This window comes from Variovorax soli NBRC 106424 (assembly GCF_001591385.1).
GTDB classification, from domain to species: domain Bacteria; phylum Pseudomonadota; class Gammaproteobacteria; order Burkholderiales; family Burkholderiaceae_C; genus Variovorax; species Variovorax soli.
Genome location: NZ_BCUU01000001.1, coordinates 1 through 113266, shown reverse-complemented (window position 1 = coordinate 113266; position 113266 = coordinate 1). Strand labels below are relative to the sequence as shown.

Annotated in this window: 102 protein-coding genes, 1 tRNA gene and 1 pseudogene (1 of these 104 cut by a window edge); 49 read left to right on the top strand and 55 right to left on the bottom strand. The window is 68.1% G+C overall.

The genetic code is table 11. From position 1 onward, the window contains the following. The 4 genes from pssA to VSO01S_RS00495 all read left to right on the top strand — a co-directional run. On the top strand, positions 1-262 hold the 3' end of the coding sequence (gene pssA, locus VSO01S_RS00510) for a CDP-diacylglycerol--serine O-phosphatidyltransferase (RefSeq protein WP_068639839.1). 563 nt of this gene lie to the left of the window's left edge; only the last 262 of its 825 coding nucleotides appear in the window; its start codon lies off the left edge, out of view; the stop codon is at positions 260-262. A gap of 186 nt (positions 263-448) precedes the next feature. Further along, a complete protein-coding gene (gene leuA / locus VSO01S_RS00505) occupies positions 449-2152 on the top strand; it encodes a 2-isopropylmalate synthase (RefSeq protein ID WP_068639838.1) in 1704 nt (567 codons plus the stop codon). A gap of 76 nt (positions 2153-2228) precedes the next feature. Next, entirely contained in the window at positions 2229-3767 is a 1539-nt protein-coding gene (locus VSO01S_RS00500; RefSeq protein ID WP_068639837.1) for a 2-isopropylmalate synthase, read from the top strand. Between the two features lie 119 nt (positions 3768-3886). After that, the gene (locus tag VSO01S_RS00495; protein WP_068639836.1) at positions 3887-5053 is read left to right on the top strand and encodes a serine hydrolase; all 1167 of its coding nucleotides are present in this window, start codon (positions 3887-3889) and stop codon (positions 5051-5053) included. 66 nt (positions 5054-5119) lie between these two features. Here VSO01S_RS00495 and VSO01S_RS00490 read toward each other — a convergent pair whose 3' ends face one another. Genes VSO01S_RS00490 through VSO01S_RS00475 form a run of 4 tightly spaced genes read right to left on the bottom strand, consistent with a single transcriptional unit; the run spans position 5120 to position 9024 of the window. After that, positions 5120-5941: an IclR family transcriptional regulator gene (locus VSO01S_RS00490; protein ID WP_068639835.1), complete on the bottom strand. Its 822-nt coding sequence runs from the start codon at positions 5939-5941 to the stop codon at positions 5120-5122. A gap of 30 nt (positions 5942-5971) precedes the next feature. Then, positions 5972-6721 (bottom strand): arginyltransferase, encoded by a 750-nt coding sequence (locus VSO01S_RS00485; protein ID WP_068639834.1) that lies wholly within the window; start codon positions 6719-6721, stop codon positions 5972-5974. Next, positions 6718-7494, bottom strand: coding sequence for a leucyl/phenylalanyl-tRNA--protein transferase (aat, locus tag VSO01S_RS00480; RefSeq protein ID WP_068639833.1), 777 nt, complete (start codon positions 7492-7494; stop codon positions 6718-6720). Before aat ends, VSO01S_RS00485 begins: the two co-directional genes overlap by 4 nt. 9 nt (positions 7495-7503) lie before the next feature. Continuing rightward, on the bottom strand, positions 7504-9024 hold the full coding sequence (locus VSO01S_RS00475) for a helicase HerA-like domain-containing protein (protein WP_068639832.1): 1521 nt from the start codon (positions 9022-9024) through the stop codon (positions 7504-7506). A 121-nt stretch (positions 9025-9145) separates the two neighbouring features. Here VSO01S_RS00475 and VSO01S_RS00470 point away from each other — a divergent pair, with 121 nt between their 5' ends. Genes VSO01S_RS00470 through fabG form a run of 10 tightly spaced genes read left to right on the top strand, consistent with a single transcriptional unit; the run spans position 9146 to position 18619 of the window. Next, on the top strand, positions 9146-9451 hold the full coding sequence (locus VSO01S_RS00470; RefSeq protein ID WP_373282860.1) for a phosphopantetheine-binding protein: 306 nt from the start codon (positions 9146-9148) through the stop codon (positions 9449-9451). 17 nt (positions 9452-9468) lie between these two features. After that, a complete protein-coding gene (locus VSO01S_RS00465; RefSeq protein WP_068639830.1) occupies positions 9469-10107 on the top strand; it encodes a COG4648 family protein in 639 nt (212 codons plus the stop codon). Next, a complete protein-coding gene (locus VSO01S_RS00460) occupies positions 10104-11819 on the top strand; it encodes an AMP-binding protein (RefSeq protein ID WP_068639829.1) in 1716 nt (571 codons plus the stop codon). Before VSO01S_RS00465 ends, VSO01S_RS00460 begins: the two co-directional genes overlap by 4 nt. 2 nt (positions 11820-11821) lie before the next feature. After that, positions 11822-12811: a lysophospholipid acyltransferase family protein gene (locus tag VSO01S_RS00455; protein WP_068639828.1), complete on the top strand. Its 990-nt coding sequence runs from the start codon at positions 11822-11824 to the stop codon at positions 12809-12811. Next, positions 12795-13373, top strand: a complete 579-nt coding sequence (locus VSO01S_RS00450; RefSeq protein WP_245684067.1) for a LolA-related protein — start codon at positions 12795-12797, stop codon at positions 13371-13373. Before VSO01S_RS00455 ends, VSO01S_RS00450 begins: the two co-directional genes overlap by 17 nt. Before the next feature lie 19 nt (positions 13374-13392). Beyond that, positions 13393-15789 (top strand): MMPL family transporter, encoded by a 2397-nt coding sequence (locus VSO01S_RS00445; protein WP_068639826.1) that lies wholly within the window; start codon positions 13393-13395, stop codon positions 15787-15789. A gap of 52 nt (positions 15790-15841) precedes the next feature. Next, complete coding sequence (locus VSO01S_RS00440; protein ID WP_068639825.1) at positions 15842-16663, top strand: polysaccharide deacetylase family protein; 822 nt, start codon at positions 15842-15844, stop codon at positions 16661-16663. Further along, positions 16660-17424, top strand: coding sequence for a class I SAM-dependent methyltransferase (locus VSO01S_RS00435; RefSeq protein WP_068639824.1), 765 nt, complete (start codon positions 16660-16662; stop codon positions 17422-17424). The genes VSO01S_RS00440 and VSO01S_RS00435 overlap by 4 nt, the downstream gene beginning before the upstream one ends. After that, on the top strand, positions 17421-17891 hold the full coding sequence (locus tag VSO01S_RS00430) for a hotdog family protein (protein WP_068639823.1): 471 nt from the start codon (positions 17421-17423) through the stop codon (positions 17889-17891). The genes VSO01S_RS00435 and VSO01S_RS00430 overlap by 4 nt, the downstream gene beginning before the upstream one ends. Beyond that, complete coding sequence (fabG, locus tag VSO01S_RS00425; RefSeq protein WP_068639822.1) at positions 17888-18619, top strand: 3-oxoacyl-ACP reductase FabG; 732 nt, start codon at positions 17888-17890, stop codon at positions 18617-18619. Before VSO01S_RS00430 ends, fabG begins: the two co-directional genes overlap by 4 nt. A 19-nt stretch (positions 18620-18638) precedes the next feature. On the opposite strand, the gene VSO01S_RS00420 is transcribed toward fabG, so the two are convergent. Further along, on the bottom strand, positions 18639-19793 hold the full coding sequence (locus tag VSO01S_RS00420) for an FAD-dependent monooxygenase (protein WP_068639821.1): 1155 nt from the start codon (positions 19791-19793) through the stop codon (positions 18639-18641). 175 nt (positions 19794-19968) lie between these two features. Here VSO01S_RS00420 and VSO01S_RS00415 point away from each other — a divergent pair, with 175 nt between their 5' ends. After that, positions 19969-20949: an AraC family transcriptional regulator gene (locus tag VSO01S_RS00415; RefSeq protein WP_068639820.1), complete on the top strand. Its 981-nt coding sequence runs from the start codon at positions 19969-19971 to the stop codon at positions 20947-20949. Between the two features lie 25 nt (positions 20950-20974). Here the strand turns inward: VSO01S_RS00415 and VSO01S_RS00410 are convergent, their stop codons facing one another. From VSO01S_RS00410 to VSO01S_RS00395, 4 genes are read right to left on the bottom strand one after another with little or no spacing between them, the layout of a single operon-like run. Then, a complete protein-coding gene (locus tag VSO01S_RS00410) occupies positions 20975-21751 on the bottom strand; it encodes a glycosyltransferase family 2 protein (protein ID WP_068639819.1) in 777 nt (258 codons plus the stop codon). Further along, positions 21718-22518, bottom strand: coding sequence for a lysophospholipid acyltransferase family protein (locus VSO01S_RS00405; protein WP_068639818.1), 801 nt, complete (start codon positions 22516-22518; stop codon positions 21718-21720). The genes VSO01S_RS00410 and VSO01S_RS00405 overlap by 34 nt, the downstream gene beginning before the upstream one ends. 16 nt (positions 22519-22534) lie before the next feature. Then, positions 22535-23542 (bottom strand): chorismate transformation FkbO/Hyg5 family protein, encoded by a 1008-nt coding sequence (locus VSO01S_RS00400; protein ID WP_245684066.1) that lies wholly within the window; start codon positions 23540-23542, stop codon positions 22535-22537. 14 nt (positions 23543-23556) lie between these two features. Continuing rightward, positions 23557-24327 carry a class I SAM-dependent methyltransferase gene (locus tag VSO01S_RS00395; protein ID WP_068639816.1) on the bottom strand — a complete coding sequence of 257 codons (771 nt, stop codon included), beginning with the start codon at positions 24325-24327 and terminating at the stop codon, positions 23557-23559. Between the two features lie 121 nt (positions 24328-24448). Between VSO01S_RS00395 and VSO01S_RS00390 the strand changes: the two genes are divergently transcribed. The 8 genes from VSO01S_RS00390 to rng are packed head-to-tail and all read left to right on the top strand — an operon-like array spanning position 24449 to position 31293. Further along, positions 24449-25174, top strand: coding sequence for a YebC/PmpR family DNA-binding transcriptional regulator (locus VSO01S_RS00390; RefSeq protein WP_068639815.1), 726 nt, complete (start codon positions 24449-24451; stop codon positions 25172-25174). Positions 25175-25182: 8 nt separating this feature from the next. Beyond that, the gene (purD, locus tag VSO01S_RS00385) at positions 25183-26472 is read left to right on the top strand and encodes a phosphoribosylamine--glycine ligase (protein WP_068639814.1); all 1290 of its coding nucleotides are present in this window, start codon (positions 25183-25185) and stop codon (positions 26470-26472) included. Continuing rightward, positions 26472-27392 carry an oxygen-dependent coproporphyrinogen oxidase gene (gene hemF, locus VSO01S_RS00380; RefSeq protein ID WP_068639813.1) on the top strand — a complete coding sequence of 307 codons (921 nt, stop codon included), beginning with the start codon at positions 26472-26474 and terminating at the stop codon, positions 27390-27392. Before purD ends, hemF begins: the two co-directional genes overlap by 1 nt. Beyond that, positions 27383-28021: a nicotinate (nicotinamide) nucleotide adenylyltransferase gene (gene nadD / locus VSO01S_RS00375; RefSeq protein WP_068639812.1), complete on the top strand. Its 639-nt coding sequence runs from the start codon at positions 27383-27385 to the stop codon at positions 28019-28021. The genes hemF and nadD overlap by 10 nt, the downstream gene beginning before the upstream one ends. Continuing rightward, positions 28021-28686 (top strand): ribosome silencing factor, encoded by a 666-nt coding sequence (gene rsfS, locus VSO01S_RS00370; protein ID WP_068639811.1) that lies wholly within the window; start codon positions 28021-28023, stop codon positions 28684-28686. The genes nadD and rsfS overlap by 1 nt, the downstream gene beginning before the upstream one ends. Then, entirely contained in the window at positions 28683-29150 is a 468-nt protein-coding gene (rlmH, locus tag VSO01S_RS00365) for a 23S rRNA (pseudouridine(1915)-N(3))-methyltransferase RlmH (protein ID WP_068639810.1), read from the top strand. Before rsfS ends, rlmH begins: the two co-directional genes overlap by 4 nt. Then, positions 29147-29755 carry a Maf family protein gene (locus VSO01S_RS00360; RefSeq protein WP_068639809.1) on the top strand — a complete coding sequence of 203 codons (609 nt, stop codon included), beginning with the start codon at positions 29147-29149 and terminating at the stop codon, positions 29753-29755. The genes rlmH and VSO01S_RS00360 overlap by 4 nt, the downstream gene beginning before the upstream one ends. Positions 29756-29763: 8 nt before the next feature. Next, a complete protein-coding gene (gene rng, locus VSO01S_RS00355; protein ID WP_068639878.1) occupies positions 29764-31293 on the top strand; it encodes a ribonuclease G in 1530 nt (509 codons plus the stop codon). 35 nt (positions 31294-31328) lie between these two features. Here rng and msbA read toward each other — a convergent pair whose 3' ends face one another. Further along, entirely contained in the window at positions 31329-33119 is a 1791-nt protein-coding gene (gene msbA / locus VSO01S_RS00350; protein WP_068639808.1) for a lipid A export permease/ATP-binding protein MsbA, read from the bottom strand. 151 nt (positions 33120-33270) lie between these two features. On the opposite strand from msbA, the gene tolB reads away from it, so the two are divergent. The 8 genes from tolB to VSO01S_RS00310 all read left to right on the top strand — a co-directional run bounded on the left by tolB (position 33271) and on the right by VSO01S_RS00310 (position 50074). Beyond that, positions 33271-34587: a Tol-Pal system beta propeller repeat protein TolB gene (gene tolB, locus VSO01S_RS00345; RefSeq protein WP_068639807.1), complete on the top strand. Its 1317-nt coding sequence runs from the start codon at positions 33271-33273 to the stop codon at positions 34585-34587. A gap of 20 nt (positions 34588-34607) precedes the next feature. Next, a complete protein-coding gene (gene pal / locus VSO01S_RS00340) occupies positions 34608-35129 on the top strand; it encodes a peptidoglycan-associated lipoprotein Pal (protein WP_068639806.1) in 522 nt (173 codons plus the stop codon). After that, positions 35126-35866, top strand: coding sequence for a tol-pal system protein YbgF (ybgF, locus tag VSO01S_RS00335; protein ID WP_068639805.1), 741 nt, complete (start codon positions 35126-35128; stop codon positions 35864-35866). The genes pal and ybgF overlap by 4 nt, the downstream gene beginning before the upstream one ends. A gap of 56 nt (positions 35867-35922) precedes the next feature. Further along, on the top strand, positions 35923-36756 hold the full coding sequence (locus VSO01S_RS00330) for a tRNA threonylcarbamoyladenosine dehydratase (protein WP_068639877.1): 834 nt from the start codon (positions 35923-35925) through the stop codon (positions 36754-36756). Positions 36757-36836: 80 nt separating this feature from the next. Continuing rightward, positions 36837-36912, top strand: a tRNA-Lys gene (locus VSO01S_RS00325). A 251-nt stretch (positions 36913-37163) separates the two neighbouring features. Beyond that, positions 37164-47144 (top strand): VCBS domain-containing protein, encoded by a 9981-nt coding sequence (locus tag VSO01S_RS00320; protein ID WP_161944411.1) that lies wholly within the window; start codon positions 37164-37166, stop codon positions 47142-47144. Beyond that, positions 47138-49588 carry a cadherin-like domain-containing protein gene (locus tag VSO01S_RS00315; RefSeq protein WP_068639803.1) on the top strand — a complete coding sequence of 817 codons (2451 nt, stop codon included), beginning with the start codon at positions 47138-47140 and terminating at the stop codon, positions 49586-49588. Before VSO01S_RS00320 ends, VSO01S_RS00315 begins: the two co-directional genes overlap by 7 nt. 57 nt (positions 49589-49645) lie before the next feature. Beyond that, on the top strand, positions 49646-50074 hold the full coding sequence (locus tag VSO01S_RS00310; protein ID WP_068639802.1) for a low molecular weight protein-tyrosine-phosphatase: 429 nt from the start codon (positions 49646-49648) through the stop codon (positions 50072-50074). Positions 50075-50107: 33 nt separating this feature from the next. Here the strand turns inward: VSO01S_RS00310 and msrA are convergent, their stop codons facing one another. The 23 genes and pseudogenes from msrA to VSO01S_RS00200 form a co-directional block, all read right to left on the bottom strand. Beyond that, positions 50108-50623, bottom strand: a complete 516-nt coding sequence (msrA, locus tag VSO01S_RS00305; RefSeq protein WP_068639801.1) for a peptide-methionine (S)-S-oxide reductase MsrA — start codon at positions 50621-50623, stop codon at positions 50108-50110. Between the two features lie 276 nt (positions 50624-50899). After that, the gene (locus VSO01S_RS00300; RefSeq protein WP_068639800.1) at positions 50900-51133 is read right to left on the bottom strand and encodes a hypothetical protein; all 234 of its coding nucleotides are present in this window, start codon (positions 51131-51133) and stop codon (positions 50900-50902) included. Positions 51134-51381: 248 nt separating this feature from the next. After that, positions 51382-53403, bottom strand: a complete 2022-nt coding sequence (locus tag VSO01S_RS00295) for an ABC-F family ATP-binding cassette domain-containing protein (RefSeq protein ID WP_068639799.1) — start codon at positions 53401-53403, stop codon at positions 51382-51384. A 103-nt stretch (positions 53404-53506) separates the two neighbouring features. Beyond that, positions 53507-54370, bottom strand: coding sequence for a 50S ribosomal protein L3 N(5)-glutamine methyltransferase (gene prmB / locus VSO01S_RS00290; protein WP_068639798.1), 864 nt, complete (start codon positions 54368-54370; stop codon positions 53507-53509). After that, a complete protein-coding gene (gene dapE / locus VSO01S_RS00285) occupies positions 54367-55539 on the bottom strand; it encodes a succinyl-diaminopimelate desuccinylase (RefSeq protein ID WP_068639797.1) in 1173 nt (390 codons plus the stop codon). The genes prmB and dapE overlap by 4 nt, the downstream gene beginning before the upstream one ends. Before the next feature lie 7 nt (positions 55540-55546). After that, the gene (locus tag VSO01S_RS00280) at positions 55547-56695 is read right to left on the bottom strand and encodes a PilT/PilU family type 4a pilus ATPase (RefSeq protein ID WP_068639796.1); all 1149 of its coding nucleotides are present in this window, start codon (positions 56693-56695) and stop codon (positions 55547-55549) included. Between the two features lie 81 nt (positions 56696-56776). Continuing rightward, the gene (gene dapD, locus VSO01S_RS00275) at positions 56777-57610 is read right to left on the bottom strand and encodes a 2,3,4,5-tetrahydropyridine-2,6-dicarboxylate N-succinyltransferase (RefSeq protein ID WP_068639795.1); all 834 of its coding nucleotides are present in this window, start codon (positions 57608-57610) and stop codon (positions 56777-56779) included. A gap of 57 nt (positions 57611-57667) precedes the next feature. Further along, a complete protein-coding gene (gene dapC / locus VSO01S_RS00270) occupies positions 57668-58873 on the bottom strand; it encodes a succinyldiaminopimelate transaminase (RefSeq protein ID WP_068639794.1) in 1206 nt (401 codons plus the stop codon). A 52-nt stretch (positions 58874-58925) separates the two neighbouring features. Next, positions 58926-59303, bottom strand: a complete 378-nt coding sequence (locus VSO01S_RS00265) for a VOC family protein (RefSeq protein WP_068639793.1) — start codon at positions 59301-59303, stop codon at positions 58926-58928. 20 nt (positions 59304-59323) lie between these two features. Then, entirely contained in the window at positions 59324-60799 is a 1476-nt protein-coding gene (locus VSO01S_RS00260; RefSeq protein WP_068639792.1) for an SRPBCC family protein, read from the bottom strand. A gap of 46 nt (positions 60800-60845) precedes the next feature. Next, positions 60846-61286 (bottom strand): SRPBCC family protein, encoded by a 441-nt coding sequence (locus VSO01S_RS00255; RefSeq protein ID WP_068639791.1) that lies wholly within the window; start codon positions 61284-61286, stop codon positions 60846-60848. Between the two features lie 3 nt (positions 61287-61289). Next, the gene (locus tag VSO01S_RS00250; RefSeq protein WP_068639790.1) at positions 61290-62993 is read right to left on the bottom strand and encodes a flotillin family protein; all 1704 of its coding nucleotides are present in this window, start codon (positions 62991-62993) and stop codon (positions 61290-61292) included. Between the two features lie 27 nt (positions 62994-63020). After that, the gene (locus VSO01S_RS00245) at positions 63021-63851 is read right to left on the bottom strand and encodes a phosphoenolpyruvate hydrolase family protein (RefSeq protein WP_068639789.1); all 831 of its coding nucleotides are present in this window, start codon (positions 63849-63851) and stop codon (positions 63021-63023) included. A 28-nt stretch (positions 63852-63879) separates the two neighbouring features. Beyond that, positions 63880-65100, bottom strand: coding sequence for a Tm-1-like ATP-binding domain-containing protein (locus VSO01S_RS00240; RefSeq protein ID WP_245684071.1), 1221 nt, complete (start codon positions 65098-65100; stop codon positions 63880-63882). 540 nt (positions 65101-65640) lie between these two features. Beyond that, positions 65641-66141, bottom strand: a pseudogene (locus tag VSO01S_RS28135) (ABC transporter ATP-binding protein); the annotation flags it as partial. Then, positions 66141-66962, bottom strand: coding sequence for an ABC transporter ATP-binding protein (locus tag VSO01S_RS00235; RefSeq protein WP_218002302.1), 822 nt, complete (start codon positions 66960-66962; stop codon positions 66141-66143). The gene VSO01S_RS00235 and the pseudogene VSO01S_RS28135, both read right to left, overlap by 1 nt. 17 nt (positions 66963-66979) lie before the next feature. Continuing rightward, positions 66980-68242, bottom strand: coding sequence for an ABC transporter substrate-binding protein (locus tag VSO01S_RS00230; protein ID WP_218002301.1), 1263 nt, complete (start codon positions 68240-68242; stop codon positions 66980-66982). Then, a complete protein-coding gene (locus tag VSO01S_RS00225; RefSeq protein WP_218002300.1) occupies positions 68239-69390 on the bottom strand; it encodes a branched-chain amino acid ABC transporter permease in 1152 nt (383 codons plus the stop codon). Before VSO01S_RS00225 ends, VSO01S_RS00230 begins: the two co-directional genes overlap by 4 nt. 2 nt (positions 69391-69392) lie before the next feature. Continuing rightward, a complete protein-coding gene (locus VSO01S_RS00220; RefSeq protein ID WP_218002299.1) occupies positions 69393-70346 on the bottom strand; it encodes a branched-chain amino acid ABC transporter permease in 954 nt (317 codons plus the stop codon). Continuing rightward, positions 70343-71629, bottom strand: coding sequence for a metal-dependent hydrolase family protein (locus VSO01S_RS00215; RefSeq protein ID WP_068639786.1), 1287 nt, complete (start codon positions 71627-71629; stop codon positions 70343-70345). Before VSO01S_RS00215 ends, VSO01S_RS00220 begins: the two co-directional genes overlap by 4 nt. 22 nt (positions 71630-71651) lie before the next feature. Next, on the bottom strand, positions 71652-72962 hold the full coding sequence (locus VSO01S_RS00210) for a metal-dependent hydrolase family protein (RefSeq protein ID WP_084241597.1): 1311 nt from the start codon (positions 72960-72962) through the stop codon (positions 71652-71654). Between the two features lie 3 nt (positions 72963-72965). Continuing rightward, positions 72966-73763, bottom strand: a complete 798-nt coding sequence (locus VSO01S_RS00205; RefSeq protein WP_068639785.1) for an alpha/beta fold hydrolase — start codon at positions 73761-73763, stop codon at positions 72966-72968. Positions 73764-73780: 17 nt separating this feature from the next. After that, entirely contained in the window at positions 73781-74647 is an 867-nt protein-coding gene (locus VSO01S_RS00200) for a fumarylacetoacetate hydrolase family protein (RefSeq protein WP_068639784.1), read from the bottom strand. A gap of 201 nt (positions 74648-74848) precedes the next feature. Here VSO01S_RS00200 and VSO01S_RS00195 point away from each other — a divergent pair, with 201 nt between their 5' ends. Continuing rightward, positions 74849-75580, top strand: coding sequence for a TetR/AcrR family transcriptional regulator (locus tag VSO01S_RS00195; protein WP_068639783.1), 732 nt, complete (start codon positions 74849-74851; stop codon positions 75578-75580). An 88-nt stretch (positions 75581-75668) separates the two neighbouring features. Here VSO01S_RS00195 and argA read toward each other — a convergent pair whose 3' ends face one another. Beyond that, a complete protein-coding gene (gene argA / locus VSO01S_RS00190) occupies positions 75669-77015 on the bottom strand; it encodes an amino-acid N-acetyltransferase (RefSeq protein WP_068639782.1) in 1347 nt (448 codons plus the stop codon). A gap of 130 nt (positions 77016-77145) precedes the next feature. Here argA and hrpA point away from each other — a divergent pair, with 130 nt between their 5' ends. Beyond that, positions 77146-81099, top strand: a complete 3954-nt coding sequence (gene hrpA, locus VSO01S_RS00185) for an ATP-dependent RNA helicase HrpA (RefSeq protein ID WP_068639781.1) — start codon at positions 77146-77148, stop codon at positions 81097-81099. A 13-nt stretch (positions 81100-81112) separates the two neighbouring features. Here the strand turns inward: hrpA and VSO01S_RS26580 are convergent, their stop codons facing one another. From VSO01S_RS26580 to lptF, 6 genes are all read right to left on the bottom strand, one after another. After that, positions 81113-81271, bottom strand: coding sequence for a DUF3309 family protein (locus VSO01S_RS26580; RefSeq protein WP_084241596.1), 159 nt, complete (start codon positions 81269-81271; stop codon positions 81113-81115). A gap of 145 nt (positions 81272-81416) precedes the next feature. After that, on the bottom strand, positions 81417-82583 hold the full coding sequence (locus VSO01S_RS00180; RefSeq protein WP_068639873.1) for a pyridoxal phosphate-dependent aminotransferase: 1167 nt from the start codon (positions 82581-82583) through the stop codon (positions 81417-81419). An 11-nt stretch (positions 82584-82594) separates the two neighbouring features. Then, complete coding sequence (locus tag VSO01S_RS00175; RefSeq protein ID WP_068639780.1) at positions 82595-83536, bottom strand: CysB family HTH-type transcriptional regulator; 942 nt, start codon at positions 83534-83536, stop codon at positions 82595-82597. 63 nt (positions 83537-83599) lie between these two features. After that, positions 83600-83968 (bottom strand): sirohydrochlorin chelatase, encoded by a 369-nt coding sequence (locus VSO01S_RS00170; RefSeq protein WP_068639779.1) that lies wholly within the window; start codon positions 83966-83968, stop codon positions 83600-83602. A 2-nt stretch (positions 83969-83970) separates the two neighbouring features. Beyond that, positions 83971-85080 (bottom strand): LPS export ABC transporter permease LptG, encoded by a 1110-nt coding sequence (gene lptG / locus VSO01S_RS00165; RefSeq protein WP_068639778.1) that lies wholly within the window; start codon positions 85078-85080, stop codon positions 83971-83973. Then, positions 85077-86201: an LPS export ABC transporter permease LptF gene (gene lptF, locus VSO01S_RS00160; protein ID WP_068639777.1), complete on the bottom strand. Its 1125-nt coding sequence runs from the start codon at positions 86199-86201 to the stop codon at positions 85077-85079. The genes lptG and lptF overlap by 4 nt, the downstream gene beginning before the upstream one ends. A gap of 25 nt (positions 86202-86226) precedes the next feature. Between lptF and VSO01S_RS00155 the strand changes: the two genes are divergently transcribed. From VSO01S_RS00155 to VSO01S_RS00140, 4 genes are all read left to right on the top strand, one after another. Further along, the gene (locus VSO01S_RS00155) at positions 86227-87735 is read left to right on the top strand and encodes a leucyl aminopeptidase (RefSeq protein ID WP_068639776.1); all 1509 of its coding nucleotides are present in this window, start codon (positions 86227-86229) and stop codon (positions 87733-87735) included. After that, positions 87732-88178, top strand: coding sequence for a DNA polymerase III subunit chi (locus tag VSO01S_RS00150; protein WP_068639775.1), 447 nt, complete (start codon positions 87732-87734; stop codon positions 88176-88178). The genes VSO01S_RS00155 and VSO01S_RS00150 overlap by 4 nt, the downstream gene beginning before the upstream one ends. Continuing rightward, positions 88178-88657, top strand: coding sequence for a hypothetical protein (locus VSO01S_RS00145; protein WP_068639774.1), 480 nt, complete (start codon positions 88178-88180; stop codon positions 88655-88657). The genes VSO01S_RS00150 and VSO01S_RS00145 overlap by 1 nt, the downstream gene beginning before the upstream one ends. A 136-nt stretch (positions 88658-88793) precedes the next feature. Next, positions 88794-89999 carry a branched-chain amino acid ABC transporter substrate-binding protein gene (locus VSO01S_RS00140; protein ID WP_068639773.1) on the top strand — a complete coding sequence of 402 codons (1206 nt, stop codon included), beginning with the start codon at positions 88794-88796 and terminating at the stop codon, positions 89997-89999. A gap of 98 nt (positions 90000-90097) precedes the next feature. On the opposite strand, the gene VSO01S_RS00135 is transcribed toward VSO01S_RS00140, so the two are convergent. Both VSO01S_RS00135 and VSO01S_RS00130 read right to left on the bottom strand, forming a co-directional pair. Beyond that, positions 90098-90322, bottom strand: a complete 225-nt coding sequence (locus tag VSO01S_RS00135) for a hypothetical protein (protein WP_068639772.1) — start codon at positions 90320-90322, stop codon at positions 90098-90100. Positions 90323-90353: 31 nt separating this feature from the next. Continuing rightward, positions 90354-90644 carry a hypothetical protein gene (locus tag VSO01S_RS00130; RefSeq protein WP_068639771.1) on the bottom strand — a complete coding sequence of 97 codons (291 nt, stop codon included), beginning with the start codon at positions 90642-90644 and terminating at the stop codon, positions 90354-90356. 184 nt (positions 90645-90828) lie between these two features. Between VSO01S_RS00130 and VSO01S_RS00125 the strand changes: the two genes are divergently transcribed. Genes VSO01S_RS00125 through VSO01S_RS00115 form a run of 3 tightly spaced genes read left to right on the top strand, consistent with a single transcriptional unit; the run spans position 90829 to position 94367 of the window. Continuing rightward, the gene (locus VSO01S_RS00125; protein WP_068639770.1) at positions 90829-92082 is read left to right on the top strand and encodes a 3-methyl-2-oxobutanoate dehydrogenase (2-methylpropanoyl-transferring) subunit alpha; all 1254 of its coding nucleotides are present in this window, start codon (positions 90829-90831) and stop codon (positions 92080-92082) included. A 1-nt stretch (position 92083) separates the two neighbouring features. Then, positions 92084-93097 carry an alpha-ketoacid dehydrogenase subunit beta gene (locus tag VSO01S_RS00120; protein ID WP_068639769.1) on the top strand — a complete coding sequence of 338 codons (1014 nt, stop codon included), beginning with the start codon at positions 92084-92086 and terminating at the stop codon, positions 93095-93097. A 1-nt stretch (position 93098) separates the two neighbouring features. Continuing rightward, positions 93099-94367 carry a dihydrolipoamide acetyltransferase family protein gene (locus VSO01S_RS00115; protein WP_068639768.1) on the top strand — a complete coding sequence of 423 codons (1269 nt, stop codon included), beginning with the start codon at positions 93099-93101 and terminating at the stop codon, positions 94365-94367. A gap of 5 nt (positions 94368-94372) precedes the next feature. Here the strand turns inward: VSO01S_RS00115 and VSO01S_RS00110 are convergent, their stop codons facing one another. Continuing rightward, the gene (locus VSO01S_RS00110) at positions 94373-95305 is read right to left on the bottom strand and encodes a LysR family transcriptional regulator (RefSeq protein WP_068639767.1); all 933 of its coding nucleotides are present in this window, start codon (positions 95303-95305) and stop codon (positions 94373-94375) included. Between the two features lie 139 nt (positions 95306-95444). Between VSO01S_RS00110 and ycaC the strand changes: the two genes are divergently transcribed. The 6 genes from ycaC to vapC all read left to right on the top strand — a co-directional run bounded on the left by ycaC (position 95445) and on the right by vapC (position 100419). After that, the gene (ycaC, locus tag VSO01S_RS00105) at positions 95445-96071 is read left to right on the top strand and encodes an isochorismate family cysteine hydrolase YcaC (RefSeq protein ID WP_068639766.1); all 627 of its coding nucleotides are present in this window, start codon (positions 95445-95447) and stop codon (positions 96069-96071) included. Positions 96072-96119: 48 nt separating this feature from the next. After that, positions 96120-96974 (top strand): fumarylacetoacetate hydrolase family protein, encoded by an 855-nt coding sequence (locus VSO01S_RS00100; protein WP_068639765.1) that lies wholly within the window; start codon positions 96120-96122, stop codon positions 96972-96974. A gap of 16 nt (positions 96975-96990) precedes the next feature. After that, the gene (locus VSO01S_RS00095) at positions 96991-98748 is read left to right on the top strand and encodes an FAD-dependent monooxygenase (protein WP_068639764.1); all 1758 of its coding nucleotides are present in this window, start codon (positions 96991-96993) and stop codon (positions 98746-98748) included. 30 nt (positions 98749-98778) lie between these two features. Next, entirely contained in the window at positions 98779-99717 is a 939-nt protein-coding gene (locus tag VSO01S_RS00090; RefSeq protein ID WP_068639763.1) for a VOC family protein, read from the top strand. Between the two features lie 61 nt (positions 99718-99778). Further along, positions 99779-100012 (top strand): type II toxin-antitoxin system VapB family antitoxin, encoded by a 234-nt coding sequence (gene vapB / locus VSO01S_RS00085; RefSeq protein ID WP_068639762.1) that lies wholly within the window; start codon positions 99779-99781, stop codon positions 100010-100012. After that, positions 100012-100419, top strand: coding sequence for a type II toxin-antitoxin system tRNA(fMet)-specific endonuclease VapC (gene vapC / locus VSO01S_RS00080; RefSeq protein WP_068639761.1), 408 nt, complete (start codon positions 100012-100014; stop codon positions 100417-100419). Before vapB ends, vapC begins: the two co-directional genes overlap by 1 nt. Before the next feature lie 22 nt (positions 100420-100441). On the opposite strand, the gene VSO01S_RS00075 is transcribed toward vapC, so the two are convergent. Further along, positions 100442-102058, bottom strand: a complete 1617-nt coding sequence (locus tag VSO01S_RS00075) for an FAD-dependent monooxygenase (protein ID WP_068639760.1) — start codon at positions 102056-102058, stop codon at positions 100442-100444. A 126-nt stretch (positions 102059-102184) separates the two neighbouring features. Here VSO01S_RS00075 and VSO01S_RS00070 point away from each other — a divergent pair, with 126 nt between their 5' ends. Continuing rightward, positions 102185-103090, top strand: coding sequence for a LysR family transcriptional regulator (locus tag VSO01S_RS00070; RefSeq protein ID WP_068639759.1), 906 nt, complete (start codon positions 102185-102187; stop codon positions 103088-103090). 46 nt (positions 103091-103136) lie between these two features. Here the strand turns inward: VSO01S_RS00070 and VSO01S_RS00065 are convergent, their stop codons facing one another. The 8 genes from VSO01S_RS00065 to VSO01S_RS00030 all read right to left on the bottom strand — a co-directional run bounded on the left by VSO01S_RS00065 (position 103137) and on the right by VSO01S_RS00030 (position 108570). Continuing rightward, positions 103137-104099 (bottom strand): Bug family tripartite tricarboxylate transporter substrate binding protein, encoded by a 963-nt coding sequence (locus VSO01S_RS00065; RefSeq protein WP_068639758.1) that lies wholly within the window; start codon positions 104097-104099, stop codon positions 103137-103139. Positions 104100-104267: 168 nt separating this feature from the next. Beyond that, a complete protein-coding gene (gene fliR, locus VSO01S_RS00060; RefSeq protein WP_068639757.1) occupies positions 104268-105062 on the bottom strand; it encodes a flagellar biosynthetic protein FliR in 795 nt (264 codons plus the stop codon). A 20-nt stretch (positions 105063-105082) separates the two neighbouring features. Further along, a complete protein-coding gene (gene fliQ, locus VSO01S_RS00055; protein WP_068639756.1) occupies positions 105083-105352 on the bottom strand; it encodes a flagellar biosynthesis protein FliQ in 270 nt (89 codons plus the stop codon). Further along, complete coding sequence (gene fliP, locus VSO01S_RS00050; RefSeq protein WP_068639755.1) at positions 105349-106113, bottom strand: flagellar type III secretion system pore protein FliP; 765 nt, start codon at positions 106111-106113, stop codon at positions 105349-105351. The genes fliQ and fliP overlap by 4 nt, the downstream gene beginning before the upstream one ends. Further along, complete coding sequence (gene fliO, locus VSO01S_RS00045) at positions 106110-106613, bottom strand: flagellar biosynthetic protein FliO (RefSeq protein ID WP_068639754.1); 504 nt, start codon at positions 106611-106613, stop codon at positions 106110-106112. The genes fliP and fliO overlap by 4 nt, the downstream gene beginning before the upstream one ends. Further along, positions 106613-107059 carry a flagellar motor switch protein FliN gene (gene fliN, locus VSO01S_RS00040; RefSeq protein ID WP_068639753.1) on the bottom strand — a complete coding sequence of 149 codons (447 nt, stop codon included), beginning with the start codon at positions 107057-107059 and terminating at the stop codon, positions 106613-106615. Before fliN ends, fliO begins: the two co-directional genes overlap by 1 nt. Further along, positions 107052-108053, bottom strand: coding sequence for a flagellar motor switch protein FliM (gene fliM, locus VSO01S_RS00035; RefSeq protein WP_068639752.1), 1002 nt, complete (start codon positions 108051-108053; stop codon positions 107052-107054). The genes fliN and fliM overlap by 8 nt, the downstream gene beginning before the upstream one ends. A gap of 22 nt (positions 108054-108075) precedes the next feature. Then, positions 108076-108570 carry a flagellar basal body-associated FliL family protein gene (locus VSO01S_RS00030; RefSeq protein ID WP_068639751.1) on the bottom strand — a complete coding sequence of 165 codons (495 nt, stop codon included), beginning with the start codon at positions 108568-108570 and terminating at the stop codon, positions 108076-108078. A 213-nt stretch (positions 108571-108783) separates the two neighbouring features. On the opposite strand from VSO01S_RS00030, the gene VSO01S_RS00025 reads away from it, so the two are divergent. Further along, positions 108784-109071, top strand: a complete 288-nt coding sequence (locus VSO01S_RS00025; RefSeq protein ID WP_084241595.1) for a helix-turn-helix domain-containing protein — start codon at positions 108784-108786, stop codon at positions 109069-109071. Beyond that, the gene (locus VSO01S_RS00020) at positions 109071-110414 is read left to right on the top strand and encodes a type II toxin-antitoxin system HipA family toxin (RefSeq protein WP_068639749.1); all 1344 of its coding nucleotides are present in this window, start codon (positions 109071-109073) and stop codon (positions 110412-110414) included. The genes VSO01S_RS00025 and VSO01S_RS00020 overlap by 1 nt, the downstream gene beginning before the upstream one ends. A 2-nt stretch (positions 110415-110416) precedes the next feature. Here the strand turns inward: VSO01S_RS00020 and VSO01S_RS28130 are convergent, their stop codons facing one another. The 3 genes from VSO01S_RS28130 to VSO01S_RS00005 form a co-directional block, all read right to left on the bottom strand. Further along, entirely contained in the window at positions 110417-111733 is a 1317-nt protein-coding gene (locus VSO01S_RS28130; protein ID WP_068639748.1) for a flagellar hook-length control protein FliK, read from the bottom strand. A gap of 20 nt (positions 111734-111753) precedes the next feature. Further along, complete coding sequence (fliJ, locus tag VSO01S_RS00010) at positions 111754-112209, bottom strand: flagellar export protein FliJ (protein ID WP_068639747.1); 456 nt, start codon at positions 112207-112209, stop codon at positions 111754-111756. Continuing rightward, positions 112210-113266 (bottom strand): FliI/YscN family ATPase (locus VSO01S_RS00005; protein ID WP_068639746.1); only part of this gene is annotated, 1057 nt, incomplete at its 5' end.

Here is a 113266-nt window from a genome sequence, read left to right as displayed (position 1 = left end):
CCTGAGCATGGTGACCAACGCGCCGTTCTACAGCTTCAAGGACGTGCAGATGAAGCGCAGTGTGCCTTTCGCGGTCATCGTGCTGATCGCGCTGGGCATTGCCGTGATCAACATCCACCCGCCGACGGTGCTGTTCAGCCTGTTCGTCGCCTATGGCCTGAGCGGGTACGTGGTGTACGCCTGGCGCAAGGCCAAGGGGCAGCAGGCCAGCGTGATCAGCGTGTCGACCGACGAGCCGGACGAGCGCGGCTTGCATAACTAGCCTGGAACTTGTGCTAGAGTTGCGCCACCATGCAAAAGATTTCGCTGGCCCTACTACTCATCCCCTTCGGGCGGAGTCGGTAGCGCACGCGCAATTTTTTCGACCAACGGCCCGTTAGCACCAGCAACGGGCCGTTTGTTTTTGGGGTTGCTGGGCTCGACAACCATCACCAGCAAGAGAGAAGCCATGTTGAAGCAACCCAGCCGCAAGTACCGCGCCTTCGCACCCGTAGGCCTCAAAGACCGCACCTGGCCGGACGCCGTCCTGACCCGCGCGCCGATCTGGCTGTCGACCGACCTGCGTGACGGCAACCAGGCGCTGGTGGAGCCCATGGATCTCGAGCGCAAGATGCGCATGTTCGAGATGCTGGTGAAGATCGGCTTCAAGGAGATCGAGGTGGGTTTCCCCTCGGCCTCGCAGGTCGAGTTCGATTTCGTGCGCAAGCTCATCGAGGAAGACCGCATCCCCGACGACGTGACGATCCAGGTGCTGACGCAGGCGCGCGACCACCTCATCGAGCGCACCTTCGAGTCGCTGCAGGGCGCACCGCGCGCCATCGTGCACCTGTACAACGCCGTGGCGCCGGTGATGCGCAAGGTGGTGCTGGGCATGGACGAGGACGGCATCGTCGAGCTGGCCACCAGCCATGCGCGCATGTTCAAGGAACTGGCCGCCACGCAGCCCGGCACCGAGTGGACCTTCCAGTATTCGCCCGAGATGTTCTCGGGCACCGACCTGGCTTTCTCCAAGCGCGTGGTCGACGCCGTGACCGAGGTCTGGGCGCCGACGCCCGCGCGCAAGTGCATCATCAACCTGCCTTCGACGGTGGAGCATTCCACGCCGAACATCTTCGCCGACATGATCGAGTGGATGCATCGCAACCTGGCGCGGCGCGACAGCATCGTGCTGTCGGTGCATCCGCACAATGACCGCGGCACCGGCACGGCCGCCGGCGAGTTCGCCCTGATGGCGGGCGCCGACCGCATCGAAGGGTGCCTGTTCGGCAACGGCGAGCGCACCGGCAACCTCGACCTGGTCAACGTCGCGCTCAATCTGTACACCCAAGGCGTTTCGCCCGAGCTGGACTTCTCGAACATCGACGAGATCCGCGCCACCGTCGAGCACTGCAACCAGTTGCCGGTGCATCCGCGCCACCCCTACGCCGGGGACCTGGTCTACACCTCTTTCTCCGGCTCGCATCAGGACGCGATCAAGAAGGCTTTCGCCGCCCGCAAGGACGACGACATCTGGGACATGCCCTACCTGCCGATCGACCCGAAGGACGTCGGCCGCAGCTACGAGGCGGTGATCCGGGTCAACAGCCAGTCGGGCAAGGGCGGCATCTCGTACCTGCTCGAGGCGGAATACGGGCTCGAGATGCCGCGCCGCCTGCAGATCGAATTCAGCCAGGTGGTGCAGCGCGAGATGGACGTGGCCGGCAAGGAGATGTCCGCGGCCGACCTGTGGGACATCTTCCAGCGCGAGTACGGCGTGGCGGCCGCGCATGCGCTCACGCACCGCGTGCTGGAAGAGCAGGGCGAGGGCGCCAACGCCCAGGTGGTGCTGCGCGGCGACCTGAAGTGGGACGGTGAAATCCGGGCCATCGAAGGCCGCGGCAACGGACCGGTCGACGCATTCATCCGGGCGCTGTCCGAAGCCACCGGGCACGCGATCCGCGTGATCGACTACCACCAGCATGCCATCGGCACGGGTGCGGACGCCCGCGCCGTGGCCTATATGGAAGTGCGGGTGGATGAATCGCGCACGCTGTTCGGCGTGGGCATCGACGCGGACATCATTTCGGCCTCGCTCAAGGCCATCGTCTCGGGCGTGACGCGCGGCCGGGGCCAGGGCGCAAAGAGCGCACAATCCGCCCTCGAAGCCGCTTGAGCTTGCGCGCAGCCGCCCCGAAAAAGGGGCGGCGTGCGCCGCAGCCCGCCGGGGGCGCACACACCAGGAGAACACGATGACCGACAAGCTGATCATTTTCGACACCACCCTGCGCGACGGCGAGCAGTCGCCAGGCGCTTCCATGACGCGCGACGAGAAGCTGCGCATTGCCCGCCAGCTCGAGCGCCTGCGGGTCGACGTGATCGAGGCGGGCTTTCCCGCCAGCTCCAACGGCGATTTCGAGGCCGTGCAGGCCATCGCCAATGTCATCAAGGAATCGACAGTGTGCGGCCTCTCGCGGGCCAACGACCGCGACATTTCGCGTGCCGCCGAGGCCCTGAAGGGCGCGGCGCGCGGGCGCATCCACACCTTCATCGCGACTTCTCCGCTGCACATGGAGAAGAAGCTGCGCATGACACCGGAAGAGGTGCTGGAGCAGGCCCGCCTGTCGGTGCGCTTCGCACGCAACCTCATGGGCGACATCGAGTTCAGCCCCGAGGACGGCTACCGCAGCGACGTGGACTTTCTCTGCCGCGTGCTGGAGGCGGTGATCCAGGAGGGCGCCACCACCATCAACGTGCCCGACACCGTGGGCTATGCCATTCCGGAGCTGTACGGCAACTTCATCAAGAACCTGCGCGAGCGCATTCCCAACAGCGACAAGGCGGTGTGGTCCGTGCACTGCCACAACGACCTGGGCATGGCGGTGGCCAACTCGCTGGCCGGCGTGAAGATCGGCGGCGCGCGCCAGGTGGAATGCACCATCAACGGCCTGGGCGAGCGCGCCGGCAACTGCTCGCTCGAGGAAATCGTGATGGCGGTGAAGACCCGCAAGGACTACTTCGGGCTGGAGCTGAACATCGACACGCCCCACATCCTGGCGGCCAGCCGCATGGTGAGCCAGACCACCGGCTTCGTGGTGCAGCCCAACAAGGCCGTGGTGGGCGCCAACGCCTTTGCCCATGCCTCGGGCATCCACCAGGACGGCGTGCTCAAGGCGCGCGACACCTACGAGATCATGCGCGCCGAAGACGTGGGCTGGACCAACAACAAGATCGTCCTGGGCAAGCTCAGCGGCCGCAATGCCTTCAAGCAGCGCCTGCAGGAACTGGGCGTGGTCATGGAGAGCGAGGCCGACATCAACACCGCGTTCTCCCGCTTCAAGGAACTGGCGGATCGCAAGAGCGAAATTTTCGATGAAGACATCCTCGCCCTTGTCAGCGACGAGGAAGGTTCGCACGTTGGTGAGCGATTCAGCTTTGTTTCTTTGTCTCAACACAGCGAAACCGGTGAGCGGCCCCAGGCGCGCATCGTGTTCACGGTGGAGGGCAAGGAGGTGACCGGTGAATCCGACGGAAACGGCCCGGTCGATGCCTCCTTGAAGGCCATCGAGTCGCACGTGAAGAGCGGCGCGGAAATGGTGCTCTATTCGGTCAACGCCATCAGTGGTTCGACCGAAAGCCAGGGAGAAGTCACCGTCCGCCTGCAGAACGCGGGCCGGGTCGTCAACGGCGTCGGGGCCGATCCCGACATCGTGGTGGCGTCGGCCAAGGCTTATCTGAGTGCCCTCAACAAGTTGCAGAGCCAAGCTGAGAGAGTCGCGGCTCAAGGTTAGTTACGAAATGTAGTCCTTGGTATTCGCTGGAAGAAGGGGCCGCAAGTAACTGATATTGCGTGTTTTTTTGTTAATAGGTAAACTGCGGTCCCATTTCCACCCCCGCTGGAGAGTTTTCAATGCCCGAAGCCCATCCCGGCCGAGTTCCAAGCCAGCGGATCCTGCGCACACTCGCCGCCGCGTTTTTTGCGACGGCTTTTTTGTTGTCCGGCGCCCACGCAGCGTCGTCGAAGAAGGAAGTAGCCTCCAAGAAGCAGGCGACTTCCACCAAATCCGCCGCCAAGCCGGCGTCCAAATCCCCGGCCAAGGCCACTCGTACCGCCAAGGCGCCTGCCGTCGAGAAGACTGCCCGTGGCGGACGCAACGTCACCGCTACCCTGAGCAAGCGCGGTGGCAAGTCGGTCGTCACGGTTCAGCGCCGCTCGGTGGTGCGCATGGCCGAGCCGGCCCGCCAATCCTTCGGCCAGCTCGCCGGCCTTCATGGCACCGACGATGTGCTCGACCTGAAGTCCAGCGTGGCGCTGGTGGTCGACCAGGACACGCGAGAAGTGCTGTTCAGCAAGAACGACCAGGCCGTGCTGCCCATTGCCTCCATCACCAAGCTGATGACCGGCGTGCTGATCAGCGAGGCACACCTGCCGTCCGAGGAGATGATCACCATCACCCAGGATGACGTGGACACCGAGAAGCACAGCAGCTCGCGCCTGCGCGTGGGCACGTCGCTGCCCCGCGGCGAACTGCTGCACCTGGCCCTCATGTCCAGCGAGAACCGTGCTGCGCACGCGCTGGGCCGCACCTACCCGGGCGGCATCGATACCTTCGTGGCCATGATGAATGCCAAGGCCCGTTCGATCGGCATGCACGACACCCGCTATGTCGAGCCCACGGGCCTATCCAGCGGCAACCAGTCCAGCGCGCGCGATCTGGCGCTGCTGGTGAACTACGCCTATGCCGATCCCACGCTGCGCCAGCTCACCACCTCGCCCGAGCGCGTGGTCGAAGTGGGCAGCCGGACGCTGCAGTTCAACACCACCAACCGCCTGGTAAAGAACCCCGACTGGGACATCGGCCTGCAGAAGACCGGCTACATCTCCGAGGCCGGCCAGTGCCTGGTGATGCAGGCCCGCATTGCCGGCCGCAAGCTGATCATGGTTTTCCTGGATTCCGCCGGCAAGCTCAGCCGCCTCGGCGACGCCGAGCGTGTGCGCCGCTGGGTGGAGGCCACCCAGGTGATGGCGCCGGCTGCCAGCCACACGCCGGTGGCAAGCGCGCACGCCGCCAGCTGATACGCGCCAGAGCCGCAAACGAAAAGCCCGCCATCGGCGGGCTTTTTCATTGAGCAGGCGAGGCCCTCAGGCGGCGGAATCTGTAGCCGGCGCGGCCGGTGCCTGCGGCGCTTCGGCCTTGTAGCCCAGCGCCCCCGAGATTTCGTTGGCGGTGGCCTGCAGCTTGGGCAGCCAGCCGTCGTCCAGCCGATCGGCCGGCGCCGACACCGACAGGCCGGCCACGAGCTTGCCCTGGTCGTCGTAGATGCCGGCCGCCATGCAGCGCACACCCAGCTCCAGCTCTTCGTTGTCGCGGGCGATGCCGTACTGGCGCGCCTTGGCAAGTTCGCGCTCGAGCACCGGCAGCTGCGTGATGCTGTTTCTGGTGTGGCCAGCCAGGCCCGTGCGGGTGGCGTAGCTGCGCACGCGCTGGGGGTCGTCCAGTGCCAGGAACAGCTTGCCGGTCGAGGTCAGGTGCAGGGGCGCACGGCCGCCGATGGCACGCACCACCTGCATGCCGGAGCGCTCGCTGTAGGCGCGCTCGATGTACACGATCTCGTCGCCCTGGCGCATGCTCAAGTTGACCGGCTGCTGCGTCAGCTTGTGCAGCTCGCGCATGGGGGCGAGCGCAGCGTCGCGCACGTTCAGGCGGCCCTTGACCAGATTGCCCAGCTCCAGCAGGCGCATGCCCAGGCGGTAGCTGCCAGCCTCGGGGCGATCGACAAAGCGCCCGACCGCCAGGTCGTTCAGGATGCGGTGGGCGGTGGAGGGGTGCAGGCCCGTCTTTTCGCTGATTTCCTTCAGCGAAATGGCTTCCTCGCGGGACGCCAGGACATCGATCAGCGCAAACATGCGCTCGATCACCTGGATGACCGGTGCGGCAGGGATATCTGATTGTGTTTTTCTCATGGCTCGGCAGCTGGGAATCTGCCGGCCATTTTACTTGGTGAAATCGGATTGCGCTTGCCAGCGTCCATCAATCAGTACTTCATTGGGGGAATAGCGCGCCTTGTAGCTCATCTTGGCGCTGCCGGCGATCCAGTAACCAAGGTAGACGTGCGGCAGGCCCAGCTGGCGCGCCTGCTCGATCTGCCACAGGACGCTGTAGTTGCCGTAGCCCGCGCCCGGCTCGGGCTCGTAGAAGGTATAGACGGCTGACAGGCCGTCGTTCAGCACGTCCAGGATGGACACCATCTTCAGCGCTCCGGCGCTGCCGTCCGGCAGCGTCTCGCGAAACTCCACCAGCCTCGAATTGACCCGGCTTTGCAGCAGGAACTGGGTGTACTGGTCGATGCTGTCGTGGTCCATGCCGCCGCCCGCATGGCGGCCGTTCTGGTAGCGCAGGTAGAGCTGGTAGTGCTCGGGCACGAAGCACAGCTTGAGCACCCGCGCCTGCAGGTTGGCATGCTTGGCGTGCGCGCGGCGCTGGCTGCGGGTGGGCTTGAACTCGGCCACCTTCACCCGAAGCGGCACGCAGGCCTGGCAGCCGTCGCAGTAGGGGCGATAGGTGAACATGCCGCTGCGCCGGAAGCCGCCCAGCACCAGGTCGGAGTACGCGTCGCTGTGAATCAGGTGGCTGGGCGTGGCCACTTGCGACCGGGCCAGGCGATCCGGCAGGTAGCTGCACGGGTAGGGCGCCGTTGCATAGAACTGCAAGGTCTGAAGCGGGAGATCCTTGAGGTGCGTCACGTCGTCGAAGCGGGTCGCGTGAGGAGTGTGTTCCAGTATACGGGCTCGAAATCCCACTGTGGCGGTGGCAGTTGCGCGGCCTGCGCCACCTTGGAAAGAAAGGCGCTGCGCGGCATTTCGGCCGCGCCCATGCTGGCCAGGTGCGCGGTGTTCTGCTGGCAGTCGATCTGCGCGATGCCGTGGTGGCGGCAGAAGGCCACCAGTGCGGCCAGCGCGATCTTCGAGGCGTCGGGCTGCAGCGCGAACATCGATTCGCCGAACACGGCGCGGCCGATGCCCACGCAGTACAGGCCGCCCGCCAGGTGGCCGTCGATCCAGGTTTCCACGCTGTGGGCGTGGCCGGCCCGGTGCATGTGGGTGTAGGCCTCGATCATCTTGGGCAGGATCCAGGTGCCCGACTGGCCGGCGCGCGGCACGCGGGAGCAGGCGTCGATGACCGCCTCGAAGTCGTGGTCGAAGCGAATCTCGCAGCGCGGGTCGGCGGCAAAGCGGCGCAGCGTCCTGGCCAGGGAACGGTGCAGGCGGAAGCGCTCGACCTGCAGCACCATGCGCGGGTCGGGGCTCCACCACAGGATGGGCTGGCCCTCGCTGAACCAGGGAAATACGCCGCCGCGATAGGCCCTGAGGAGGCTGTCCACGTCGAGCGCGCCGCCGGCCGCCAGCAGGCCGGGCACCGGGTCCTGCGATCCCCAGGCCTGGGCGGCCGGGGGCAACGCCTCGCCGGGTGCCAGCCAGGGCAGTTGTCGGGGGCGTGGCTGGCGCGTCACCGCCATCGCAGGGCTTCAGCGCCCCTTCTTGCCGCCGAAGATGCCGCCCAGCACGCCGCGCAGGATCTCGCGGCCCGCGGTGGTGCCCATGGTGCGCACGGCCGACTTGGCCATGGTCTGGACCAGGCCGTCACGCTTGCCGCCGCGCGGGCCGGTGGAACCGAAGAGCAGGTCATTCAAGCCATCCATCAGCCCGCCTTCCTGGGAGGCTGCGGTGCCGGGCTTGCCCGGCGCGGCGCCAGCCGGCGCGTCTGGTGCGCTTTCAACGCGGCCCTTGAGCTTTTCGTACGCGGATTCGCGGTCCACGACCTTCTCGTAGACGCCGGCCACAAGCGAGCCGGCCATCAGCTGCTGGCGCTGCTGCGGCGTGATCGGGCCGATCTGGCTGCCGGGCGGCAGCACATAGGCGCGCTCGGTCACGCTGGGTCGGCCCTTGGGGTCGAGGAAGCTCACCAGCGCTTCGCCCACCGCCAGTTCGGTGATCGCCGCTTCGATGTCCAGCCCCGGCTTCTGCCGCATGGTGGTGGCGGTGGCCTTCACCGCCTTCTGGTCGCGGGGCGTGAAGGCCCGCAGCGCGTGCTGCACGCGGTTGCCGAGCTGGGCGAGCACGGTGTCGGGAATGTCCAGCGGGTTCTGGGTGACGAAGAACACGCCGACGCCCTTGGAGCGCACCAGGCGCACCACCAGCTCGATGCGTTCGATCAGCGCCTTGGGCGCGTCGTTGAACAGCAGGTGCGCTTCGTCGAAGAAGAACACCAGCTTGGGCTTGTCGGGGTCGCCGATCTCGGGCAGCTGCTCGAACAGCTCCGACAGCATCCACAGAAGGAAGGTGGCATACAGCCGGGGCGAGTTCATGAGTTTGTCGGCGGCCAGGATGTTCACCACCCCCTTGCCCCCCTCCGTCTGCATGAAGTCGCTGATGTTGAGCATCGGCTCGCCGAAGAACTTGTCTCCCCCCTGGGTCTCGATGGCGAGCAGTCCGCGCTGGATGGCGCCCACGCTGGCGGCGCTGATGTTGCCGTACTGGGTGGTGAAGTCCTTGGCGTTGTCGCCCACGTGCTGCAGCATGGCGCGCAGGTCTTTCAGATCAAGCAGCAGCAGGCCGTTGTCGTCCGCGATCTTGAACACCAGGTTGAGGACGCCCGCCTGGGTTTCGTTCAGGTCCAGCATGCGGCCCAGCAGCAGCGGGCCCATGTCGGACACCGTGGCGCGCACCGGATGGCCCTGTTCGCCGAACACGTCCCAGAGCGTAACCGGGCAGGCCTGCGGCGCGGGCGGCTCGATGCCGCGCTCCTTCAGGGTGGCGGCCAGCTTGTCGCCGATGCTGCCGGCCTGGCTGATGCCCGTCAGGTCGCCCTTGACGTCGGCCATGAAGACCGGCACCCCGATGCCCGAGAGGCGTTCCGCCAGCGTTTGCAGGGTGACCGTCTTGCCGGTGCCGGTGGCGCCGGTGATCAACCCGTGCCGGTTGGCCAGCCCCGGCAGCAGGGCGCATTCGATGTCGCCGTGCCGGGCGATCAGTAGAGGGTCAGCCATGGGGACTCCGAGGAAATGGTAGCTTCGATGGGGCCCCAGTCTATCCAATGGCCCCTCCCTATAATTTGCATTCTTGCCGTGTATGTTGCGGCGCTCAACCTGTTGGAGTTTCCCTTTGTCATTGACCGCAGAGTCCTCTAAGCCTTCCGCTGGCGGTGCCAACGAGCAATCGCCGCTCGAGAACGAATTGGCCGTGTTGCTGGTGGAGGCGCTCAATCTCGAGGTGGCCGCCGCGGACATTGCGCCCGAAGCGCCCCTGTACGGCGAGGGCCTGGGCCTGGACTCGATCGACATCCTGGAAGTGGCGCTCGAGGTTTCGCGCCGCTACGGCTTCCAGTTGCGCTCGGATGACGAGCGCAACCAGCAGATCTTTTCGTCGTTGCGCAGCCTGGCGGCGCACGTCGCACAGAACCGCACCGCGCCCTGAGCGCGCTGCAACCCGCCATGTCGCAATGGCGCCTGGTACTGATTCTGGTGGCTGGGCTGGCGTATGCCGGCCTGTCGCACTGGATGATGCTCTACCACGCAACCGCTCCCTGGGCGCTTGCTGCCTTGTTTGCCCCGCTGTGGCTGGCCGTGCTGGGCCTGGGCGCCAATCGCTTCGGCTGGGTCGGCGCACTGCTGGCGCTGCTCGCGGGCGGTGTGCTGATCTATGTGATTTCCCACGGCGAGGCCGGTAATCCCAATCGCCTGTATGTGCTGCAGCACGTGGGCATCAACGTGGTGCTGTGTGCCTGGTTTGCCAGCACCCTGCGGCCTGGGCGCCTGTCCCTCATCGGGGAATTTGCGCAGCGCGTCCATCCGCTGTCCGACGACATGCGCGCCTATTCCGCCAAGGTCACGGCCGTGTGGGTGGGCTATTTCGCGCTGATGGCGCTGGTGTCCGTCGCCATCTACCTCACCCTGTCTTTCAGTGCCTGGTCGCTGCTGGCGAATGTGCTGACGCCCCTTTGCGTGGTGGCGCTCTTCGTGGGCGAGCATTTCATGCGCTACCGCCTGCATCCGGAATTCGAGCGTTCGCGCCTGGTCGACGTCGTGCGCGTGGCCATGGGCGGCCGCTCCGACCGAGCTTTTCACCAATGAACGCCTTGACGTCCGCGGCGGGCCAGTCGGCCCTGCCGCTCCTTGCCAGCCGGGACCTCGACGCGCCCATGGCGTGGAAGGCCGGCGTGCCGGTCAGCGCGCGGCGCTTCCTGGCCGACGCGCAACAACTGGCATCCGCGCTGCCGGAGGGTGGCCCGGCCATCAACCTGTGCACCGACCGCTATGCCTTCGCCGTGGGCCTGGCGGCCGCGCTGCTGCGCGGCCAGGCCAGCCTGTTGCCGCCGGATGCGCGGCCCGACACGCTGGCGCGCCTGCATGAATCGGGCGACCGCTGCTATGCCCTGACGGACGACCCGGCCCTGGTGACGCCGGGCCTGGAGCGCGTGCTGTATCAAACGGCGGTATCCGGCGAGGTGGCGGCTGATGCCGTCGCCAGCATCCCGGCTTTCGACGGCCGGTGCCACGCGGTGAGCCTGCTCACCTCCGGTTCCACGGGCGTGCCGCAGGCCCATGCCAAGCGCTGGGACACCCTGGTGGGCGACGTGGCGGCTGCGGTTCCGCGCCTCGCGTCGCTGCTGGGCAGGCCCTCGCTCGACGGCCTGACGCTGGTGGCGACAGTGCCCGTGCAGCACAGCTATGGGCTCGAGTCGTCGGTATTGCTCGCCATGCTGGGCGGCGCGGCTTTCGACAGCGGGCGTCCGTTCTTTCCGGCCGATATCGCCCGGGCCCTGGCGGCCGTTCCGCGTCCCCGGGCCCTGGTCACCACGCCGTTCCACCTGAAGACGCTGCTGCTGTCGGGCGTCGAGTTGCCGCCGGTCGACTTCATTCTTTCGGCCACCGCGCCGCTGTCGCCGCAGCTGGCGGCACAAGCCGAAGAAGCCCTGGGCGGGCCGATGATCGAGATCTACGGCAGCACTGAAACCGGCCAGGTGGCGACACGCCGCACCACGCAGACCGATGTGTGGGAAACGCTCGGCGATATCCGCGTGCATGCCGAGCATGGCGAGGCGGGCGAACGCTTCATCTTCGCAGGCGATTTCGTGCCGGAGCCCACGCCCATGGCCGACATCCTCGAACTCATCGACGAGCGGCGCTTCCGCTTGCTGGGCCGTGCCAACGACCTGATCCATGTGGCGGGGCGGCGCAGCTCGCTGGGCTACCTCAACTACCACCTCAACAGCATTCCCGGGGTGCAGGACGGTGCCTTCTGGCTGCCCGACGACGTGGCCGACGGCGTGGTGCGCCCCGTCGCCCTGGTGGTGGCGCCCGAGGTGTCGAACGAAGACATCGTCGCGCAGCTTCGCCAGCGGCTCGAGGCGGTGTTCGTGCCCCGGCGCGTCGTGCACGTGAAGGCCTTGCCGCGTGAGGCCACCGGCAAGCTGGTCGTGCGCACCTTGAACGAATTCGCGCGGGCGCAACTGGCGGCGGACGGCGACACGGTTCGTCTCACGCGCGAGGTGCCTGCCGACCATCCAGCCTTCCCGGGCCACTTCCCCGGCCAGCCCCTGCTGCCGGGCGCCTTGATCCTGTCCGAGGTGCGCGAGGCCATCGGCAGCGTGCCGGCCTTGGTCGCACGCCTGGGGGCCCAGCCCACCCTGGCCGCCGCCAAGTTCCTGGCGCCGGTCGGCCCCCAGTCCACCTTGACCATCGAACTGCAGCCCGAGGCAGGGCCGGCGGGCGGCGTGCGCTTCGAGGTCCGCTGCGGCGACGTGGTGGCCGCCAGCGGCCGCTGGGTCCGCGGCGCGGAGTGAGCATGAGCCGCCCGCCGCTGCAAGCACACGCCGGTGCCCAGGCCACGCCGGACGCCGGCGACTGGGCGCGCACGCCCGAGCGCAGCAACATGCTGGTGTTGCGCTTCTTCTGCTGGCTGGCGCTGACCTGCGGGCGTCGCGTCGTGCGCCTGATCCTGCCGGCCGTGAGCTTCTACTTCCTGCTGTTCTCGCCGAGCCAGCGGCGGCACATCAAGCGCTACCTGCGGCGCACGGTGGGCGAGGAGCGCATGAGCTGGCACGACGGCTACCGGCTGATCCATGCCTTTGCCTCGGTCGTGCTCGACCGGGTGTATTTCCTGCGCGGACGCCACGACCTGTTCACCTTCGATGTGAAGGGCGCCCCGGCCCTGGATGCCGAAGTGGCCGCCGGCCGAGGCGCCTTCCTGATCGGCGCGCATGTGGGCAGCTTCGAGGCGGTGGGCGCGAGCCGCTACACCAGCGATGCACCGGACCAGCTGCGCCTGGCCATGCTCATGTACCCCGACAACGCGCAGCAGATCAACTCGGTGCTCGAAGCCATCAGCGAGCCGCGCTTTCGCCCCGAGGTGATCGCGCTGGGCCGGCCCGAAGCCATGCTGCGCCTGCGCGACTGGCTGGACGCCGGCGGCATGGCCGGCCTGCTGGCCGACCGCACCCTGCCCAAGAGCGACGAAACCGCGGGGCAGCGCGGCGACAGCGTCGAGCTGCCGTTCCTGGGGCAGGCGGCCTGCTTCAACGACGGGCCTTTCCGCCTGGCGGCACTGCTGCGGCGCAAGGTCTTCTTCATGGCAGGGCTGTACCTGGGCGGGTCACACTACGAGGTGCGCTTCGAGCCGCTGGCCGATTTCAGCCGGGGCACCCCGGGCGCCGAGCGCGAGACGCAGATCCGCGCGGCACTCGAGACCTATGTCGCCCGCCTGGAGGCGCTGTGCCGCGAACATCCGCACAACTGGTTCAACTTCCATGATTTCTGGCTTGAAGACGCGACTTGATGCCATCTTGCTGGGCCTGGCGCTGCTGCTGTCCGCCGCATCGCCTGCCTGGGCCTTCGACCTGTCCGAGCTGATGTCCCAGCTGGCGCGGCAAAAGAGCGGCGAGGCGGGCTTTGTCGAACAGCGTTTCGTGCGCGGCGTGGACGGCCCGTTGAATTCGGCCGGCACGCTGAGCTTCACCGCGCCCGACAAGCTGGCGCGCAAGACCGTGACGCCGCGGCCCGAATCGATGATGGTGGACGGCAACACCCTGACCCTGTCGCGCGCCGGCCGCACCCGCACCCTGACGCTGGACAGCATGCCCGAGCTGCAGGGCATGGTGGACGCGCTGCGCGGCACGCTCATGGGCGATTCGAAGCTGCTGCAGCAGCACTTTCGCACCGAACTGGCCGGCAGCCCCGCCAACTGGACGCTGGACCTGAAGCCGCTCGACGAGCGCCTGGCCTCGCAGGTCAAGAGCGTGCGCCTGAGCGGCCGCCAGGGGCAGGTGCTGGGCGTGGAGATGGAGTTCATCGGGGGCGACCGCTCCGTGATGACGATCACGCCCAAGGCGTCCTCCTGATCCGGCGGGCCCCCAACGCATGAGCAGCCAGGCCCCGGACCGCCCGCCGCATCGCTGGATCGCGCTGCTGGTCTGGCTGGCCGTGCTCGTGGCCGGCGTGCTGGTCATCAAGAACGCGCGTTTCAGCGCCGACCTGTCGGCCTTCCTGCCCGCCCGGCCGGATGCGCGCCAGCAGATGCTCATCGAGCAGCTGCAAAGCGGCGTTGCGTCGCGCAGCCTGCTGATCGGCATCGAAGGCGGGGCCGACGCGCAGCAGCGCGCCCAGCTGTCCAGCGCCATGGCCAAGTCGCTGCGGGCCAGCGGCCTCTTTGAACAAGTGCAGAACGGCGAGACTGCCGACTGGACCGAGGCCGGCAGCTGGCTGCTGGCGCACCGCTATCAGCTGGCGCCTGACCTGAACGAAGAGCGCTTCACCGTGCAGGGCCTGCGCGACGCCATCCTCGACACGCTGTCGCTGCTGGGCACGCCGGCGGGCAATGCCTTCAAGCCCTTGCTCGAAAGGGATCCGACTGGCGAGATGGCGCACATCGCCGAGGGGCTCATCCCGGCCAGCTCGCCGCGCAGCGAGCAGGGCGTGTGGGTGTCGCGAACCGCCCCGCGCGCCATCCTGCTGGCCACCACCAAGGCCGCCGGCAGCGACCTGGACGCCCAGGAACAGGCCCTGGCCGAAGTGCGTGCGGCTTTCGACCGCGCACTGCAGGGCAGCCAGGGCGCGGCGCCGCGCCTGCTGGTGAGCGGCGCGCCGGTCTTCTCGGTGCAAAGCCGCGCGCAGATCAAGGGCGAGGCCTTCCACCTCGCGGTAGTGGGCGGCATCGTGGTGGGTTGCCTGCTGCTGCTGGCCTTTGCCTCGCCGCGGGCGCTGGTCATCGCCATGCTGCCGGTGGCCACCGGCGTGGTGGTAGGCACGGCGACGGTGGCGCTGGGCTTCGGGCATGTGCACGGTCTGACCATCGCCTTCGGCAGCACACTGATCGGCGAGACCATCGACTACGCCATCTACTACCTGATCCAGGCCCGCCAGGGCGTGCCAGGCGCGCCGCGCGGCAGCGGCTGGCGCCACTGGCGCGACGTGCACTGGCCCACGGTACGCCTGGGCCTGCTGACCTCCGTCTGCGGCTTCGCCGCCCTGGTGTTCTCCGGCTTCCCGGGACTGGCGCAGCTGGGCGTGTTCTCGCTGGCCGGCCTGGTTGCGGCGGCCCTGGCCACGCGCTACGTGCTGCCCGTGTTTGCGCCCGACGGCGCCTCCGGCAAGGGCCTGCGCCGCCACATGGCGCAGCTTGCGGCCTGGGTGCTGCATGCGCTGCCGCGCCTGCGCTGGCCCTTGCTGGCCCTGTGCGTGGCATCGGCTGCCTTGCTGTTCTGGCAGCGCGGCGACCTGTGGAGCGCGGGGCTGGGCGCCATGAGCCCGGTGCCGGCCAGCGCGCAGGAAACCGATGCGCAGCTGCGCGCCGACCTGGGGGCCAGCGACGCGCGCACCCTCGTCATCGTCCAGGGTGCGGATGAGGAGGCCACGCTGCAGGCCGTCGAGGCGGCCAGCCAGCGCCTGCAGCCGCTGGTCGATGACGGCCAACTGGCCGGGTTCGATGCCGTCACCCGCGTGTTGCCCAGCCTGGCAGCCCAGCGTGCGCGGCAGCACAGCCTGCCCGATGCGCAGACCCTGCGGCAGCGCCTCGCCGAAGCGCTGCGCGGGCTGCCGCTGGCGCCCTCGCGCCTGGAAGCCTTCGTGGAGGAAAGCACGCAGGCCAGGTCCATGCCACCCATTCGCCATGCAGACTTGATGAGCGGGCCGCTGGCCCCCATCGTCAACGCCATGTTGCTGCAGCGCCCGGGCGGTGGCTGGAGTTCGGTGATTTCGCTGCACACGGCGCCCAGCTTCGACGCGCAGCGTTTGCGCCAGGCGCTGGCCGGGCTGCCCTCGACCCAGGTGATCGACGTCAAGGTGGAACTCGACAGCCTCTATGGCCGCTACCTGAGCGAGGCTTTCGTGCAGGTGCTGGCCGGCGCGCTGTCGGTGGTCGTGCTGCTGGGCCTGTACCTGCGCTCCGGCCCGCGCCTGCTGGCGGTGTGCCAGCCGCTGGTGCTGGCCGTGCTGCTCACGCTGGGCGGGCTGGCGGCGCTGGGGGTGCCGCTGGGCATCCTGCACCTGGTCGGGCTGCTGCTGGTGGTGGCGGTCGGCTCCAACTATGCGCTGTTCTTCGACCAGCTGCGCGTCACCGGCCGCGCCGACGAAGACACGCTGGCGTCGCTCCTGCTGGCCAATTTGACGACGGTGGTGTCCTTCGGGCTCATCGCCATCTCGCAGATACCTTCGCTGGCGGCCATCGGCCGGGTCGTGGCGCCCGGGGCGCTGCTCGCCTTGCTGTTGTCGGCCGCCTTTGCGCGTGCACGGGCATCGTCCGGTGCATCGTCGGCTTGAGGGAAAATGGCTGGCTGAGAACGGGCCGCTTGTCCGACGCACTTTCGCTCGCATGTCCTACACCGCTACCGATTCGACTCTCCGACTCCTGACGCCCTTCGTGGGCGCCAGCATTGCGTGGCACCTGCTGGCCCTGGCGGCCGCGGTGTCGGTGCCCGGTGCGGCGCCCTGGGCACTGGCCGCCGTGGCGCTCAACCACCTGGTGATCACGGCCGCGGGCCTGACGCCGCGCAGCACGCTGCTGGGCCGCAATGTCTCGCGCCTTCCTGCCGCGGCGGCGGCGCGCGGCGAGGTGGCCATCACCATCGACGATGGCCCCGATCCCGACGTGACGCCGGCCGTGCTCGACCTGCTGGATGCCGCCGGCCAGAAAGCCACCTTCTTCTGCATTGCCGAGCGGGCGGCCCAGTATCCGGCCGTCGCGCGCGAGATCGTCCGGCGCGGCCACAGCATCCAGAACCACACGGCACGCCATCGCCACGACTTCTCGTTCCTGGGTCCCAGGGCCTATGCCGACGAGCTCGGGCGCGCGCAGCGCATCCTGGCGCAGGTCTCGGGGCAGACGCCCAGCTGCTTTCGCGCGCCGGCCGGTTTTCGCAACATGTTCCTGGCGCCCGTGCTCCAGCGCATGGGCCTCACGCTGGTGAGCTGGACGCGGCGCGGCTTCGACACGCGCGAGGGCGATGCGCAGCGCGTGCTGGAGCGCCTCACGCGCGGCCTTGCCGGCGGCGACATCATCCTGCTGCATGACGGCAATGCGGCGCGGTCGCCCGAGGGTCTGCCCGTGGTGCTGGAGGTGCTGCCGCCCTTGCTGGCGCGCCTGCAGGCGCAGGGCCTGCGCTCGGTCACCCTGCCGCAGGGGCTGGCACCATGAGCCCGCGCCACCATCCGGACGCTGCGTGGCAGCGTCTTCACGACGCGGCCACGCAGCCCTACCGGCAGGCCGGCCGCTTCGCCTGGCATTTCGCGCGCGGCAAGCTGGGGCGCGACCCGGTCTTTCGTGGGCTCATCGAGGAAGGGCTGATCGCGCCGGGGCAGCGGCGCGTGCTCGACATCGGTTGCGGGCAGGGCCTGTTCGCCAGCCTGCTGTCCTCCATGAGCGACATGCAGGCCAGGCTGAATTGGCCTGCCGACTGGTCGGCCACGCCTGCCAGGGTGGACTACACCGGCATCGAGCTGATGCCGCGCGACATCGACCGTGCCACGCGCGCGGTCGGCCACCTGCAGCCGGCGCCGGCCTTCGTGTGCGGCGACATGCGCCATGCGGCCATGCCGCCCAGCGACCTGGTGGTGATCCTCGACGTGCTGCACTACGTCGACCTGAAGGCGCAGGAGGGCGTGCTGGCCAACGTGCGGCAGGCCCTGGAGCAGGGCGCCGGCGAGCGCGAGCCCGGTACCCCCGCGCGCCTTCTGCTGCGCGTGGGCGATGCGGCAAGCCGTCGCGGCTACCGCATCAGCCAGTGGGTCGACCGCACCGTCACGCGCGTGCGCGGCCACAGGGTGGCGCCCACCTGGGGGCGGCCGCTGGCCGAGTGGATGGCGCTGCTGCAGCGCCAGGGTTTCGCGGTGCGCAGCCTGCCCATGAGCCGCGGCACGCCGTTTGCCAATGTCCTGCTGGTGGCAGACCTGAAATGAGCACAGTGCAGACACTCGACCGCGCCGGTATCGCCGAGCGCATTCCGCATCGCGGCAGCATGTGCCTGCTGGAAAAGCTCGAAAGCTGGGATGCGCAGCGCATCCATTGCAGCACCACGACGCACCGCGACGCCGGCAACCCCTTGCGCACCGCCAGCGGCCTGCTGGCGCCCAATGCCATCGAGTACGCGGCGCAGGCCATGGCATTGCACGGCGGCCTCACGGCCAGTGCGGGGCAGGCGCCTTCGGCCGGCTACCTCGCCAGCGTCCGCACCGTCCGCTTCGGCGTCGACCGGCTCGACCAGGTCGAGGGCGCGATGCAGGTGCATGCCCATCGCCTGTCGGGCGACGAACGACAGGTCCTCTACGAATTCAGCGTGCAGGGCGCCGACGGCCGCCCGCTGGCGCAGGGGCGGGCCGTGGTGGTGTTGAACACGCCCCTCGCATCCATGGAAGGCACGCAATGAGCTGGAACGGAAAACGCGCACTCATCACCGGCGCCAGCGGCGCGCTGGGCCAGGCCATGGCACGGCGGCTGGCGGCAGGCGGCGCCACGGTCTTGCTGCACGCCAACTCGAGGCCCGAGTCGGTGCAGGCCTTGGCCGACGACATCGTCAAGGCGGGCGGCACTGCCGAATGCCATGTGTTCGACCTGCGCAGCGACGAAGCCTGCGCGCAGGCCTGCGAGAAGATCCTGGCCGGCGGGCCGGTGCAGATCCTGGTCAACAACGCCGGCGTGCACGACGACGCCGTGCTGCCCGGCATGCGCGCCGAGCAGTGGCACAAGGTGATCGACGTCTCGCTCAACGGCTTTTTCCGCGTGACGCAGCCTCTGCTGCTGCCCATGCTGCGCACCCGCTGGGGTCGCATCATCAACGTGTCGTCCGTGGCCTCGCTCACCGGCAATCGGGGGCAGGTGAACTACTCGGCGGCCAAGGGAGCGATCAACAGCGCCACCAAGTCGCTGTCGCTGGAAGTGGCGGCGCGCGGCGTCACGGTAAACGCGATCGCGCCCGGCATCATCGCCTCGCCCATGGCGGATGCGGTGTTCGACAAGGCGCTGATCGACCAGATGGTGCCCAGCAAGCGCGCCGGCACGCCCGAGGAAGTGGCGGCGCTGGCCGCCTTCCTGGCCAGCGACGAGGCGGGCTACATCACCGGGCAGGTGATCTCGGTCAACGGCGGAATGATCTGAACCCTGCCGGGCGCGGCGTCTATTGCGATGCCAGGGGCACGGTCCAGGCGTCGTAGCCGTAGACCCAGTCCGCGTTGCCGCCCTCGCGCAGCCAGTTGTTGCCGCGCGACCCCAGTTGCACCTTGGCGGCGCGTTCCATGCGGGCCGCGGCATAGCGCTCCAGCGCAGCGCTCACGGTCAGGGTGCTCGCACCCTCCAGGTGACGCGCCAACACCACCGCATCCTCGATGGCCATGCCCGCGCCTTGGGCCATGAAAGGCAGCATCGGATGGGCGGCGTCGCCCAGCAGCGCGAGGCGTCGCTGGGTCCACGCCGGCATCGGATCGCGCTCGTACAGGGCGGTCTTGAGCACCGTGTCGCAGGCATCGAGGAGGGCGCGTGCCTCGGGGTGGTAGTCGGCGTACTGGGCGCGCAGCTCCTCCACGCTGCCCGGCGCGGTCCACGACTCCAGGTGCCAGCTGTCTTGTGCGGTGGTGGCGAAGATGAAGATGTCCTTGCCGCGGTTGAGCGGGAAGGTGACGATCTGGCTCTGCGGATTGGGGCCCCACCACTTGGTGAAGGCGCCCAGGTTGGGCACCCCCGCCACGCTGGTGGCCGGCACCACGGCGCGGTAGGCCACGATGCCGGTGAAGCGCGGGCTCTCGGCGCCGAACATGGCGGTGCGCACGGCCGAGTGGATGCCGTCGGCGCCCAGCAAGGCGTCCACGCGCATCTCGTCGCCTTCTTCGAATCGCACCGTGACGCCCTGCGCATCCTGGGCGATGGCCTGCACGCGCCGGCCCAGCTGGATGCACTCGGCGGGCACGGCTTCGGTGAGCGCCGCGAGCAGGTCGGCGCGGTGGATGGTCAGCTGCGGCGCGCCGTACTTCTGCTCGGCGGTTTCCGCCATTTCCAGGCGCGATGTTTCTTCGCCGCTGTCGTAGCTGCGGCTGATGCGGTGCGTGGGGCGCGCGGCCGTCACCCGGGCGGCTTCGCCCACGCCCAGGCCGTCGAGCGCGCGCACTGCGTTGGGCGTGAGGTTGATGTCGGCGCCCACGCGCGCGAACTGCCTGGCTTGCTCGAACACGATCACGTCGTGTCCGGCGCGGCGCAGCGCGATGGCGGCGGCCAGGCCGCCGATGCCGGCGCCTGCGATGCCGATGGTCAATCGGCCGGCTTGAGGCTTGGTGTTCATTTCGCTTCTTTCTTCAGGTGCAATCGGCTGGCCGGCGGTGGGTATCATCGAAACGCCTCACCGCCGCAGGAGTGAGCCTGGATTCTTCAAGCAGGCCCCTTCGCGTTCAACCGCCGGGGCCCCCGTTATGACCGCCATTCGTCCAGCCCCATCAGAGGAGCACGAATCCAACGCCGTGGATGTCCTGAGCGAGGTGCTGGCCATCTGCCGGTCCGAGCATGCGGTGACGGCGCGTTTCTCGCTCAGCGAGCCGTGGGGCCTGTCCTCGGACGGCGTGCCGGGCGCGATGATCCGGCTCGCGCGGCGCGCCTCCTATTGGCTGGAGATCGAAGGCATGCCGCCCATGCGCATCGAGCCCGGCGATCTCGTCATGATGCGGCCCGGCGTGCCGCATCGCCTGGTCAGCGCGCCCGGCGCCCGCACCACGCCGTTCGCCGACATGATCGCTCGCCACGCGCGCGGTCCCCGTGACGAGAACCCGCTGGTCTTCGAGCACGGCGGTGGCGGCGAGATGACCGAGATGTTCTCCGCGCAGATCTGGTTCTCGGCCTACTGCCGCCATGTCGTGCTGAGCGTTCTGCCGCCGTTCATTCGCATGCGCGAGGCGGACCTGCCGATGGCCGGCGTGCTCGGGCAGACGATGCAGGGCCTGGTGGAGGAAACGCTCGAACGCCGCGCCGGCTGGCGGCTGTCCGCCGCACGAATGGGCGAACTGCTGCTGGTGAACCTGCTGCGGGCCCATCTGCCCGCACGGAACCGCGAAAGCGGAGGCTGGCTGCGCGGTCTTGGCGATCCGAACATCGCGCGCGCGCTCATGGCCATGCACCGTGCGCCGGGGCAGGCCTGGAGCGTCGCCACGCTCGCCGGCGAGGCAGGCTTGTCTCGCACGCGCTTCGCCGAGCGATTCAAGGATCTGGTGGGGGTCACGCCGATCAGCTATCTCACTGCGCACCGCATGGCCGTGGCTGCACAGGCCATGGAGGCCGGCACCATGCCGCTGGTGCGCATCGCCGAGGACGCAGGCTACGAATCGGGCAAGGAATTTTCGAGGGCGTTCAGCCGCTGGTCGGGCTTGTCGCCATCGGCCTACCTGCGGCAGGAGGCGAGTCGGCGAGCCGGAGTGACGATGGCGCCTGCCGGCAAGCCGCCTGGGTGAAGGGAGTCCCCTCGTTCGCAGCTTTTCAGGGCTGGAACGGCGGCGCCTTGCGCAGCCGACGCGAGATCAGCAGCGGCAGCCGAAGCCCGAACTCGAGCATCAGCCGCGTGTGCATCCAGGTGAGCAGCACGTTGTCGCGCACATAGTTGAAGTGCGAGACGCCGCCTTCCTCGGCGCTGAGGTACTTCACCGGCGCGTCGATGTTGATCGGCTTGACGCCGCGCCAGGCCAGGCGCACCACGGCTTCGGTGTCGAAGTCGAAGCGGCGCATCCAGGGCTGGCCCTGCATGACCGCGATGAGCGGCGCGATGGGGTAGACCCGAAACCCGTAGAGCGAATCGCCGATGCCGGCGAACAGGGTTTCGAGTTCCGTCCAGCTATTGGAAATGCGCCGGCCGCGCACGCGCAGCAGCGGTGCGCTGGCATCGAACACGGGCTTGCCCAGCACCATGGCCTCGGGCCTGGCCTGCGAGCGCGCCATGAACGAAGGGATGAGATCGGCCGGATGCTGCCCGTCCGAATCCATGGTGAGGGCGTGCGTGAAGCCTTGCGCGCGCGCCTGCCGCAGGCCGTGCAGCACGGCCGCACCCTTGCCCTGGTTGGTGGGCAGCACGAACACGCGCAGGCCGGGGTCGGTGGCGGCCAGGGCCTGCAGGCGCTCGCCGGTGCCATCGGTGCTGCCGTCGATCACCACCCACACGGGGCTCCACTGCGCGCGCGCCGCGGCCACGGTGGAAAACAGGCGTTCGCCGGTGTTGTAGCTGGGAATCAGGACAAGGTGGGTGCGCGATGGCTCGTGCATGCAGCTGTCGCGTCGGAGGCGCGCTCTTCTTTCAAGGGGCCCTGATAGTACTGTTCAAGCTCGCGCAGCAGCGCTTCGCTGTCGGCATGCGGCGCGAAACGCCGGCCCAGTCGCAGCTTGACGCGGATGGGCAGCGGCGGCACGCGCCAGATGGGCCAGCCTTTTCGCAGGTAGGGCGTGTCGGTCTCGATGTAGACGGTCTGGATCGGTGCCTTGGCCAGCTTGGCGATGAGTGTGACGCCGGGCCGGAAAGGATCGAGCGGCGGCGTTTCGGTGCGTGTGCCTTCGGGGAAGATCACCAGTTGCCCGCCATGGCGCAGGTCTTGCACAGCCAGGCGGATCATGGCGCGGGCCGAATCGTTGGGGATGTAGCACGCCAGCCTGGCACCCGCGCCGAGAAAAACGTTGCGCATCAGGTCGGCCTTCATGATGCAGGCGCTGCGCGGCAGTCGTGCCACCAGCAGCAGGGCGTCGAGCATGGTGGGATGGTTGGCGACGATGATGAGGCCCCGCTCGTCCTTGAGCACGTCCAGGCAGGACGCATCCACCCGCATCATTCCGCTGGCGGAGGCCGCGGCCCAGAACAGCCGGTAGGAGTGCGCGATGACGGCGCGCCCGAGCCTGCGGCCCAACGCCTGCGGCAGCAACACGCGCAGCGGCAGCGCCAGCAGGTTCCACAGCAGCGACACGAAGCCGAGCGCGATCAGCAGCGCATAGAGCGGCGGCGCCAGGAGAAAGGGCTGTGCCCTGCGAAGAAGACGCTTCATGCGCGAGGTGCAGTGCCTATGCCTTCAGTGCGCCGCGGGCGACGGCATGGGCCTCGATCTCGACCAGCAGGTCCTGGCGGCAGATGTCGGCTTGCAGGAAGACGGCATGCCGCAGGAACGGGGCGTCGGCACCCAGGGTGTCGGAAAGCACGTCCCGCACGCGTGGCGCATCTGCGGGGTGGCGGACATAGACCACCCCGTGCAGTCCGCCCACATCGAAGCCGGCGTTGCAGCGCTGGTTGGCGGCCTCGACCACCGCGTCCAGGTTGCGCAAGGTCTCGCGCGTCTGTTCGGCGACGTCGCCCAGGTGCACCGTGGCATGGCCGACGATGCTGGCCGTGCCCGAGATGAGCAGGGCCAGTTGGCCGGCGCCGATGTCCGCCAGTGCTGCGCGGGAGAAGGTGGGCGGGCGCGGCCCGTAGTCACGGGGATAGCGGTAGGCCGACACCTGGCGCGGATTCTCGATGGCCAGCGGCGCCGCCTGGCCGGCCAGGAAGCGGATCGCCAGGCCGCCGCGTTGCGCACCCAGCGCGCAGGCGGCCGGCGAGCCTTCGTAGATTGCCTGCCCGGCGTCGATGAAGGCTTGCTGGCGGCCCATGTTGAACTGGCGGTAGCGCTCCAGCCCGCCGCCGTCTTCGTTGATGCGCGGCAGGTAGTTCCAGATGCGCAGCAGGTGCGGGCATCCGGTGTCCTGCAGCGCCTGGAACAGGTCGCGATAGGCGGCGTCGGCGGTCGATTCGAGCCCCTTGCCGTCTTCGGGCAGGTCGACGGTGCCGAAGGCCCAGCGGCCGTCGGTGCGCCAGCGCACGGCGCCGCTTCGGCCCGTGTCGACGCGTGCGCCGGCGAGCAGCAGGTCGGCCTGGGGTGCCTGCCCGAGCAGGATGGGCGCATTGACGCCGCTCATCCAGGCTGCTTCGCTGGATTCGCCATAGGCCAACGCGCCCAGCGGAGGATGCGCGAACGCGCCGGTGCGCAGCGTACTTTGCAGGGGCGTGCGCTCGACAGTCAGCGCCGATGCAGCCACGGGCGTGCCGATCCTCACTGCGCCTTGCTCGCCGTGAATTCGGAAAAGATGCCCAGCTCCAGCCGCTGCTGCACGTTCACGAAGCCGGCGTCGCGCAGCGCCTGCAGGACTGTCTCGGGGGCGATACAGGCCTCGATGGTGTCCCAGTAGTAGCGCCAGAGTTCGGGTGATGACGCCTTGCGGGCGGTGAAGCGGGCAATGATCGGCACCACGCTGCGCATGTAGGCCTTGAGGGCGGCGGTGCCGAGGGCGCCGCGGGGCTTGGTGATCTCGAGCACCGCCAGCCGGCCGCCGGGCCGCAGCACGCGGTGGAATTCGGCAAAGGCGGCCGTCACGTCGCCGATGTGGCGCAGTGCATAGCCCATGCTCAGGAAATCGCAGCTGGCGTCGGGCCGGGGCAGGGCTTCGGCCATGCCCTGGACCAGCTCCACGCCGGGCAGGTGCACCTGGCCCATCATGCCGGGGCTGGGGTCCACGCCCACCAGGCGGCCGCCCGGGCCGATGATGCGCAGGGCCTCGGTGGCCACCATGCCGGTGCCGATGCCCACGTCGAGCACTTCGGCGCCCGCGGCCAGGCCGGCACGCAGCAATGCCTGGCGCCGGTACCAGCGCCCGGAGCCGAAGGCCAGCACGTTCTCGATGCGTTCGTAGTCGGGGGCGGTGTCGTCGAAGATCTTCTGGAGGTAGGCGCGGTGCTCGACCTCGTCCTTGTAGTAGCCGGCCAGGGGCGTGTGCGGGGCAAGGGCCGGAGGGCTTCGACCTGCGTCGGTGGGCGATGACGTCATCGGCCCGATTATGCTCAAAAGCACATGGTGAAAAACGCGGTGCCGCGCGGCCTTGCCGGGGGCTGCGGACAGTAAGATGGCGGTCTGCTTTGACTATTGAGAGAGATCGAGAGAAAGACCTATGGCCGGACACAGCAAATGGGCGAATATCCAGCACAGAAAAGGCCGTCAGGACGAAAAACGCGGCAAGCTCTGGACCCGCGCGATCCGTGAAATCATGGTGGCGGCCAAGGCGGGCGGCGGCGACCTCAGCGCCAACCCCCGGCTGCGTCTGGCGGTCGACAAGGCCAAGGCGGTCAACCTGCCTGCCGACACCATCAAGCGCAACATCGACAAGGCCACCGGCAACCTCGAAGGCGTGACCTATGAGGAAATCCGCTACGAAGGCTACGGCATCGGCGGCGCCGCGATCATCGTGGACACGATGACCGACAACCGGGTGCGCACCGTGGCCGAGGTGCGCCACGTGTTCTCCAAGCACGGCGGCAACATGGGCACCGAGGGTTCGGTGGCCTTCCAGTTCAAGCATTGCGGCCAGCTCATCTTCGCGCCGGGCACCAGCGAGGACAAGGTGATGGAAGTGGCGCTGGAAGCCGGCGCCGAGGACGTGGTCACCGACGAAGACGGCGCCATCGAGGTGATCACCGCCGCCGCCGACTTCGAGGCCGTGAAGAACGCGCTGGAAGCCGCCGGCCTGAAGCCGGACGTGGCCGAAGTGACCATGCGTGCCGAGAACACCATCGACATCGCCGGCGAAGACGCCGCCAAGATGCAGAAGCTGCTCGACGCGCTGGAGGACCTGGACGACGTCCAGGACGTCTATCACAACGCGTCCCTGGACGAATAAGGCCACGCATGAAGGTACTCGTCATCGGCTCCGGCGGACGGGAGCACGCCCTGGCGTGGCGCCTCGCCCAGGGCAATCGGGTCAGCCGCGTGTATGTGGCTCCCGGCAACGGCGGCACGGCCACCGATTCGCGCTACACCTGCATCGACATCACCGAGCCGGCGGCCCTGCGCGAATGGGCCCAGAAGGAAAAGATCGCGCTCACCGTGGTCGGCCCCGAAGGGCCGCTGGCGGCTGGCGTGGTGGATGAATTCCGCTCGCACGGCATGCGCATCTTCGGACCGACCAAGGCGGCGGCGCAGCTGGAAAGCTCGAAGGCCTTCTCCAAGGACTTCATGAAGCGCCACAAGATCCCGACGGCGGCGTACGAGACTTTTTCCGACGCGGCCGCAGCGCATGCCTATGTCGACACCAAGGGCGCGCCCATCGTGGTCAAGGCCGACGGCCTGGCCGCGGGCAAGGGCGTCGTGGTCGCCACCACCGTGGCCGAGGCGCACGAGGCCATCGACTTCATGCTGCTGGACAACAAGCTCGGCGTGGCTCACAACGACGGCGGCGCGCGGGTGGTCATCGAGGAGTTCTTGCAGGGCGAGGAAGCCAGCTTCATCGTCATGTGCGACGGCAAGAACGTGACGGCCCTGGCCACCAGCCAGGACCACAAGCGCCTGCTCGACGGCGACCAGGGGCCGAACACCGGCGGCATGGGCGCCTACTCGCCGGCGCCGGTGGTCACGGCCGAGGTGCATGCGCGGGCCATGCGCGAAATCATCCTGCCGACCATCCGCGGCATGGAAAAGGACGGCATTCCGTACACCGGCTTCCTCTATGCCGGCCTGATGATCGATGCGCAGGGCCATCCCAAGACGCTCGAGTTCAACTGCCGCATGGGCGACCCCGAGACGCAGCCCATCATGATGCGGCTCAAGTCCGACCTGTTCGAGGTGATGTGGCACGCCACCGACGGCACGCTCGACCAGATCGAGCTGCAATGGGACCGCCACACGGCGCTAGGCGTGGTGATGGCCGCGCACGGCTATCCGCTGTCGCCGCGCAAGGGCGACCGCATCAGCGGCATTCCGCCCGAGGCGCCCGACGCGGTGGTGTTCCACGCAGGCACGTCGCTCGATAGCGGCGAGCTGCGCACCAGCGGCGGCCGCGTGCTGTGCGTCACCGTGCTGGCCGACAGCGTGAAGCTGGCGCAGCAGCGGGCGTACGAGGTGGCTTCGAAGATCCACTTCGACGGCGCGCAGTACCGCAAGGACATCGGCCACCGCGCCGTGCATGTCCGCGGCGGCTGATGACCGAGCCGGACCGCACCGCCGCCGTCGCCGGCTACTTGCGTGGCCTGCAGCAGAACATCATGGCTGCAGTGGAGGCGGCGGACGGCACGGCCTGCGTGCGCGACGCCTGGACCAAGGCGCCGCATGAGCCTTTGCAAGGCAGCGGCCTGACCTGCATCCTGGAAGGCGGGCCGCTGTTCGAGCGCGCCGGCTGCGGCTTTTCGCAGGTGCGCGGCCCCAAGCTCCCGCCATCGGCCACGCAGCACCGTCCCGAACTGGCTGGCGCGCCGTTCGAAGCCATGGGCGTATCGCTGGTTTTTCATCCGCGCAACCCTTATGTGCCCACCGTCCACATGAACGTGCGCATGCTGGCTGCCCTGCCGGAGGGCAAGGAGCCGGTGTGCTGGTTCGGCGGCGGCATGGACCTCACGCCGTACTACGGCTTCGAGGAAGACGCGGTGCATTTCCACCGCCACTGCCAGGGCGCGCTGGCACCCTTCGGTGAGGACAAGTACCCGCGCTTCAAGAAGTGGTGCGACGAGTATTTCTTCCTGAAGCACCGGGGCGAGCAGCGTGGCGTGGGCGGCATCTTCTTCGACGATTTTTCCGAACTCGGCTTCGAACAGAGCTTTGCGATGCTGCGCTCGGTGGGCGATGCCTTCGTGCCGGCGTACTTCGCCATCGTCGACAAGCGGCGCGGCACGCCCTACGGCGAGGCGCAGCGCGACTTCCAGCTCTACCGGCGGGGTCGCTACGTCGAGTTCAACCTGGTGTGGGACCGCGGCACGCACTTCGGCCTGCAGTCGGGCGGGCGCACCGAATCGATCCTGCTGTCCATGCCGCCGCTGGCCAGCTGGTCCTACCGCAACGAGCCGCAGCCAGGCACGCCCGAAGCGCGCCTGTACAGCGACTTTCTCGTGCGCCGCGAATGGCTTTGACGGCAGCTGGCGCGCCGGCGCCCAGACGCATCGGCGTTTTCGGCGGCGCCTTCGATCCGCCGCACAACGCCCACGTCGCCCTGGCGCGCAGTGCGCTGGAGCAACTGGCGCTCGACGAACTCCGGGTGATTCCCACGGGGCAGGCCTGGCACAAGGCGAGGGTGCTCAGCCCGGCCGAGCATCGCCTGGCCATGGCCGAACTGGCCTTCGGCACGCTGCCCGGCGTGGTGGTGGACCCGCGGGAAATCAGGCGCGCCGGCCCAAGCTATACACTCGACACCCTGCGCGAGCTGCAGCAGGAGCACCCGGGTGCCCAGTTGCTGCTCATCCTGGGCGCCGACCAGGGCGCCGCGCTGCCGAGCTGGCACGGCTGGCAGGAGATCCTGGCCCTTGCCACTGTTTCGTTGGCGCAACGGTCCGGCCCTGACCAGTCCCAAGCCACGTTCGACCCTGCCACGCTGCCGAACCTGCCGCCCGGTGCACGCTTTGCGCGCATCGAGCTGCCGGCCATGGCGCTGAGCGCGACCGACATCCGGTCGCAGGCGGGCAACGGAAAGGACGTTTCCCTTCTGGTTCCGCCCGCGGTTGCGCGCTATATTGACTTACACCACCTTTACCGATCCGCCTGATGACCTCTGAAGCCGCCGCCAAGAAAGACACCCAGAAACTGCAGAGAGCCATCGTCAATGGCCTCGAAGACGTCAAGGCGCAGGACATCCAGGTATTCGACACCGAGAACCTCTCGCCGCTGTTCGAACGGGTGATCGTGGCCTCGGGCACCTCCAACCGCCAGACCAAGGCGCTGGCCGCCAGCGTGCGCGATGCCGTGCGCGAGGCGGGCTTTGCCAAGCCGCGCACCGAGGGCGAGGAAAACGGCGAGTGGATCATCGTCGACTGCGGCGCCGCGGTGGCGCACATCATGCAGCCGGCCATCCGCCAGTACTACCACCTCGAAGAGATCTGGGGCGAGAAGCCGGTGCGCCTGAAGCTGGGCGCGCCCAAGCCGGCCGTTGCTTCGTCCGCCGAGAAGGCACCTGCATCCGGCGGCAAGGCCGGATCGCTGCGCCGCTCCAGCGCCGCCAAGGCCGGCCAGCGCGAAGCCGAGCAGGCCGCGAAGAAGCCGGCTGCCAAGAAGGCACCTGCCAAGACGGCAGCCAAGAAGGTCGTTGCAAAAAAGGCCCCGGCCAAGAAGGTCGCGGCCGGTCCGGTCAAGCTGGTGGTGGGCAAGCCCGTCGCCAAGAAGGCGCCGGCCAAGAAGACCGCCGCGCGCAAGGCGCCCGCCCGCCGCGCATGAAGCTGCTGGTGGTCGCGGTTGGGCAGCGTGTGCCCGACTGGGCCCAGACCGCCTGGGACGACTACGCCAAGCGCTTCCCGCCCGAACTCAAGCTCGAACTGCGCGCGGTCAAGACCGAGCCGCGCGGCTCCAAGACGGTCGAGACCATCTACGCCGCCGAGCGCGAACGCATCGAGGCGGCCATTGCCAAAGGAATGCGCGTGGTGGTGCTGGACGAGCGCGGCACCCCGCTCACCACCAAGGCGCTGGCCGCAAGGCTGGCCACCTGGCAGCTCGAGGGCGACGACGTGGCGCTGGTGATCGGCGGGCCCGACGGGCTGGACCCGGCACTGCGCGCCGCCGCCCACGAGCGCATCCGCCTTTCCGATCTGACGCTGCCGCACGCCATGGTGCGCGTGCTGCTGGTGGAGCAGCTCTACCGGGCCTGGTCGGTCAATGCGGGCCATCCTTATCACCGCGAATGAGTCATCCGCAATTCATCTATCTCGCCTCGCAAAGTCCGCGCCGCGCGCAGCTGCTCGAGCAACTGGGCGTGGCCCACAAGCTGCTGCTGGCCGGCCAGGACGAGGATGCCGAGGCGCTGGAAGCCATGCACGGCCGCGAGGCGCCGGCGACCTATGTGCAGCGCGTGACCGGGCTCAAGCTCGATGCCGCTGTCGCCCGCCATGCGCGCCTGGGCCTGGCGGACGCGCCCATCCTGTGTGCCGACACCACGGTGGCGCTGGGCCCGCAGATCCTGGGCAAGCCCGAGGATGCCAAGGATGCGCGCCGCATGCTGCGCCTGTTGTCGGGCCGCACGCACCGGGTGCTGACTGCGGTGGCGCTGCAGCATGGCAAGCACCGGCATGCGGCATTGAGCGTGTCGCGGGTGCGCTTTGCCGCGCTCGCGCCGCGCCAGATCGACGCCTATGTGGAAAGCGGCGAGCCGCTCGGCAAGGCCGGCGCCTATGCGGTGCAGGGCAGGGCGGCCGCCTTGATCGAGCACATCAGCGGCAGCTATTCGGGCATCATGGGCCTGCCCATGTTCGAAACCGCGCAATTGCTGCGCATGGCGGGGCTGCGCCTATGAAGACACCCATCATGCAAGAGATCCTCGTCAACTGGTCGCCTCAGGAGACGCGGGTGGCCCTCATCGAGTACGGCGCGGTGCAGGAGCTGCACGTGGAGCGCACGCTCGAGCGCGGCCTGGTGGGCAACGTCTACCTGGGCAAGGTGTCGCGCGTGCTGCCGGGCATGCAGTCGGCCTTCATCGACATCGGGCTGGAGCGCACCGCCTTCCTGCATGTGGCGGACATCATCGCGCCCTTTGCGCCGGGCTCGCGCGCGGTGTCGGCCGGCAGCGCGCCGGACCATCGCGGCGCGGGCGGCGCGGTGCCCATCGAGCGCCTGGTGTTCGAGGGGCAGTCGCTGCTGGTGCAGGTGATCAAGGACCCCATCGGCACCAAGGGTGCGCGCCTGTCGACGCAGATCAGCATTGCCGGGCGGCTGCTGGTGTTCCTGCCGCAGGACAACCACATCGGCGTTTCGCAGAAGATACCCTCCGACCTGCGCGACGCCCTGCGCTCGCGCATGCAGGCGCTCAGCGATGCCGCAGCCGCCGCCGAGAACAACGGCGTGGTGCCCGAGAACACCGGCGGCTTCATCCTGCGCACCAACGGCGAAGACGCCAGCGACACCGAGCTGGCCGAGGACATCGCCTACCTGCGCAAGACCTGGTCGCGCATCCGCGACCTGTCGACGCGGCTGCCGCCCATGTCGCTGCTGCACCAGGACCTGAGCCTGCTGCAGCGCGTGCTGCGCGACCTGGCCGGCGAAGAGACGCAGTCCATCCGCATCGATTCGCGCGAGCAGTTCGAGGCGCTGCAGAAGTTCGGCCGCGAGTTCATGCCCAAGGCGGTCGGCAAGCTGCAGCTGTACAAGGGCGAGCGGCCCATCTTCGACCTCTTCAACGTGGACGAGGAAATCGCGCGCGCGCTCGGGCGGCGGGTCGACCTGAAGTCCGGCGGCTACCTGGTGGTGGACCAGACCGAGGCGCTCACCACCATCGACGTGAACACCGGCGGCTACGTGGGCGCGCGCAATTTCGACGACACCGTCTTCAAGACCAACCTGGAGGCCACCCAGGCCATTGCACGGCAGCTGCGCCTGCGCAACCTGGGCGGCATCGTCATCGTCGACTTCATCGACATGTCGCGCGACGACCATCGCGAGCAGGTGCTGGCGGAGTTCCGCAAGCAACTGGCCCGCGACCGGGTGAAGACCACCGCCGGCGGCTTCTCGCAGCTGGGCCTGGTGGAAATGACGCGCAAGCGCACCCGCGAATCGCTGGCCCACATGCTGTGCGAACCGTGCCTGGCCTGCAGCGGACAGGGCATCGTCAAGACCGCGCGGACGGTGGCCTACGACGTGCTGCGCGAGATCTTGCGCGAGGCACGCCAGTTCACCCCGCGCGAGTTCCGCATCGTGTCCTCGCCGCAGGTGATCGAGCTGTTCCTCGACGAGGAAAGCCAGCACCTGGCCGGCCTGTCGGATTTCATCGGCAAGCCGATCTCCCTGCAGGCCGAGCCGGCCATGGGGCAGGGACAGTACGACATCGTGCTGCTGTAGCGCCGGGTCTGCTTGCCGGCACGCGCCGCGCTCGCCTACAGAACCGCTTCCTGCCCCGATTCGGCCGTGCGCATGGCCAGCGTCTGCAGCCGCGCGTAGAGGCCGTCCAGCGCCATCAGCTGGGCGTGGCTGCCTTGCTCGGCGATGCGGCCGTGGTCCATCACCACGATACGGTCCGCGTGCTGGATGGTCGACAGGCGGTGCGCCACGATCAGCGTGGTGCGGCCCTGCATGAGGCGCTGCAGCGCTTCCTGCACCAGGCGCTCCGATTCCGTGTCCAGTGCCGAGGTGGCTTCGTCCAGCAGCAGGACGGGCGAGTCCTTGTACAAGGCGCGGGCAATGGCCAGGCGCTGCCGCTGGCCGCCGGACAGCTGCGTCGCATTGTGGCCCAGCACGGTGTCGATGCCCTGGGGCAGGCCCTGCACGTGCGCGGCCAGGTTGGCGGCTTCCACGCATTGCTGGACGCGCTCGCGGTCGATCTCGGCGCCCAGGGCCACGTTGGCGGCCAGGGTGTCGTTGAGCATGACCACGTCCTGGCTGACCATGGCGAACTGCGAGCGGAGGCTGGCAAGCTTCCAGTCGGCGATGTCATGGCCGTCGAGCAGCACCTGCCCGCTGCTGGGCAGCACGAAGCGCGGCAGCAGGTTGATGAGGGTGGTCTTGCCCGAGCCCGAGGGGCCGACCAGTGCCACCACTTCGCCCGGCGCGATCAGCAGGTTGACGCCGTCCAGCGCCCGCGCCTCGTCTTCGCCGCGGTAGTTGACCCGGACGTTGCGCAGCTCGATGCGGCCTTGCGCGTGCGAGGCTTCATAGGTTCCCTGCTTCTCGGGCGGCACCACGTCGACCATCTCCAGGCCGCGCTCCAGCGCGGCGAGGCCGCGCGTGATCGGGTTGGCCATGTCGGACAGCCGGCGGATCGGTGCGATGAGCATGGCCATGGCAGCGATGTAGGCGACGAAGCCGCCCACCGTCAGCCCCTGTCCGCCGCTTTGCCACAGGGCGATCATCACCACCACCGACAGCGCCACGGAGGCCAGCAGTTGGGTGATGGGCGTCATGGCGGCCGAGGCAATGGTGGACTTCACGGCCAGCCGGGTGAGCAGGTGGCTGAGCTTCTCGAAGCGGTCGCGCTGCGCTGTCTCGGCGCCGTGCAGCCGCACCACGCGGTACGCCAGCACGTTTTCCTCCACCACGTAGGCCAGCTCGTCGGTGGTCTTCTGACCCAGCTGCGTGAGGTGGTACAGCCGCTTGGAGAACACCTTCATGACCCAGGCCACGCCCGGCACCATGAGTCCCACGATGAGCGTGAGCTTCCAGTTCAGGTAGATCAGGTAGACCAGCAGCGCCACCAGCGTGAAGCCATCGCGCGACAGGCCGAGCATCGCCTGCACCAGCAGCATCGAGCCGGTCTGGATCTCATACACCACCGTGTTGGAGAGGGAACTGGCCGACTGCTTGGAGAACATGGCCAGCTCGGCGTCCATCACCCGCGCAAAGAGCAGGCGCCGCAGGCGGTGCATGCCTTCGTTGGCGATGCGCGCCAGCGCGTACTGCGACACGAACTGCGCCATGCCGCGCACCGCGAAAAGCGAGATGGCCGCCGCCGGCACCATCCACAGCTCGATGCCGCCCGAGAAGCCGTGGTCCAGCAGCGGCTTGACCAGGGCGGGCATGAGCGGCTCGGTCAGCGCCGCGATCAGCGCGGCGGCAACGCCCACGCTCCACCAGCGGCGCGAGCTGCCGAACCAGGTGATCAGTCGGGCCAGACGGCGGGAGAGGGTGAGGGGCGTGCGCTCGGCGGTGCCGTTGGCGGGGGAGGGCTGCATGGCGGCGAATTCTACGGGGCGCCATGGGGTGGGCTTTCTGTAGGACCGCACCGCAACGTTCACGTTTTGTGACGTGTACTTTGAAGCAATGTGTACCATTGAGGCCCGTGAGCGGGATGAAACTTTCCGTCCGCAAATCCCTCCGAACCGCATGATCAAGCCGTTGAACGCGACTTACGCAACTCCTTCTTCATCGTTCTTCACTCGCCGCGCCGTCGTTGCGGCTCTTGCAAGCTCCTCTGCCATTCCTGCACTGGCCCAGTTCCGGGTCGAAGTGTCGGGCGTCGGCCTGACGCAGCTGCCGATTGCGCTTGCGCCTTTCCGCGGCCAGGACGCTTCGCCGCAGAAGATCTCCAACATCATCCAGGCCGACCTGGAGCGCAGCGGCCAGTTCCGAGGCGTCGACGCCTCGGGCGAGCAGCTCGATGAAAATTCGCGCCCCGACCTGAACCTGTGGCGCCAGCGCACCGCCGATTCGCTGGTGGCCGGCAGCGTCACCCGCCAGGGCGACGGCCGCTACCTGGTGCAGTTCCGCCTGTGGGACGTGGTCAAGGGCCAGGACCTGGGCGGGCAGAGCTACACCGTGCCGCAGGCCGACCTGCGGCTGGCGTCGCACCGCATTGCCGACTATGTGTACGAGAAGCTCACCGGCGAGCGCGGCATCTTCTCCACCCGCATCTGCTATGTGACCAAGGCCGGCACGCGCTACGCCCTGTGGGTGGCCGACGCCGACGGCGAGAACGCGCAGGCGGCGCTGAACAGCCCCGAGCCGATCATCTCGCCCACCTGGTCGTCCAGCGGCACGCAGCTGGCCTATGTGTCCTTCGAGTCGCGCAAGCCGGTGGTGTACGTGCACAGCGTGGCCAACGGGCAGCGCCGGCTGGTGGCCAACTTCAAGGGCAACAACAGTGCGCCGGCATGGGCGCCCGACGGCAACACGCTGGCCGTCACCCTGAGCCGCGACGGCGGCTCGCAGATCTACACCATTCCGGCCGGCGGCGGCGAACCCAGGCGGCTCACGCAAAGCGCCAGCATCGACACCGAGCCGACCTTCTCGGCCGACGGCCGCATCATCTTCTTCACCAGCGATCGCGGCGGTGCGCCGCAGATCTACAAGATGAGCGCCGGCGGCGGCAGCCCGACGCGCGTCACCTTCACCGGCAACTACAACATCTCTCCTGCCATCAGCCCAGACGGGCGCTGGCTGGCTTATATCTCGCGCGTGGGCGGCGCATTCAAGCTGTACGTGATGGACCTGTCCAGCGGTACGGCCAATGCCATCACCGACACATCGGCGGATGAGAATCCGAGCTTCGCGCCCAACAGCAAGCTGATCGTCTACGCAACGCAGCTCCAGGGTCGGGAAGCGCTGATGACCACCACGCTGGACGGAAAAATAAAAGCTAGGCTGGCGGGGCAGGCGGGAGACATTCGCGAACCGGACTGGGGTCCGTTTCAAAAGCAATAACTGGAATAGAGGAGTTCGATATGTTGAAGTTGAAAAGTACGATTTGTTCGCTGGCCGTCCTGGCACTGATTGCCGGCTGCTCCAGCACCAAGCTGGATGATTCCGCAGCCAACGGCGCCGGTGCCGGCGGTGCAGGCTCGGGCGGCGCCGCCAGCGGCGTGGCCCCGGTCACCATCGACCCGAACGCCCAGACCGCGGCGGGTCCGGTGGGCGTGGCGCGCATCGTGTACTTCGACTACGACAGCTACACGATCAAGCCTGAGTTCCAGTCGCTGATCGACGGCCATGCGCGCTTCCTGAAGGCCAACGCGCAGCGCCGCATCTCGATCGAAGGCCATACCGACGAGCGCGGCGGCCGCGAATACAACCTGGCGCTGGGCCAGAAGCGTTCCGAAGCCGTGCGCCGTGCGCTCACGCTGCTGGGCGTGAACGACGCGCAGATCGAAGCCGTCAGCTTCGGCAAGGAAAAGCCGGCGGCGCAGGGCACGGGTGAGGACGTATGGGCGCAAAACCGCCGCGCCGAAATCGTCTACCGTCGATGAACCCCGTCTTTGCCTGGCGCCGCGTCGCCATCGCGGCCGCCCTGATCGGCGCGAGCTGCGGTGCGCAAGCCGCCTTGTTCGAAGACGACGAGGCGCGCCGCGCCATCCTCGACCTGCGCCAGCGCGTGGAGACCATGCGCGAGCGCTCGACCGAAGAGAACGCGCAGCTGCGCCGCAGCATGCTCGAGCTGCAGAACCAGCTCGAGGCCATGCGCGGCGAGCTGCAGCGCATGACGGGCCGCAACGAGGAACTCAACAAGGCGCTTTCCGACCTTCAGCAAAAGCAGAAGGACGTGGACGAGCGCATGAAGAAGAACGAGCCGGCCAAGGTCAGCGTGGACGGCCGCGAGTTCACCGCCGACCCCAAGGAAAAGGCCGACTTCGATGCTGCGCTGGGCGTGTTCCGCTCGGGCCAGTTCGCGCAGTCGCAAACCGCCTTCGCCGACTTCGTCAAGCGCTATCCGCAAAGCGGCTACAACCCTTCGGCGCTGTTCTGGCTGGGCAATGCGCAGTACGCCACGCGCAACTACACCGAGGCCATCGCCAACTTCCGCTCCATGCTGTCGCTGGCGCCGGACCATGCCAAGGCGCCCGAGGCGGTGCTCTCGATCGCCAACTGCCAGATCGAGCTGAAGGACACCAAGGGCGCCCGCCGCACCCTGGAAGACCTGGTCAAGGCCTACCCCAGTTCCGAGGCGGCGCAGGCCGGCAAGGAACGGCTGGCGCGCATCAAGTAGCAAGCAAGCAGGCAGGCCGTGCGCCTGCTGCATACCGAACCAGAGCTGTCGTGTCCGTGACTTCTGCGCAAGCCGTCTTGCAGCCGGCACCCGCGGCATTGGCCACGGCGCCGGATGACCTGGCCCGCCGCTTTTCCGGGCTCGAGCGCCTCTACAGCGTGGCCGGTGCGGCGCGGGTGCGCGCGGCGCACGTGCTGGTGGTCGGCATCGGCGGCGTCGGCTCCTGGACGGCCGAGGCATTGGCCCGAAGCGGTGTCGGGCGCCTGACCCTCATCGACCTGGACCACGTGGCCGAGTCGAACATCAATCGCCAGATTCACGCGCTGGAATCCACCATCGGCCAGGCCAAGGTGCTGGCCATGCAGGAGCGCATCGCGCAGATCAATCCGCAGTGTCGCGTGCTCGCTGTGGATGAATTCGTCGAGCCGGACAACTGGCATCAGTTGCTGGATGCGGCGCGGGCCCAGGCCGGCGAGGTCACGGCGGTCATCGACTGCTGCGACCAGCTCAAGGCCAAGCTGGCCCTGGCCCAGTGGGCCCGCGAAACCAGGTCGCGCTTCATCACGGTGGGCGCCGCCGGCGGCAAGCGGCTTGCGCACAAGGTCGACATCGATGACCTGTCGCAGGTCACCCACGACCCGCTGCTGGCACAGTTGCGCCAGCGCCTGCGCAAGCAGTACGGCGCGCCGCGAGAGGGAAAGAAGATGGGCATTGCGTGCGTGTTCGGCCGCGAGGCCGTGGCGCCGCCCGATGCCTCGTGTGCCATCGAGGGCACGGACGGCTCGCTCAATTGCCACGGCTATGGTTCGGTGGTGGCGGTGACCGCGACGTTCGGGCAATGCGCGGCCGGCTGGGTCATCGACGAAATAGCGCGAGACAGCACGCTATAATCTCTGGCTTTGCCGGATGTGATGTTCGGCAAGCTTTCGAGAAAATCAAGAAGAAAAAGAAGAGCAACAACAAGAAGAACGGGACGTTAGCTCAGTTGGTAGAGCAGCGGACTTTTAATCCGTTGGTCACTGGTTCGAATCCAGTACGTCCTACCACCCTTTCTGTATATCTTCGGCCAAAGGCCCCGGCATCGATTCGATGCCGGGGCCTTTTGCCTTTCCAGCGATGTCGCTCGTTCAATGGCGTACCGCCAAAGTACGCGATTGGCCGATGTGCTCGCGTCTGCGCCAGCTTCGCTTTTCGCCAATGGAATCAGTACGTAGAATGCCCGCGAACGCACCGCCATGGGGCGTCATCATCAAAGGGGAGTGAAGGTATGGGTTTCTTCGCGGCACTGCTTGAATCGATGCGACGTCCTGCAGGATTTGTCGGCAATGACGAACCTCCCGAGACGCTCGCCGGCAGCAGGCCCGCGAATCTCGATTTCCTCCGCCCGCAGCACCACGCGCTGGCGCTCGAACCGCGTGTGATGTTCGACGGCGCGGCAGCCACCGCCGCCACCGACCCCAATCATCAAGGCGACGCCACGAAGGCGCCCGAGGCTCCCGCAGCCGCAGAGCGCAGCACGGCCTCCGCCACCCGCACCGAAGCAGCCGTTGCGACGGTTGCGAGCGCACCCGCTGCGCCTGCGGCGCCAGCGCAAAGCCTGCTGGTGGTCGACAGCCGCGTCGAGCAACAGGAGATGCTCAGCGCCCAGGCCGGGCCGGGCGTCACCGTGCTCGTGGTCAACAGCAATGAAGACGGCCTGGCCGCGATATCGGCTGCGCTGGCGAACATGGGTCAGGTCGATTCGATCCAGATCCTGTCGCATGGCGCCTCGGGCCAGTTCACCCTGGGCAATCGCACCATCAGCAGCGACAACGTCGGGCAGCTGGCGGGCCAGTTGCAAGGCTGGAGCGCCGAGCTCACCGCCGATGCGGATATCCAGTTGTACGGCTGCAGCATCGGTGCCGGCGCCGCAGGCCAGACCCTGGTGAATGAACTCGCCCGGCTGACGGGCGCCGACGTGGGCGCCTCCACTGACGCCACCGGCAGTGCCGCCGAGGGCGGCAACTGGACGCTGGAAACGCGCGCTGGCGACGTCGACAAAGCCCTCGCGCTCAGCGCCGCCACCGTCGAATCCTTCCAGGGTTTGCTGGCGGACGCATCGCCTACCGTGACGCTTTCATCCGGCGGCAGCGATGTGCTGCTGGGCGACACCTTCACCTTCACCGCGTCCTTCACCAATCCTTCGTCGCAGGTGGGCTTCGCGCCCTACATCGACCTCTACATTCCCACCACCGGCAAGGACGGCGCGGGCGCCGAGGTGGACGACGGCATCACTTTCGTGTCGGCCACCTTCCAGGGTGTGGAGATCAAGAGCTACGACGTCGTCTTCGATGCCAATGGCCAGGCCGTGCATCCGCTGGCCAAAGGGCCGGACGGCCAGCCGCTGATCATCAATGCGTCCACCTACGGCCTGCGGGCCGGCGACCACATGGTGGTGCTGCAGCTGCCCAACGCCAGCATCGTCTCGGGCCAGCCGCCCATCGACATCGTGGTGACGATGAGGCTGAGCAGCCTGGCCGACACCAGCCTCACGGATGCTGCGCCCAATCTCACGGTGAAGGCGCGCGGCGGCTTCCAGTTCGGCAATACGTCGGCGGACGACCCGACCATCGATCCCAGCCTGCTCGAAGCCGGCTCGCATGATTTCGTCGTGCATCCGACCATGGTCGACCTGACCATGACGCACAACATCCCGGACGGCCAGACCGTCACCGGCCCCAACTATCCGCGCAGCTTCACCATCACGGCCAGCACGGCGTCGGACCAGACGCTGACCAACGTGAAGGTCGAGCAGGACCTGCCCAACACCATCATGGTGACGGGTATCGTGCCGGGCGCCAACGGCACGGTGACGTCCATCACCCTGCAGGACGGCACCGTCATCACCGATGCCGGCACCATCGCCTCCACCCTGGCGGCGGGTGCCTACCTGTCGCACTTCGAGCTCACCTACAGCACGCTGACCGGTTCGCAGGACGCCACCGTCAACTTCTACGTGCCTGACGTGGATTCGAACGGCCAGCAGATCCTGGACCCGACCACCGGCGCGCCGCGCACCATCACGATCGACGGAACCGATGCTTCGGCCCAGTGGACGCCGCTGGATACGCGCGATGTGCCGCTGGACCCCGATGCCGCGCTCACCGGCACCGGCGACCCGATCAGCTTCCAGGTGCTGTCGATGGTGGTCTACAAGCCCACGCCCGTGGTCAGCACCGACGTGGGCACCGCCGGCCCCACGCCGGGCGACACGCTCACCTACACGCTGGACGTCAACATCTCCGACTACTTCGCCTTCGGCCGCGACGTGGTGAACGAAGGCGTGCTGGAGATATCGGACTTGGCCAGCAACGGCCAGACGGTGGTGATGACTCCGGGCTCTGCCACCTTGACGGTCTTCATCGGTGGGCAGCAGTTCAACATGGTCATGACGCCTGTCGTGGTCACCAACCCCGACGGCACGACCAGCATGAAGCTGGACATCGCCCAGACGCTGCGCGACAACGGGCAGGCGCTGGCCGCGCTGGTGGGCGACCTGGCCTTCGACGATGCGATCAACGGCGCCACCAGGGCGATCATCACCTACCAGGTGAAGGTCGACCAGTTCTATGGCACGCCGTCGGACACGAACGCCGTCAACGAAGGCGACACCGTCGGCAACAACGCCGTCATCACCGGCACGGTGCTGGTGGACCGCATCACCACCGGCGGCACCGTGAGCGACGGCGACGCAACCACGGTCACTGTGCCGACCAGCACGGTGGACATCGAGGTCCTGACAGTGGACGGGACTGCCGTGGATCCGAGCCAGCCGGTGGAACTGCACCCCGGCGACGTGGTCACCTTCCAGATCAGCTACGACCTGGTCACGGGCGACTACCAGGACTTCAACCTGAGCGCCTACCTGCCGCTGCCGCTCTTCGACGTGAACGGGATCACCTGGACCCAAGGCGCCAACGGGGTGGACCCGGATGTCAACCAGTGGTCCTACGGCTCGGGCCACACGCTCGGCAACGACGTGACGGGCCCCGTCATCGGCGTGGTCAATGGCAACTACATCCGGTTCGATTTCGGCGACCATTCATCTCTGGGAGAAACCGGCTCGCGAATCGAACTGCGCTTCACCATGGTGGTGGGCGACCAGCCCTTTGGCGACCAGCGCAACGTGACTGTCATCGCGCAGTCCAACCAGGTCACGACCCCGGGCGAACCCATCGTCTCGCAGGACGCGGCGCTGATCAACTCCATCGCCGAGCCGGTGCTGACCATCACGCATGGCGTGGTGTCCACCTCTTCGCCCGACGCGGTGATCACCGGCACGACCGGCACTTGGGCGCCGCCTGGTGACACCACCAGCCCGCCTTTCACGCTGCCGCTCAACGACACGACCTTCGTCAACGGCGACATCACCGGCATCGACGGCGGCGACCTGCTGCGCATGGCCACGGCCATCGAGAACAGCGGCGGCGGCGGCGCCTTCGACGTCAGCACGCGCATCGACCTGCCTGCCGGCACGAGCTTCGTGGGCGGCGACCTGGCATCGACCCTGCGCGTCATTCGCGGCGACGGCACCATCCTGCAGGCCGGCATCGACTACACGGTGGTCGGCAACGTGGTCACCTTCCTGGATCCGGTCGAGGCGCAGGCCTCGCTGCCGGCCGGGCGCCCGGGCACGGCAGCCGACACGAGCGGTTCCAACCTGGTCGTGCTGCTCTACGACGTGAAGGTGGACGACGCCATTGCCGCCAGCAGCACGATGCAGAGCCAGGGCGTGCTGACGCACTACGCCTCCGTCAAGGGCGGGGACGACTTTGTGCCCGACGGCGCCGACATCATCGAGAAGGCCGGCGAGCAGGTCAGCGCGCCCACGGTCAAGGTGGTCTACGCCGGCGGCACGCTGGACAACGGCGACTCCAGCTCGCCCAGCACCACCGGCTCGAACCTGGTGGTGGGCGAGACCATGGACTACGACATCGTGGTCACCATCCCCGAAGGCACCACCACCAACCTGCGCATCGACGAGCTGATCCCGCCCGGTATGGCGCTGGACATGAGCTTCAACGGCGGCCAAGGCTACGAGATCATCCAGACGGTGGCCGGCAGCGCCGCGCTGACCGCCGACTTCGGCGGCACCCTCACCGGCGATACGCCCACGGGGCTGGGCGGCACCGTCGGCCAGGATGGCGTGGATGCACGCCTGAGCTTCACGGCCAGCACCAACAACGCAGACAACGTCAGCGGCAACAACAGCTTCGTGATCCGCGTGCGCCTGGTGGCCAGCAACACGCAGGACAACCAGGCCGGCCGCGTGCTCAACAACGACGTGCAGTTGACCTACTCCGATCCGGACGGCGACCAGGCTGGCGGCGCGGCGATCGACCGCACCGTGGCCAATTCGGGCGGCGACCCGTCGGTGACGGTGGCGGAGCCGACATTGACGATCACCCAGTCGGCGGTGGCGACGGGCTCGTCCCTGGGGGTGGACCAGGGCAATACCGTCACCTACACCATCGTCATCAGCAACAACTCGGGTGTCGACGCCTACGACGTCAGCTTCGTCGATGCCTTCCCGACCAATCTGCTGACGGGGCTTTCGCTGGACAGCGTGACCTACACCGGCAGCGTCACCACCGCCGGCGGGACGACCACCGACTTCGTGCTGGGGGCCGACGGCGTGCTGCGCACCGCGAACGGCGCCAATATCGACATCGGCAACGGCGGCAGCATCACCATCGTGGTGACCGGCACCGTGACTGCCACTGCGGTCAATTTCCAGACCATCGACAACACGTCCAGCGTGCAGTGGACGAGCATCAATGACGCCGCCCCCGTCACATCCGCGGGCGGCGAGCGCACTGGAGTGGACGGCCTCCTGAACAGCGGCGTGCTCAACGACTACCAGGTGAAGGCTGACACCCAGGTGAAGGTGCTCAGCGGCATTCAGGTGTCGCGCATCGGCGGCATGGCCGACACGCCTTCTGCCGACAACGGCACCACGACCGACGGCGCGGTGGAGCAGGTGGCGGTGGGCGAGATCGTGCGCTACCGCGTGGTCGCCGCAGTGGGCGAGGGCGTCACCAACGACTACCGGATCCAGGTGACGCTGGATGAGGGCCTCACGTTCATGGAAGACGGCACGATCAAGATCGCCATCGTCTCTTCCAACGATGGCGGCGTGACGAGCAACATCCAGCTCAACAGCGACGGTACGCTGGTTGTCCTGGGCAACCGCAGCAGCGACATTGCCCAGCCCATTCCGGCCGACCTGAGCAACGGCCCGAATGCCACGCTGGCCACCGGGCGGTGGACGGTGTCCGCCGACGGGCGCACCATCGTCTTCGACCTGGGCACCCTCACCAACACCGACGCCGACCTGGACCCGACGGATCTGGAAGGCGTGGTCATCGAGTTCAACGCTCGCGTCAACAACGTCGCCTCCAACCAGAACGGCACGGTGCTGGGCATGACGGCCGGCATTCTCGCGGCCGACAACACCCTCGGCGCGCGCGATTCAGTGAGCGAGCAGGTCATCGAACCCTCCTTCACCGGCATGGTCAAGCAGGTGGACAGCTTCGTGCCCAATGCCAGCGGCACCACCAGCACCGCCAATATGTCGGTGAGCTTCACCCAGAACGGCACCGGCCCGGCCTACGATGTCACGCTGGACGATCCGATCTTCGCGGGCGCCAACGGCTACACGCTGACCAGCGTCACCATCATCCTGGCGGACGGCACCACCACCGTCGTGCTGCCGGCCGACTTTGGCGCCAACGGCATCACCAACACCTCGGATGCCACCGGTATCCACCTGAGCGTGGACAAGGTCGACGTCGGCACCAAGGTCGTCGTGAACTACAGCGTCACGGTCGGCGTGGACACCGCTTACGCCAGCACCGATGCCGAACTCAAGTGGAGCAGCCTGCCGGAAACCTTCACGACGTGGGGCGGCACTGCCGTGGGCACGGATGCCACGGCGGACGGCGAGCGCAACGGCAGCGACGGCGCCCTGAACGACTATGTTCTTCGCGAAGGCGCGGGCCTGGGCGTGATCCACGGCAACCTGTGGGATGACTCGCTGTCAGCCACCGGCGACCTGACGCCGGACGGTCCGGCGTTGGCCGGCCAGACCGTGACCCTGCGCTGGGCAGGCGCAGACGGGGCGCTGGACACCGGCGACGACCAGCTCTTCACCACCGTTACCGACAGCGCAGGCTTCTTCCACTTCAGCGCGCTTGCGGCCGGCAGTTACCGGGTCGAGGCGCCTGGGTCCATCCCCCTCGCGCAGCCCACGGGCGAAGTCCGCGTGCGGCTGGATACCGACACAGGTACGCTGGGCCAGGTGACTTCCACCGTGGCCGAGGGCGGAACGCAGCGCGGCGACTTCGCCTACGTGCAGATCAACGATGCGCCGATCAACAGCGACGTGCCCGGCCCGCAGTCGGTCGACGAAGATACGCTGCTGCAGATCCCCGGCTTCGCGGTCAGGGACTTCGACCTGAACCAGGGCCCCGCGCCGGGCGTGCTGGATGTGACGTTGACGGTGCAAAACGGAGTGCTCGACTTCACGGCCACGCCGGCGGGCACCCTCGTCGTCACCGGCAAGGGCACCGGCACCATCACCCTGAGCGGCAGCGCGGCCGACATCAACGCCGTGCTGGGCACGCTCACCTACCAGGGCAACCCGAACTACAACGGCCCGGACACGCTGACCATCACCACCAAGGACCGCGGCAGCTTCGGTGATGCGGATGGCGACGGCATTCCGGGCGAGCCGGTCGACGACCAGTTGCAGGACGTCGACACGATGGCCATCAACGTCATTCCGGTCAACGACCCGCCGCAGGGCAACAACGACGAGGCTGCGGCAGTGGAAGCCGGCGGTACCGACAACGACATGCCGGGCATCGACCCTTCGCTCAACCTGCTGGCCAACGACACCGACGTCGACATTGCCACCAACAACGATGTGCTGCAACTCGTGAGCGTGACGGGCGTCAGCGGCACGGCCACGCAGGTGACGGACAGCACCAGCGAGTTCGCCGTTGCCGGCAGGTACGGCACTTTGTACGTGCGGGCCAACGGCGCGGCGCGCTACGAAGTGGACAACGACAATGTCGAGGTGCAGGCGCTGCGCACCACCAGTCAGAGCCTGTCGGAGCAATTCAGCTATGTGCTGGCCGACCTGGGCGGCCTGCAGTCGGGCGCCATTCTGAGGGTCACCATCCAGGGCGCCAACGACACGCCGGTGGGTGCGGACGACACCGGCTCCGCGCTGGAAGCCGGCGGTGTCAACAACAACACGCCGGGTGCGCCTGCTACCGGAAATGTCCTGCTGGGAGATGCCAACGGTGGCGTCGCCGACACCGACGTCGACGGCGGCGAAACCGCCACCGATCCGATCGATTACGGCGAACGGCTGAGCGTCACCGGCGCGCGCAACGTGCCCAAGGACCAGGCTGGCAGCCTGACCCCGATGACCGGGGGCGCCGCGGTCGTCGTCGGCAAGTACGGCACGCTGACCATCCGTGGCGACGGCAGCTACGAATACGTCGTGAACGACAGCGACCCTGTCGTGCAAGCGCTGTCGACCGGCCAAACGCTGAGCGACGTTTTCAGCTACGAGGTGAGCGACGTGGGTGGTCTGAGCAGCCTTGCCAATCTGACCATCGTCATCAAGGGCGCCTTCGACAATCCGGTCGCGTCCGACGACGTAGCGCAGGCGCAGGCGCAAGGTTTCGAGCCAGACGGCGTCACGCCCCTGGGCGATGAAACCAACCCGAGCGGCAACGTCATCACCGATATCAGCCGCCCCGACGGCAATCCAACGCCGGGCAACGGCGTGGACACCGACATCGACGCGATCGACCAGCCCAACATCGAGCTGACGGTGACGGGCGCGCGCACCGGCCAGGAAAGCGCAGGCGGCACCCTGACCGGCCTGACCAACGGCTCGATCGTCCTGCAGGGCCAGTACGGAACGCTCACGCTGAATGCCGACGGCTCCTATACGTACGACGTCGACAGCACCAACCCTGATGTGATCGCCAAGCAGGCAGGCTCGCCGCCGCTGCAGGACTATTTCACCTATCAGATCACGGACCACGGTGGCCTGACCGACACGGCGCAACTGCTCATCAACGTTTCGGGCGCCAACGACGCGCCGGTGGCGAACAACGTGAACGTGGTCGCCGTCGAGGCGGGTGGGGTCAACAACGGTACTGCGGGCGTCGATCCGTCGGGCGACGCCACTGCCAACGACACCGATCCGGACGGCGATACCTTGACGGTGGTCAACATCAGGACCGGCGCAGAAGGTGATGGCACGGGCACGACGGTCCCGGTCGGGCAGCCGCTGGCAGGCCTCTACGGCACATTGACCATCCAGCCCAATGGTCAGTTCACGTATGTGCTCGACAACAACAACCCGCTGGTCCAGGCGCTGCGCACACCAGCCAATACACTGAGCGAGCGCTTCACCTACACCATCGATGACGGCGAGGGCGGCCAGGACACGGCCGAGATCATCATCCGCATCGTGGGGCGCAACGACAATCCCGTCGCAACCGATGACGCCGGCCAGGTCGTGGAATCGGGTGGCGTGAACAACAACATTCCCGGCCTGGATGCCAAGGGCAATGTGCTCATCGGCGACGCCAACGGCGGCGTGGCCGATACCGACGTCGACGGCGCCAGCTACGGCGAGACCAAGACCGTGACTGCGATCGGCCTCGGCAGCGAGGCTGCGCCGGGCACGGCAGGCAGCGTGGGCGTCGAACTGCGCGGAACCTACGGCTGGATCACGCTCAACGCCGACGGCAGCTACACCTACCGGCTCGACAACTCGATGCCCGCAGTGGAGGCGCTGCGCACCAGCGGCAACACGCTGCAGGAGCAGTTCCACTACACCGTGTCGGACCGCGCGGGCGCGACCGACATCGCCACGCTCACCATCACCATCGTGGGTGCCAACGACGCTCCGGTTGCACGGGACGACGCCGGAACGGCGGTGGAAGCCGGCGGCACCAACAACCAGACGCTCGGCAGCCCGGCGACCGGCAACGTGCTGGCGAACGACAGCGATGTCGACGGCGGCACGGGCGACCCGATCGACTATGGCGAGACGATGGCGGTGCAAAGCGTTGCGCAGGGCACGGCAACCGCCGCTGCGGGCACGGCGCTGGTGGCCCAGTACGGCACGCTCACACTGGGCGCGGACGGCAACTACACCTATGTGATCGACGACAACGATCCCACGGTGCAGGCGCTGCGTCCGGGCCAGACGCTGACCGAGACCTTCACCTACACGATCGTCGATGCCGCAGGCGCTGTGTCGACTGCCAGGCTGACCATCACCATCCAGGGCGCCGACGATGCGCCCGTGGCGAAGGACGATGCCGGCACGGCGGTGGAGCAGGGCGGCGTCGGCAACAGCACGGGCGGATCGAACGCCATCGGCAACGTGTTGCTCGGCGACGCCAATGGCGGCGTGGCCGATACCGACATCGACACGCCCGCCACCCTCCTCAACGTGACCGGCGTGCGCACCGGCCAGGAGGCCGGCACAGGCACCGGCGGAACGGTGGGCGTGGCGCTGGTGGGCAGGTACGGCACGCTCACGCTCAATCGCGACGGCAGCTATACCTATGTGATCGACAACAACAACGCCGAGGTTCAGGCGCTGCGCCAGGCCGGCAACACGCTGCAGGACTACTTCACCTACACGGTCAGCGACGACGGCAACCTGAGCGACACCGCCCAGTTGACCATCACGATCCGGGGCGCCAACGACACCCCGGTGACCACCAACGACACCGGCAGCGCCATCGAGGCCGGCGGCCTGGACAACGGCGTGCCCGGTACGCCGGCGACCGGCAATGTGCTGGACAACGACGACGACGTGGACGGCGGCGCCGGCGATCCGATCGACTACGGCGAAACCAAGGCGGTACAGGACTACACGCACGGCACGGCCACGGTCACCGCGGGCAATGCGCTGCCGGGCGCCTACGGCAGCGTGGTCATCAATGCCGACGGCAGCTACACCTACACGGTGGACGAGAACAACGCCACTGTACAGGCGCTTCGCACAGACACGGACACGCTCACCGAAGTCTTCACCTATACGATGCGTGACGCGGCCGGAGCCACTAGCACCGCCACCCTGACCCTCACCATCCGCGGCCGCAACGACACGCCCGAAGCGCAGCCTGACATCGGTGTCGCCGCCGAGGCGGGTGGGGTGAACAACGGCGCAGCTCCGCCGTCGGCAACGTGCTGACCAACGACATCGACGTGGACGGCACCAACTACGGCGAAACGCGCGCGGTGCAGGGCTTCAGCCAGGGCGCCAACACGGGAACCGTGGGCAACGCGTTCACCGCGCAGTATGGCTCGCTGACGCTCAATGCCGATGGCAGCTATACCTACGTGGTGGACAACGCCAACGCCGCGGTGCAGGCGCTTCGCCAGTCCACCGACACGCTTACCGAGGTGTTCAGCTACACCATGGTCGACGCATCGGGCGCAACCAGCACTTCAACGCTGACCATCACCATCCGCGGTGCCAACGACAACCCGGTGGCCACGAACGACACCGGGACTGCCGTCGAGGCGGGCGGCGTCGACAACGGAACGCCCGGCAGCCCGGCCACCGGCAACGTGCTCCTCGGCGACGCGAACGGCGGCGTCCCCGACACGGACGTTGACGGCGGTGCCGGCGACCCCGTCGACTACGGCGAAACCATGGCCGTGCAAAGCTACAGGCAAGGACTCAGAAGCGCGACGGCCGGCAATGCGCTGGCCGGCGCCTACGGCAGCCTGGTCATCAACGCGGACGGCAGCTACACCTACACGGTGGACGACGACAACGCCACCGTGCAGGCATTGCTGCCTGGCCAGACGCTCACCGAAGTCTTCGTCTACACCGTGCGCGACACGGCGGGTGCCATCAGCACCGCCACGCTGACACTCACCATCCAGGGCGCGGACGACGCACCCACTGCAGTGATCGACACCGCTGCCGCGGTGGAAGCGGGCGGCATCGACAACGGCACGGCCGGTGTCGACCCCTCCGGCAATGTGCTGGCCAACGACGGCGACGTGGACAATCCCGGCCCCGAGCTGCGAGTCATCGGCGTGCGCACGGGCCCCGAGATCGGCAGCGGCACGGCCGGCACCCTGGGCCAGGCCTTGGTGGGCCTGTACGGCACGCTCACGCTCAATGCCGACGGCAGCTACACCTACGTGGTGGACAACGACAACCCGGCAGTGCAGGCACTTCGGCAGTCGGGCGACGTGCTGCGGGATTTCTTCACCTACACGATGAGCGATCCGGGCGGCCAGACCGACAGCGCCATGCTCGTCATTACCGTTCATGGCGCCAACGACACACCGGTTGCGCGCGACGACGCAGGCGTGGCGGTGGAAGCCGGCGGGGTGAACAACGGCACGCCGGGCAGCGATTCGCTGGGCAACGTGCTGGACAACGACACCGACGTCGACAGCGTCGCCAACGGCGAATCCAAGCAAGTCGTTAGCTACACCAGCGCCGGCACCGGCGTGGTGGGCGATGCGGGGGGCGCCATTGCCGGCCTCTACGGCTCGCTGGTGATCAACGCCGATGGCAGCTGGCGCTACGTGGTCGACAACGACAACGCCGCGGTGCAAGCCATGCGTACCCGCGGCGAGACGCTGACCGAGAGCTTCAGCTACCTCATGCGCGACACCGCGGGGGCCACGTCCCGTGCCAACCTCGTGATCGTGGTTCAAGGCGCCAACGACAACCCGGTCGCGCGTGACGACAGCAATGTCGCCACCGACCAGGTGGTGGCGCCGCAAGCGACGGGCAACGTGTTGCCCAATGATTCCGATGTGGACGGCGGCGACGCGCTGCACGTGGGGGCGGTGCGCACCGGCGCGGAAGCGGGCAGCGGCACGGCAGGCGTGATCGGCCAGGCCCTGGCGGGCCGCTACGGAACGCTGGTGCTCAATGCCGACGGCAGCTACACCTACAGCATCGACATGACCAACCCCGAGGTGCTGGCCGCGGCCGGCTTCGGGCAGATCCTGCAGGACGTGTTCACCTACACGCTGGTGGACCGGGCCGGCGCCACCGACCTGGCGCAGCTGACCGTTCACCTGGACATCTCGGCGCCGCGCATCGACGACGGCGATCCGCTGTACTTCCAGCGCCTGTTCTTCCGGCCCGAACCGCACGAGCACGAACTGGGCTACGAGCCCGGGATCTTCGTGCAGCCGGTGGTGCGCCAGAACGCCTTCATCGACAGGCTGGACCAGGCGTCGTCCGACGGCACCCGGCTCGACATGGTGCTCGACCGCGGCCTGGTCGCGCCGCCTTCGCTCGGCGCCGGCCTGGGGCAGGTCGCGGGGCAGTTCGTGGGCGAAGTGGTGCGAGAGAGCCAGCTGGCGGCGCAACTCGAGCTGGCACGCCTACTGGGGCGGCACGGCCGCGTGTCGCTGGATGCCGATGGCCTGCTGGCGGATCCATCGCTGTTCTCGCTCACGGATGCGGGGTTGACCAAGGGCGAGGCGCAGCGGCCTGGATTGGATGCGTCTGCGGCAGGTTCGCGCCAGACGGCCGACGGCCGGCCCGGCGATGGCAAGAGCAACGGCAATCGGCCCAAGCAGGCGCGGACGACGGCTCCTGCCTTCAGCGAGCAATTGCGGCACGCTGCTGGGCAGTCTGCGTCGGTGGCCCGCTGATTCATCCAGATGGTGAAAGGCCCGCCCTTTTGGGGACGGGCCTACACTGGTGCCAGCATGCAGCGCATCCTCACCCTGTGCATCGGCAACATCTGCCGCAGCCCGCTCGCAGAGGCTCTGCTGGCGCGCGAACTGCCGGACCGGGTCGTCTGGTCGGCAGGCTTGAGCGCATTGGTGGGGGCGCCGGCCGATCCGCTATCGATTCTTCTGGCCGCCGAGCAGGGCCTGGACCTGCGCGCCCACCGGGCGCAGCAGGTCAACAGCCAGATGTGCCAGCGCGCGGACCTGATCCTGGTCATGGAGCAGCACCAGCGCGCGGAGCTCGAGCGGCGCTATCCGTTGACCCGGGGCCGGGTGTACTGCCTGCTGGCCGAGCGCGACATCGCGGACCCCTTCAGGCAGCCGCGGACCGCCTTCGAAACCGCCTATGCAGACATTGCGCGCGGTACCGCGGACTGGGCGGCGCGTGTTCGCCAGTTGGGCTGAAAAAGGCGCAAGGCCCTCTGGCCCTGCGCTCGTTCAGGCGGTTTCTCTCTTGCGCCTGGGGAGTGTCCAGCCCGGCCGCACCCAGTGGCAGGTGTAGCCCTCGGGGTAGCGCTGCAGGTAGTCCTGATGCTCGGGCTCGGCTTCCCAGAAGGGGCCGGCGGGTTTCACTTCGGTCACCACCTGGCCGGGCCACAGGCCCGAGGCGTTGACGTCCGCGATGGTGTCCAGCGCCACCTGGCGCTGTTCTTCGCTGGTGTAGTAGATGCCCGAGCGGTACGACGTGCCGCGGTCGTTGCCCTGCCGGTTGGCGGTGCTCGGATCGTGGATCTGGAAGAAGAACTCCAGCAGTTGCCTGAAGCTCAGCTTCTGCGGATCGAACACGATCTCAACCGCTTCGGCATGGCTGCCGTGGTTGCGGTAGGTGGCATTGGCCACGTCGCCGCCGCTGTAGCCCACGCGGGTGCTGACCACGCCGGGGTGGTGGCGCAGCAGTTCCTGCATGCCCCAGAAGCAGCCGCCGGCGAGGATGGAAGTTTCGGTCGGGTTCATTTGCGTGCGTTCTCCGTGTGGGTTGGGCGGCGCCGTGGTGCCGGGGTTGTGGGCGTTTGCGGGACTGTGTGACAGGGACATGCGGCTTCCTCCTTTTTTGATTCACATCACTGTTCGTGCGCGCCAGGCCGAAGGTTTCAGCTTACGCGACATCGACAGCTTGCTGCAGGTGATGCCGGGGCGCGCAAAAAGCAAGGGGCCGGCAATTGCCGGCCCCCTGGTCTTGAAAATGTCGTGCTCGCCGAGCGGCGGCAGATCGAGGTGTCGTGGTTCCGTTCAGGCGATGCTCTTGCCGTCGGCGGGATCCTGGCCGGCAGCCGTGCCGACCGTGGCCGTCATCAGGCCGATGGCGCTGGCCCGGAGCAATTCCTGGCGCAGTGCCGCTTCGAGCTGCTTGCGGGCGGAATCCGGGCGGTCGTGGTCGTATTCCTCGTCGAGTTCGCAGTGCAGGTAGTAGTCGACCCGTGCCATGAGCCGCTCTATCGACGCTGCAATGTCCGCTTCGTTCATTCCTCTCCTCCGTATCTTGGCGCGGTCGCGATGGGAGATGACGCAAGCCCGCGCATGGTATCGCCGGTGGCCATTGAATCTCTCGAATATGTGAGCTTTATACAGTTACATACAGTGCTTCACCGACCTGAGTGAAGCCGCAACGCAATGCGTTGCTTGTTTGCAACGTCAGATGGTAGTCCGCTGGAGCCATCGCTCCGGCCACCCGGCCGGAAGTGCGACTTGATGGTAGTGATTTACCTGCCAGTTCAAGCGCCTGCTGCTTCCAGTTCGTCCGTCAATCGGAGCCAAAGTTCCTCCAGGCCCTCGATTTCCTCGGTGAGCGCCTTCAGGCGCTTGCCGGCTTCGGCGATCTCGGCGGGGGGCAGGGGCTGGGTCAGGCGGGCCTCGATCTGTTCGCGCTCCGCGCCGGCCGCGGCCATTCGCGCCTCCGCCTTGGCGAGCTCGCGCTTGATGGGTTTTTGCCGCTCCTGGCGCTGCTGCCGCTCCTGAGCCTCCTGCTGGCGCTGTTCGCGTGAGGACACGGCGGGTGCAGGCGCCGCCACTGGCGCGGCCACCGGCGCTTGCGGCTCGGAAGCTTCAGGGCTGGATGCAGCCGTTGCGCGGCCGGCTTCCTTGGCCAGTTCCCGCTGGCGCTTGGCTTCCTCGAGCAGGTAGCGCTGGTAGTCGTCCAGGTCGCCGTCGAAGTCGGTGACCTTGCCCCGGCCCACCAGCCAGAACTCGTCGCACACCGAGCGCAGCAGCGCCCGGTCGTGGCTGACCAGCATCAGCGTGCCTTCGAACTCGTTCAGGGCCACAGCCAGCGCCTCGCGGGTGGCCAGGTCCAGGTGGTTGGTCGGTTCGTCCAGCAGCAGCAGGTTGGGGCGCTGCCAGACCATCATGGCCAGCACCAGGCGCGCTTTTTCGCCGCCGCTCATGGTGCCCACCGGCTGCTTGACCATGTCGCCGCTGAAGTTGAAGCTGCCCAGAAAGCCGCGCAGGTCCTGCTCGGTGCTGCGCTCGCGGCTCGATGCCCCCAGGTCCCGCGCCAGGCGCACCATGTGCTCCAGCGGGCTGCTGGCCGGGTGCAGCACGTCCAGTTCCTGCTGGGCAAAGTAGCCGATGTTCAGGCCCTTGCCCTCGGTCACCGTGCCGGCCAGGGCGCCCATCTCGCGGGCGATGGTCTTCACCAGCGTCGACTTGCCCTGGCCGTTGGCGCCCAGGATGCCGATGCGCTGGCCCGCCAGCACGGAGCGGTTCACGCCGGCCAGGATCACCTTGGCCGGCGCATCTTCCTGCACGTAGCCGAAGGCCGCGTCGCTGATGGAGAGCATCGGATTCGGGATGTTGTCCGGCTCCTTGAACTCGAAGCTGAAGTCCGCCTCGGCCAGCAGCGGCGCCACCTTTTCCATGCGCTCCAGCGCCTTGACGCGGCTTTGCGCCTGCTTGGCCTTGCTGGCCTTGGCCTTGAAGCGGTCGATGAACTTCTGCAGGTGGGCGATCTTGTCCTGCTGGCGGGCGAACGCCGCCTGCTGCTGCTCCATCTGCAGCGCGCGCATCTCCTCGAACTTGCTGTAGTTGCCGCCATAGCGATTCAGGCCCGCATGCTCGATGTGCAGCGTGACGTCGGTCACGGCGTCGAGGAACTCGCGGTCGTGGCTGATGACGATCATGGTGCCGGCATAGCGCTGCAGCCAGCTTTCCAGCCAGACCAGGGCGTCCAGGTCCAGGTGGTTGGTGGGCTCGTCCAGCAGCAGCAGGTCGCTGGGGCACATGAGGGCGCGCGCCAGTTGCAGCCGCATGCGCCAGCCGCCGGAGAAGCTGTTCACCGGCTGGTCGAGTTCGTGCACCTTGAAGCCCAGGCCGAGGATCAGGGCCTGGGCGCGCGGCACGGCGTCGTGCTCGCCCGCGTCGGCCAGCTCGGTGTAGGCGTGGGCCAGTTCCATGCCGATGTCGTGGTCGTCGGGTGCCTGGGCGTGCTTGTGTTCCAGTTCGGACAGGGTCTGTCGAATTTCCGCCAGGCGCGTGTCGCCACCCACCACGAAATCGGTGGCCGTTTCCTCGGTCTCCGGCATGTTCTGCGCCACCTGGGCCAGGCGCCACTGCCGAGGCATGGAGAAATCGCCGCCGTCCTCGTGCAGCGTGCCGTTGAACAGGGCGAAGAGGGTGGACTTGCCGGCGCCGTTGCGCCCCACCAGGCCGACTTTCTCGCCGGGGTTGATGGTGACGCTGGCGCCATCGAGCAGCACTTTGCTGCTGCGGCGCAGGACAACGTTCTTGAGGGTGATCATGTCAATGGGTTCGCCGGGCCGCCTGCGGCCGGGCGCTTGTATTCGGTTGCACGGGCCGGATGGAATGCCGGCTCAGAAATCGGGGGCGAAGGCCCCCGGGGCGTCAGGCGAGATTTTCTCTCGTCAGCAGAAGCACCTGGTCTTCGCCGGCGCTGGTGGCCAGCCACACCACCTCGAGCTGCGGAAAGGCCGCTTCGAAATGCTCGCGCTCGTTGCCGATCTCCAGCACCAGCACGCCATTGTCGCTGAGGCAGCCCGGTGCCGCGGCCAGCAGGCCACGGATGAAGTCCATGCCGTCGGTGCCGCCAGCCAGTGCCAGCTCGGGCTCGGCCCGGTATTCCGCGGGCAGGGCGTCCATGCTTTGCGCGTTGACGTACGGCGGGTTGCACAGGATCAGGTCGTACGGCCCCCGCACGTCGGCCAGCCCGTCGGACTGCAACAGCGTGATGCGGCTGTCCAGTTCGTGCCGCGTGACGTTGATGGCCGCCACTTCCAGCGCCGCCGTCGACAGGTCCGCCGCGTCCACCTGCACGTCCGGATAGGCCATGGCGGCCAGCACCGCCAGGCTGCCGTTGCCGGTGCACAGGTCCAGCACGCGCCGGGTGTGTTCGCCCAGCCAGGGGTCGATGGTGCCGTCGGCCAGCAGCTCCGCAATGAAGCTGCGCGGCACGATGGCGCGCTGGTCCACGAAGAAGGGCACGCCCTGCAGCCAGGCCTCGCGCGTGAGGTAGGCCGCCGGCAGGCGGGTGTCGATGCGCTCTTGCAGCAGGGCGCCCACGCGCTGGGCGTCGGCGGGCGACACCTCGCGCTCGGCCACGGCGTCGAGGTCGTGCAGCGGCAGCTTCAGGCGCCAGAGCACCAGCCAGGCGGCTTCGTCGAAGGCATTGGTGGTGCCGTGGCCAAAAGCCACGCCGCCCTGGGTGAGCAGCTTGGCGCCGGCCTCTATCAATTGAATTACCGTGCTCATCGGCTCCCCAGGCTGTCCAGGGCACCGATGGCGCGGCGGTAGATGTTCTTCAGCGTCTCGATGTCGGCAACGGCGATGTGCTCGTCGATCTTGTGGATGCTGGCGTTGACCGGGCCCAGCTCGACCACCTGGTCGCACACCTTGGCGATGAAGCGCGCGTCGCTGGTGCCGCCGCTGGTGGACAGCTCGGTCTCGATGCCCGTCTCGTCCCGGATGGCCTGCTGGACCGCCGCCACCAGTTCGCCGGCCGGCGTGAGGAAGGGCAGGCCGCCCACGGTCCATTGCAGCTCGTAGTCCAGCTGGTGCTTGTCGAGCACGGCGTGCACGCGCTGCTGAAGCGATTCGGGCGTGGACTCGGTGGAGAAGCGGAAGTTGAAGTCCACCACCGCCGTGCCCGGAATGACGTTGCTCGCGCCCGTGCCCGCGTGGAAGTTGCTCACCTGCCAGCTGGTGGGCTGGAAGTGCGCGTTGCCTGCATCCCAGGCGCCGGCGTCGTTGATGGCCACGAGTTCGGCCAGCGCGGGGGCCAGCGTGTGCACCGGGTTGCGCGCCAGATGCGGGTAGGCGATGTGGCCCTGAATGCCCTTGACCGTGAGGCGCCCGCTCATGGTGCCGCGCCGGCCGTTCTTGATCATGTCGCCGGTGCGCTCCACGGCGGTGGGTTCGCCCACGATGCAGTAGTGCAGCTTCTCGCCGCGGTCGCGCAGCTGGTTGCACACGATCACCGTGCCGTCGACGCCCGGGCCCTCTTCGTCGCTGGTGAGCAGCAGGGCCAGGTTCAGGTGCGGCTGGGGATGGGCTTGCAGGAACTCCTCGATGGCCACCACGAAGGCGGCCAGCGAGGTCTTCATGTCGCAGGCGCCGCGGCCGTAGAGCTTGCCGTCCCGGTGCGTGGGGGTGAAGGGCGGGCTGGTCCATTGCTCGAGCGGGCCGGTGGGCACCACGTCGGTATGGCCGGCAAAGACCAGCGTGCGCGCCTGGGCGTGGCTGCTGCGGCGCATCGCCCAGAGGTTGGTGACGCGGAAGGTGTCGGGCCCGCTCTCGATGGTCTCCAGCTCGAAGCCGAGCTTGGCAAGCCGCTCGCCGAGCAACTGCTGGCAGCCTCCGTCTTCGGGGGTGACGGAGGGGCGCGAGATCAGTTGTTCGGCAAGGAGCAGCGTGCGAGACATTGGAGGGTCAAAATTTCACGTCGAGCGTGATGTCGGTGAAGGTGGGTTCCTCGAGCTGGTCGAGGAGGGCCCGCTCTTCGTGTTTTTCGGCGGGCGCCTTGCGGTTCTGCAGGCGCCACATCAGGTTGGTGGGCGAGTCGGCGTGGGCCAGGCCCTCGGCGCGGTCGACGCGGCCGTCGACGATCAGGCGGGCGATGTCTTCCTCGAAGGTCTGCGAGCCCTCGGCCATGGATTGCTCCATGGCTTCCTTCACGGCGGAGAAGTCGCCCTTCTCGATCAGGTCGGCCACCAGCTGCGTGTTGAGCATGATCTCGATGGCCGGCACGCGGTTGTTGTCGGGCGTGCGCAGCAGGCGCTGCGAGATGATGGCGCGCAGGGCCGAGGCCAGGTCGCCCAGCAGGGTGGGGCGCACTTCCACGGGGTAGAAGCTCAGGATGCGGTTCAGCGCCCGGTAGCTGTTGTTGGCATGCAGCGTGGCCACGCACAGATGGCCCGATTGCGCATAGGCAATGGCCGCGTCCATGGTTTCGCGGTCGCGGATTTCGCCGATCTGGATCACGTCGGGCGCCTGGCGCAGCGCGTTCTTCAGCGCCAGCTGCAGCGATTCGGTGTCGCTGCCGATGTCGCGCTGGTTCACCAGCGACTTCTTGTTGGCGTAGGTGAACTCGATGGGTTCTTCCACCGTGAGGATGTGGCCGCTGGCGTTCTCGTTGCGGTAGTCGATCATCGACGCCAGCGTGGTGGTCTTGCCGGCGCCGGTGGCGCCCACCATCAGGATCAGGCCGCGCTTTTCCATGATGAGGGTCTTCAGGATGGGCGGCAGGTTCAGCGTGTCGAAGGCCGGAATGGTCGACGGAATGTGCCGCACCACCACCGCATAGGTGCCGCGCTGGCGCATGGCGCTGATGCGGTAGTTGCCGGCGCCTTCCAGCGCCACGGCGGTGTTGAGCTCGCCATTGCGCTTGAGCTCGTCGATGCGGTTGGCCGGCAGGATTTCGGAGAGGAGCGACAGCGGCGCCTCCGGCGGCAGCAGTTGCGCGTTGATCGGCAGGCACTGGCCGTTGATGCGGATCTGCGCCGGCGCATGCGCCGAAAGGTAGATGTCCGAGGCCTTGCGGTCGGCCATCAGGCGAAGAATTCGCTCCATCGTGCTCATTGCTCTCTCCTCGTCGTTGTCGTCGTCAGCGTTGCCATCCAGAGCCGCAGGCCCGGCCCTCCGCCGGGCTGCGGCTCGCCATCAGTCTCGCAGCAGGTCGTTCAGGCTGGTCTTGGAGCGCGTTTGCGCATCGACCGTCTTGACGATGACCGCGGCGTAGGTGGTGTAGTCCTGGCCCGACTTGGTCTTCTTGGGCAGGCCGCCGCTGATCACCACGCTGCCGGCCGGCACGCGGCCGTAGCTGATTTCGCCCGTGTCGCGGTTGAAGATCGGGGTGCTCTGGCCGATGTAAACGCCCATGCCCAGCACGGAGTTCTCTTCGATCACCACGCCTTCGACCACTTCGGAGCGCGCGCCGATGAAGCAGTTGTCCTCGATGATGGTGGGGCCGGCCTGCAGCGGCTCCAGCACGCCGCCGATGCCCACGCCGCCCGACAGGTGCACGCCGGCACCGATCTGCGCGCACGAGCCCACGGTGGCCCAGGTGTCGACCATGGTGCCTTCGCCCACGTAGGCGCCGATGTTCACGTAAGAGGGCATCAGGATCGCGCCCTTGGCGATGTAGCTGCCGCGGCGGGCCACGGCCGGCGGCACGATGCGCACGCCCGCGTCCTTCAGCTCGCTGGCCGACAGGTGCGAGAACTTGGTGGGCACCTTGTCGTAGAAGCCCAGCGAGCCGGCCTGCATCTGCTCGTTGTCCTTCAGGCGGAAGGACAGCAGCACCGCCTTCTTGATCCACTGGTGCACGGTCCACTTGCCCACGCCCTCACGGGTGGCCACGCGCAGCTTGCCGTTGTTGAGCTCGGCGATGACGTGCTCGACCGCATCGCGCACTTCCTTGGAAGCGGCGGTGGCGGAGATGTTGGCGCGGTCTTCCCACGCGGCGTCGATGGTTTGCTGGAGTTGCTGGGTCATGGATGCTCGGATGCTCTGGTTGGTATGAGGGAGGTCAGGGCGGCGTTGGCGATGTGGCTAGCGGCCCTTGTTGACGAATTCGGCGATGCGGTGCGCGGCTTCGGTGCATTCGGAGGTTTCGGCCACCAGGGCCATGCGGATGCGGCCGCGCCCGGGGTTGTGGCCTTGCGCGTCGCGCGCCAGGTACGAGCCCGGCAGCACGGTCACATTGTATTGACGGTAAAGCTCGCGGGCGAAGGCGGTGTCGTCGCCTTGCCACGCCGCCGGCACCCCGGCCCACAGGTAGAAGCTGGCGTCGGGCAGGCGCACGTCCAGCACCTTGTCCAGCAATGGTGTTACTGCCGAGAACTTGGCACGGTACTGGGCGCGGTTGTCCACCACGTGCGATTCGTCGCCCCAGGCCGCGATGCTGGCCGCGGCCACCGCGCCGCTCATGGCGCTGCCGTGGTAGGTGCGGTAGAGCAGGAAGGACTTGATGAGCGCCGCGTCGCCCGCCACGAAGCCGCTGCGCAGGCCCGGCACGTTGCTGCGCTTGGAAAGCGAGGTGAGGGCGATCAGGTTCCTGAAGTCGCTGCGGCCCAGGCGGGCGGCGGCTTCCAGCCCGCCCAGGGGGGGCTCGTCGCGGAAGTAGATCTCGCTGTAGCACTCGTCGGAGGCGATCACGAAGCCGTAGCGGTCGGACAAGGCAAAAAGCTTGCGCCACTCGTCCAGCGGCATCACCGCGCCGGTGGGATTGCCCGGCGAGCAGACGAACACCAGTTGGGTGCGCGCCCAGACCTCGGCCGGCACGCTGTCCCAGTCCACCGCGAAGTTGCGCGCCGGAACGCTGGGCACGTAGTACGGCTCGGCGCCCGCCAGCAGGGCGGCGCCCTCGTAGATCTGATAGAAGGGATTGGGCGAGAGCACCACCGGCGCCGGCTGCGCGCTGGCATCCACCACCGTCTGCGCCAGGGCGAACAGCGCCTCGCGCGAGCCGTTCACCGGCAGCACCTGCGTGGCGGGGTCGAGGTCGAGCCGGTAGCGGGTCTTGAGCCAATGGGTGAAGGACTGGCGCAGCTTCAGGTCGCCGGCGGTGGCCGGGTACACCGCCAGGGCGCCCAGGCCGGCCATCAAGGCGTCCTTGATGAAGCCGGGCGTGGCGTGCCGGGGCTCTCCGATCCCCAGGCTGATGGGGGAATAGGCCGGGTCGGGCGTGACGCCGGCAAACAACTGCCGCAGCCGTTCGAAGGGGTAGGGCTGGAGCTTGGCAAGCAGGGGGTTCATTGGCCAATTATCGGCCAGCGCCACCGCCAGCGCCGGCTGCGGGGCCGGCCCCTCAGAGCGTCTCGGAGGGATCGAAGTCCAATTCCACCTTGGCCCCGGTCGGGTCATGGCAGAACAGCTGCCAGGTCCCGGCGCCGGCCTGCTGGCGAAGGTCGTACCGGGTGCCGCTGGCGTCGAAGCGCGCCTTGACCGCCTTGAGGTCGCGGGCGGTGAACGCCATGTGGTCGATCACGCCCGAGCGGCCTGGTGGCACCGGCCGGTCGAAATACATGTGCAGCACCGCCTGCGGTCCGCCGGCGTACAGCCAGGCACCCGGAAAGCCCAGGTCCGGCCGCGGCCCTTCCGTCAGGCCCAGCAGGCCGCAGTAGAAATCGAGCGCCTTCTGGCGGTCTTCGACGATGACGGTGAAGTGGTTCATGCCGACGATCATGGGATCGGTCTCCTTTGCTGCTATGCGACGAGCACGAGTGCTCCGGTGCGCTCGCGCGATTCCAGCCGTTCATGCGCCTGCGCCGCCGCATCCAGCGAATAGCGCTCGATGGGCGGCACGCGGATGGCGCCGTCTGCCAGCGCGGCCCACACCCGCTGGGCCCGCTGCGCGAGCACCGCCGGGCTGGCCACGTAGTCGAACACCACCGGCCGCGAAAAGCTGAGCGACTTGGCCAGCAGCGCGTCGGGCTCGATGGGCGGCAGCGGCCCGCTGGCCTGGCCCAGGCTGATCCAGTGCCCGCAGCGGGCGAGCGCCGCGAGGTTCTCCTCGCGCGCCGCCACGCCCAGGCCGTCGACCACCACATCGGCACCGCCGCAGGCGCGCTGCACCGCGTCCGCGAAACGGTAGTCACGCGTGACGATGACCTGGTCGCAGCCGTGCTCGCGCGCCAGCCGTGCCTTGGCTTCGCTGGAGACAGTGCCGAGCACGGTGGCACCCAGGTGCTTGGCCCACGCGCACAGCAGCAGGCCGACGCCGCCGGCGGCCGCATGCACCAGCAGGCGTGTGCCGGGGCCGACGCGGCCGAGGTCGCGCAGCAGGTAGTCGGCCGTCAGGCCCTTGAGGAACAGCGCCGCCGCCACTTCGTCGTCCACCGCCGGCGGCAGGCGCACCACCCAGTCGGACGGCACGCTGCGCACGGTGCAGTACGCGCCGGGCACGGGGCCGAGGTAGGCCACCCGGTCGCCGGGCAACAGGCCGCCCGCACCGGGCCCGGCGTCCAGCACGGTGCCGGCTGCTTCCATGCCGGGGACGCCGGGTTGTTCGGGCGCCAGGGGCAGCATCTGCGGAATCCAGCCGCGGCGCAGGTACACGTCGATGAAGTTCACGCCGATGGCGCGCTGGCGGATGCGCACTTCGCCTTCGCGCGGCGCCGCTGCCTGCGCATCCTCGGCCCTCAGTTCCTCGGCGCCGCCGTAGCGGTGCAGCACGACGCGGCGTGTCGGCAAGGGCAGGGCGGTCGGCATGGGTGCGCTACCGGCCGGACGCAGGTCTTCGCCCTGGCGCAGATGCCGGCGCAGCGCGTCGAAGCCGGTCTCGTACACGCCCTGGGCCACCATGTCGCGCAGTTCCGCTTCGCGTCCTGGCGGCGTGGCAAAGGTCGATTCCCAGTGCCAGAAGGTGCGCTGCCCGTCGGTCACCGGCTTGAGGGTGATCGTGGCCACGTAGCGCTGCAGCGGCACGGTGGCCTCGACGATGCAATAGGTGCTGCGGTGGTCGCGGTCCGAAAGCGTCAGCAGCTGCTCGCGGATGTGGTTGCCGTCCTTGAGGGTGAAACTGCGCACGCAGCCCACCTGGTCGCCGCGCTCGCCGCCCTCGATGTGGCTGGCCTCGACGGCCGGGTGCCAGCGGTCGTGGCTGTTGAAGTCGCGCAGCACCGCCCACACGCGCTCGATGGGCGCGTCGATGACGGTGGAGCGGACGACTCGCTGGAGCATCAGGACCTGCCGAGCATTGCGACCCCTTGCATATCTTCAGCAGGCCCTAACGTCCGCCGAAGTGCCGTTTGAGCGCGTCGAAACCGCCCTGGAACACGCCGCCGCCGATGGTTTCGCTCAGCTCCTGTTCGCGTCCCGGCGCGCATTCGAACTCCGCGCTCCATTCGGCAAAGCAGCGCCCGCCGTCGGTCACCGGCGTGAGCTTGAGCGTGGCCACGTAGCGCTCCACGCCCATCGGGCTTTCCAGGATCTCGTAGCTGCAGCTGTAGTCGTAGTCGGACAGGGCCAGCAGCCGCTCGCGGATGGCGCCGCCGTCGCGCAGGTGAAAGTGGCGGATGCAGCCGATGCGGTCTGCCGGCTGGCTGTTCTCGATGCGGCTGTCGGCAATGGCCGGATGCCACAGCGGCAGGCCGTTGAAGTCGCGGATGCGCGACCACACGTTGTCCGCGCTGGCATCGATCACGCTGGAGGCGTAGACCTGCACCATCGGCTACTCCTTCTTTGCGCCGGGTTCCTTGTTGCCCGGCAACGAGGCATGCACGCCGCTCGCGGCGCCGGCCAGGCGCTGGATGTCGCCGCCTTCCACGCCGATCTCGCGCAGCAGCTGGTCCACCAGCGGTGCCTGCGCCCTGAAGCGCAGCGCCGAATTGACCACGCTGTCGGAGAAGTTGCCGGTGCCGTCCGAGCCGTTGGAGCCGCCGCCGCCGGAGCCGCCCAGGCCGTCCACCTGCAGGATCTTGATGCCCTCGATGCGCTCCATCGGCTTGACCGATTCGCGGATGATGGCCTCGGCCTTTTCCACCAGCCGCATGCGCAGGGCCGAGGCCCTGGCTTCGGGCGTAAGCATGTTGTGGGCCTCGTTCATCAGGCGCTGGCCCTCGGCTTCGATCTCGGCGCGCACGCGCTGGGCCATGGCCTTGATCTTCTCGGCATCCGCATCGGCCTCGGCCTGGGCGCGGATGGCGGCGCCGCGGTCCGCGCTGGCGGCCTTCTCGGCCTGCGCCGCCGCCCGCAGGCGCATCGAATCGCGCTCGGCCTGCTGCGCGGTGGCGATGAGCTCGATGGTCTTCTTGCGCTCGGCCGCCTCGACTTCGCGCGCGGTGAAGACTTTTTCCTCCGCCGCGATGGCCAATGCGCGGGCTTCCTCGGCCTGCGCCTGGGCTTCGCTCTGCGCCTTGCTCTCGCGCGCCACCGCAATGGCGCGCTGCTGCTCGGCCAGCTCCAGCGACATGCGGCGTTCGATCTCGGCGCTCTGGATGGCGCGCTCCTTGGTGATGCGCTCCTGTTCCAGCTGCTGGTCGGACCGGATGCGTGCCGCGTCGATGGCCTGCTTGGCGCTGATCTGCGCGCCCTCGGCATCCTGCTCGCGCTGGGCGCGCTCGGCCGCCACTTCGGCCCGCTGGCGGGCGCGGGCAATTTCCACTTCGCGCTGCTGCGTCAGGCGGGCGTATTCGGCATCGCGGTCGATTTCCAGCGACAGCTTCTCGGCTTCCAGGTTCTTGTTGCGGATGGCCACCAGCGTGTCCTGCTCGACGTCGTTGCGCTGCTTCTTGCGCTGCTCGATCTGCTCGGTCAGCCGCGTCAGGCCCTCGGCGTCGAAGGCGTTGCTGGGGTTGAAGTACTCCATGCCGGTCTGGTCCAGCTGGGTGAGCGAGGCGGCCTCCAGTTCCAGGCCGTTCTTGGTGAGGTCGTCGGCCACCGCGTCGCGCACCCGCTTGACGTAGGCGCCGCGCCGCTCATGCAGCTCCTCCATGGTCATCTCGGCGGCGGCGGTGCGCAGCGCGTCGACAAACTTGCCTTCGACCAGCTCCTTGAGCTGCTCCGGCTCCATGGTGCGCAGGCCCAGGGTCTGCGCCGCGTTGGCCACCGCTTCGGCGTTGGTGGCCACGCGCACGTAGAACTCGGCGATCACGTCCACACGCATGCGGTCCTTGGTGATCAATGCCTTGTCACGGCCACGGCTCACTTCCAGCCGCAGCGTGTTCATGTTGACGGGAATCACGTCATGCACGATGGGCAGCACGAACGCGCCGCCGCCCAGCACCACCTTCTGCCCGCCCAGGCCGGTGCGCACGAAGGCCCTTTCCTTGGAGCTTCTCAGGTAGAGCCAGTGCAGCAGCCACACCGCAATGGCGACGACGATCGCCACGACGATCAGGGCGAGGATGAAGCTTCCGAATTGAGCGCCTGACATAGGGGTCGACTCCTTCTAGGTCTGTGCTTATCGCGTGATCTGGACGAACCGGCGGGTGGTCTCGGTGAGCGCCACCTCGGTGGGCAGCCGCTCCATCGAGCTGGCGCCGTAGAAGCCGGCGCAATCCGGGCAGCGCGCCAGGACGTGATGCGCATCCTCCGGCGTGGCAATGGGGCCGCCGTGGCACAGCACGATCACTTCCGGGTTCACTTCGAGCGCCGCCTTGGCCCAGGCGTTGATGCGCGGAATGCAGTCTTCCAGCGTGAGTGCGGTGTCGGCGCCGATCGAGCCGCCCGTGGTCAGGCCCAGGTGGCACACCACGATGTCGGCGCCGGCCCCGGCCATGGCGCGCGCGTCGGCCTCGCTGAACACATAGGGCGTGGTCAATAGATCCATGGCGCGCGCCTTCCTGATCAGCGCCACCTCGTGCCCGTAGCCCATGTCGGTCTCTTCGAGGTTGGCGCGGAACACGCCGTCGATGAGGCCCACGGTCGGAAAGTTCTGCACGCCCGAGAAGCCCAGCGAGACCAGCCGCGCCAGCAGGTCGTCGGCGATCATGAAGGGATCGGTGCCGTTCACGCCCGCCAGCACCGGCGTGTTCTTCACCACCGGCAGCACTTCGCGCGCCATGTCGCACACGATCTCGTTGGCATTGCCGTAGGCCAGCAGGCCCGCCAGCGAGCCGCGGCCGGCCATGCGGTAGCGGCCGGAGTTGTAGATCACGATCAGGTCGATGCCGCCGGCTTCCTCGCACTTGGCGGACAGCCCGGTGCCTGCGCCGCCGCCGATGATCGGGCGGCCCGCCGCCATCTTGGCGCGCAGGTCCTTCAGCACGGTGGATCTGGCAATGCGTGGCATGGGTTCCCTCCTGTCTGTCGTGCGTCGTTCAGGCGCGCCGGCCTGCGGCAACCGGCGCCGCGATCTCGCGCCAGGCCGCGACAAGCGCCTCGGCGAAGGCTTCGTCGTTGATGTGCAGCGGCAGGCGCCGCAGCACGCGCTGCGGGCCGGTGCGGAACTGGCGCTCGATGGTGTCGAACAGCACCTTGTCGGCCTGCGGATCGTGAAAGGGCTGGCCCGTGCGGTCGATGGCCGACACGCCATGCTCGGGAATGAGGAAGCGCACCGGCCCGCGCATCGCGTTGAGCTTGGCGGCCAGAAAATCGCCGATGCGCTGGCATTCCTCGGCCGTGGTGCGCATCAGCGTCACGCTGGGGTTGTGGCGGTACAGGGTGCGGCCCTTGAAGCGCTCGGGCACGGTGTCCCAGGCGCCGAAGTTCACCATGTCGAGCGCCCCGCAGGAGCCGACGTAGGGCAGCGCGCGGCGGGCGAACACGTCCAGCCTTCCCGGGCCGGCCGACAGCACGCCGCCCACGATCTCGTCGGCCACTTCGGTGGTGGAGACGTCGATGACGCCCGCCACCAGGCCCGAGTCCGCCAGCTTTTCCATCGACTGCCCGCCCACGCCCGTGGCGTGGAACACCAGGCAGTCGTAGTCCGACTCCAACCGATGGGTGACGGCCTGCACGCAGGGCGTGGTCACGCCGAACATGGTCAGGCCCAGGGCCGGGCGCGCCGGCTCCGTGTGGCCCATCGGGGGATGGGCGATCATGCCGGCCAGGGCATTGGCCGCATTGGCCAGCACCAGCTCGCTGATGCGGTGGATGCCCTGCACGTCCGTCACCGAATACATCATGCAGATGTCGCTCGGCCCCACATAGGGGCGGGTGTCCCCGCTGGCCATGGTCGACACCATCACTTTGGGCATGCCGATGGGCAGTGCGCGCATGCCCCGTGTGGCCAGCGACGTGCCGCCCGAGCCGCCGGCGGAAATGATGCCGCCCAGGTCCCGGCGGGTGAGCAGGAAGGCCTCGAAGGCCTGCGCCATCGCCGTCATGGCACTGCCGCGATCGTTGCTGAACACGGCCGACTCGCCCTGCGGATGGTGGCGCGCCACTTCGCGCGGATGCACGCTGGCCGACGACGACTTGCCCGAGGTGGAGAGGTCGACGGTGACCACGCGCAGGCCCAGTTTTTCCAGGCACTGGCGCAGGAAGCTCAGCTCACGCCCCTTGGTGTCGAAGGTGCCGGCCACGTAGGCCGAGCGCAGGCTGGTGGCGGCGACCGGAAATTCGTACACGCGAGGCGCCGGGGCGGCTGTGGCCGCCGCAGGGGCGGGGGTGCTGGTGGCTGAAGCCAGGGGGCGCGAAGGACTGCGTGCAATGTCCGCCACGGGCGCAGCGGTGCCGCCGGCGTTCCAGCGGGTGAATCCGCGCACCGCCGCGGGCGCAAGGTCGTCGAGCGACGGGGCGCCGGATTCGGCATGCGCCCGCCGCACGGTGAAGACTTGCGCAGGTGCCGGCGCCGCTTCGGCCGGTCGTTCGGCTGCTGTCTCGTCATCACCGTTTCCACCGGAGCGAACGCCGAGCAGGCGCTCCTGCAGCTCCCGGTCGGCGGCGAGCGCCGATGCCGGCATCTCCTGCGCAATGCGGCCGTTGACCATCACGCCGATCCGGTCGGCAACCGACATGGCCACGCCCAGGTTCTGCTCGATCAGCAGCACGGCGATGCGACCCTCGGCCGCCAGTTCGCGCAGGGCTTGCGCCACCTGCTCGACGATGACCGGGGCGAGGCCTTCGGTCGGCTCGTCCATCACCAGCAGCCGGGGCTCCAGCAGCAGGGCCCGGCCGATGGCCAGCATCTGCTGTTCGCCGCCCGAGAGCTGTGCGCCGCCGTGGCCGCGGCGCTCGGCCAGGCGCGGGAACATGCCGTAGACGCGTTCGACGTCGCGGCGCTTGCGCGCCACCAGGCGCAGCGTCTCGTCGACGGAGAGCGACGGCCACACGCGTCGACCCTGGGGCACGTAGGCGATGCCGCGCCGCGTGATCTCGTGCGGCGCCAGGCCCAGGATCTGCTCGCCGCCCAGCCGCACGGCTCCGCGCGCCGGGACCAGGCCGGTGATGGCATTGCACAGCGTTGTCTTGCCCATGCCGTTGCGCCCGACGATGCCGAGCACGCCGCGTTGCAGAACAAGGCTCACCCCTTGCAGCGCGTGGGCGTGGCCGTAGTACACGTCAAGGGCTTCCACCGCCAGCACCGGTGCCGTGGTGCTGGCGGGCGCGCTGTCGCGGACGCTGCCGAACCAGGGCATCAGTGCTTGCTCCCCATGTAGATGGATTGCACCTGCGCATCGGTCTCGATCTCTTGCGGCGTGCCGGTGCGCAGAACGCGGCCGTTGTGCATCACGGTGACCTTGTCGACCACGCGCAGGGCAATGTCCAGGTCGTGCTCGATCAGCACGAAGCTCATGTGCGCCGGCAGCGAGCGCAGCAGCGCCACCAGCTCTCGTCGCTCCGCCGGCGACAGGCCGGCCGCAGGCTCGTCGAAGAGGATCAGGCGCGGTGCGCCTGCCAGTGCCATGCCGATCTCTAACTGCCGCTGTTGGCCGTGGGCCAGGTTGGCCACGCGCTCGTCCGCGATGTGCGTGAGGCGTGCCCGTTCCAGCAGGTCGCGCGTGGCGCGCGCAGACGCATGGCCGGCGCCAGCGCGCCGGAAGCTGAAGCGCCCGCTGGCCACGCCGCGCACGGCCAGGAACAGGTTGTCGCGCACGCTCAGGTCGCGGAACAGCAGCGAGGACTGGTAGGTGCGCCGCAAGCCCTTCCGGATGCGCTCGTGCGGCGGCAGCTCGGTGATGTCCTCGCCGAAGAAATGGATGCGCCCGCCCGAAGGCGGGAAGTCGCCGGTGATGGTGTTGAACAGCGTGGTCTTGCCCGCGCCGTTGGAACCGAGGACGGCGTACTTCTGGCCGGCGGCCACCGAAAGCGACACCTCATCGACAGCCTTCAGGGCGCCGAAGGCACGCGTCACGCCGCTGAGCACCAACGCATCGTTGGACGCCAGCGGCGGTGGCGCGGCGGTGGCCGGCCGCCCCGTCCGGGTGCCGGCCACCTGAAGGCTGGAGAGGGTCGCCACGCTGGATGACCTTGTGCTCAGGGGCAGGCCGGCACGTCGCGCGAGCCGATCTTGAACTCGTCGGGCTTCATGCCCAGCAGCTGGTCGACGTTGTCCACCTTGCTGTGCACCTTGTTGAAGAGGTTGCCCTGCGAGTCCTTCACGACCTCGGTGACGAACGTGGTGCCGATGGCCTGGCGGTTGCTGTCGAGCTTGACGTCGCCATTGGGCGTCTTGAGCGTCATCTTCGACAGCGCCTCGCGGTACTTGGCCTGGTTGCCCGACAGGTCGCCGTTGACCGCGGCCAGGCCATCCAGTGCGGCCTTCATGTTCACGTAGTACACGAACGCGAACAGGCTCGGGCTGGGAAAGCCGCCGGCCGAGACCGGATAGGTCTTCTGGTAGTCGGCAACGAAGGCCTTCCAGTCGGCGCCGTCGTATGCATCGGCCAGCGGGCCGGCCGAGAGGGTGCCCACCAGGGAGTCGCGGCGCTTGCCCTTGTAGTTCAGCACGTCCTGGCTCACGGTGATGGAGCCGCCCAGCATGGGCTTGTCCCCGCCGGCGTTCTCATACTGGGTGAGGAAGTTGACGGCGTCCGCGCCGCCCAGCACCACCAGCAGCGCATCCACGTCCTTCGGGATGGTGGCGATGACAGACGAATAGTCCTTGCCGCCCAGCGGCACCCAGGCCTTCGCGGGCACCTTGCCACCGGCCTTGCAGAATTCGGTCATGAAACCCTGCACCTGCGAATAGGGGAAGGCGTAGTCCTCGGCGATCACCATCACCCGCTTGTAGCCCTTGGCCAGCGCCGCCTTGCCCAGGCCGGTCATCCACTGGCCGCCGTCGGTGTTGAAGCGGAAGAAGTTGGGGCTGGGGTTGGTCAGCGTCGTCGCCTGCGCGCCCGAGCCGCCGTTGATGAAGGTCACTTGCGGCTGCGTCTTGGAATAGTCCTTCACCGCGATGCCTTCCCCGCCCGACAACGGGCCGACCATGATGTCGACCTTGTCCTGTTCCACCAGCTTGCGGGTGGCGTTGACTGCCACGTCGGGCTTGGCGTCGGAGGAGGCCTTGATGATCTCGATCTTGCGTCCCGCCACCATGCCGCCGCGCTGCTTCACCGCCAGTTCGGCGCCGCGCATGCCGTCGGCTCCGCCGGCTGCAAATGGCCCTTCCAGCGTGGCCAGCAGGCCGATCTTCACCGGCTGCCCCTGCTGCGCCCATGCGCCGCCCCAAAGTGCAGTGGCCGCCGCTGCGCCCACGATGGAACGGATCCAGATTCGCTTCGTCGTCGTCACTTTCACGGTTGTCTCCTTTGGTTGGAAGTCAATGCCCGCCCAGGACGAAGGCGCTGCGCAAGCCGCGCCCACAACCCCAGGAGGCCGTCGGGGGAAAACAGCACGATGGCGAGGAACACCCCGCCGATGACGAGGTTGAAGCGTTCGCGGTCGATCAGGTCGATGGCGAAGGTCTGCAGCAGCACGAAGACCAGTGCGCCGAGAAAGGCGCCAGCCGGGTGCCTGACGCCGCCGAGCACGGCGATGACCAGGATGTTGATGAGCCAGCCGGTGCCCACGGAGCCCGGCGACATCAGCGCGTTGTACCAGGCCAGCAGCACGCCGCCCACGGCGGCGATCAGGCCTGAAAGCGCATAGGCGGCCACGCGGTGCGACACCACCGAATAGCCCAGCGCGCTCATGCGGCGCGGGTTGTCCCGTATGCCCTGCAGCGCAATGCCGAAGGGGGCACGCACCACGTGGCACACCAGCCAGTAGGCCGCCAGTGCGCACACCAGCGACAGGAAGTAAAAGGGAATGGGCGCGCGCCATTGGATGTCGAGCACCGTGGGCGGCTTGAGCTCACGCAGACCCTGGAAGCCGTTGAACACGCTGTAGTTCTGCAGCACCAGGTAGTAGAAGGCCACGCCGATGGCCAGCGTGATCATGATGGTGTAGATGCCCTCGGTACGAACCGAGAGCCAGCCGATCAGCGTGGATGCGATCACCGCAACCAGCACCGCCACCGGTACCGCCACCCACCACGGCCAGCCCAGGCTGATGTCGGCGCTGCTGCTGTGGCCGAGCACCGCCAGCGCATAGCCGGCCACACCGGCCACGGTCATCTGTGCCAGCGAGACCATGCCGCCGTAGCCCGCCAGGAAGCTCAGCGACAGCGCGATCATTCCCAGCACCAGGGACTGCGCGCCGACCTGGAAGGTGACGAAGGGCGAAGCCACCAGCGGAAAGACGACCAGCGCCAGCAGCACCACGAGGTTGCGAGATGTGACGAAGCTCCACACCTCGCTCCAGATAGCAGAGCCGGCAGCAGGCGCGACCGTCGCTGGTGCCGGCACAGCCCCCGCGGCCCGGGCCGGCGAAGGCATGCCAGTGCCCGCGCGAGCCGCGCTGGCCGCCGCCGAGTTCATGGCCTTGCGCCACTGTGCTGCAGCCATGCCTATGCCGCCTTTCCGAGAATGCCGCGTGGCCTGAAGGCCAGCACGCCCACCAGGATGAGGAAGGTGAGCACGACGCTGTAGGTCGGCGCGTAGGCCAGGCCGAAGGTTTCCGCCAGGCCGAGAATCACCGCGCCCAGTGCTGCGCCGACCACGCTGCCCATGCCGCCCACGATGACCACGATCAGCGAGGCCAGCAGCAGACGCGTGTCCTCGCCCGGCACCATCGACAGCTCCACCGCGCCGATCACGCCGCCGATGCCGGCGAGGCCAGCTCCCAGCGCGAAGGTGAAGGCGAACAGCAGATTCACGTTGACGCCGGCCGCAGACAGCATGCCCCGGTCGTCCACGCCGGCCCGGATCATGGCGCCGATGCGCGTGCGATTGAGCAAGAGCCACAAGAGCACCCCGATGGCGATGCCCATGAACAGGAGGCTCAGCCGGTAGGCCGAGTAGGCGCGGATGAGCGGGATGTCGCGGATGGGGCCTTGCAGGAAGCTGGGCGCCTCCATCTGGTGGACCTGCCCGGTGAAGACCCACAGCAGAATGTCCGCAATGACGATCGACAGGCCGATGGTCACCATGGTCTGGCGCAGTTCCTGCCCCTGCATGTGGCGCAGGATCAGCCACTGGATGGCCAGGCCGGCGATCGCCGCCGAGAGGAATCCTGCCCCGAGCGCCACGGGCCACCACCCCGTGCGCGCCGCGACCACGTAGCCCACGTAGCCGCCCAGCAAATAAAGCGAGCCATGCGCCAGGTTCACGTTGCGCATGAGCCCGAACACCAGCGTGAACCCGCTGGCGACGATGAAGTAGAGCGAGGCCAGCGTCAGGCCGTTGAGGAGGGTGACGACGTACAAGCGCGGGTTCTCTACCAGTGCCCAGATGGAGAAGACGGCAACGGGGCCGCCCACCAGCAGCCACACGGCAAGAAGACTGCGGGCGCGCCTCGTCACGCGGCGCGCTCCCATTGGCGCTGCGCCGCGATTTCCGGCGACTTGGCGAACACGCCGTCCTTCATCACCGCCAGGATTCGCTTGGGGTCGCGCAGGATGGAGAGGTTGGCCAGCGGGTCGCCGTCCACCAGCAGCAGGTCCGCCAGGTAGCCTTCCTTGACCAGGCCCAGCTCGTGCGGCTGCTTCATCACCTGGCCGCCGTAGAGCGTGGTGCTGCGGATCGCCTCCATGGGTGTGAAGCCCAGGTACTTCACGAAGAACTCCAGGTCGCGCGCGTTCTGGCAGTGCGGCGTGAAGGCAAAGCCGTAGTCGCCGCCGGGCAGCACGCGGATGCCGCGCTTGTGCATCTTCGAGAGCGACACGCAGGCGGCGTCCCATTCGATCTGGTAGCCCATGTCGCAGGCCATGGCGTGGGTGATGCCCCAGGGCTCGGCCTCGTGGAGCATGGCGTAGAGGATGGCGATGCCCGGCGCGACAAAGATCTCGTCCTTCTTCGCTTCCAGCATGTCCAGCGCCTCTTCGTCGACGAAGCTCGCGTGGTAGATCAGCTCGATGCCGTGGCGCAGCGCCTGCTTCACGCTTTCCGAAGACCGCGCATGGGCCACGCCGCGCTTGCCCCGCATCTTCACCTCGCGCATGGCGGCGGCCACTTCCTCGTCGAGCATCCAGGTGGTCTCGGCCGGGGACTGCGGCGTGAAGTTGTCGCCCGAGAGGTTGAGCTTGATCGAGTCGACGCCGTACTTCAGGAACAGGCGCACCGCCTTGCGCATCTCGTCGGCGCCGCAGATGTTCACGCCGAAGCTGAATTCGGGGAAGGGCAGGTGCGGCAGCGTCTCGTCGCCCAGCGCGCCGAGCACCGTGATCTCCTGGCTGGCCGCCAGGTAGCGCGGGCCGGGAATCTGGCCGGCGTTGATGGCGTTGCGGATCACCACGTCCAGCCGCGGCTTGGCGCAGGCCGCGCCCACGCAGGAGGTGAAGCCGGCCTGCAGGTACCGCCTTGCCACTTTGGCGCACCACAGCACATGCTCCTCCAGCGGCATGGTCTGGATGGCGGCGAGGGTGGCGGCGTCGTTCCAGGAGAAGTGCGTGTGGGCCTCGCACATGCCCGGCATCAGCGTGGCGCCTGCCGCGTCGATCACCGTGGCGCCGCCGGGCGCGATGGGCGCGGTGCTGCGTCCCACCTGGCGGATGCGGTTCTCGCGCACCAGCACGCTGCCGGTGTAGGGGTGGTTCTCTCCGGTGCCATCGAGGATGCGCACGTTGGTGAAGAGGACGTCTGCCATGTTCGCCTCCGTGGTCAGGAAGTCAGGCGGCCCAGCGGGTCATGGGGGACACGGAAAGTGGCCGGGCGGCCGCATGCATCTCGGGCGCCCGGTGGAATTCGCCGTCCTTCATGACGGCCAGGATGCGCGACTTGTCCTGCAGCACCGTGATATCGGCGAGCGGGTCGCCGTCGATGAGCAGGATGTCCGCCAGGTAGCCTTCGCGGATGTAGCCCAGCACCTTGCCCATGCGCATCATCGGCCCGCCCCAGGCGGTGGCGGAGAGCAGGGCTTCCATGGTGCTCATGCCCACGTACTTCACGAAGTACTCCAGGTCTTTCGCGTTGGTGCCGTGCGGCGTCCAGGCAAAGCCGTAGTCGCCGCCGGGCAGGATGCGGATGCCGCGCTTGCGCATGGCCTTCATGCTTTCCACCGCTGCCTCCAGCTCGCGGTGGTAGCCCATCCTGCGGGTCACCTCGGGCGTCAGGCCCCACTGGCTCGCGTTGTGGCAGGTGTTGATGAGCCAGGCCAGGCCCGGCGCGATGAAGTGCTCGGTCTTGTGGGCCTCGAGCATGTCCAGCGCTTCCTCGTCGGTGAAGCTGGCGTGGTAGATCACCTCGATGCCTTGCCGCACGCATTCCTTGATCGACCAGGTCGAGCGTGCATGTGCCGCCACGCGCTTGCCCCAGGCCTTGGCCTCTTCCACGCACACACGCACTTCCTCGGAGGTGAACTGGCTCATCTCGCTGGACATGCCGGTGATGGATTCGCCAGAGAGATTGATCTTCAGCGAATCGACCCCCCACTTGGCGAAGGTGCGCACGCAGCGGCGCATTTCCTCCGCGCCGCTCACCACCGCCCCGAACGCGAATTCGGACTGGGGCAGGTGCGGCTGGGTGGTGTCGCCCAGGCCGCCGGGAACCGTGATCTCCTGGCTGGCTGCGAGATAGCGCGGCCCGACGATGGTGCCGTCGTTGATCGCATTGCGGATCACCACATCCAGCCGAGGCTTGGCGCAGGCCGCACCCACGCAACTGGTCCAGCCCATGTCGAGGTAGCGCTCGGCCACCTGGGCGCACCAGAGGATGTGCTCTTCCGGTGGCATCCGCTGGATCGCATCCAGGCTGGGCTGGTCGTTCCACGAGAAGTGCGTGTGGGCCTCGACCATGCCGGGCATGAGGAAGGCGCCGGCGCCGTCGATGGTGCGCGCGCCGGCCACCGGCTGCGAGCGGGCGCCGAAGCCGGTTTTCACGACGCGGGCGATACGGTTGCCCTGGACCAGCACGTCGCCTGTGAATGGCGCCTCGCCGCCGCCGTCGAAGATGCGCACGTTGGTGAAGAGCACGTCGGCCATGGCTCAGCTCCTTGAATTGGCTTGAAGGAAGTCGCGCAGCTCGCGCTGGCATTCCTCGGGCCGTTCCACCGGTGTCCAGTGGCCGCAGCGCGGCAGCACCACGACACGCTTGCTGGCGGCGTTGTGCAGGCGGTCGGCCATGGCACGAACGGACTGGGGCGGCGCCACGCCGTCTTCATCGCCGGTGACCAGCAGCACCGGCGCCGCAATGTTCTCTACCGCGGCCGGTTGCGCGCCGGCCAGGGCCTCGCAGCTGCGCGCATAGGCCTCGCCGCCTTGCCGCATGAGGCTTTCGCGCACAAAGGCCACCGCCACCGGCAGCCGCTGGCGCGTATCGGATGAAATGGCAGTGCCCAGCAGGGCCTGCGTGATCTCCTGCATGCCAGCCGTACCGGTACGCGCCTTCTCGGCACGCTGCTGCATCGCGCTGCGCGCGGCATCGGGCGGCGCAATCAGCGGGCCGAAGAGGGCCAGGCTGGCCACCAGCCTGGGTTGCGTGGCTGCCACGTGCTGGCAGACGATGGTGCCCATCGAATGGCCCAGCCAGTGGGCACGCGTCACGCCAAGGCGCGAGCACACGTTGAGCAGCGACTGCATATAGCGCTCGATGGTGAGCGGCCCTTCGGCACCTTGCGAGCGTCCGCTGCCGGGCAGGTCGACGCGGATCACCCGATGGCGCGCGAGCGCCGGCATCAGCGGCGTCCAGCTGTTGGAGCTGCCGCCGAGCCCGTGCACGCACACGACCGCCGGGCCGTCGCCCTCGTCTTCCACCGCCAGGCGGTCGATCAGATGCAGTGTCATGTCGAAGGCCTGTTGGATCAGCCGAAGCTGTTCTCAATGGCGCCGATGCCGTCGATCTCGATGCGAACCCGGTCGCCCGCGCGCAGCCAGCGCGGAGGATCGAACCCCATGCCCACGCCGGCCGGCGTTCCGGTGGCAATCACGTCGCCCGGATAGAGCGTGATGCCGCGCGAGCAGGTCTCGATGAGGGTGGGGATGTCGTGGATCATGTCGCGCGTCAGGCCGTCCTGCCGCAGCTCGCCGTTCACGTAGCCGCGCACGCGGGTGGCATTGCCGTCCAGCTCGTCGCCGGTGACGATCCACGGGCCCATCGGGCAGAAGGTGTCGAAGCTCTTGCCCAGGTCCCACTGCTGATGGCGCATCTGAACGTCGCGGGCCGTCACGTCGTTGACGATGGTGTAGCCGAACACATGCGCCATCGCGCGGCTCCTGGGGATGTCGATGCCGCCCTTGCCGATGACCACCGCCAGCTCCGACTCGTAGTCGATCTGCACCGATGTCGAAGGAGAAGGCAGCTTCACCTGGTCGTGCGGCCCCACCACGCATTCGGCCAGCTTGGAGAACACGATGGGCCACGGATCTTCCTTGGGCATCGTGCTGCTGAACACGGTGCTTGCGAGTTCCCTGGCATGCGCGTGGTAGTTGCGGCCCACGCAGAAGATGCTGCGCAGCGGCCTGGGCAGCGGGGCGCGCAGCTCGATGACTTCAACCGGCAGCCTCGCGCCCGAAGGGGAGGGCATTGGTTCGCCTTGGGCCACGGACTGGATGAGTGGCAGCACGCCGCGCGCACAATCCCGCACGGCCAGGGGCGTGGCTTCGCGCCCGTCTGCCGAGATGGTGCCCACGTGGTCACGTCCGCCCCATTGCCAGCTGGCCATGCGCATCGGTTGTCTCCGTCAAGCCTCGCGGTCATACCGAGCCATGAAGATGGCCCGCGCCGCAAGGTCAGGGAACACATGTGAGGCTGGTGCGCCTCTTGCACCGGTTTTGAGACTTGCGTCTCAAAATGGGATGCGTGCATCATACGGCTCCGATCCCGGGCGCCACAAGCAAGGCCAGGCCTCCAACGACTACGGACAAACCCCATGGCTCGCCTCAAACACAAGCTCTCGGAACCCCCGCCTGCGCCCACCCGCGGCGTCAAGGCCGCCACCTTTCGCCTGCTGCTGGAGACGGCCATGGACATCATCCGGCAGGATGGGCATATCCCTTCGGTGGCCGAGGTGGCGGTGCGGTCCAAGGTGTCGCGCGCCACGGCCTATCGTTACTTCGCCAGTCGCAGCGCGCTGGTGACTGCCGTCATCGACAGCTCCCTGGGCCCGGTGCGCGCGCTGGCGTCCGACAACCCCAGCGGGCGCGAGCGGGTGCACGAGCTCTTCGTTCAGACCTTTCCGCGCTTCAAGGAATTCGAGCCGCAACTGCGCGCCGCGGCCCAGCTCTCGCTCGAGCAATGGGCGCTGGAGCGGGCCGGCCTGCTGGAAGAAGAGCCTTATCGGCGCGGCCACCGCGTCCGCATCCTGGAGCACGCCATTGCGCCGCTGGGCCCGACGCTGACCCCCGCGCTGCGCGATCGGCTTCACCGGGCGCTCTCGGTGGTGTACGGCATCGAGCCCTACGTGATCCTGAAAGACATCTGGAATCTGCCCGACCGCGAGGTGGAGCGCATCGCGCTGTGGATGGCCGATGCGCTCATCGACGCGGCGCTGCGGCAATCGGAGCCTGCCGCCGCTGTGCCCGCCAAATCCGCCGCGCGCACACGTCCACGTGCAAAGTCGGCCAACGGCGCCGGACGAGGTGCGGCGCTGCCGGCGCGCTGAACCTCCGCGGGCGGGCACGGCTCCCGCTGGCATGAGCAGCAGTGCAGCAACCGTGGCCGCGGCCTTCGTCAGCGCGGCGTGTTCGTGTTCAGAGCTTTTTCACCAGCACCTGGCTCTTGCGGTCCCAGTTGTACTTGCGCTTGCGCGCCTCGGGGAGCCAGTCCGGGTCCACCATCTGGAAGCCGCGCTTGATGAACCAGTGCATGGTGCGGGTGGTGAGCACGAAGATGCTGTCCAGCCCCATGACCTTGGCGCGCTGCTCGATGCGCTTCAGGATGCGCTCGCCGTCGCCCTGGGACTGCACGTTGGCTGACACGGTCAGCGCCGCCATCTCGCCGGTGCGCGCCTCGGGGTAGGGGTAGAGCGCGGCGCAGCCGAAGATCACGCCGTCGTGCTCGATCACGGTGTAGTGGTCGACATCGCGCTCGATCTCGGTGCGGTCGCGCTTGACCAGCGTGCCGTCGCGCTCGAAGGGTTCGATCAGCTGCAGGATGCCGCCGATGTCGTCTACCGTGGCCTCGCGCAGGCTCTCGAGCTTTTCGTCCACCACCATGGTGCCGATGCCGTCGTGCACATACACCTCCAGCAGCAGCGAGCCGTCCACCGAGAAGGGCAGGATGTGGTTGCGCTCGACGCCGCCCACGCAGGCCTTCACGCAGTGCTGAAGGTAGAAGGCGGTGTCGGTCGGGTTCTGGGGCGGCGCCAGGGTGGTCAGCAGCTTCTGGGCGGCGGCCAGGGGCAGCTCGGTATCGATGGGATTGTCTTCGCTGATGGGGTGGGCCGGGTCCTGCGCGATGCCGGGGATTTCGGTCAGGAAGATCAGCTTGTCGGCCTGGATGCCGATGGCCACGCTGGTGGCCACTTCTTCCATGGTCAGGTTGAAGGCCTCGCCCGTGGGCGAGAAGCCGAAGGGCGAGATGAGCACCATGGCGCCGAAGTCCAGTGCGCGCCGGATGCCCGCCGTGTCGACCTTGCGCACCAGGCCCGAGTGCTTGAAATCCACCCCGTCCACCACGCCCACCGGCCGGGCGGTGATGAAGTTCCCCGAGATCACCCGCACGGTGGAGCCGGCCATGGGCGTGTTGGGCAGACCCTGGCTGAAGGCCGCCTCGATCTCGTAGCGCAGCTGGCCGGCGGCCTCCTGGGCGCAGTCCAGCGCCACCGCGTCGGTGATGCGCATGCCGTGCGAGTACTTGGCTTCGTGGCCCTTGGCCTTGAGCTGCTCGTTCACCTGCGGCCGGAAGCCGTGCACCAGCACCACCTTCACGCCCATGCTCTGGATCAGCGCCAGGTCCTGCGCGATGTTCTGCAGCTTGCCGGCCGCGATCGCCTCGCCCGCCATGGCCACCACGAAGGTCTTGCCGCGGTGCATGTGGATGTAGGGCGCCACCGAGCGGAACCAGGGGACGAAGGTGAAATTGAAGACAGTGGACATGCGCCGGGATTGACGGAGGTCGAACAAGGGCCCGCAGCCTGGGCGGGGATAATTCCGTCATTGTCCATCAAGCTTTTCCCTGGGCTGGGGGGCGGCACCGAAGTGCCGTTTCCAAGCTCAACCATTCGCCTTGCCTGCCGTTTCTCCCGCCCCCGTCCTGAAGATCGAATTTCCCGAATCGCTGCCGGTTTCCGCTCGGCGTGAGGAGATCGCCGACGCCATTGCGGCGAACCAGGTGGTGATCGTCTGCGGTGAAACCGGCTCGGGCAAGACGACCCAGCTGCCCAAGATCACGCTGGCGCTGGGGCGCGGCAAGCTCAACGCGCCCGCTGGCAAGGGCCGGCTCATCGGGCACACCCAGCCCCGGCGGATTGCCGCCAGCTCGGTGGCCAAGCGCATCGCCGAGGAGCTGAAGACGCCGCTGGGCGAGGTGGTGGGCTTCAAGGTGCGCTTCCAGGACCGCCTGAGCCGCGACGCCTCGGTCAAGCTGATGACCGACGGCATCCTGCTGGCCGAGACGCAGACCGATCCGCTGCTCAAGGCCTACGACACCCTCATCATCGACGAGGCGCACGAGCGCTCGCTCAACATCGACTTCCTGCTGGGCTACCTGCGCGAGATCCTGCCGCGCCGGCCCGACCTGAAGCTGATCGTGACCTCGGCCACCATCGACGCGGAGCGTTTTGCGCAGCATTTCGCTTCCGCGAAAGGGCCTGCGCCGGTCATCTACGTTTCCGGCCGCACCTTCCCGGTGGAGCAGCGCTACCGCCCCTTCGAGGAATCGCGCGACTACGACCTGAATGACGCCATTGCCGACGGCGTGGACGAGCTCTGGCGCGACCCGCGCGATGCTGGCGACATCCTGGTCTTCCTGCCCGGCGAGCGCGAGATCCGCGAGGCGGCCGACTACCTGCGCAAGCACCTGTCGCACCAGCCGCTTCTGCGCAACGCAGAGGTGCTGCCCCTGTTCGCCCGCCTGTCGCAGTCCGAGCAGGACCGCATCTTCGACAGCCACACGGGCCGGCGCATCGTGCTGGCCACCAACGTGGCCGAGACCTCGCTCACCGTGCCCGGCATCCGCTATGTGATCGATGCCGGCACCGCGCGCGTCAAGCGCTACAGCTTCCGCAGCAAGGTGGAACAGCTGCTGGTGGAGCCGGTCAGCCAGGCCGCCGCCAACCAGCGCGCCGGCCGCTGCGGCCGCGTGGCCAACGGCATCTGCATCCGCCTCTACGACGAAAAGGACTTTGCGGGCCGGCCGCGCTTCACCGATCCCGAGATTCTTCGTAGCTCGCTGGCCGGCGTCATCCTGCGCATGAAGTCGCTGCACCTGGGCGACGTGGAGCGCTTTCCCTTCCTGGAGGCGCCTTCGCGCCGCGCCATTGCCGACGGCTACCAGTTGCTGAACGAGCTTGGCGCGGTGGACGATGCGAACGAGCTCACGCCCATGGGTGCCGAGCTGGCCAAGCTGCCGCTGGACCCGCGCGTGGCCCGCATGATCATCGAGGCGCGCTCGCGCGGCGCGCTGGAAGAAGTGCTGGTCATCGCCTCGGCCCTGTCGGTGCAGGACGTGCGCGACCGCCCGCTCGACGCACAGGCGCAGGCCGATCAGGCACATGCCAAGTTCGACGACGAGAAGAGCGAATTCAGCGGCTACCTGCGCTTGTGGAAGTGGATTCACGATGCGCGCGGCGGTGCAACGCGCCCCCACGCTCCGCGCTCCGCGTCGTCGCTGCCCCCCGAGGGGGTTGCGGCCGCCTTGGGGCGGCCCGGCGGCGGCCACGGCGAGAGCCACAAGCTCAGCAACCGCCAGTACGAGCAGCTGCTGCGCCAGAACTTCATCAACGTGCGGCGCGTGCGGGAATGGCGCGACATCCATTCGCAGCTGCTCACGGTGGTGACGGAGCACAAGTGGCGCATCAATACGCAGCCCGCGAGCTATGAGCAACTGCACCAAGCCATGCTGTCCGGCCTGCTCGGCAACATCGGCTGGAAGCTGGAAGACGACGAGGCCTACCTCGGCGCGCGCGGCATCAAGTTCTATCGCCACCCCGGTGCGCACCTGAAGAAGAAGCCCGGCCGCTGGATCGTGGTGGCGGAGCTGGTGGAAACCGCGCGCCTGTTCGGCCGCGGCATCGCCAACATCGAGCCGCAGTGGCTGGAGCAGGTGGCCGGCCATCTGCTGAAAAAGCAGATGCTCGACCCGCATTGGGAAAAGAAGGGCGCGCAGGTGACGGCGCTGGAGCGCGCCACGCTGTACGGCCTGGTGGTCTACAGCGGCCGGCGCGTGGACTTCAGCCGTGTCGATCCGGCGGCGGCGCGCGAGATCTTCATCCGCGAGGCGTTGGTGGCTGGCCAGTGGGAGAGCAACCTGCCGTTCCTGGCGGCCAACCGCAAGCTGGTGCGCGAGGTCGAGGCGCTGGAGCACAAGTCGCGCCGGCAGGACGTGCTGGTGGACGACGAACTCATCTTCGCTTTCTACGACGCCCAGATTCCGCCCGACGTGGCCAATGGCGCCAGCATGGAAAGCTGGTGGAAAAGCGCCTCGCGCGAGACGCCGCGCCTTCTGTACCTGACGCGCGACGAGCTCATGCGCCACCAGGCGGCGGGCATCACCACCCAGGCCTTTCCGCCGACGGTGCGGCTGGGCGGCGTGGACTGTGCCGCCACCTACCTGCACGAGCCGGGCGACCCCAAGGACGGCCTGACGGTGACGGTGCCGCTGTTCGTGCTCAACCAGGTGAGCGAGGAGCGCTGCGAGTGGCTGGTGAGCGGCATGCTCAAGGACAAGATCCAGGCGCTGCTCAAGAGCCTGCCGCAGCGTCCGCGCTCGCGCCTGGTGCCGCTGCCGGAGACGGCGGCGCGCTACGCCGAGCAGTTGTCGACGGCCGAGGCCTTCGGCCAGGGCTCGCTCACCGATGCGCTGCTCAAGCTCGTGCGCGATGCGACCAGCCTGGACGTGAAGCGCACCGACTTCAAGCTCGACATGCTGCCGCCGCACCTGTTCATGAACCTGCGCGTGGTGGACGAGCACGGCCGGCAGCTGGGCAGCGGTCGCAACCTCGGTGCCTTGAAGGCCGACCTGGGCACGCAGGCGCGCGGCGCCTTCCAGGCATTGGCGGGGATCCAGGTGAAGAAGGCGGCCGCCGGTGCCGAACAAGCCACGAACACGGCGCCCAAGGGCAAGGTGGTGGAGACGGCCGCCAAGGCCGACGCTGCACCGACGCTGCCGGCCGGCCAGCGCTACACCGCCTGGACCTTCGGCGAACTGCCCGAGCTGATGGAGGTGCGGCGGGGCTCGCAGTCGCTGGTCGGTTTCCCGGCGCTGGTGGACGCCGGCGACGCGGTCACCATCGAGGTGTTCGACGAGCCCGAAGTCGCGGCCGGCAAGCACCGCGCCGGCCTGCGCCGCCTGTTCGCGCTGCAGCTCAAGGACGCGCTGAAGTACCTGGAAAAGAACATTCCCGACCTGCAGAAGATGGCGGTGGTTTTCATGCCGCTGGGCACGCTGGAGGAGCTGCGTGCGCAGATCATCGACGTGGCGCTGGACCGGGCCTTCCTGCAGTCACCCCTGCCGGCGGACGGGTTCGACTTCAAGAAGCGGCTGGACGAGGGGCGGGGGCGCCTGACGCTCATCGCCAACGAGGTCGCGCGCCTGGCCGGCGTCGTGCTGGCCGAGTACGCGACCGCAGCGCGCAAGATCAAGGACACCAAGATCCAGCCCGAGGCCACGCAGGACGCGGCCCAGCAACTGCAGCGGCTGGTAGGGAAACGATTCGTGGCCGACACGCCGTGGAGCGCCTTGCAGCATTTCGCGCGCTACCTGAAGGCCATCACGCTGCGGCTGGACAAGCTGCGCGCCGATCCGGCGCGCGACGCCGCCAAGCTGGCCGAACTCAAGCCGCAGGAGCAGCGCTACTGGCGCCTGGTGGCCGAGCGCAAGGGCGTGGTGGACGAGCGCATGAGCGAGTTCCGCTGGCTGCTGGAAGAGTTGCGCGTGAGCTTCTTCGCGCAGGAGCTGCGTACGCCCCAGCCCGTCAGCATCAAGCGGCTGGACAAGGCCTGGGCGCAGCTGGGTCACTAGGAAGTACTGGCCGCTATATCCTGCCCATGAGCAGCAGGATGATCACGATCAGCAGCACCAGGCCAATGCCGCCGCTGGGCACATAGCCCCAGCCGCGGCTGTAGCCCCAACTGGGCAGTGCGCCGATCAACAGCAGAATCAACACGATCAGCAGGATGAATGAGAGGGACATACGGCTTCTCCATGTGTTGTCGAGTGTCCCCATGGTGGCGGCGAGCCCTGCAACGCAGTTAGCGAGAACTGCGCCTTCAGCGGTCAGGAAGCGCCTACCGATCCTGTCAGCCAAGCCGCTGGCGGCCGGGCCGTGACGCGTGGTGTCAGAGCCGGGCGAGCCGGTCCAGCGCGGTGTTCAGCGTCTCGTCCTTCTTGGCAAAGCAGAAGCGCACCACGCGCTGGTCGAAGCCGTTGCCGTAGAACGCCGACAGCGGAATGGCGGCCACGCCGATCTCGCTGGTGAGCCACAGGCAGAAGTCCGCCTCGCTCTTGTCGCTCACTTCGGAGATGTCCACGCACTGGAAGTAGGTGCCCTGGGAAGGCAGCAGCTTCAGGCGCGTCTTTGCCAGGCCCGCGGCGAAGAGGTCGCGCTTGCGCTGGTAGAAGGCCGGCAGCTCCAGGTAGGGCTTGGGGTCGGCCATGTAGGCCGCCAGCGCGTGCTGCATGGGCGTGTTCACGGTGAACACGTTGAACTGGTGCACCTTGCGGAACTCGGCCGTGAGCGGCGCCGGGGCCGCCACGTAGCCCACCTTCCAGCCGGTCACGTGGTAGGTCTTGCCGAAGCTGCTGACGATGAAGCTGCGCGCCGCCAGGCCTGGGAAGCTGGCCGCGCTCTGATGCTTCGCCTCGCCGTAGACCATGTGCTCGTACACCTCGTCGCTGATGACGAAGATGTCGGTGGGCGCGAGCAGCTCTTCGAGCTCGCGCATTTCGGCCGCGGTCCACACCGTCGCGCTCGGATTGTGCGGCGTGTTGATGATGATGGCCCGGGTGCGCGGCGTGATGGCCGCGGCAATGCGGCCGAAGTCGGGCCGGAAGGTGCCCGGCGTGAGCGGCACGCGCACCACCTTGCCGCCGGCCAGGTCGATGTTGGGCACATAGCTGTCGTAGCAGGGCTCCAGCACGATCACTTCGTCGCCCGGGCGCACGACGGCCAGGATGGCGGTGATGATGGCCTGCGTGGCGCCGGCGGTGACGGTGATCTCGTCGGCCGCGCGGTAGGTGTGGCCGTACAGCTGCGCGATCTTGGCCGAGATGGCCTCGCGCAGCGCCGGGATGCCCGGCATGGGCGGGTACTGGTTGTGGCCCGCGGCCATGGCGGCGCTCACGTCGGTCAGCAGCTGCGGGTCGCAGTTGAAATCCGGAAAGCCCTGGCCCAGGTTCACCGCATTCTTCTCGGCCGCCAGGGCCGACATCACGGTGAAGATGGTGGTGCCGACGGCGGGCAGCTTGGTGTCGATGGCGGGGGTGCGGGCGCTTGGGTTGCTCACGGTGGGGTTGCTCACAGGTCGTAGTCTTGCGAGTGGCCGGCCAGGGCCTTGGCGATGAGGTGGCGGTCCAGGCGGTCGGACAGCAGCTCGGCAAATCGGAACACGAAGTTGCGCAGGTAGGCGCTGCGCTTGAAGGCCACGCGCGCGATGTTCTGGCCGAACACATGGCCCATGGGGCGCACTGCGAGGTCGGCGTTGGTGTCGTCGCGCACCGCCATCTCGGCCACGATGCCCACGCCCAGGCCCAGGCGCACGTAGGTCTTGATGACGTCGGAGTCGATCGCCTCCAGCGCGATGCGCGGCGTCAGCTTCTTGGCGGCAAAGGCATGGTCGATGCGCGTGCGGCCGGTGAAGGAGGGGTGGTAGGTGATGATGGGCTCGGCCGCCAGGTCTTCCAGCGAGACGCGCTCCTTGGCGGCCAGCGGATGGTCCTTGGGCAGCACCAGCACGTGCTGCCATTCGTAGCAGGGCAGGGTGACCAGGTCGGGGTAGTCGGCCAGCGACTCGGTGGCAATGCCGATCTCGGCCACCTCGTCCATCACCATGCGCGCCACCTGGTCGGGCGAGCCCTGGTGCAGGCTCACGTTCACCTTGGGATAGGCCTCGCGCAGCTTGGCCACCGGCACCGGCAGCACATAGCGCGCCTGCGTGTGGGTGGTGGCGATCGAGAGGGTGCCGCTGTCCTGGGCGCTGAACTGTTCGCCGATGCGGCGCAGGTTGCCCACCTCGCGCATGATCAGCTCGATGCTGGCGATGACGTGCTGGCCCGGTTCTGTCACACGCTTGAGACGCTTGCCGTGGCGGGCGAAGATTTCCACGCCCAGTTCCTCTTCCAGTTCGATGATGGCCTTGGACACGCCCGGCTGGGAGGTGTGCAGCGCCTTGGCGGCCTCGGTCAGGTTGAGGTTGCGCCGGACCGCCTCCTGAACAAATTTGAACTGATGTAAATTCATAACGATTCCATCTTTATTTTGGAATCATTATGCATTCGGAATCTATCTAAAGTGCGGTCGGGATCAATTTTTCAGGGCCAGCCGAGCCAGCGCGTCGATGAATTCCGGCGTCTCGCCAACGGCCGGGCGCAGGCGAAGGCGCACAGCGGGATGGGCCTGCTGCAGCTCGTCCAACAGGCGGGGCAGGTCTTCGCGCAGGTGCTTGCCCACGCCCAGGAAGACGGGCAGCACGTCGACTTCCTGCGCACCCTGGCCGGCCAGGTCGGCCAACGCGGCCGGCAGGTCGGGCGTGGCGGCTTCCAGGTAGGCGCACTGAACGAGTGCGCCGGCTTCGAGCTGGCGGATGCGCCGGGCCACCGCTTCCACCGGTTCGCGCCAGCGCGCATCGCGCGAGCCATGCGCGAACAGCACGATGCCCCGGGGTGCGCCCATGCCTACCGCCGCAGTACCAGCCAGCCGAAGGCCGCCAGCGACATCAGCGTGTAGATGATTCCTGGCGCCGCCGAGGTCAGTATGGGCGACCAGTTGCCCAGGTTGCCGATGTAGCCGAAGACGTTGTTGAGCAGGAAGAAGCTGATGCCGATCATCACGCCGCCGAACACATAGGTGGTGATGCCGCTCTGGCGGAAGTGCAGGTAGGCAAAAGGCAGGGCCAGCACCACCATCACCAGGCACGACAGCGGATAGAACACCTTGCGCCACAGCTCGATCTCGTAGCGCTGCGCGGTCTGGCCATTGGCGTCGAGGTGGCGCACGTACTCGAACAGGTCCGCGGTGCTCATGCGGTCGGGCTTGAGCAGGGCCACCGACACCATTTCGGCGGTGAGCGAGCTGGGCCAGTCGAGGCTGGGCATGCTGGTGGTCTCGATGTGCGCACGGTCGGCGCTGGCGCGGGTCTGGTAGGACTGGCGCTCCACCTGCGAAAGACGCCAGACGCCGCCCGAGATGTGCGCCGTTTGCGCACTGGTCAAGGACCGCAGGAACCCGCGCTCGTCGAACTCGAAGATGCGCGGGTTGGTCAGCGTTCCGTCGCGCCCGATGGCGCCCACGTTGACCGCAAAGGAGCTGTCCTCGTTCTTTTCCTTGAGCCAGGCACCGGTGGCGCCCGTGGTGGTGAGCACGCCCTTGTAGCGCGCCTCCACCAGTTGCGACAGGCGGTCGGCGGCAGGCGTGAGGTAGTCGCCCGCGGCGAAGGTGAGCAAAACGAAGCCCAGCCCGAGCACCAGCAGCGTGCGCAGGGCGCGCCAGGGCCCCAGGCCGCTGGTGCGCAGGATCGTGTATTCAGAGCTCTGCGCGAGCCGCGCCATCACGAAGATGGTGCCGATGAGCACCGCAATGGGCAGCAGCTCGTAGAAGTGGTTGGGAATCATCAGCGCCACATACAGCAGCGCCTGCGGCGTGCCGTAGCCCAGCGTGCCGGGCTTGCCGATGGACTGCATCTCGTCGACGAAGTCGAAGAAGAAGAACAGGCACAGGAAGCCCAGGGCCACGGAGCCCACGGCCTTGAGCACCTCCGCATAGATCAGGCGTCGGATGGTTCTCATCTGGCGACCTCCGAAACCGCAGCGGGCCTGCGCGCGCGCATCAGATTCCACAGCGACCAGCTGTAGTGGCGCTTGGCCAGCCAGAGCAGCGCGCCGACCAGCACGCCGCCGTGCAGCAGCACGAGGAACCCGGCCAGCTGGAACTGGCCCGAGCCGATCCAGCTTTCGCCCAGGTTCAGCAGGTTGTAGTAGATGACGAAGGCGAATGCGGCGAACAGCATGTTGGCGCTGCGGCCCACCCGCGGGTTCACGCTGGTCACGGTGAGCGCCAGCAGGACGAAGTTGATGGCGGCCAGCAGCATGCCCACGCGCCAGCTCAGCTGGCCGAGGTTGGGCGCGGAGGGGTCGCGCACCAGGTCCAGGGTCGGGCGCATGCGCGGCCGGTCGGTGTTCTGCACCGCACCGCCGCCCTTCGAGCTCGCGCCCAGTCGCGCGCCATAGACCTCGAACTCGCTGATCTGCAGTTCGGACTTGTCCAGCGGCCGCTCCAGGCGCTGGCCGTTGCGCAGCATCAGGTAGCGCGAGTTGTCGATGCTTTCGACGCGGCCGGTCTGCGCCGAGGTGATGATCTGGGTGCCGCCTTCCACTTCAGAGACGAAGATGTTGTTGGCAACCGTGCCGTCAGCCGTGTCCTTGTCGATGAAGAACACGCGGTTGCGGCCCGGGGACTCCTGGAATTCGCCGGGCGCCACGCGATCGAGGTCGCCCCGGCTCTGGTAGCGGTCGCGCATGCCCTGGGTCTGCGAGTTGGCCCAGGGCCAGCCCACCAGCGCGAGCGCGGCAATCAGGATCAGGATGGGCCACGAGAACTGGAACAGCGGCCGCACGAAGGAGGCCAGCCCCTGCCCGGCGGAGAACCAGATCACCATTTCGCTTTCCGTGTACATGCGCGACAGCGTGCCGACGATCGCGATGAACAGGCACAGGCTGAGGATGGTCGGCAGGTAGCCCAGCGAGGTGTATGCCAGCACCAGGAAGACCTCGGACGGATTGACGCTGCCCTTGGCCGCAAGGCGCAGGGTGCGGATCAGCATCATCGTGACCACGATGGTGAAGAGCACGACGAAGGTCGCGCCGAAGCTGCGCGACAGTTCCTTGCGCAAGGAAGATTGGAATAACATCGACCGGAGAGAAAAGAAAACGATTATGGACTTTCAACTTAAGACCCTCACTCTTTCTCGGGCTGCGGCCGAAAAGGCCGATGCATTGATCGTCCTGTTTGCCGATGGCGCCATCGATGGCCAGGAGCCCCTGGCCAGGCTGGCAGCCGAGGCCCGCAAGGCCGGCGACTTCGAAGCCAAGGCCGGCAAGGTACTTTCTCTTTACAAGCCCCTGGCGGGCGCGCCGCGCACCGTGGTGCTGGCCTCTTCGGCAGACGGCAAGCCGGCTTCGGTGCGCAGTGCCGTCGTGGCGGCGCTGGCGGCAGTCAAGCCGGTCAAGCCGGCGCGCGTGGCCATCGTGTTCGCGCAGTCGGCCGATGCCGCGGCCGTGCGTGCCGCAGTGCTGGCTGCATCCGAAGCCTGCTATGTTTACCTCACGACCACCTCGAAGGCCGAGGCCAATCCGGTGCGCAACGTGCTGCTCGGGGTGCCCGATGCATCGGCCGCCAAGGCAGCCTTCGAGGAAGCCGTGGCCACGGCCAACGGCATCGAGTTCGCCAAGGAATGGGGCAACCGCCCGGCCAACCATTGCACGCCCACCATCCTGGCGCAGGCGGCCCGCGGCCTGGCCAGGCTGCCCAAGGTCAAGTGCGAAGTGCTCGAGCACAAGGACGTGGCCAAGCTCGGCATGGGCGCCTTCGCCGGCGTGGCGCAGGGCTCGAGCGAGCCGCTGCGCTTCATCGTGCTGCAGTACAGCGGCGCGGCCAAGGCCGATGCGCCGGTGGTGCTGGTGGGCAAGGGCATCACCTTCGACACCGGCGGCGTCTCGCTCAAGCCGGCGGCCGAAATGGACGAGATGAAGTTCGACATGTGCGGCGCGGCCAGCGTGCTGGGCGTGTTCCGTGCGCTGGGCGAGCTGCAGCCCAAGGTCAATGTGGTCGGCCTCATTCCCGCGTGCGAGAACATGAACGACGGCAAGGCCATCAAGCCGGGCGACGTGCTCAAGAGCATGAGCGGGCAGACCATCGAGGTGCTCAACACCGACGCCGAGGGCCGGCTCATCCTGTGCGATGCGCTGACCTACGCCAAGCGCTTCTCGCCAGCGGCGGTGATCGACATCGCCACGCTCACGGGCGCCTGCGTGATTGCGCTGGGCGGCGTGCGCAGCGGCCTGTTCTCGAGCGACGACGCGCTGGCCGCCGCGCTGGAGCAAGCGGGCGAGGCCTCGCTCGACCGCTGCTGGCGCATGCCGCTGGACGACGACTACGCGGAAGGGCTCAAGAGCAACTTCGCCGACATGGCGAACATTGCCGGCCGGGCTGCCGGCGCTGTTACCGCGGCCAAGTTCCTGCAGAAGTTCACTGCCGACTTCCCGTGGGCTCACCTGGATATCGCCGGCACCGCCTGGAAGAGCGGCGCCGCCAAGGGCTCCACCGGCCGTCCCGTGGGCCTGCTGCTGAGCTACCTGCTGTCTCGCGGCGCTGCGGATGCGCAGGCCGCGGGCGCGGCAGCGGGGCGCAAGAAGGCGAGCCGCAAGTCGCGGGCTGCGGCGTGACCGACATCGAGTTCCGATTCAACCTGAGCGACCCGGTGGACTATGCCTGCCGGCTGCTGCGCAAGGGCGCCATGCAGGGCGGGGCGCAACTGGTGGTGACCGGCAGCGCCGATACGCTCGAAGCGGTCGATGCCGCGCTGTGGCAGACCGAGCCCACCGACTTCGTGGCGCACTGCCGCGCCGATGCGCCGACCGAGGTCCTGCAGCGCTCCCCGGTGGTGCTGGCCGCGTCGGCCGATGCCGCCTTGCCGCACCGTGCGGTGCTGGTCAACCTGGGCAACGAGGTGCCTGCCGGCTTCGAGCGCTTCGAGCGCCTGATCGAACTGGTGGCCGAGGACGAGGCCTCGCGCGGTGCCGGCCGGGCGCGCTGGCGCCACTACAAGGACCGGGGCTACGGCATCCGCCACCAGGACGCCTTCGCGCCGGCAGGAGGCCGCGGCTGATGGTGACCTCCAGCCGCACGCCGCCGCGCTTCGTGCCCACCCTGACCACCGTGGTCGAGGTGCAGCCGGAGCCGCCTGCGCCGCCGCCATCTGCGCCCACGCCACCGCCGCCGGCGCCAGCCATCGCGCCGGCCGGCGAGAGCGGCAACATGATCGACGACCTGCACTTCGCGCCCATCGTGCGGCCACGGGCCGTGCCGCAGGTGGCGACGGCCGCCATGCAGGTTTCGGAGGAAGACGCCTTCCGCCTCGAGGAGCAATTGCTGCACCGGGTGTTGCAGCGCGTCGACCTGTCGCTGGAGGAGCGCCTGACCGATACGGTGTCCATGGCGGTGCAGCGCCAGCTCGATCTGATGATGCCTTTGCTGCGCAGCGAAATCGAGACGGTGTTGCGCTCGCTGGTCGTCGAGGCCCTGGCGCAGGAACTATCGGAAACCCCAGGGTCCACGCCGCCTTTTGGACCCCCTTCCTTGGGCTAAACTGCGCCGCATTCATTGGCATACATGTGCTAACGAATTTGGGCGCGGCGCGGAAATTGCTCCGCAACGCACCGGGTCTCACGACCTTTTTTTTGGTCTCCTTTACTCTACCTATTCCATACCCTGGAGGTTTCCCATGCAATTGAAATGGACTGCAGTAGCTCTGGCAGCAATGACGCTCGTGGCTTGCGGCAAGAAGGAAGAAGCCGCCGCGCCGGCAGCGACGCCGGCGCCCACTGCGGCAGCACCTGCGGCTGCGCCTCCCGCTGAATCGATCGTGGTCAAGATCGGCCACGTCGGCCCCACGAGCGGTGCCATTGCCCACCTGGGCAAGGACAACGAGCTGGGCGCCAAGATGGCTGTCGAGGACCTGAACGCCAAGGGCGTGAAGATCGGCGACAAGGTTGCCAAGTTCGAGCTGGTGGCCGAAGACGACGCCGCCGACCCGAAGCAGGGCACGGCCGTGGCGCAGAAGCTGGTCGACAGCAAGGTCAACGGCGTGGTCGGCCACCTGAACTCGGGCACCACCATCCCGGCCTCCAAGCTGTACAGCGACGCGGGCATTCCGCAGATCTCGCCCTCGGCGACCAACCCCAAGTACACCCGCCAGGGCTTCAAGACCACCTTCCGCGTGGTGGCTGACGACTCGCAGCTGGGCGGCACGCTGGGCAAGTACGCCGTTGAAACGCTCAAGGCCAAGAACGTGGCCGTGATCGACGACCGCACCGCCTACGGCCAGGGCGTGGCTGAAGAGTTCGAGAAGGCCGCCAAGGCCGCCGGCGCCAACATCGTCGGCCACGAGTTCACCACCGACAAGTCCACCGACTTCAACGCCATCCTGACCAAGCTCAAGGGCGAGAAGCCCGACGTGCTGTTCTTCGGCGGCATGGACGCCGTGGGCGGCCCGATGCTCAAGCAGGTCAAGCAGCTGGGCATGAACGTCAAGTTCATGGGCGGCGACGGCCTGTGCACTGGCGAGCTGGCCAAGCTGGCCGGCGATGCCGTGGGCGAAGAGATGGTGGTCTGCGCCGAAGCCGGTGGTGTCGAAGGCGACTTCAAGCAGCCGCTGGAAGACTTCAAGACCAAGTTCAAGGCCAAGAACGGCGTGGACGTGCAGATCTACGCGCCGTACGTGTACGACGCCGTGATGGTGCTGGCCGATTCCATGGCCCGTGCCGGCTCGGCCGACCCCGAGAAGTACCTGCCCGAAGTCGGCAAGACCAACTACAAGGGCGTGACCGGCCCGATCGCCTTCGACGAGAAGGGCGACATCAAGAACGGCGCGCTGACGCTCTACACCTACAAGGGTGGCCAGCGTACGCAGATCGCCGTGGTGCGCTGAGCATCGATGCGGCAGGAGGAGCCAAGCGCTCCTCCAGAATCAGAAAAGGGCCTTCGGGCCCTTTTTGTTTTCATGTCGCCAGAAGCTCGGTCCGGCAGCTACCAGAACCGCCACCAGGGCCGCTGCGTCTGGAAGGTGCTCTTGGCGGGCTCCAGGTCCAGGTAGAAGCTGTCGCGCAAGCGGCGCCGCTGCTCGACCTCGAACGCCTGCGCCACGCCGAAGGCCTCTCGTTCGCCACGCAGCGCCCGTGCGCGCCAGTGGTGGGCCAGCTGGGCCAGGTCGGTGTCGTTGACGTCGGAAGGGTTGGGGGTCGGTTGGCTCATTGCATCCGTCCTCGGGCCAGCGTGTCCAGGGCTAGCGAAGGTCGATGACGCCCATGACGGTGCCGTTCTGGTCGACCGAGCACTTGGCCCGCTGGCCGGTGGCCGTGTTGCGCAGGCGCACCTCGTAAACCTCGGCGGCAGTGGTGACGGCCGAGCCTTCGACCACGAAGCTCTCGGGCGGCTGCTTGTAGCGCCGCGCCGCGGCCGTCACGCAGTCCTTCTGGCCCTGCGCCGTGGCCTGGCTGCCCGGCGTACTGACGGTGCAGCCCGCCAGCAAGGCGAGCAGTGCCGGAGCGGCGAGGAAGAGGAGGCGTTTGCGCATGGATTCGCGAGAGAGAGTGTCTTGGAATACCGAACATACAACACTCCGGCGGCGCGTTCTGCGTAGCAAGGCGTGACCGCGTGACAGCGTGGCGGAAAAGGAACGGACCGCGGCGGGCGGCCTTCGGGTTTGAAGCGCATACTTTCATGCCTGCTGCCTGGCAGGCGCGCGAGGAGTCTCAGCCATGGATTCGCCGCAACCTCTTCGTCTGTACGTTCCCGAGCCCACCGGGCGCCCGGGCCACGAGACCGATTTCTCCTACCTGCATCTGTCACCGGCCGGCGCCGTGCGCAGGCCGGCGATCGACGCGGCGCCGGTCGACACCGCGGACCTGGCGTTCACCCTGGTGCGCGTGCTGGACGAGGACGGCCGCGCCCTCGGCCCGTGGGCGCCGCCGCCCGACGTGCCACTTCTTCAGCGCGGCCTGCGGGCGATGATGAAGACCCGCGCCTTCGACGCCAAGATGCTGATCGCGCAGCGGCAGAAGAAGATCTCGTTCTACATCCAGTGCCTGGGCGAGGAGGCGATTGCCGTTGCCCATGCCTTCGCCATCCAGCCGGGCGACATGTGCTTTCCGACCTACCGGCAGCAAGGCCTGCTGCTGGCGCGCGAGGACATTCCCATGGCGGAGCTCATCTGCCAGCTGATGAGCAACGGGCGTGACCCGATGCGGGGCCGCCAGTTGCCGGTGATGTATTCGTACAAGCGTGCCGGCTTCTTCTCGATCAGCGGCAACCTGGCCACGCAGTTCATCCAGGCGGTGGGGTGGGCGATGGCCTCGGCCATCCAGGGCGACACGAAGATCGCGTCGGCTTGGATCGGCGACGGCGCCACCGCCGAATCGGACTTTCACACGGCGCTCACCTTCGCGCATGTCTACCGTGCGCCGGTGATCCTCAATGTGGTCAACAACCAGTGGGCGATCTCGACCTTCCAGGCCATTGCGGGCGGGGAGGCGACGACGTTCGCGGCGCGCGGCGTGGGCTGCGGCATCGCGTCGCTGCGCGTGGACGGCAACGATTTCCTGGCGGTGCTCGCCGCGTCGCGCTGGGCGGCCGAGCGGGCGCGCAGCAACCTCGGGCCCACGCTGATCGAGTGGATCACGTATCGGGCGGGCGCCCACTCGACCTCGGACGATCCCTCGCGCTATCGGCCTGCGGACGACTGGCAGCACTTTCCGCTGGGCGATCCGATCGCGCGGCTGAAGCAGCACCTGCAGGGCCTGGGCGCCTGGTCCGACGAGGAGCATCGGCGCACGCAGGCGCAGCTCGAGGCCGAAGTCGCCGCCGCGTTGAAGGAGGCCGAGCGCTACGGCGGCACGCTGATCGACGGTCATGTTCCGTCGCTGGAGTCGATGTTCGAGGATGTCTACAAGGACATGCCGCCGCACCTGCACGAACAGCTGCGGCAGGCGCGCACGGCCCAGGACCGCCACTGACATGGCCCGCATGACCATGGTCCAAGCCCTGCGCTCGGCGATGGATGTGATGCTCGAGCGCGATCCGAACGTGGTGATCTACGGGCAGGACGTCGGCTACTTCGGCGGCGTGTTCCGCTGTACCGAGGGGCTGCAGGCCAAGTACGGGCGCTCGCGTGTCTTCGATGCGCCGATCTCCGAGGGCGGCATCGTCGGCTCGGCCATCGGCATGGCCGCCTATGGGCTGCGTCCGGTGGTGGAGGTGCAGTTCGCCGACTACTTCTATCCGGCCTCGGACCAGATCGTCTCCGAGGCGGCGCGGCTGCGCTACCGCTCGGCGGGGGACTTCAGCGCGCCGATCACCATCCGCATGCCCTGCGGCGGTGGCATCTACGGCGGGCAGACGCACAGCCAGAGCCCGGAGGCGCTGTTCACGCATGTGTGCGGGCTGCGCACGGTCATGCCCAGCAACCCCTACGACGCCAAGGGCCTGCTGATCGCGTCCATCGAGAACGACGACCCGGTGATCTTCCTGGAGCCCAAGCGCCTGTACAACGGCCCGTTCGACGGCCACTACGACCGTCCGCTGGTGCCCTGGTCGCAGCATGCCCTGGGCGAGGTGCCCGAAGGGCATTACACGGTGCCGCTGGACACGGCCAAGGTGTTTAGCAGCGGCACCGACCTGACGGTGCTCACCTACGGGACCATGGTGTTTGTCTGCGAAGCAGCGGCGGCCGAGAGCGGCGTGCGTGCCGAGATCCTCGACCTGCGCAGCATCTGGCCGCTGGACCTGCCGGCCATCGTCGCGTCGGTGAAGAAGACGGGGCGCTGCGTCGTGGTCCACGAGGCCACGCGCACCAGCGGCTTCGGCGCGGAACTCGTGGCGCTGGTGCAGGAACATTGCTTCTACCACCTGGAGGCGCCCATCGAACGCGTCACCGGCTGGGACACGCCGTATCCGCATGCGCTGGAATGGGCCTATTTCCCCGGCCCGGCGCGCGTGGCCGCCGCGTTCAGGCGGGCGATGGAGGCCTGACATGGCCGGCAGCATCCATGTGATCAAGGTGCCCGATGTGGGCGAAGGCATTGCCGAGGTCGAACTCGTGGCCTGGCACGTCAAGCCGGGCGACACGGTCGTCGAGGACCAGGGGCTGGCCGATGTGATGACCGACAAGGCCAACGTCGAGATCCCTTCCCCGGTCGCCGGCCGCGTGGTGGCGCTGGGCGGCGACGTCGGGCAGATCCTGGCGGTCGGCGCCGAGCTGATCCGGATCGAGCGGGAGGAGGGCGGAGTGCCGGCGGCTGCTCCTGTGCCGCCGAACATGGCGCAGCGCGTTGAAGCCCCGAAAGTGCCGAAGGCGCCGGAGACGGCACCGGAAAAGGCAGCGGTGCGACCGGCGCCGTTGCCCGCGCACGCCGGCGAGAACCGTCCGATCGCCTCGCCGGCCGTGCGACGGCGTGCCTGGGAACTCGGTGTTGACTTGAAGGATGTCGCACCCAGCGGAACCGCCGGCCGCATCATGCAGGCCGACCTCGACGCCCATGTTGCGGCGCATGGTGCGCACCCGCCGGCCCCTGCGGCGAGCGCCGTGGATGCCGAGCGCGACGAGCAGGAGGCGATCCCCGTCATCGGCCTGCGCCGCCGCATCGCCTTGCAGATGCAGGAATCCAAGCGGCGCATCCCGCATTTCAGCTACGTCGAGGAGGTCGACGTCACCGAGCTCGAGGCCCTGCGGTCGGTGCTCAACGCGAAATGGAGCGCCAGGCGCGGCCACCTGACCTTGCTGCCCTTCCTGATGCGCGCGATGGTGCTGGCGGTGCGCGAGTTTCCGCAGATCAATGCCCGCTTCGACGACGAGGCCGGCATCGTCACGCGCCATGGCGCCGTGCACATCGGCGTTGCAACGCAGACCCCGCACGGCCTGGTCGTGCCGGTGGTGCGGCACGCCCAGGCGCGCGAGCTGTGGGACACGGCGGCCGAAACGGCGCGCCTGGCCGAGGCCGCGCGGGCAGGGCGGGCCACGCGTGCGGAACTCAGCGGCTCCACGATCACCATCAGCAGCCTCGGCGCGCTCGGCGGCATCGCGTCCACGCCGGTGATCAACCGGCCCGAGGTGGCCATCGTCGCCGTCAACCGGATCGTGGAGCGTCCTGTGCTGCAGGGCGGCACCGTGGTGGCGCGACGGATGATGAACCTGTCTTCATCGTTCGACCACCGGGTAGTCGACGGCATGGACGCCGCCCGCTTCGTGCAGGCGATGCGCACGATGATCGAAAACCCGGCGCTGCTGTTCGTGGAATCGTAGGAGCCTCAGGTGCGGCCCAGGGTGTCGGCGCGTTCAAGCGCTGCCAATGCGTCGAATTCGGCGGCCAGGAAGTCGATCAGCTCCCGGATTGCCGGCAGGAGGCCCCGCCGCGACGGGAACACCGCGTGAACGACACCCGGCCGCGGCGTCCACCCAGGCACGACGTCCACCAGCAGACCCTGCTGCAGATCGTGCAGGACCATCATGGTGGGCAACTGGACGACCCCGACACCTCGAAGGGCCGCCAGGCGAAGCGCCAGCCGGTCGTCGGTGATCAGGCGCGGCGTGTGCGGCACCGCCACCCTGGCGCCCTCCGGGCCCTGGAGCTGCCACGCATGCTCGCGATGCGGCGGCCCTTCGTCCAGGCTCGGCAAGGCCGCCAGGTCCTGCGGCTGCAGGGGTAGCGGCACGCCCTTGAGCAACTCGGGGCTCGCCACCAGGCGCTGGCTGCTGTCGCCCAGCACCTTCATCACCAGGTCGGTGTCCTCCAGCGGCGGAAAGCGCACGCGCACCGCGATGTCGAAGCCTTCGGCGATCACGTCCACCCGCCGGTTGGTGCTCTCCATCTGCACCACGACGCGCGGGTGCCTGGACATGAAGCGCGCCACCATGTCGCCGACCTGGTAGTCCAGCAGCGCCGTGGGGCAGCTCATGCGCACCAGGCCCCGGGGCTCCGAGCGCGTACGGTCGATGACGGCCTGCGCCGCATCCACCTCGACCAGCATCGCCACGCAGTGGCGGTGGTATTCCGCCCCGATCTCGGTGACCGCGAACTGGCGGCTGGAACGCTGAAGCAAACGCACGCCCAGCTCTTCCTCGAGCTGCGAGATGCGCCGGCTGAGCTTGGACTTGGGCACCGACAAGGCGCGCCCCGCCGCGGAAAAGCCGCCGTGCGCAACGACTTGGACGAAGAGCTGGAGATCGTTGAGATCGGGCATCGCGGCGCTTTCCATCGTTCTTGATTGCGGAACGATGCTACCTATTTTTGGGGTCTTCTGGGCTCATCGTTCCATGAATATCGTAGAGGCCAGGCAGAGAGCTGCCGACGACGTCAACCCACCCACTCAGGAGATCACCATGTCCAAGCCCTATCGCCGCCTCGACAAGAACGATGCAGCCGTGCTGCTCGTCGACCACCAGGCCGGCCTGCTTTCCCTGGTCCGCGACATCGGCCCCGATGCGTTCAAGAACAACGTGCTCGCGCTGGCCGACCTGGCGAAGTACTTCAAGCTGCCGACGATCCTGACCACCAGCTTCGAGAACGGCCCCAACGGCCCGCTGGTGCCCGAGCTCAAGCAGATCCATCCGGACGCGCCGTTCATTCCGCGTCCCGGCCAGATCAACGCCTGGGACAACGAGGACTTCGTCAAGGCTGTGAAGGCCACCGGCAAGAAGCAGCTGGTCATCGCCGGCGTGGTGACCGAGGTCTGCGTGGCCTTTCCCGCGCTGTCGGCCATCGAGGCCGGCTACGAGGTCTTCGTGGTCACGGACGCGTCGGGCACCTTCAACGAGGTCACGCGCAATGCCGCCTGGAACCGCATGGCCGAGGCGGGCGTTCAGCTCATGACGTGGTTCGGTGCTGCCTGCGAACTGCACCGCGACTGGCGCAACGACATCGAGGGACTGGGCACCCTGTTCTCGAACCACATCCCCGACTACCGCAACCTCATCACCAGCTTCTCCGCCGGCCAGGCCGCCAGGTAAGCAGGCGCCGCGGCACTCGCCATCGACCGACATGAACGGAGACATCCCATGAAACTCGCGACCTTCCTTCTCGATGGCCAGCGCCGCGTTGGCGCCCTGACGGAACGCGGCCTGGCGGTGCTGGACACGCCGCCCGGCGCGGACCTGGGCGAGCTGCTGCGCCAGGGCGCCAGCCTGGCCACGCTGCAGGCCCTGGCACAGCGCAGCCACCAGACGGTCGACCCCGATGCCGTCACGCTGCTGGCGCCCGCGGCGCAGCCCGCGAAGATCATCTGCGTGGGCCTGAACTACGCCGACCACACCAAGGAGAGCCCGTACGAGCAGCCCGACTACCCCACGCTGTTCCTGCGCGCGACCACCAGTCTCACCGCGCACGGGGCGGCGATCGAGCGTCCGCTCGCGAGCGACTCGCTGGACTTCGAGGGCGAGATGGTGGTGGTGCTGGGCCAGGGCGGGCGCCACATTCCCAAGGAGCGCGCGCTGGACTGCGTGTTCGGCTACGCCGTGGGCAACGAGGTGTCGGTGCGCGAGTACCAGTTCAAGTCGCCCCAGTGGACGGTGGGCAAGAACTTCGACGGCACCGGCGCCTGGGGCCCGTACCTGGTCACTGCCGACGATCTGCCGGCCGGCGGCGCGGGCCTGAAGATCGAGACCCGTCTGAACGGGCAGACCGTGCAGTCGTCCAACACCGCCGAGATGATCCACGACGTGGCCTCGGTCATCGCCACCGTCAGCGAGGCCATGACGCTGCAGCCCGGCGACATCATCTTCTCGGGCACGCCGGCCGGTGTCGGACTCGGCCGCACGCCCAAGCTGTACATGCACGCGGGCGACGTGGTCGAGGTCGAGATCGAACGCATCGGCCTGCTGCGAAACACCATCCGCGACGAACAGCGCGCCTGACGCCCGGGAGCCTGCCATGCGCAAGATCGAAACCGATGTGTTTGTCGTCGGCGCCGGCCCGGCCGGCCTGTCCGCCACCGCCCAGCTGGCCACCCTCGGGGTGAAGACGCTGGCCATCACGCGCTACCCCGGCACGGCCAACTCGCCGCGTGCGCACATCACCAACCAGCGCACCATGGAGGTGTTTCGCGACCTGGGCATCGAAGAGCGCGTGATGCAGGCGGCCACCCCCAACCACCTGATGAGCAACAACATCTGGGCCACCAGCTTCGCCGGCACCGAGATCGCACGCCTGCAGACCTGGGGCAGCGGGCCGCAGCGGCGCATGGACTACGAGCTGGCGAGCCCCGCGAGCATGTGCAACATCCCGCAGCACCTGATGGAGCCGATCCTGCTGGACACGGCGCGCGAACGCGGCGCCGAATTCCTCTTCAACACCGGGCTGGTCGCCATGCGGCAGGACGCTGACGCGGTGCACTCGACCTGCCGCGACAGGCTCACCGGCGAGGCGTTCGAGGTCGTCTCGCGCTACGCCATCGGCGCCGACGGCGACAACAGCGTGGTGGTCAAGGAGATCGGCTTTCCCACCGAGGGGCAGATGGGCCTGGGCGCGGCGGTGAATGTGTGGCTGGAAGCCGACCTGACCAAGTACACCGCGCACCGCCCCGGCGTGCTGTACTGGATGACGCAGCCGGGCAACAACTACTGGGTGGGCAGCGGCACCTGGATCAGCGTGCGGCCCTGGACCGAGTGGGTGCTGCTGTTCATGTACGACCCCGCGCAGGGCGAGCCCGACCTGAGCGAGGCCGCCGTGATCGAGCGGGCGCGTGCCACCATCGGCGACCCCGACATCGCCATCAAGGTCAAGGCTGTCTCCAAGTGGACCATCAACCAGGTCATGGCGCAGACGATGAACAAGGGGCGCGTGCTCATCGCCGGCAACGCCGCGCACCGCCATCCGCCCGCCAACGGCCTGGGCACCAACACCTGCATCCAGGATGGCTTCAACCTGGCGTGGAAGCTGGCGCTGGTGCTGCAGGGCAAGGCCGGCGAGGCGCTGCTGGACACCTACACGCACGAGCGCCAGCCGGTGGGCCGGCAGGTGGTGGACCGGGCCATGCAGTCGGTGCGCGACATGCTGCCCATCTCCGACGCGCTGGGCTTCGCGCCAGGCCAGAACGAGGCCGAAGGCTGGGCCAACGTGGAAGAGCTCTACGGCGACACCGCGCGCGGGCGCGAACGGCGCGACGCCTTGCGGCAGGCCGTGGCGCTGCAGAACTACCAGTTCAACTGCCACGGCGTGGAGCTGGGGCAGGTGTACCGGTCCGCCGCCGTGGTGCCGGACGGCACGACCCTTCCCGCGCCGACGCGCGACCCGCAGCTCTACCACCATGCCACCACCTATCCCGGCGCCAGCCTGCCGCATGCGTGGCTGCAGCGCGGTCTGCAGAAGATCTCGACGCTCGACCTGGTCGGCCGCGGGCGCTTCACGCTGCTGACCGGCGTAGGCGGCAACGCCTGGCGCGACGCGGCGCGCCAGGTGGCGCAGGAGGTGGGCGTGGCCATCGACGTGGTCTCCATCGGCGGCCCGTATTGCGACGCGCAGGACGTCTATGGCCGCTGGCACCAGTTGTGCGACATCGCGGAGAACGGCTGCCTGCTGGTGCGGCCCGACCGCCACATCGCATGGCGCGAGAAGGAACTGGGCGGGCAGGGCGAACCCGTCGCCTGCCTGCGCCGCGCCATGCGGCAGGTGCTGGCCCTGCCGGCCTGAAACCCCTGGCCTACAAGCAAGGAGACGACCATGTCCTGGAATCAACCTGGCGAATCGCGTTTCGGCATCCACTCGATCGACCACTTCGCGCTCGAGGTGCCTTCTCTGTCGCAGGCGAAGGACTTCTTCGGCTGCTTCGGCCTGGAGGTATCCGACACCGGTGCCAACCGATTGGATCTGCGCACCTTCGGCAACCCGCACGTCTGGGGCCGCATCCACGAAGGCGCGAGAAAGCGCCTGGCCTATCTGGGTCTGCACTGCTACGCCAACGAATACGAGGCGCTGGTGGCCCAGATCCGGGCGCACGGCGGCCGGCCGGCGCCTGCCTATGGCGGGGCCGAGCCCGAGGGCTTCTGGTTCCTGGACCCGGACGGCAACCTGCTTCGTTTGAAGGTCGGGCCCAAGACCACGCCCAGCGCCATGACGCCGCCAACGGACAAGGCGCAGCGCGCCGGCCACCGAGGCGTGACGGGCCACGAGGCGGTCCAGACGGTGCGGCCGCGCCGCCTGTCGCATGTACTGCTGTTCAGCTCGGACATCGACCGCTCGATCGCCTTCTATCGCGACGCACTGGGGCTGCGGCTGTCCGACCGCTCGCGCGACATCGTGGCCTTCCTGCACGCGCGGCATGGCTCGGACCATCACCTGGTGGCATTCGCCGCGAGCAGTGCGTCCGGCTGGCACCACAGTTCGTGGGACGTGGCCGGCATCGACGAAGTCGGCCTGGGCGCCGAGCAGATGCGCAGGGGCGGCTACCTGCAGGGCTGGGGCACCGCGCGCCATGTGCTCGGGTCCAACTACTTCCACTACGTGCGCGACCCCTGGGGCTCGTTCGCCGAATATTCGGCCGACATGGATTTCGTGCCGGCCGGCGCGACCTGGGCGGCGGGCGATCATCCGCCGGAGGATTCGCTGTACCTGTGGGGGCCGGCGGTACCGGACTACTTCATCCAGAACAGCGAAGCCTGAGCCTTGACGGGTTCGCGGTGCAATATACAATTGCCATATACCCTTTCGCAAGGAGATCGGCATGTCCATCGGAACCGTGTTCGTCAACAACCGCACCCAGGCCGTGCGCCTTCCCTTGGACGTGCGCCTGCCTGAGGGCATCCGCAAGGTGGAAGTACGCATCAGGGGCAACGAGCGCATCCTCGCGCCTCTGGGCCAAACCTGGGACAGCTTTTTCCTGGACGGCCCCCGTGTCAGCGACGACTTCCTACCTGAGCGCGCCAATCAGCATCAGTCGGAGCGGGAATCGCTCTGATGCTGCGCTACCTGCTGGACACCAACATCGTCATCTACGTGTTGAAGCGGCGCCCCGTCGAGGTGCTGGCGACCTTCAATGCGAACGCAAGCCGCATGGCAATCTCCTCCATCACCCTGGCCGAACTCATGCATGGCGCGGAGAAAAGCAGCCGCGTGGGCGAGAACCTTTCCGTGATCGAGGACTTTTGCAGTCGCTTGATTGTTTTGCCCTACGGCGCCAAGGCCGCCCAGCACTATGGGGCCATCCGTGCTGCCCTGGAAAAGATCGGCCAACCCATTGGAGTGAATGACCTGCATATTGCGGGCCACGCACGCAGCGAAGGCCTGGTGCTGGTGACGAACAACATGGCCGAATTCGAGCGAGTGCCTGCGCTCGAAGTGGAGAACTGGGTGCGTGCGCGCTGACCATCACAGTGATTGCTGCCGGCTACACCCGGCCGCTGGCGACCCTCAGGATCTGCGCCGGCGGCACTGCGTCCACGTCGTTCGCGTCAGTCCAGGCGACGAACTGATCCGGACGCACGAGAACCAGGCCCGCCGCATATCGGGCGCATTCGCCTTCGCGTGAGGCCTCGATCACCGTCAGCGGCAGCGACAGGCTGCGTGCCGCCTCGACGAAGCGTGCGACGCGGTCCGGATCGGCGCCCATGGCCAGCAACGTGAAGCCCGGTCCCAGTCGATCGTAGACATTGCCGCCGGACGTCAACGCCGCTGGCGCCAGGTGGTGCCCGGGACGGGCGTCGAAGCTGTGCCGGCCGACGGCGCTGCCCCCGGGGCCCTGCGTCCCGGCGACGACTGGCGAACCCTCGTAATGCGGCTCGAAGGACTGCACTTCACCCACCGCCCCTTCGCTGCGCGCGCGCCAGGCTTTTTCAAACGCTGCGCGGTCGCGCGCCGGGTCGTGCGCATGCAGGAAGGCACGGTCGACCTCGATCGAGCGCGCGATGAAGTCACTCGCCGTGGAAGCGAACACGGGCCGGCGCTCGCGATCGTATGAATCGAGCAGGGCGTCGCCGCCCCAGCCCTGCAGCGCCGCCGCCAGCTTCCAGCCCAGGTTGCGGGCGTCCTCGAAGCCGGTGTTCACGCCATACCCGCCGTAGGGCGGATGGCTGTGGGCGGCATCTCCGGCGATGAACACGCGGCCGGCGCGGTAGCGGTCGGCGATGGCGAAGCGCAGGTCCCAGAAGCCGATGTGCTCGAACGCCACGTCGAACTCGGCGCCCACGGCTTCATGCAGATAGCGCGCGAAGTCGAAGTTGTCGCGGGTGGTGCCCGGCGGAACCGGTGCATGGAAGAACCAAGTCTCGCCCAGATCCACGCGGCCGAAGAACTTCCAGTACCCGTTCAGCTCGGGCTGCAGCACGTTGTAGTAGGACTTGCCGGGGTAGCGCGCCAGCAGCTCGTGCAACTGGCGGGAGCGGAACACCACCAGCGCCATCAGGCGGTCATGGTCGGACAGCGTTTGCGTGATGCCGGCCTGCTCACGCACGGTGGAGCGGCTGCCGTCGCAGCCGACCAGGTAGTCGGCGCGCAGCGTGCGGCGCCCGCTGCCCTCGCGTTCACTGATTTGCACTTCGACCCCATCGGCCGAGGACGTCACCGTGTCCGCCTTCCAGCCATACAGGGTTTGCACGCTGGGCAGCTCGGCCGCGCGGCGGCGCAACACGGCTTCGGTCGCGTACTGCGGCAGGCGCTCGTTGGACTGGAAGTAGTAGGGGCGCACCAGGTCGCGCTGCAGCCAGTCGTAGTGGTAGTCGCCAAGCAGCGTGCCGTGGGCCGTGAGGCCCCCGATGCCGTACTCCGGCGGGATGGTGCGTGCCGCACGCAGCGCCGGCTCGGCGCCCCAGAAGTGGAAATGCTCCATGGTGCGCTGGGTCAGGTTCTGGCCCTTCGGAATCGGTTGGGGCGTCGCGTAGCGCTCGACCACCGTGCAGCGGATGCCGCGCTGCCCGAGATCGATCGCCAGCCCCATTCCGACCGGCCCCCCGCCGACGATGAGTACCTGCGTCTGCGCGCTGTCGATTCCTGCCTTCTTGTCTGTCATGTCCCGAGACCTGTCCACTGTTTGTTGCGGGTGCACGGCCGGGCGGCCGCTTGTCCAGCCGACATTGGACGCGGCATGCAGGAATTAGACAAGTTTAGATGTGACATGGACTCATAAAATGCTCATATGAACCTTTCCATGCGCCAGATCCGTGCCTTCCTCTACGTCGCCCGCGCGGGCAGCTTCACGCGCGCGGCCGAGCGAGCCCACATGACGCAGGCCGGGCTCAGCATCCTGGTGCGCGAGCTCGAGCGCCAGCTCGGCGCGCGCCTGTTCGACCGCACCACGCGCGCGGTCCAGCTCACGGACGCGGGGCGGCGGTTCGCATTAGTGGCGGAGTCGGTACTTCAGCAACTCGACGACGCCACGGCCGAGGTCGATGCGCTGGGTCGCTCCGCACGCCAGCAGTTGCGCATTGCGGCCACGCCCCTGGTGTCTTCGCATCTGCTGCCGCAACTGCTGTCGAAGTTCCGCACGGACCATCCGGATGTGCGCATCCAGCTGCTCGACAGCGATCTGCCAGGCGTGCAGGACATGGTGGAGTCCGGCGAAGCCGATCTTGGACTGGGCTTCTTCTTCAAGGTCGGCACGGGACTGGTGCGCCGCCACGTGGCCGACTTCGTGCTGATGAAGGTCTCGCCCGCACCGGCACAACCAAAAGGTCTCGGCCGCGCGGGCTGGGCGTCATTGAGTGGCAGGCCGCTGATCACACTGCCTTCGGACAACCCGATTCAAAGGGCCATCGACACGCACATGCACAAGATCGGTGTTGCAGCGGACCACGATGCCAGCCTGGCCGTCAGCTTTCTTGCCACGCAGATCTCCATGGTCGAGGCCGGCTTTGGCCATGCGGTGATGCCGACCTTTGCCGTGGCCGCCTGCAAGCGCCACCATGTGCGCATCGACACGCTGGTGAACCCGCAGGTGAAGCTGGGCTTCTATCGCGTGTCTCGTCGCGGCGCGGCCGAAACGGAGGCCATGAAGGCCTTCGATGCGGCCATCGCGCAGCACCTGCCGTCGATGTCCGTGTGAACGCTGTCGGCGCGCGCGGCGCCGTCCACAGCGCTGCCGAGAGCGATCATTCGGCGGTGATGTTGCCGCGGCGCACGACCTCGGCCCATCGGGCGGCGTCCTTTTTGATCAGCGCACCGAACTCGTCCGGTGTCGCGGTGGCAGGCACCATGCCTTGCGATTCGAAGGCCTTGGCGACCTCCGGCTGCTTCAGCACAGCCGCGATCTCGCGGTTGAGCCGCCGGACCACGTCGGGCGAGGTGCCCTTGGGTGCCAGCACGCCGTACCACATGTCGACGTTGTCGACCTTGGCTCCCGCTTCGGCCAGCGTTGGCACGTCTGGCAGCTGAGGCAGGCGCCGCGGGCTGCCGGTTGCCAGCGCGCGCAGCTTGCCAGCCTGGATGTGCTGAAGCGCGACATGCACTGGCAGGAACATGAAGTCGATGCGGCCGCCCAGCAGATCGGTCACCGCACCGGCCGTGCCTTTGTACGGCACATGGAGCAGGTCGATGCCGCTGCTTTGTGCCAGCAGGGCCATGGACATGTGGTGCGGCGTGCCGACGCCGGGCGTCGCATACGTCAGCTTGCCCGGAGCGGCCTTCGCTTCAGCCACCATGTCGGCGAGCGTTTTCGCCTTTTGCACGGTGGGATTGGTCACCAGCAGAAGGCTGCCCCAGGAAGTGAGCGCGACCGGCGTGAAGTCGGCCACCGGGTCATAGGCCAGCGACTTGTACAGGCTCTTGTTCATGACCAGCGTGTTGACCTGCACCATCAGGGTGTAGCCATCGGGCTTGGCGCGCGCTACCCGCTCGCTGCCGATGTTGCCGCTGGCTCCGGGTACGTTGTCCACGATCACAGGTTGTCCCAGCGTCCTGGGCAATTGCGCCGACAGTTGGCGCGCGATCAGGTCGATGCCCGTGCCGGGCGTGTAAGGGACAACGAGGGTGAGCGGCTGATCGGGCCAGGCGTGGGCCTGGCTGGCCAACAACACGGTGGCGCTGAGAAGGAAAGAACGAAATGGCCGGCGCATGCGATGTGTCTCCTGATGTCCTGCTGGTGGCGGTGAGACGTCGCTCGACGGGCGGCACCCGCAACCATTTGCTCGCATTAGGCCTCGGCACCGGTCATATTACAAATTTAGGTGCCACATGATTTCATGTGGATTTCACATGAATAACGAAACCCGCGGGGGTCCTGGCTAGCGTAACGCGCCCACGAAATCCGCCACTCCCGCCAGCCCCGCGGCAAAGCGCGGCTCCAGGAACGCCCCCAGCCTGGGCATCAGCAGCTCCAGCATCACGATGCCGGCCAGCAGCGTCAGCGGAAAGCCCACCGCGAAGATGCTGAACTGCGGCGATGCGCGGTTGAGGATGCCCATGGCCAGGTTGAGCGTGAGCAGGGCGGTGACCAGGGGCAGGGCCAGCAGCAGGCCGGTGTTGAACACCTGGGCGCCGGCTTGCGCCAGCACCATCCAGCCCTGGGCCGACAGCGGCGCGTCGGCCACCGGCAGCGTGTGGAAGCTGTCGGCCAGTGCGGCCACCAGCATCAGGTGCCCGTCGGCCGCCAGGAAGAGAAGCATGGCCAGCATGTGCAGGAAGCGCGACACCACCATGGTGCTGCCGCCGCCGCCCATCGGGTCGAAGAAGCTGGCGAACGACAGGCCCATCTGCAGGCTGATGTATTCGCCCGCCGCCTGCACCGCGGCGAACACCAGGCGCATGCAAAAGCCCATGGCGCCGCCGATGAGCACCTGCTGGACCAGAATCCACAGCCCGCCGGCCGAGACCACCGGCGTGCCGGGCATGGGCCCGAGCGTGGGGCCGAGCACCACCGTCAGCAGCACGGCCATGGCCACCTTCACGCGGCGCGGCACGGTGGGCTCGCCGAAGATGGGCGCGGTGCTCACCAGCGCCAGCATGCGCACGAAGGGCCAGAGAAAGGCCGCCATCCAGGCCGCCCACTGCGCCGAGGTGACAGTGAAGACCGGCTGCATCGGTCGTGTCAGGCGGCTTCTCAGCCCACCAGCTGCGGAATGCTGCCGAAGAGCTGGCGCATGTAGTCCAGCATCTGCTCGAGCATCCAGGGGCCGGCGATCACCAGCGTGGCGAACACCGCCAGCAGCTTGGGAATGAAGGACAGCGTGGCCTCGTTGATCTGGGTGGCCGCCTGGAAGATGCTGATGACCAGGCCCACGAGCAGCGCCACCAGCAGGAGCGGCGCGGCCAGCAGCAGGGTGACCTGCATGGCCTGGCTGCCGACGGTCATGACGGATTCGGGCGTCATGCGTAGAAGCTCCCGGCCAGCGCCCCGATCAGCAGCTGCCAGCCGTCGGCCAGCACGAAGAGCATCAGCTTGAAGGGCAGGGCGATGCTGGCGGGCGGCACCATCATCATGCCCATGGACATGAGCACGCTGGCCACCACCAGGTCGATGATGAGAAAGGGAATGAAGATGGTGAAGCCGATCTGGAAGGCTGTCTTCAGTTCGCTGATGACGAAGGACGGCAGCAGGATGCGCAGCGGCACGTCTTCGGGGCCCTGCATCTCCGGCGCCTTGGCCAGGCGGGCGAACAGCGCCAGGTCGGTCTCGCGGGTCTGCTTGAGCATGAAAGTCTTGAAGGGCTCCACGCCGCGCTCCAGCGCCTTCTCGGCGCTGATCTTGTTGGCCGAGAAAGGAACGTAGGCCTCGGTGTAGACCTTGTCGAACACCGGCGCCATCACGAAGAAGGTCAGGAACAGCGACAGCCCCACCAGGATCTGGTTGGGCGGCGACGACTGCGTGCCGATGGCGGTGCGCAGCAGGCCCAGCACGATCAGGATGCGGGTGAAGCTGGTCATGCTCAGCAGCAGTGCCGGCAGGAAGGACAGCGAGGTGAGCAGCAGCAGCGTCTGCACGCTCAGCGACCAGGTCTGGCTGCCGCCGGGGCCCGGCGTGCTGGTCAGGCCGGGCAGGCCCTGCGCCCAGAGGCCGGCGGGCAGCAGCAGCGCGCCCAGCAGCAGGGCACCGGCGCGCAGGCGCCGCCGGGATGGGATGCCGTGCGTCATGACGAGGCGCTGGAGATGCGCGGCTTCACGCCCAGCGACTGGCGCAGCTGCTGCGAAAAGACTTGCCTGAACTGGCCCAGCGGCGTGCCGGGCTCGGTGGTCGTCACGGACGAGCCCGTGCCGGCTTGCGCAGGCAGGGTGTGCAGCGCGTTGATGTGCTGCGGCGTGACGCCCAGCACCAGCCATTGGCCGGCCACCTCGACCACCACCACCCGCTCGCGCTGGCCGACCGATGTGCTGGACACCACCTTCACCACATGGCCGCCGCCGAGCCGCTGCAGCCCGAAGCGCCGGGCCAGCCAGGCGCAGCCCAGGATCAGCGCCAGCACGCAGGCCATGCCCAGCACCGCTTGCAGCATGCCGCCGGCGCCCACAGCGCCTGATGCCGCAGCGGCTGGTGCGGCCGGCACGGTCGGCCGGGTGGCATGCGCCGCCACCGCAGTGCAAAGCCACGCCGCTGCAGTGGCGGGCACGCGGGCCCGCAGGGCCAGTTGCCGCATCACGCGCGGGCCAGCTTCTGCATGCGCTCGGACGGCGTGATGATGTCCGTCAGGCGAATGCCGTACTTGTCGTTGACCACCACCACTTCGCCCTGGGCGATGAGGTAGCCGTTGATGAGCACGTCCAGCGGCTGGCCGGCCAGTCCGTCCAGCTCCACCACCGAGCCTTGCGACAGCTGCAGCAGGTTCTTGATGGTGATGCGGGTGCGGCCGATCTCAGCGGTGAGCTGCACCGGCACGTCCAGCACGCGCGAGATGTCCAGCGCGCCGGCGGCGGATGCCGGTGCCCGGTCCTGCAGCGGCTGGAAGACCTGCGTGCCGGCCGGGGCGGCGGCCACGGGCGCGGCCGGCGCCTGCGTGGCCTGTTCCGCCAGGGTCTGCTCGGCCAGGGCGGCGGCCCAATCGTCCTCGGCCATGGCGTCGGAAGAGGAGGTGTTGTCAGTCATGGTCTTTTTTCGGGTCGCTATCTTGATGGGAGATCATCTGTTCCACGCGCAGGGCGTAGTGCTCGTTGCTCACGCCGTAGCCGCACTCCATCACCGGAATGCCGTCCACCTTGGCCAGCACGGTGGCCGGCAGCTCGATGGGCAGCACGTCGCCCACCTGCAGGCGCAGCACCTCGCCCACGGTGGAGGGCAGCGTGAGGAAGTCGGCCACCAGCTCCACGTCGGCGCTTTGCATCTGCTGCGACATGGTCTTGATCCAGCGCTTGTCCACTTCCACCTGGCCCTGCATGGGGTTGGACAGGAGGTCGCGGATCGGCTCGATCATCGAATAGGGAATGCACACGTGCAGGAAGCCGCCCACCGGGCCGAACTCGATCTGCAGCGTGGTGTTCACCACCACCTCGTTGGGCGCGACGATGTTGGCCAGCTTGCCGTGCATCTCGGCGCGCACGTAGTCGAATTCCAGCGGGTACACCGGCTCCCAGGCTTCGCCGTAGCATCCCAGCGCCAGGTCCAGGAGGCGGCGGATGATGCGCTGCTCGGTGCGGGTGAAGTCGCGGCCCTCCACGCGCACGTGGTAGCGGCCGTCGCTGCCGAAGAGGTTGTCCACCACCAGGAACACCAGCTTCGGGTCGAACACGAACAGCGCCGTGCCGCGCAGCGGCTTGAAGTGCAGCATGTTGATGTTGGCCGGCACCGGCAGGTGCCGCACGAACTCGCCGTACTGCTGGATCTGCACCGGCCCCACCGAGATGTCGGGGCTGCGGCGCATGAAGTTCAGCAGCCCGCCGCGCAGGTGCCGGGCGAAGCGCTCGTTGATGACCTCCAGCGTGTGCATGCGGCTGCGCACCACCCGGTCGGGCGCCCCCAGGTCGTAGGCGGGCAAGCCGTCCTGCGGCGTGGTGGGCAGGCTCGACTGGTCGACCGCGCCGCCGGTGACGCCGCGCAGCAGCGCATCGACTTCGTCCTGCGACAGGACCTGTTCATAGGCCATGGATTGGGTGTCCCGCCTCGCGTTACTGGACCACGAAGGCGTTGAACGACACGCCCACGATGCCTTGCGGCGGCAGCGTGTCGTTCAGCGGGCGGCTGAGTTCGGCCTGGATCTCGGCGGCCAGGCGGGCCTTGTCCTCGGTGGTCTGCAGCGTCTCGGCCGGGCGGTTGGACAGCATCATGAGCGCGCGGCTGCGCAGCTCGGGCATGAACTCCACCACCTGGGCCTTGGCCTTCTCGTCGCGCACCTTGAGCGCCATGCCCACGTGCAGGAAGCGGCCGCGGCCCTCGCCCTGCTGCAGGTTGACGGTGATCGGCTCCAGGGCAACGAAGATCGGCTTTTCCACGGCCTGCCTCGCAGGCGCGGACTCCGGCGCGCTGCCGCCCTGTGCGCGGGTCACGGCGTAGGCGGCCACGGCCAGGGCGCACAGGGTGAGGGAAATCAGTCCTGCGATCAGCAGCTTGGAGGAGCGGGATGCCGGTGCAGGGGGAGTCGCTGTTGTGGGGCTGGTGGCCATGGTCTCGCTTGAATAGGAAGTCGGGCGCTATTCTTCTTGGGCGAGGGCCTATGCGAAGGCCCGATCAAGAGGGAAAAAGAGCGTCAGATCCGGCCATTGCCGGGCACGGATGAAGGTGCTCCTGGTGGGCAAGGCGCTCGCGCTGGTCTTGTTGGAATTGATATTTGCGTCAATAATCAGGCTAAATCGTCAAAGAATTGATGCAAATATCAAATGCAAACGCTTCAAGAGCTCGGTGAAGCCGTTGCCGCTCGCCGCAGGTTGCTCGGACTGAAACAAGCGCAGGTTGCGGCCATGGCGGGTGTCACGCCCGAATCGCTGTCGCGCTTCGAGCGCGGCAGGTCGGCCGAATTCGGCTCACGCAAGCTGTTGGCCGTGCTGGCCGTGCTGGGCGCCGAACTCGACGTTGTCGCGCAAGGCCAGTCGGGCAACCTGGACGAACTGCGGCGCGAACGCGCGCAGTCGTCGGCCGGTGCTTCCTCGGGCGAGGGGCGGCGCTGATGCAGTTGTCTGTCTACGTCCTGGGCCGCGAGGTCGCCACGCTGGAGCAATCCGGAGATTTCAAGAGCGTGCTCGGCTACCACCCGAACGCGTCGCCCGACGATTGCGTCTCGCTCACCATGCCCGTGCGCACCGAGTCCTATACATGGGACGACCAGCTCCCGCCGGTGCTGCAGATGAACCTGCCCGAAGGCTATCTGCTGCAGGTGCTGCAGGAGCAGTTCGGTCCGCATATCGGCGCGAGTCCGATCGCCTTGCTGTCGGTCATCGGCCGCAACATGGTGGGCCGCGTGCAGGTGGCGGCGAAGGGCGCCGAGTTGAACGCGCCGGCCAAGCCGGTGGAGGTGGCCGCGCTGCTGAAGGGAGACAATTCCGAGGCCGCCTTTGCGCAACTGGTGCGCGAGCATGCAACCAGCGGCGTGTCCGGCGTGGTGCCGAAGTTTCTGGATGCCCAGAACGAAAGCGCTGCCGGATCGGGCGCCACGCTGGCCAGGCACCGAAAGGCAAGCCTTGTGACGCGCCGCCACATCATCAAGGGTTCCAGCGCGCAGCTGCCATTCGTGGCCTTGAACCAGCACCTGTGCATGCAGGTGGCCAGCCGGGTCTTGCCGACGGCGCGCACGGAAGTCTCCGACGACGGCCTGGCGCTGGTGGTGCACCGCTTCGACGTCGACGAGCAGGGGCAGCCGCACTGGGGCATGGAAGATTTCTGCAGCCTGCTGGGCCTGCGCCCCGCGGCCAAGTACGACACCACCTGGGAGCGCATTGCCAAGGCTGTGCGCGACCATGTGCCCGGCCCGCAGCGGCTCGAGACCTTCCGCCGGCTCGCCACCATCCTGCTGCTGACCTACGCGCTGCGCAACGCCGATTGCCATGCGAAGAACCTGGCGCTGCTCTATACGAGCCGCGCCGATGCGCACCTTTCCCCGGCCTACGACATGCTGACCACCAGCGTGTATGCCGGCTTTCAGTACAACCCGCCCGGCATCGAGTTCATGGGGAAGAAGACGTGGGCGCCGGGCAAGAACCTTCAGCGCTTCATCGCCGCCACCTTCGGCATCCCGCCCAGGGAGCAGCAGCACATGGTCGAGGCCATCAGCGATGCCGTTTCCGACGTCGGCCTGCAGGTGCGCGACGCCATGCGCGAGCACAAGGCGTTCGTGGATGTGGGCAAACGCATGCTGCTGGCCTGGGCCGAGGGCGTGAACGGCCTGCGCGACCAGCGCGTGTATGCGGTGGGCGAGTGGGGGGCTGGCCGGGCCTTCGAAGGCTTTTCGGCGCCACCGAAGCAGAAGTCTCAGAAGGTCAAGATCGGCCAGTCGCCGTTGCTCGGCCGGCGCTGAGATCAGGCGAAGGTGTCGATGCCGCTGGCGGAGTGGCTTCGGCTGGCGGCAAGCGCCGGCGCGGTGTCGACGGCGGGGCCCGCATTCGGCTGACTGCGCTGGGCAGGCCGCACGGGTGCGTCGAAGCTGCGTTCCTGATTGAACGCCTGCTGCTGTTGCTGCGCGCCCGCGTCGACGGAGGCCTGGCCGAGCTGGATGCCCTGGCCGGCCAGCGTATCGCGCAGCTGCGGCAGCGCGGCTTCCAGCGCGCGCCGCACACTCTCGTGGGCCGAGACGAACAGGGCCTGGGCCTGGTTGTCGCCCAGGGTCAGCGTCACCTTGAGCGGGCCGAGGCCGGCGGGGTTGAGGCTGAGCTCGGCCACGTGGTGGCCGTCCGCGCCCATGCGGATCATCTGCGTGCCGATGTCGGCGCCCCAGCCTTCCGCGCCCACCGGCGTGGGGACGGTGAAGCGGGGCACGGGCTGCGCGGGCGCGGGGGCTGCGGCATTGGCGGCCTCGGCCAGGGCCGCCTTGAAGGTGAAGGCGCCGGGCAGTTGAGTAGGCGCATCGGATGGGGCATCGGATGCGTGATCCGCCTGTGCGGCGTCCCGAGCCGCCGGAAGGGGCAGGGCGGTGATGTCTGCGGCGGGCTTCGCCGCGGTGGCCGGGCCGGCAGGCGATGCGGTGGCCGCGTTCGATGCGGCTGCGGCATCGGTGCCGGGTACTTGCGCAGGTGCCGTGGCGGAGACAGTGGGCGTGGGCAGCTTCGCGTCGGAGGCCGGCAGCGCATCTGCCTTCGCTTTCGCACTCCTGGCGTCCTTGCCGTCCTGTTCGGCCGCATTCGCTTGCGCCGCCTGCGTTGCTGCCGTGTCGGCCGCGGTTGAGGCTCTCGCGGGCGCGCGTGCATCGCCTGCGCTTGCCGAGGCCTGGCTGCTTGCAAGCGCTTCGTCGGCCATGCCCGCGACTGCGCCCTCCGCAAGGGATCGTGCACCGGCCTCGCCGCCCTGTGCCGCCGCACGCTGCTGCTGCAGGGACTGCGCGCTGAAAGCCGGCGTCAGCATCGCCATGGCCAGCAGTTCGGCGGGCGATGCTTCCTCGCGTTGCGTGGCCGAGGCCGGCCCGCGGCGGCGAGCCGGGTGCGCATCCGATGCGGATTCGGCCTTGTCGTCTGCCTGGCGCGTGCGCGCATCGCGCGAGCGGGCCAGCGCCGCGCCGAAGCCTCCTTCGGCATCGGTGGGCGACTGGGCATCGCGCCCGCGCGCCGAAGACGAGGCAGCGGCCGATGCGTTCGACGACGACGCGGCCGGCGCCGAGGGAATCGAGAGAACCAGAGAACTCATGGGTCGAGGTACCTTGCTTGTCAGGAGGCCGACGCCGCGCGCCGCACGAAGAACTGGCGGGCGGCCCGCTCGTCGCTGTCGCGCTGCTCGCGCCTGGCCTGCACCTGCTCGGCCTGGCGCTGTGCGCGCTCGGCCAGGGTGTCGAAGGAATTGAGGCGGCGCTTGTTCTGGCGCCATTCGCTGCGTCCATGCTCCAGGCGCAGCGCGGCCTGCTGCGCGGCGGCGCGCTGCTGCGAGATGGCGCCGTCCAGCGTGGCCAGGAAGTCCTGGTAGTTGAGCCACTGCGAGTTGGACACGCCCTGCTGCATGAGCTTTTGCAGCTGCGCGTGGTAGTCGTGCCGGTATTGGGTCAGCACGTCGAGCTTCTGCCTGGCGTCCAGCTGGGCGCTTTGCAGGGCGCCCAGGCGGCGCGCGGCATCGTCGGTCTTGCCGCGCGCCAGCTCGATGAGGGTGTCCAGCGGAAGTTTCTGCGGCATTTAGGCTCCTTGGGGTTCGAAGATGCGTTGCATGTGGGCGACCGAGTCGCCATAGCCGCTGCGCTCGTGCATGCCCTGCTGCAGGTAGGCTTCCATGCGCGGGTACAGGGCGATGGCCTGGTCCAGCTGCAGGTCGTGGCCCGCGGCATACGCGCCCACGCTGATCAGGTCGCGGTTGCGCTGGTAGCGCGAGAGCATCTGCTTGAACTTGCGCACCGAGTCGAACTGCGCGGGTGTGATCAGCGAGGTCATGGCCCGGCTGATCGAAGCCTCGATGTCGATGGCGGGGTAGTGCCCGGCCTCGGCCAGGCTGCGCGAGAGCACCACATGCCCGTCCAGGATGGCGCGCGCCGAATCGGCGATCGGGTCCTGCTGGTCGTCGCCTTCGGACAGCACGGTGTAGAAGGCCGTGATCGAGCCGCCGCGCCCGTTCTCGCCCGGGGCGCCGTTGCCGGCCCGTTCCACCAGCGCGGGCAGCTTGGCGAACACCGAGGGCGGATAGCCCTTGGTGGCCGGCGGCTCGCCCACGGCCAGCGCGATCTCGCGCTGCGCCATGGCGTAGCGGGTGAGCGAATCCATGATGAGCAGCACGTCCTTGCCCTGGTCGCGGAAGTACTCCGCCAGGCAGGTGGCATAGGCGGCGCCCTGCAGCCGCATCAGCGGCGAGTTGTCGGCCGGGGCCGCCACCACCACCGAGCGCGCCAGGCCTTCCTCGCCCAGCGTGTGGTCGATGAACTCCTTCACTTCGCGCCCGCGCTCGCCGATCAGGCCCACCACGATGATCTCGGCGCTGGTGTAGCGGGCCATCATGCCCAGCAGCACGCTCTTGCCCACGCCGGAGCCGGCGAACAGGCCCATGCGCTGGCCGCGGCCCACGGTGAGCATGCCGTTGATGGCGCGCACGCCCACGTCCAGCACCGAGTCGATGGGGGCGCGCTGCAGCGGGTTGATGGGCGCGGCCGACAGGGTCACTTCCCGGTCGGCCACGATGGGCCCGCGCCCGTCCAGCGGGCGGCCGGCCGCATCGACCACGCGCCCGAGCATGGCCTGGCCCACC

Excerpts from the sequence above, each read along its gene's own strand:
- VSO01S_RS00170 (WP_068639779.1), bottom strand. The coding sequence starts at position 83,968 with ATGGGCGCACCCCGGGGCATCGTGCTGTTCGCGCATGGCTCGCGCGAT.
- VSO01S_RS00130 (WP_068639771.1), bottom strand. The coding sequence starts at position 90,644 with ATGCGCAAACGCCTCCTCTTCCTCGCCGCTCCGGCACTGCTCGCCTTG.
- VSO01S_RS00255 (WP_068639791.1), bottom strand. The coding sequence starts at position 61,286 with ATGGTGCAGGTCTACGCCTCCAGCGTGATCGATGCCAGCGCGGACAAC.
- VSO01S_RS00465 (WP_068639830.1), top strand. The coding sequence starts at position 9,469 with ATGTCGCAATGGCGCCTGGTACTGATTCTGGTGGCTGGGCTGGCGTAT.
- VSO01S_RS26580 (WP_084241596.1), bottom strand. The coding sequence starts at position 81,271 with ATGTCCCTCTCATTCATCCTGCTGATCGTGTTGATTCTGCTGTTGATC.
- VSO01S_RS00455 (WP_068639828.1), top strand. The coding sequence starts at position 11,822 with ATGAGCCGCCCGCCGCTGCAAGCACACGCCGGTGCCCAGGCCACGCCG.
- VSO01S_RS00120 (WP_068639769.1), top strand. The coding sequence starts at position 92,084 with ATGGCCCGCATGACCATGGTCCAAGCCCTGCGCTCGGCGATGGATGTG.
- VSO01S_RS00030 (WP_068639751.1), bottom strand. The coding sequence starts at position 108,570 with ATGGCCACCAGCCCCACAACAGCGACTCCCCCTGCACCGGCATCCCGC.
- VSO01S_RS00155 (WP_068639776.1), top strand. The coding sequence starts at position 86,227 with ATGGACTTTCAACTTAAGACCCTCACTCTTTCTCGGGCTGCGGCCGAA.
- VSO01S_RS00460 (WP_068639829.1), top strand. The coding sequence starts at position 10,104 with ATGAACGCCTTGACGTCCGCGGCGGGCCAGTCGGCCCTGCCGCTCCTT.
- VSO01S_RS00065 (WP_068639758.1), bottom strand. The coding sequence starts at position 104,099 with ATGCGCCGGCCATTTCGTTCTTTCCTTCTCAGCGCCACCGTGTTGTTG.
- fliQ (WP_068639756.1), bottom strand. The coding sequence starts at position 105,352 with ATGACGCCCGAATCCGTCATGACCGTCGGCAGCCAGGCCATGCAGGTC.
- lptF (WP_068639777.1), bottom strand. The coding sequence starts at position 86,201 with ATGTTATTCCAATCTTCCTTGCGCAAGGAACTGTCGCGCAGCTTCGGC.
- VSO01S_RS00500 (WP_068639837.1), top strand. The coding sequence starts at position 2,229 with ATGACCGACAAGCTGATCATTTTCGACACCACCCTGCGCGACGGCGAG.
- VSO01S_RS00360 (WP_068639809.1), top strand. The coding sequence starts at position 29,147 with ATGAGTCATCCGCAATTCATCTATCTCGCCTCGCAAAGTCCGCGCCGC.
- VSO01S_RS00310 (WP_068639802.1), top strand. The coding sequence starts at position 49,646 with ATGCAGCGCATCCTCACCCTGTGCATCGGCAACATCTGCCGCAGCCCG.
- fabG (WP_068639822.1), top strand. The coding sequence starts at position 17,888 with ATGAGCTGGAACGGAAAACGCGCACTCATCACCGGCGCCAGCGGCGCG.
- aat (WP_068639833.1), bottom strand. The coding sequence starts at position 7,494 with ATGGCGGTGACGCGCCAGCCACGCCCCCGACAACTGCCCTGGCTGGCA.
- VSO01S_RS00135 (WP_068639772.1), bottom strand. The coding sequence starts at position 90,322 with ATGAGCCAACCGACCCCCAACCCTTCCGACGTCAACGACACCGACCTG.
- VSO01S_RS00410 (WP_068639819.1), bottom strand. The coding sequence starts at position 21,751 with ATGCACGAGCCATCGCGCACCCACCTTGTCCTGATTCCCAGCTACAAC.
- VSO01S_RS00225 (WP_218002300.1), bottom strand. The coding sequence starts at position 69,390 with ATGGCTGCAGCACAGTGGCGCAAGGCCATGAACTCGGCGGCGGCCAGC.
- msbA (WP_068639808.1), bottom strand. The coding sequence starts at position 33,119 with ATGCAGCCCTCCCCCGCCAACGGCACCGCCGAGCGCACGCCCCTCACC.
- VSO01S_RS28130 (WP_068639748.1), bottom strand. The coding sequence starts at position 111,733 with ATGAGTTCTCTGGTTCTCTCGATTCCCTCGGCGCCGGCCGCGTCGTCG.
- VSO01S_RS00395 (WP_068639816.1), bottom strand. The coding sequence starts at position 24,327 with ATGACGTCATCGCCCACCGACGCAGGTCGAAGCCCTCCGGCCCTTGCC.
- VSO01S_RS00280 (WP_068639796.1), bottom strand. The coding sequence starts at position 56,695 with ATGAGCACGATGGAGCGAATTCTTCGCCTGATGGCCGACCGCAAGGCC.
- VSO01S_RS00320 (WP_161944411.1), top strand. The coding sequence starts at position 37,164 with ATGCGACGTCCTGCAGGATTTGTCGGCAATGACGAACCTCCCGAGACG.
- VSO01S_RS00265 (WP_068639793.1), bottom strand. The coding sequence starts at position 59,303 with ATGATCGTCGGCATGAACCACTTCACCGTCATCGTCGAAGACCGCCAG.
- vapB (WP_068639762.1), top strand. The coding sequence starts at position 99,779 with ATGTCCATCGGAACCGTGTTCGTCAACAACCGCACCCAGGCCGTGCGC.
- nadD (WP_068639812.1), top strand. The coding sequence starts at position 27,383 with ATGGCTTTGACGGCAGCTGGCGCGCCGGCGCCCAGACGCATCGGCGTT.
- VSO01S_RS00145 (WP_068639774.1), top strand. The coding sequence starts at position 88,178 with ATGGTGACCTCCAGCCGCACGCCGCCGCGCTTCGTGCCCACCCTGACC.
- VSO01S_RS00195 (WP_068639783.1), top strand. The coding sequence starts at position 74,849 with ATGGCTCGCCTCAAACACAAGCTCTCGGAACCCCCGCCTGCGCCCACC.
- dapC (WP_068639794.1), bottom strand. The coding sequence starts at position 58,873 with ATGAACCCCCTGCTTGCCAAGCTCCAGCCCTACCCCTTCGAACGGCTG.
- fliM (WP_068639752.1), bottom strand. The coding sequence starts at position 108,053 with ATGGCCTATGAACAGGTCCTGTCGCAGGACGAAGTCGATGCGCTGCTG.
- VSO01S_RS00475 (WP_068639832.1), bottom strand. The coding sequence starts at position 9,024 with ATGGCTGACCCTCTACTGATCGCCCGGCACGGCGACATCGAATGCGCC.
- prmB (WP_068639798.1), bottom strand. The coding sequence starts at position 54,370 with ATGAGCACGGTAATTCAATTGATAGAGGCCGGCGCCAAGCTGCTCACC.
- VSO01S_RS00250 (WP_068639790.1), bottom strand. The coding sequence starts at position 62,993 with ATGTCAGGCGCTCAATTCGGAAGCTTCATCCTCGCCCTGATCGTCGTG.
- VSO01S_RS00070 (WP_068639759.1), top strand. The coding sequence starts at position 102,185 with ATGAACCTTTCCATGCGCCAGATCCGTGCCTTCCTCTACGTCGCCCGC.
- VSO01S_RS00100 (WP_068639765.1), top strand. The coding sequence starts at position 96,120 with ATGAAACTCGCGACCTTCCTTCTCGATGGCCAGCGCCGCGTTGGCGCC.
- VSO01S_RS00140 (WP_068639773.1), top strand. The coding sequence starts at position 88,794 with ATGCAATTGAAATGGACTGCAGTAGCTCTGGCAGCAATGACGCTCGTG.
- VSO01S_RS00405 (WP_068639818.1), bottom strand. The coding sequence starts at position 22,518 with ATGAAGCGTCTTCTTCGCAGGGCACAGCCCTTTCTCCTGGCGCCGCCG.
- rsfS (WP_068639811.1), top strand. The coding sequence starts at position 28,021 with ATGACCTCTGAAGCCGCCGCCAAGAAAGACACCCAGAAACTGCAGAGA.
- dapD (WP_068639795.1), bottom strand. The coding sequence starts at position 57,610 with ATGACCCAGCAACTCCAGCAAACCATCGACGCCGCGTGGGAAGACCGC.
- pal (WP_068639806.1), top strand. The coding sequence starts at position 34,608 with ATGTTGAAGTTGAAAAGTACGATTTGTTCGCTGGCCGTCCTGGCACTG.
- leuA (WP_068639838.1), top strand. The coding sequence starts at position 449 with ATGTTGAAGCAACCCAGCCGCAAGTACCGCGCCTTCGCACCCGTAGGC.
- dapE (WP_068639797.1), bottom strand. The coding sequence starts at position 55,539 with ATGTCTCGCACGCTGCTCCTTGCCGAACAACTGATCTCGCGCCCCTCC.
- tolB (WP_068639807.1), top strand. The coding sequence starts at position 33,271 with ATGATCAAGCCGTTGAACGCGACTTACGCAACTCCTTCTTCATCGTTC.
- fliO (WP_068639754.1), bottom strand. The coding sequence starts at position 106,613 with ATGCGGCAACTGGCCCTGCGGGCCCGCGTGCCCGCCACTGCAGCGGCG.
- VSO01S_RS00420 (WP_068639821.1), bottom strand. The coding sequence starts at position 19,793 with ATGAACACCAAGCCTCAAGCCGGCCGATTGACCATCGGCATCGCAGGC.
- VSO01S_RS00430 (WP_068639823.1), top strand. The coding sequence starts at position 17,421 with ATGAGCACAGTGCAGACACTCGACCGCGCCGGTATCGCCGAGCGCATT.
- purD (WP_068639814.1), top strand. The coding sequence starts at position 25,183 with ATGAAGGTACTCGTCATCGGCTCCGGCGGACGGGAGCACGCCCTGGCG.
- VSO01S_RS00210 (WP_084241597.1), bottom strand. The coding sequence starts at position 72,962 with ATGGCCGACGTGCTCTTCACCAACGTGCGCATCTTCGACGGCGGCGGC.
- VSO01S_RS00445 (WP_068639826.1), top strand. The coding sequence starts at position 13,393 with ATGAGCAGCCAGGCCCCGGACCGCCCGCCGCATCGCTGGATCGCGCTG.
- VSO01S_RS00260 (WP_068639792.1), bottom strand. The coding sequence starts at position 60,799 with ATGCTCCAGCGAGTCGTCCGCTCCACCGTCATCGACGCGCCCATCGAG.
- VSO01S_RS00215 (WP_068639786.1), bottom strand. The coding sequence starts at position 71,629 with ATGGCAGACGTCCTCTTCACCAACGTGCGCATCCTCGATGGCACCGGA.
- VSO01S_RS00095 (WP_068639764.1), top strand. The coding sequence starts at position 96,991 with ATGCGCAAGATCGAAACCGATGTGTTTGTCGTCGGCGCCGGCCCGGCC.
- VSO01S_RS00440 (WP_068639825.1), top strand. The coding sequence starts at position 15,842 with ATGTCCTACACCGCTACCGATTCGACTCTCCGACTCCTGACGCCCTTC.
- VSO01S_RS00205 (WP_068639785.1), bottom strand. The coding sequence starts at position 73,763 with ATGACACTGCATCTGATCGACCGCCTGGCGGTGGAAGACGAGGGCGAC.
- hemF (WP_068639813.1), top strand. The coding sequence starts at position 26,472 with ATGACCGAGCCGGACCGCACCGCCGCCGTCGCCGGCTACTTGCGTGGC.
- VSO01S_RS00075 (WP_068639760.1), bottom strand. The coding sequence starts at position 102,058 with ATGACAGACAAGAAGGCAGGAATCGACAGCGCGCAGACGCAGGTACTC.
- VSO01S_RS00125 (WP_068639770.1), top strand. The coding sequence starts at position 90,829 with ATGGATTCGCCGCAACCTCTTCGTCTGTACGTTCCCGAGCCCACCGGG.
- fliJ (WP_068639747.1), bottom strand. The coding sequence starts at position 112,209 with ATGCCGCAGAAACTTCCGCTGGACACCCTCATCGAGCTGGCGCGCGGC.
- VSO01S_RS00200 (WP_068639784.1), bottom strand. The coding sequence starts at position 74,647 with ATGCGCATGGCCAGCTGGCAATGGGGCGGACGTGACCACGTGGGCACC.
- ybgF (WP_068639805.1), top strand. The coding sequence starts at position 35,126 with ATGAACCCCGTCTTTGCCTGGCGCCGCGTCGCCATCGCGGCCGCCCTG.
- VSO01S_RS00245 (WP_068639789.1), bottom strand. The coding sequence starts at position 63,851 with ATGCCACGCATTGCCAGATCCACCGTGCTGAAGGACCTGCGCGCCAAG.
- VSO01S_RS00390 (WP_068639815.1), top strand. The coding sequence starts at position 24,449 with ATGGCCGGACACAGCAAATGGGCGAATATCCAGCACAGAAAAGGCCGT.
- VSO01S_RS00090 (WP_068639763.1), top strand. The coding sequence starts at position 98,779 with ATGTCCTGGAATCAACCTGGCGAATCGCGTTTCGGCATCCACTCGATC.
- VSO01S_RS00175 (WP_068639780.1), bottom strand. The coding sequence starts at position 83,536 with ATGAATTTACATCAGTTCAAATTTGTTCAGGAGGCGGTCCGGCGCAAC.
- VSO01S_RS00295 (WP_068639799.1), bottom strand. The coding sequence starts at position 53,403 with ATGATCACCCTCAAGAACGTTGTCCTGCGCCGCAGCAGCAAAGTGCTG.
- fliR (WP_068639757.1), bottom strand. The coding sequence starts at position 105,062 with ATGCAGCCGGTCTTCACTGTCACCTCGGCGCAGTGGGCGGCCTGGATG.
- VSO01S_RS00115 (WP_068639768.1), top strand. The coding sequence starts at position 93,099 with ATGGCCGGCAGCATCCATGTGATCAAGGTGCCCGATGTGGGCGAAGGC.
- VSO01S_RS00495 (WP_068639836.1), top strand. The coding sequence starts at position 3,887 with ATGCCCGAAGCCCATCCCGGCCGAGTTCCAAGCCAGCGGATCCTGCGC.
- msrA (WP_068639801.1), bottom strand. The coding sequence starts at position 50,623 with ATGAACCCGACCGAAACTTCCATCCTCGCCGGCGGCTGCTTCTGGGGC.
- VSO01S_RS00025 (WP_084241595.1), top strand. The coding sequence starts at position 108,784 with ATGCAAACGCTTCAAGAGCTCGGTGAAGCCGTTGCCGCTCGCCGCAGG.
- vapC (WP_068639761.1), top strand. The coding sequence starts at position 100,012 with ATGCTGCGCTACCTGCTGGACACCAACATCGTCATCTACGTGTTGAAG.
- fliP (WP_068639755.1), bottom strand. The coding sequence starts at position 106,113 with ATGACGCACGGCATCCCATCCCGGCGGCGCCTGCGCGCCGGTGCCCTG.
- ycaC (WP_068639766.1), top strand. The coding sequence starts at position 95,445 with ATGTCCAAGCCCTATCGCCGCCTCGACAAGAACGATGCAGCCGTGCTG.
- VSO01S_RS00490 (WP_068639835.1), bottom strand. The coding sequence starts at position 5,941 with ATGAGAAAAACACAATCAGATATCCCTGCCGCACCGGTCATCCAGGTG.
- fliN (WP_068639753.1), bottom strand. The coding sequence starts at position 107,059 with ATGACTGACAACACCTCCTCTTCCGACGCCATGGCCGAGGACGATTGG.
- VSO01S_RS00020 (WP_068639749.1), top strand. The coding sequence starts at position 109,071 with ATGCAGTTGTCTGTCTACGTCCTGGGCCGCGAGGTCGCCACGCTGGAG.
- argA (WP_068639782.1), bottom strand. The coding sequence starts at position 77,015 with ATGTCCACTGTCTTCAATTTCACCTTCGTCCCCTGGTTCCGCTCGGTG.
- lptG (WP_068639778.1), bottom strand. The coding sequence starts at position 85,080 with ATGAGAACCATCCGACGCCTGATCTATGCGGAGGTGCTCAAGGCCGTG.
- VSO01S_RS00110 (WP_068639767.1), bottom strand. The coding sequence starts at position 95,305 with ATGCCCGATCTCAACGATCTCCAGCTCTTCGTCCAAGTCGTTGCGCAC.
- VSO01S_RS00300 (WP_068639800.1), bottom strand. The coding sequence starts at position 51,133 with ATGAACGAAGCGGACATTGCAGCGTCGATAGAGCGGCTCATGGCACGG.
- VSO01S_RS00435 (WP_068639824.1), top strand. The coding sequence starts at position 16,660 with ATGAGCCCGCGCCACCATCCGGACGCTGCGTGGCAGCGTCTTCACGAC.
- rlmH (WP_068639810.1), top strand. The coding sequence starts at position 28,683 with ATGAAGCTGCTGGTGGTCGCGGTTGGGCAGCGTGTGCCCGACTGGGCC.